Annotated in this window: 111 protein-coding genes, 1 other RNA gene, 4 pseudogenes and 1 other annotated feature (2 of these 117 cut by a window edge); of the genes and pseudogenes, 105 read left to right on the top strand and 11 right to left on the bottom strand. The window is 53.2% G+C overall.

Features of this window, described 5'->3' with window-relative positions; genetic code table 11:
* The 9 genes from yqeH to leuS all read left to right on the top strand — a co-directional run.
* Positions 1–153 carry the 3' end of a ribosome biogenesis GTPase YqeH gene (gene yqeH, locus EXW96_RS13700; protein WP_062407474.1) on the top strand. The gene continues 978 nt to the left of window position 1, outside the view, so 153 of the gene's 1,131 nt are visible here — the last part of the coding sequence; its start codon lies off the left edge, out of view; it ends in the stop codon at positions 151–153.
* Positions 154–205: 52 nt separating this feature from the next.
* A complete protein-coding gene (locus tag EXW96_RS13695; RefSeq protein ID WP_174350762.1) occupies positions 206–1,075 on the top strand; it encodes a shikimate dehydrogenase in 870 nt (289 codons plus the stop codon).
* Between the two features lie 45 nt (positions 1,076–1,120).
* Complete coding sequence (gene yhbY, locus EXW96_RS13690; protein WP_062407479.1) at positions 1,121–1,414, top strand: ribosome assembly RNA-binding protein YhbY; 294 nt, start codon at positions 1,121–1,123, stop codon at positions 1,412–1,414.
* Positions 1,415–1,466: 52 nt separating this feature from the next.
* Positions 1,467–2,054 carry a nicotinate-nucleotide adenylyltransferase gene (locus EXW96_RS13685; protein ID WP_062407481.1) on the top strand — a complete coding sequence of 196 codons (588 nt, stop codon included), beginning with the start codon at positions 1,467–1,469 and terminating at the stop codon, positions 2,052–2,054.
* On the top strand, positions 2,044–2,637 hold the full coding sequence (gene yqeK / locus EXW96_RS13680) for a bis(5'-nucleosyl)-tetraphosphatase (symmetrical) YqeK (RefSeq protein WP_174350761.1): 594 nt from the start codon (positions 2,044–2,046) through the stop codon (positions 2,635–2,637). Before EXW96_RS13685 ends, yqeK begins: the two co-directional genes overlap by 11 nt.
* Positions 2,638–2,667: 30 nt before the next feature.
* The gene (gene rsfS / locus EXW96_RS13675) at positions 2,668–3,015 is read left to right on the top strand and encodes a ribosome silencing factor (RefSeq protein WP_174350760.1); all 348 of its coding nucleotides are present in this window, start codon (positions 2,668–2,670) and stop codon (positions 3,013–3,015) included.
* Positions 3,012–3,911: a CvfB family protein gene (locus tag EXW96_RS13670; protein ID WP_074726996.1), complete on the top strand. Its 900-nt coding sequence runs from the start codon at positions 3,012–3,014 to the stop codon at positions 3,909–3,911. Before rsfS ends, EXW96_RS13670 begins: the two co-directional genes overlap by 4 nt.
* Before the next feature lie 75 nt (positions 3,912–3,986).
* Entirely contained in the window at positions 3,987–4,781 is a 795-nt protein-coding gene (locus tag EXW96_RS13665; RefSeq protein WP_309225098.1) for a class I SAM-dependent DNA methyltransferase, read from the top strand.
* 307 nt (positions 4,782–5,088) lie between these two features.
* Positions 5,089–5,335, top strand: a binding site (T-box leader).
* A gap of 53 nt (positions 5,336–5,388) precedes the next feature.
* Positions 5,389–7,836, top strand: coding sequence for a leucine--tRNA ligase (leuS, locus tag EXW96_RS13660; protein ID WP_074726995.1), 2,448 nt, complete (start codon positions 5,389–5,391; stop codon positions 7,834–7,836).
* Between the two features lie 48 nt (positions 7,837–7,884).
* Here leuS and comER read toward each other — a convergent pair whose 3' ends face one another.
* On the bottom strand, positions 7,885–8,766 hold the full coding sequence (gene comER, locus EXW96_RS13655) for a late competence protein ComER (protein ID WP_174350759.1): 882 nt from the start codon (positions 8,764–8,766) through the stop codon (positions 7,885–7,887).
* Between the two features lie 108 nt (positions 8,767–8,874).
* On the opposite strand from comER, the gene EXW96_RS13650 reads away from it, so the two are divergent.
* The 7 genes from EXW96_RS13650 to EXW96_RS13620 all read left to right on the top strand — a co-directional run bounded on the left by EXW96_RS13650 (position 8,875) and on the right by EXW96_RS13620 (position 15,664).
* Positions 8,875–9,384, top strand: a complete 510-nt coding sequence (locus EXW96_RS13650) for a ComEA family DNA-binding protein (protein WP_074726993.1) — start codon at positions 8,875–8,877, stop codon at positions 9,382–9,384.
* A 97-nt stretch (positions 9,385–9,481) separates the two neighbouring features.
* Positions 9,482–10,774, top strand: coding sequence for a homocysteine synthase (locus EXW96_RS13645; protein WP_062407494.1), 1,293 nt, complete (start codon positions 9,482–9,484; stop codon positions 10,772–10,774).
* Positions 10,775–10,789: 15 nt separating this feature from the next.
* Positions 10,790–11,302: a deoxycytidylate deaminase gene (locus EXW96_RS13640; RefSeq protein ID WP_074726992.1), complete on the top strand. Its 513-nt coding sequence runs from the start codon at positions 10,790–10,792 to the stop codon at positions 11,300–11,302.
* A gap of 65 nt (positions 11,303–11,367) precedes the next feature.
* The gene (locus EXW96_RS13635) at positions 11,368–13,959 is read left to right on the top strand and encodes a ComEC/Rec2 family competence protein (RefSeq protein ID WP_309225096.1); all 2,592 of its coding nucleotides are present in this window, start codon (positions 11,368–11,370) and stop codon (positions 13,957–13,959) included.
* Positions 13,960–13,971: 12 nt separating this feature from the next.
* Entirely contained in the window at positions 13,972–14,148 is a 177-nt protein-coding gene (locus EXW96_RS28070; RefSeq protein ID WP_139170762.1) for an amidase family protein, read from the top strand.
* A 51-nt stretch (positions 14,149–14,199) separates the two neighbouring features.
* Positions 14,200–14,400, top strand: a complete 201-nt coding sequence (locus tag EXW96_RS13625; protein WP_174350758.1) for a hypothetical protein — start codon at positions 14,200–14,202, stop codon at positions 14,398–14,400.
* Positions 14,401–14,749: 349 nt separating this feature from the next.
* Positions 14,750–15,664, top strand: coding sequence for an EamA family transporter (locus EXW96_RS13620; RefSeq protein WP_174350757.1), 915 nt, complete (start codon positions 14,750–14,752; stop codon positions 15,662–15,664).
* Between the two features lie 108 nt (positions 15,665–15,772).
* Here EXW96_RS13620 and EXW96_RS13615 read toward each other — a convergent pair whose 3' ends face one another.
* The gene (locus EXW96_RS13615) at positions 15,773–16,645 is read right to left on the bottom strand and encodes a LysR family transcriptional regulator (protein ID WP_062407501.1); all 873 of its coding nucleotides are present in this window, start codon (positions 16,643–16,645) and stop codon (positions 15,773–15,775) included.
* 137 nt (positions 16,646–16,782) lie between these two features.
* Between EXW96_RS13615 and EXW96_RS13610 the strand changes: the two genes are divergently transcribed.
* The 5 genes from EXW96_RS13610 to holA all read left to right on the top strand — a co-directional run bounded on the left by EXW96_RS13610 (position 16,783) and on the right by holA (position 21,614).
* Positions 16,783–17,976, top strand: a complete 1,194-nt coding sequence (locus tag EXW96_RS13610; RefSeq protein WP_174350756.1) for a YbfB/YjiJ family MFS transporter — start codon at positions 16,783–16,785, stop codon at positions 17,974–17,976.
* Complete coding sequence (locus tag EXW96_RS13605) at positions 17,964–18,167, top strand: 2-hydroxymuconate tautomerase family protein (protein WP_054818538.1); 204 nt, start codon at positions 17,964–17,966, stop codon at positions 18,165–18,167. Before EXW96_RS13610 ends, EXW96_RS13605 begins: the two co-directional genes overlap by 13 nt.
* A gap of 229 nt (positions 18,168–18,396) precedes the next feature.
* Complete coding sequence (locus EXW96_RS13600) at positions 18,397–18,954, top strand: RNA polymerase sigma factor (RefSeq protein ID WP_062407507.1); 558 nt, start codon at positions 18,397–18,399, stop codon at positions 18,952–18,954.
* A 51-nt stretch (positions 18,955–19,005) separates the two neighbouring features.
* The gene (locus tag EXW96_RS13595) at positions 19,006–20,280 is read left to right on the top strand and encodes an anti-sigma factor family protein (RefSeq protein ID WP_174350755.1); all 1,275 of its coding nucleotides are present in this window, start codon (positions 19,006–19,008) and stop codon (positions 20,278–20,280) included.
* Between the two features lie 314 nt (positions 20,281–20,594).
* A complete protein-coding gene (gene holA / locus EXW96_RS13590) occupies positions 20,595–21,614 on the top strand; it encodes a DNA polymerase III subunit delta (protein WP_054818550.1) in 1,020 nt (339 codons plus the stop codon).
* A 91-nt stretch (positions 21,615–21,705) separates the two neighbouring features.
* Here the strand turns inward: holA and rpsT are convergent, their stop codons facing one another.
* Positions 21,706–21,978 (bottom strand): 30S ribosomal protein S20, encoded by a 273-nt coding sequence (gene rpsT, locus EXW96_RS13585; RefSeq protein WP_054818541.1) that lies wholly within the window; start codon positions 21,976–21,978, stop codon positions 21,706–21,708.
* 195 nt (positions 21,979–22,173) lie between these two features.
* On the opposite strand from rpsT, the gene gpr reads away from it, so the two are divergent.
* From gpr to EXW96_RS13455, 26 genes and pseudogenes are all read left to right on the top strand, one after another.
* Positions 22,174–23,172, top strand: coding sequence for a GPR endopeptidase (gpr, locus tag EXW96_RS13580; RefSeq protein ID WP_174350754.1), 999 nt, complete (start codon positions 22,174–22,176; stop codon positions 23,170–23,172).
* Positions 23,173–23,407: 235 nt separating this feature from the next.
* Entirely contained in the window at positions 23,408–24,658 is a 1,251-nt protein-coding gene (gene spoIIP, locus EXW96_RS13575; RefSeq protein ID WP_174350753.1) for a stage II sporulation protein P, read from the top strand.
* A 51-nt stretch (positions 24,659–24,709) separates the two neighbouring features.
* Entirely contained in the window at positions 24,710–25,078 is a 369-nt protein-coding gene (locus tag EXW96_RS13570; protein ID WP_062407515.1) for a hypothetical protein, read from the top strand.
* An 83-nt stretch (positions 25,079–25,161) separates the two neighbouring features.
* Positions 25,162–26,976 carry a translation elongation factor 4 gene (lepA, locus tag EXW96_RS13565; protein WP_062407517.1) on the top strand — a complete coding sequence of 605 codons (1,815 nt, stop codon included), beginning with the start codon at positions 25,162–25,164 and terminating at the stop codon, positions 26,974–26,976.
* 87 nt (positions 26,977–27,063) lie between these two features.
* A complete protein-coding gene (gene hemW, locus EXW96_RS13560) occupies positions 27,064–28,236 on the top strand; it encodes a radical SAM family heme chaperone HemW (RefSeq protein WP_062407519.1) in 1,173 nt (390 codons plus the stop codon).
* Between the two features lie 76 nt (positions 28,237–28,312).
* On the top strand, positions 28,313–28,777 hold the full coding sequence (locus tag EXW96_RS13555) for an N-acetyltransferase (protein ID WP_062407521.1): 465 nt from the start codon (positions 28,313–28,315) through the stop codon (positions 28,775–28,777).
* Between the two features lie 89 nt (positions 28,778–28,866).
* Complete coding sequence (hrcA, locus tag EXW96_RS13550; RefSeq protein ID WP_054818552.1) at positions 28,867–29,901, top strand: heat-inducible transcriptional repressor HrcA; 1,035 nt, start codon at positions 28,867–28,869, stop codon at positions 29,899–29,901.
* Positions 29,898–31,439 carry a TCP-1/cpn60 chaperonin family protein gene (locus EXW96_RS13545; RefSeq protein ID WP_174350752.1) on the top strand — a complete coding sequence of 514 codons (1,542 nt, stop codon included), beginning with the start codon at positions 29,898–29,900 and terminating at the stop codon, positions 31,437–31,439. The genes hrcA and EXW96_RS13545 overlap by 4 nt, the downstream gene beginning before the upstream one ends.
* A gap of 138 nt (positions 31,440–31,577) precedes the next feature.
* Positions 31,578–32,198 carry a nucleotide exchange factor GrpE gene (gene grpE / locus EXW96_RS13540; RefSeq protein ID WP_054818542.1) on the top strand — a complete coding sequence of 207 codons (621 nt, stop codon included), beginning with the start codon at positions 31,578–31,580 and terminating at the stop codon, positions 32,196–32,198.
* A 51-nt stretch (positions 32,199–32,249) separates the two neighbouring features.
* Positions 32,250–34,085 carry a molecular chaperone DnaK gene (dnaK, locus tag EXW96_RS13535; RefSeq protein ID WP_174350751.1) on the top strand — a complete coding sequence of 612 codons (1,836 nt, stop codon included), beginning with the start codon at positions 32,250–32,252 and terminating at the stop codon, positions 34,083–34,085.
* 83 nt (positions 34,086–34,168) lie between these two features.
* Complete coding sequence (dnaJ, locus tag EXW96_RS13530) at positions 34,169–35,284, top strand: molecular chaperone DnaJ (RefSeq protein ID WP_062407529.1); 1,116 nt, start codon at positions 34,169–34,171, stop codon at positions 35,282–35,284.
* Positions 35,285–35,410: 126 nt separating this feature from the next.
* Complete coding sequence (locus EXW96_RS13525) at positions 35,411–35,560, top strand: YfhD family protein (RefSeq protein ID WP_137670481.1); 150 nt, start codon at positions 35,411–35,413, stop codon at positions 35,558–35,560.
* Positions 35,490–35,936 carry a hypothetical protein gene (locus EXW96_RS13520; RefSeq protein ID WP_309225095.1) on the top strand — a complete coding sequence of 149 codons (447 nt, stop codon included), beginning with the start codon at positions 35,490–35,492 and terminating at the stop codon, positions 35,934–35,936. Before EXW96_RS13525 ends, EXW96_RS13520 begins: the two co-directional genes overlap by 71 nt.
* Before the next feature lie 348 nt (positions 35,937–36,284).
* On the top strand, positions 36,285–37,265 hold the full coding sequence (gene prmA, locus EXW96_RS13515) for a 50S ribosomal protein L11 methyltransferase (protein ID WP_062407531.1): 981 nt from the start codon (positions 36,285–36,287) through the stop codon (positions 37,263–37,265).
* Between the two features lie 10 nt (positions 37,266–37,275).
* Positions 37,276–37,952: pseudogene (locus EXW96_RS13510) on the top strand (site-2 protease family protein).
* A 153-nt stretch (positions 37,953–38,105) separates the two neighbouring features.
* Positions 38,106–38,876, top strand: a complete 771-nt coding sequence (locus EXW96_RS13505; protein WP_174350750.1) for a 16S rRNA (uracil(1498)-N(3))-methyltransferase — start codon at positions 38,106–38,108, stop codon at positions 38,874–38,876.
* Between the two features lies 1 nt (position 38,877).
* A pseudogene (gene mtaB, locus EXW96_RS13500) lies at positions 38,878–40,283 on the top strand (tRNA (N(6)-L-threonylcarbamoyladenosine(37)-C(2))-methylthiotransferase MtaB).
* An 84-nt stretch (positions 40,284–40,367) separates the two neighbouring features.
* Positions 40,368–40,796 carry an NUDIX hydrolase gene (locus tag EXW96_RS13495; protein ID WP_062407539.1) on the top strand — a complete coding sequence of 143 codons (429 nt, stop codon included), beginning with the start codon at positions 40,368–40,370 and terminating at the stop codon, positions 40,794–40,796.
* A complete protein-coding gene (gene deoC / locus EXW96_RS13490) occupies positions 40,797–41,480 on the top strand; it encodes a deoxyribose-phosphate aldolase (protein WP_054818546.1) in 684 nt (227 codons plus the stop codon).
* Positions 41,481–41,500: 20 nt separating this feature from the next.
* A complete protein-coding gene (locus EXW96_RS13485; RefSeq protein WP_054818547.1) occupies positions 41,501–42,871 on the top strand; it encodes a class I SAM-dependent rRNA methyltransferase in 1,371 nt (456 codons plus the stop codon).
* A gap of 63 nt (positions 42,872–42,934) precedes the next feature.
* Positions 42,935–43,507: a nitroreductase family protein gene (locus EXW96_RS13480; protein ID WP_054818553.1), complete on the top strand. Its 573-nt coding sequence runs from the start codon at positions 42,935–42,937 to the stop codon at positions 43,505–43,507.
* 716 nt (positions 43,508–44,223) lie between these two features.
* Positions 44,224–47,934, top strand: coding sequence for a helicase-exonuclease AddAB subunit AddB (addB, locus tag EXW96_RS13475; RefSeq protein WP_174350749.1), 3,711 nt, complete (start codon positions 44,224–44,226; stop codon positions 47,932–47,934).
* Positions 47,931–51,898: pseudogene (addA, locus tag EXW96_RS28535) on the top strand (helicase-exonuclease AddAB subunit AddA). Before addB ends, addA begins: the two are co-directional and overlap by 4 nt.
* Positions 51,899–51,910: 12 nt before the next feature.
* Complete coding sequence (locus EXW96_RS13465) at positions 51,911–53,083, top strand: exonuclease SbcCD subunit D (RefSeq protein WP_174350748.1); 1,173 nt, start codon at positions 51,911–51,913, stop codon at positions 53,081–53,083.
* A 79-nt stretch (positions 53,084–53,162) separates the two neighbouring features.
* On the top strand, positions 53,163–56,618 hold the full coding sequence (locus EXW96_RS13460) for an AAA family ATPase (RefSeq protein ID WP_174350747.1): 3,456 nt from the start codon (positions 53,163–53,165) through the stop codon (positions 56,616–56,618).
* A gap of 104 nt (positions 56,619–56,722) precedes the next feature.
* On the top strand, positions 56,723–58,906 hold the full coding sequence (locus EXW96_RS13455; protein WP_174350746.1) for a stalk domain-containing protein: 2,184 nt from the start codon (positions 56,723–56,725) through the stop codon (positions 58,904–58,906).
* 123 nt (positions 58,907–59,029) lie between these two features.
* On the opposite strand, the gene EXW96_RS13450 is transcribed toward EXW96_RS13455, so the two are convergent.
* The gene (locus tag EXW96_RS13450; protein ID WP_174350745.1) at positions 59,030–60,952 is read right to left on the bottom strand and encodes an FAD-dependent oxidoreductase; all 1,923 of its coding nucleotides are present in this window, start codon (positions 60,950–60,952) and stop codon (positions 59,030–59,032) included.
* Between the two features lie 311 nt (positions 60,953–61,263).
* Between EXW96_RS13450 and EXW96_RS13445 the strand changes: the two genes are divergently transcribed.
* From EXW96_RS13445 to rnpB, 26 genes are all read left to right on the top strand, one after another.
* Positions 61,264–61,557, top strand: a complete 294-nt coding sequence (locus EXW96_RS13445; RefSeq protein WP_174350744.1) for a hypothetical protein — start codon at positions 61,264–61,266, stop codon at positions 61,555–61,557.
* A 118-nt stretch (positions 61,558–61,675) separates the two neighbouring features.
* On the top strand, positions 61,676–62,020 hold the full coding sequence (locus EXW96_RS13440) for a histidine triad nucleotide-binding protein (protein ID WP_062407552.1): 345 nt from the start codon (positions 61,676–61,678) through the stop codon (positions 62,018–62,020).
* A gap of 129 nt (positions 62,021–62,149) precedes the next feature.
* Positions 62,150–62,323, top strand: coding sequence for a 30S ribosomal protein S21 (gene rpsU / locus EXW96_RS13435; RefSeq protein WP_010491812.1), 174 nt, complete (start codon positions 62,150–62,152; stop codon positions 62,321–62,323).
* 12 nt (positions 62,324–62,335) lie between these two features.
* Positions 62,336–62,779 (top strand): GatB/YqeY domain-containing protein, encoded by a 444-nt coding sequence (locus EXW96_RS13430; RefSeq protein ID WP_054820180.1) that lies wholly within the window; start codon positions 62,336–62,338, stop codon positions 62,777–62,779.
* A 126-nt stretch (positions 62,780–62,905) separates the two neighbouring features.
* On the top strand, positions 62,906–64,294 hold the full coding sequence (locus EXW96_RS13425; protein ID WP_174350743.1) for an NfeD family protein: 1,389 nt from the start codon (positions 62,906–62,908) through the stop codon (positions 64,292–64,294).
* Between the two features lie 29 nt (positions 64,295–64,323).
* Positions 64,324–65,316, top strand: a complete 993-nt coding sequence (floA, locus tag EXW96_RS13420) for a flotillin-like protein FloA (RefSeq protein ID WP_062407554.1) — start codon at positions 64,324–64,326, stop codon at positions 65,314–65,316.
* Positions 65,317–65,348: 32 nt separating this feature from the next.
* The gene (locus EXW96_RS13415; protein WP_174350742.1) at positions 65,349–65,804 is read left to right on the top strand and encodes a hypothetical protein; all 456 of its coding nucleotides are present in this window, start codon (positions 65,349–65,351) and stop codon (positions 65,802–65,804) included.
* Between the two features lie 185 nt (positions 65,805–65,989).
* A complete protein-coding gene (gene yqfC, locus EXW96_RS13410; protein ID WP_054819392.1) occupies positions 65,990–66,268 on the top strand; it encodes a sporulation protein YqfC in 279 nt (92 codons plus the stop codon).
* 21 nt (positions 66,269–66,289) lie between these two features.
* Positions 66,290–67,471 (top strand): sporulation protein YqfD, encoded by a 1,182-nt coding sequence (yqfD, locus tag EXW96_RS13405; protein WP_174350741.1) that lies wholly within the window; start codon positions 66,290–66,292, stop codon positions 67,469–67,471.
* 65 nt (positions 67,472–67,536) lie between these two features.
* Positions 67,537–68,499 (top strand): PhoH family protein, encoded by a 963-nt coding sequence (locus EXW96_RS13400; protein ID WP_174350740.1) that lies wholly within the window; start codon positions 67,537–67,539, stop codon positions 68,497–68,499.
* Positions 68,500–68,519: 20 nt separating this feature from the next.
* On the top strand, positions 68,520–70,784 hold the full coding sequence (locus tag EXW96_RS13395; RefSeq protein ID WP_174350739.1) for an HD family phosphohydrolase: 2,265 nt from the start codon (positions 68,520–68,522) through the stop codon (positions 70,782–70,784).
* Positions 70,781–71,311, top strand: a complete 531-nt coding sequence (gene ybeY / locus EXW96_RS13390; RefSeq protein WP_174350738.1) for an rRNA maturation RNase YbeY — start codon at positions 70,781–70,783, stop codon at positions 71,309–71,311. The genes EXW96_RS13395 and ybeY overlap by 4 nt, the downstream gene beginning before the upstream one ends.
* Positions 71,308–72,009 carry a diacylglycerol kinase family protein gene (locus EXW96_RS13385; RefSeq protein WP_074726975.1) on the top strand — a complete coding sequence of 234 codons (702 nt, stop codon included), beginning with the start codon at positions 71,308–71,310 and terminating at the stop codon, positions 72,007–72,009. The genes ybeY and EXW96_RS13385 overlap by 4 nt, the downstream gene beginning before the upstream one ends.
* 32 nt (positions 72,010–72,041) lie before the next feature.
* On the top strand, positions 72,042–72,458 hold the full coding sequence (locus tag EXW96_RS13380) for a cytidine deaminase (protein ID WP_174350737.1): 417 nt from the start codon (positions 72,042–72,044) through the stop codon (positions 72,456–72,458).
* Positions 72,458–73,375 (top strand): GTPase Era, encoded by a 918-nt coding sequence (era, locus tag EXW96_RS13375; RefSeq protein ID WP_062407569.1) that lies wholly within the window; start codon positions 72,458–72,460, stop codon positions 73,373–73,375. Before EXW96_RS13380 ends, era begins: the two co-directional genes overlap by 1 nt.
* A 144-nt stretch (positions 73,376–73,519) precedes the next feature.
* Positions 73,520–73,666 (top strand): YqzL family protein, encoded by a 147-nt coding sequence (locus EXW96_RS13370; protein ID WP_074726974.1) that lies wholly within the window; start codon positions 73,520–73,522, stop codon positions 73,664–73,666.
* A gap of 53 nt (positions 73,667–73,719) precedes the next feature.
* Positions 73,720–74,466: a DNA repair protein RecO gene (gene recO / locus EXW96_RS13365; protein WP_174350736.1), complete on the top strand. Its 747-nt coding sequence runs from the start codon at positions 73,720–73,722 to the stop codon at positions 74,464–74,466.
* A gap of 250 nt (positions 74,467–74,716) precedes the next feature.
* Positions 74,717–75,529, top strand: coding sequence for a pyruvate, water dikinase regulatory protein (locus EXW96_RS13360; protein ID WP_054819394.1), 813 nt, complete (start codon positions 74,717–74,719; stop codon positions 75,527–75,529).
* A 104-nt stretch (positions 75,530–75,633) separates the two neighbouring features.
* Positions 75,634–76,095: a YaiI/YqxD family protein gene (locus tag EXW96_RS13355; RefSeq protein ID WP_174350735.1), complete on the top strand. Its 462-nt coding sequence runs from the start codon at positions 75,634–75,636 to the stop codon at positions 76,093–76,095.
* A 41-nt stretch (positions 76,096–76,136) separates the two neighbouring features.
* A complete protein-coding gene (dnaG, locus tag EXW96_RS13350; protein ID WP_174350734.1) occupies positions 76,137–77,972 on the top strand; it encodes a DNA primase in 1,836 nt (611 codons plus the stop codon).
* Positions 77,973–78,023: 51 nt separating this feature from the next.
* A complete protein-coding gene (gene rpoD / locus EXW96_RS13345) occupies positions 78,024–79,142 on the top strand; it encodes an RNA polymerase sigma factor RpoD (RefSeq protein ID WP_054819410.1) in 1,119 nt (372 codons plus the stop codon).
* 114 nt (positions 79,143–79,256) lie between these two features.
* Positions 79,257–79,550: a hypothetical protein gene (locus EXW96_RS27500; protein ID WP_254611376.1), complete on the top strand. Its 294-nt coding sequence runs from the start codon at positions 79,257–79,259 to the stop codon at positions 79,548–79,550.
* 44 nt (positions 79,551–79,594) lie between these two features.
* Positions 79,595–80,098 (top strand): hypothetical protein, encoded by a 504-nt coding sequence (locus tag EXW96_RS27495; RefSeq protein ID WP_254611375.1) that lies wholly within the window; start codon positions 79,595–79,597, stop codon positions 80,096–80,098.
* Positions 80,099–80,863, top strand: a complete 765-nt coding sequence (locus tag EXW96_RS13335) for a tRNA (adenine(22)-N(1))-methyltransferase (protein ID WP_054819395.1) — start codon at positions 80,099–80,101, stop codon at positions 80,861–80,863. It begins immediately after the preceding gene.
* A complete protein-coding gene (locus tag EXW96_RS13330) occupies positions 80,839–81,954 on the top strand; it encodes a Nif3-like dinuclear metal center hexameric protein (protein ID WP_062407583.1) in 1,116 nt (371 codons plus the stop codon). The genes EXW96_RS13335 and EXW96_RS13330 overlap by 25 nt, the downstream gene beginning before the upstream one ends.
* Before the next feature lie 73 nt (positions 81,955–82,027).
* Positions 82,028–82,438: RNase P RNA component class A (rnpB, locus tag EXW96_RS13325), an RNA gene on the top strand.
* A 77-nt stretch (positions 82,439–82,515) separates the two neighbouring features.
* On the opposite strand, the gene EXW96_RS13320 is transcribed toward rnpB, so the two are convergent.
* Positions 82,516–84,381 (bottom strand): S8 family peptidase, encoded by a 1,866-nt coding sequence (locus EXW96_RS13320; RefSeq protein WP_174350733.1) that lies wholly within the window; start codon positions 84,379–84,381, stop codon positions 82,516–82,518.
* A 217-nt stretch (positions 84,382–84,598) separates the two neighbouring features.
* Here EXW96_RS13320 and EXW96_RS13315 point away from each other — a divergent pair, with 217 nt between their 5' ends.
* The 19 genes and pseudogenes from EXW96_RS13315 (at position 84,599) to EXW96_RS13225 (ending at position 100,546) form a co-directional block, all read left to right on the top strand.
* Positions 84,599–85,099 (top strand): YpuI family protein, encoded by a 501-nt coding sequence (locus tag EXW96_RS13315; RefSeq protein ID WP_074726973.1) that lies wholly within the window; start codon positions 84,599–84,601, stop codon positions 85,097–85,099.
* A 76-nt stretch (positions 85,100–85,175) separates the two neighbouring features.
* Positions 85,176–86,315: a glycoside hydrolase family 15 protein gene (locus EXW96_RS13310; protein WP_174350732.1), complete on the top strand. Its 1,140-nt coding sequence runs from the start codon at positions 85,176–85,178 to the stop codon at positions 86,313–86,315.
* A 220-nt stretch (positions 86,316–86,535) separates the two neighbouring features.
* The gene (locus tag EXW96_RS13305; protein WP_174350731.1) at positions 86,536–86,958 is read left to right on the top strand and encodes a hypothetical protein; all 423 of its coding nucleotides are present in this window, start codon (positions 86,536–86,538) and stop codon (positions 86,956–86,958) included.
* A 114-nt stretch (positions 86,959–87,072) separates the two neighbouring features.
* Positions 87,073–87,765 carry a lytic transglycosylase domain-containing protein gene (locus EXW96_RS13300; protein ID WP_074726970.1) on the top strand — a complete coding sequence of 231 codons (693 nt, stop codon included), beginning with the start codon at positions 87,073–87,075 and terminating at the stop codon, positions 87,763–87,765.
* Between the two features lie 95 nt (positions 87,766–87,860).
* A complete protein-coding gene (locus EXW96_RS13295; RefSeq protein ID WP_174350730.1) occupies positions 87,861–89,030 on the top strand; it encodes a cysteine desulfurase family protein in 1,170 nt (389 codons plus the stop codon).
* A 3-nt stretch (positions 89,031–89,033) separates the two neighbouring features.
* Complete coding sequence (thiI, locus tag EXW96_RS13290; RefSeq protein ID WP_174350729.1) at positions 89,034–90,248, top strand: tRNA uracil 4-sulfurtransferase ThiI; 1,215 nt, start codon at positions 89,034–89,036, stop codon at positions 90,246–90,248.
* A 21-nt stretch (positions 90,249–90,269) separates the two neighbouring features.
* A complete protein-coding gene (locus EXW96_RS13285) occupies positions 90,270–90,932 on the top strand; it encodes a TerC family protein (protein ID WP_174350728.1) in 663 nt (220 codons plus the stop codon).
* A 253-nt stretch (positions 90,933–91,185) separates the two neighbouring features.
* Positions 91,186–91,815, top strand: a pseudogene (locus tag EXW96_RS13280) (threonine synthase); the annotation flags it as partial.
* Between the two features lie 18 nt (positions 91,816–91,833).
* Positions 91,834–93,048 (top strand): NAD(P)/FAD-dependent oxidoreductase, encoded by a 1,215-nt coding sequence (locus EXW96_RS13275; protein ID WP_174350726.1) that lies wholly within the window; start codon positions 91,834–91,836, stop codon positions 93,046–93,048.
* Positions 93,045–93,554 carry an electron transfer flavoprotein subunit alpha/FixB family protein gene (locus EXW96_RS13270; RefSeq protein ID WP_062407603.1) on the top strand — a complete coding sequence of 170 codons (510 nt, stop codon included), beginning with the start codon at positions 93,045–93,047 and terminating at the stop codon, positions 93,552–93,554. Before EXW96_RS13275 ends, EXW96_RS13270 begins: the two co-directional genes overlap by 4 nt.
* Positions 93,555–93,780: 226 nt before the next feature.
* Positions 93,781–94,674, top strand: coding sequence for a transporter substrate-binding domain-containing protein (locus EXW96_RS13265; protein WP_062407605.1), 894 nt, complete (start codon positions 93,781–93,783; stop codon positions 94,672–94,674).
* 59 nt (positions 94,675–94,733) lie between these two features.
* Positions 94,734–95,198 carry an amino acid ABC transporter permease gene (locus EXW96_RS13260; protein WP_174350725.1) on the top strand — a complete coding sequence of 155 codons (465 nt, stop codon included), beginning with the start codon at positions 94,734–94,736 and terminating at the stop codon, positions 95,196–95,198.
* A gap of 202 nt (positions 95,199–95,400) precedes the next feature.
* Positions 95,401–96,048 (top strand): amino acid ABC transporter permease, encoded by a 648-nt coding sequence (locus EXW96_RS13255; RefSeq protein WP_074726966.1) that lies wholly within the window; start codon positions 95,401–95,403, stop codon positions 96,046–96,048.
* A gap of 10 nt (positions 96,049–96,058) precedes the next feature.
* Positions 96,059–96,784, top strand: a complete 726-nt coding sequence (locus tag EXW96_RS13250; RefSeq protein ID WP_174350724.1) for an amino acid ABC transporter ATP-binding protein — start codon at positions 96,059–96,061, stop codon at positions 96,782–96,784.
* A gap of 192 nt (positions 96,785–96,976) precedes the next feature.
* Complete coding sequence (gene typA / locus EXW96_RS13245; RefSeq protein ID WP_062407613.1) at positions 96,977–98,818, top strand: translational GTPase TypA; 1,842 nt, start codon at positions 96,977–96,979, stop codon at positions 98,816–98,818.
* 91 nt (positions 98,819–98,909) lie between these two features.
* Positions 98,910–99,182, top strand: a complete 273-nt coding sequence (locus EXW96_RS13240) for a YlaH-like family protein (protein WP_054819407.1) — start codon at positions 98,910–98,912, stop codon at positions 99,180–99,182.
* 39 nt (positions 99,183–99,221) lie between these two features.
* Positions 99,222–99,677, top strand: a complete 456-nt coding sequence (locus EXW96_RS13235; RefSeq protein ID WP_174350723.1) for a hypothetical protein — start codon at positions 99,222–99,224, stop codon at positions 99,675–99,677.
* A 7-nt stretch (positions 99,678–99,684) separates the two neighbouring features.
* Positions 99,685–99,957: a hypothetical protein gene (locus tag EXW96_RS13230; RefSeq protein WP_074726964.1), complete on the top strand. Its 273-nt coding sequence runs from the start codon at positions 99,685–99,687 to the stop codon at positions 99,955–99,957.
* Between the two features lie 136 nt (positions 99,958–100,093).
* Positions 100,094–100,546: a pyridoxamine 5'-phosphate oxidase family protein gene (locus EXW96_RS13225; protein ID WP_174350722.1), complete on the top strand. Its 453-nt coding sequence runs from the start codon at positions 100,094–100,096 to the stop codon at positions 100,544–100,546.
* Between the two features lie 36 nt (positions 100,547–100,582).
* Here EXW96_RS13225 and EXW96_RS13220 read toward each other — a convergent pair whose 3' ends face one another.
* Positions 100,583–101,104 carry a YhcN/YlaJ family sporulation lipoprotein gene (locus EXW96_RS13220; protein ID WP_062407620.1) on the bottom strand — a complete coding sequence of 174 codons (522 nt, stop codon included), beginning with the start codon at positions 101,102–101,104 and terminating at the stop codon, positions 100,583–100,585.
* Between the two features lie 109 nt (positions 101,105–101,213).
* Here EXW96_RS13220 and EXW96_RS13215 point away from each other — a divergent pair, with 109 nt between their 5' ends.
* On the top strand, positions 101,214–102,548 hold the full coding sequence (locus EXW96_RS13215; protein ID WP_054819409.1) for a PhoH family protein: 1,335 nt from the start codon (positions 101,214–101,216) through the stop codon (positions 102,546–102,548).
* Between the two features lie 222 nt (positions 102,549–102,770).
* Here EXW96_RS13215 and EXW96_RS13210 read toward each other — a convergent pair whose 3' ends face one another.
* From EXW96_RS13210 to EXW96_RS13195, 4 genes are all read right to left on the bottom strand, one after another.
* Positions 102,771–103,292 carry a hypothetical protein gene (locus EXW96_RS13210; protein ID WP_082660682.1) on the bottom strand — a complete coding sequence of 174 codons (522 nt, stop codon included), beginning with the start codon at positions 103,290–103,292 and terminating at the stop codon, positions 102,771–102,773.
* Positions 103,293–103,370: 78 nt separating this feature from the next.
* A complete protein-coding gene (locus tag EXW96_RS13205; protein ID WP_174350721.1) occupies positions 103,371–104,486 on the bottom strand; it encodes a hypothetical protein in 1,116 nt (371 codons plus the stop codon).
* Positions 104,487–104,593: 107 nt separating this feature from the next.
* Positions 104,594–105,031, bottom strand: a complete 438-nt coding sequence (locus EXW96_RS13200) for a hypothetical protein (RefSeq protein ID WP_174350720.1) — start codon at positions 105,029–105,031, stop codon at positions 104,594–104,596.
* A 52-nt stretch (positions 105,032–105,083) separates the two neighbouring features.
* Positions 105,084–105,311: a hypothetical protein gene (locus tag EXW96_RS13195; RefSeq protein WP_174350719.1), complete on the bottom strand. Its 228-nt coding sequence runs from the start codon at positions 105,309–105,311 to the stop codon at positions 105,084–105,086.
* A 97-nt stretch (positions 105,312–105,408) separates the two neighbouring features.
* Between EXW96_RS13195 and EXW96_RS13190 the strand changes: the two genes are divergently transcribed.
* Positions 105,409–106,530 carry a class I SAM-dependent methyltransferase gene (locus EXW96_RS13190; protein ID WP_254611374.1) on the top strand — a complete coding sequence of 374 codons (1,122 nt, stop codon included), beginning with the start codon at positions 105,409–105,411 and terminating at the stop codon, positions 106,528–106,530.
* Between the two features lie 47 nt (positions 106,531–106,577).
* On the opposite strand, the gene EXW96_RS13185 is transcribed toward EXW96_RS13190, so the two are convergent.
* Complete coding sequence (locus tag EXW96_RS13185; RefSeq protein ID WP_062407630.1) at positions 106,578–106,808, bottom strand: DUF2626 domain-containing protein; 231 nt, start codon at positions 106,806–106,808, stop codon at positions 106,578–106,580.
* A 309-nt stretch (positions 106,809–107,117) separates the two neighbouring features.
* On the opposite strand from EXW96_RS13185, the gene EXW96_RS13180 reads away from it, so the two are divergent.
* The 11 genes from EXW96_RS13180 to rsmH all read left to right on the top strand — a co-directional run.
* On the top strand, positions 107,118–107,768 hold the full coding sequence (locus EXW96_RS13180) for an RsfA family transcriptional regulator (RefSeq protein WP_062407632.1): 651 nt from the start codon (positions 107,118–107,120) through the stop codon (positions 107,766–107,768).
* Positions 107,769–107,917: 149 nt separating this feature from the next.
* The gene (locus EXW96_RS13175; protein ID WP_174350717.1) at positions 107,918–108,463 is read left to right on the top strand and encodes a 2-dehydropantoate 2-reductase N-terminal domain-containing protein; all 546 of its coding nucleotides are present in this window, start codon (positions 107,918–107,920) and stop codon (positions 108,461–108,463) included.
* Positions 108,464–108,465: 2 nt separating this feature from the next.
* A complete protein-coding gene (locus EXW96_RS13170; protein ID WP_174350949.1) occupies positions 108,466–108,903 on the top strand; it encodes a ketopantoate reductase family protein in 438 nt (145 codons plus the stop codon).
* Positions 108,904–108,929: 26 nt separating this feature from the next.
* The gene (locus tag EXW96_RS13165; protein WP_174350716.1) at positions 108,930–109,328 is read left to right on the top strand and encodes a DUF3397 domain-containing protein; all 399 of its coding nucleotides are present in this window, start codon (positions 108,930–108,932) and stop codon (positions 109,326–109,328) included.
* A 13-nt stretch (positions 109,329–109,341) separates the two neighbouring features.
* Positions 109,342–109,629 (top strand): late competence development ComFB family protein, encoded by a 288-nt coding sequence (locus tag EXW96_RS13160; protein WP_054818066.1) that lies wholly within the window; start codon positions 109,342–109,344, stop codon positions 109,627–109,629.
* Positions 109,630–109,632: 3 nt separating this feature from the next.
* On the top strand, positions 109,633–109,776 hold the full coding sequence (locus EXW96_RS13155; protein ID WP_174350715.1) for a hypothetical protein: 144 nt from the start codon (positions 109,633–109,635) through the stop codon (positions 109,774–109,776).
* A gap of 130 nt (positions 109,777–109,906) precedes the next feature.
* Positions 109,907–111,544, top strand: coding sequence for a bacillithiol biosynthesis cysteine-adding enzyme BshC (gene bshC / locus EXW96_RS13150; protein ID WP_174350714.1), 1,638 nt, complete (start codon positions 109,907–109,909; stop codon positions 111,542–111,544).
* A gap of 40 nt (positions 111,545–111,584) precedes the next feature.
* Positions 111,585–112,850 (top strand): adenosylhomocysteinase, encoded by a 1,266-nt coding sequence (locus EXW96_RS13145; protein WP_062407638.1) that lies wholly within the window; start codon positions 111,585–111,587, stop codon positions 112,848–112,850.
* Positions 112,851–113,079: 229 nt separating this feature from the next.
* Positions 113,080–114,108, top strand: a complete 1,029-nt coding sequence (locus EXW96_RS13140) for a DUF4349 domain-containing protein (RefSeq protein WP_062407640.1) — start codon at positions 113,080–113,082, stop codon at positions 114,106–114,108.
* 122 nt (positions 114,109–114,230) lie between these two features.
* On the top strand, positions 114,231–114,668 hold the full coding sequence (gene mraZ / locus EXW96_RS13135) for a division/cell wall cluster transcriptional repressor MraZ (protein ID WP_062407642.1): 438 nt from the start codon (positions 114,231–114,233) through the stop codon (positions 114,666–114,668).
* Between the two features lie 36 nt (positions 114,669–114,704).
* A protein-coding gene (rsmH, locus tag EXW96_RS13130; protein WP_062407644.1) for a 16S rRNA (cytosine(1402)-N(4))-methyltransferase RsmH crosses the window boundary here: on the top strand, positions 114,705–115,343 show its 5' portion. 318 nt of this gene lie beyond the right edge of the window; 639 of the gene's 957 nt are visible here — the first part of the coding sequence; its start codon is at positions 114,705–114,707; its stop codon lies off the right edge, out of view.

The raw sequence follows: 115,343 nt of genomic DNA, 5'->3' as shown, positions 1-115,343 counted from the left end.
GTAAAGCATCCGGTACGCATTCCGAAGGGCTCGAATCTGGATGTGTCCATTTCCGGAATCGGTTGGGTAAAAGTGAACGGCGAGGCCGGAGCGGATCTGGTTATTCACGTGCCTAAGGGCGTAAAGGTAGCCGTCAGGGAGCCGCTCATTTAAACTTTTGCTTCAGATTGTTTGCAATGGCAGCCAATGGGAGGAACGGGAAACGATGAGCAAGCACAAGCTGGATAGTCATACGATGTTGTACGGCGTTTTTGGGGATCCGATCCGGCATTCGAAATCTCCGATCATGTTGAACAGGGCATTTGAAGAAACAGGGCTCAATGCGGCTTACGGGGCGTTTCACATTTTGCCGGGAACCTTGAAGGACGCGGTCGCAGGGATTCGGGCGCTTCAGTTCCGGGGGGTCAACGTCACGATTCCGCACAAAGTGGAGGTGATGTCGTATTTGGACGAGATCGATGAAGCAGCCCGCGTCATCGGCGCCGTCAATACGATTGTAAACGAAGGCGGCAAGCTGATCGGATATAATACCGACGGCATCGGTTATATCCGTTCGCTCAAAGAAGAAACGGGCATCGATTTGAAAGACCGCAAGGTGCTGATGATCGGAGCGGGGGGCGCCGCACGCGGCGTCGGTTACGCATTGGTCAAGGAAGGCGTGGAGCATATCTGGATTGCCAACCGGACGAAGGAGAAAGCGTTGGAGCTTGCGGCTTCCATGAGCGGGTTCGGAAGCGTATCCGGTCACGGACTGGACGAGGCAGGCAAGCTGGCTGGCGAGGCGGCGCTGATTGTGAACAATACGCTGCTCGGCATGCATCCGAATGTGGACGGGGTGCCTATGGACGTAGAGCTGATCAAGCCGGGAACGGTGGTCAGCGATTTGGTGTATAATCCCCTGGTTACCCGTTTTTTAAGAGAAGCCCGGGATCTTCGCGGAGCGACCGTTCACAGCGGCTTGGGCATGTTTATTTATCAAGGCGCCTATGCGTTTGAATACTGGACCGGTCTCCCGGCTCCGGTTGCAGCCATGCGGGAAGCGGTGCTGCAGTCTTTTGAAGAGCGGCAAACTTAAGTCAATCATGGAATTCATCCATAGAATAGAGGTAGAAGGACTGGCATGTTAACAGGTAAACAAAAGAGGTATCTGCGCTCGCTGGCGCACCATTTGAACCCGATATTTCAGGTCGGCAAAGGAGGAGTGAACGATCATTTGATCCGCCATATCAGCGAGGCGCTGGAGGTGCGGGAATTGATCAAGGTCTCGGTACTCAACAACTGCCTGGAGGATCCTAAAGAGGTGGGGGCGGAGCTCTCGGACGGCGCGGGTGCAGAGCTTGTGCAGGTCATTGGAAAAACCATTGTGCTGTATAAAGAATCCAAAGAACAAAAAACGATCGAGCTTCCGGTATAAGCTTTAAGCTTCAAGCGAAGCCGGGATGGATAATGCAAAGAGGGGGAGCCGGATGAAAATCGGCCTGATGGGAGGAACCTTCGATCCCGTTCATATCGGCCATTTGATTGCAGCCCAGAGCGTTTACGAGGAGCTGGAGCTGGATGAGGTTTGGTTTATGCCAACGTCCATGCCGCCGCATAAGGAACAGGCTCCCGGAGCTTCTCCGGAGCAGCGATGGCAGATGGTGTGCCTTGCCGTAGAAGACCACCCGGCTTTCAAGCCATCGGATGTCGAACTGCGCAAAGGCGGCATATCCTACAGCATCGAGACCGTACTCATGCTCCGTTCCCGGTACCCTGAACATGAGTTCTATTACATCATTGGAGCGGATATGGTGCAGTATTTGCCCAAATGGTACAGAATCGACGAGCTGATCAAGCATGTGACCTTTGTCGGATTGCGCCGCCCGGGGTATGAAACCGGCTGCGATGCACTGCCTGCCCCGATCAGGAAGGCTGTTCGTTTAGCCTCTATGCCGCAAATTGAGCTATCCTCTACGGGGATCAGACAGCGGCGCGCGGAGGGCCGGTCGGTGCGTTATATGGTGCCCGACCGGGTAAATGACTATATCGAGGTGAATCGTCTTTATGAAGCGTGAAGACCTGATGGAATCGGTCCGTTCGCAAATGCCGGAGAAGCGCTGGGTGCATACGCTGGGCGTGATGGAAACGGCTGTCAGGCTGGCGGAGCGGTTCGGAGCGGATCCTGTCAAAGCGGATCTGGCGGCTATTCTCCACGATGTGTGCAAATATTGGCGGGTGGACGAGCAAGCGCGGATTATTCGGGAAAACGGTTTGCCTCTTGATCTTCTGGAATATGACAAGGAGCTTTGGCATGCGCATGCGGGCGCCTGGCTGGCTCGTGAACGGTACGGCGTGGAGGATGAAGAGGTGCTGGATGCGATTCGCTACCATACCTCGGGGCGGGGTCAGATGACCCTGCTGGACAAGGTGGTTTGCCTTGCCGATTACATGGAGCCCGGGCGGGACTTTCCAGGCGTGCATAATATTCGCGAAATCGCCGAATATAGTTTAGAGAAGGCGCTGCTTGCCGGATTTGACGGAACGATAAGGTTTTTGCTGGATAAAGGAAAACGGATATATCCGCTGACGCTGGCCGCTCGCAATGGTTTGATTGAAGAGCTGGAGCACCAGGACGGCGGAATGGTACAGAAGAGCTGAAACATTTGTATAGTTAAGGGAGGAAACTAGATGACGGTACAACCGGAGGAGCTTATGACGCTTGCGGTCGAGGCGGCCGAAGACAAAAAAGCAATAAACATCGTTACCCTGAATCTGTCCGGAATATCGCTGATTGCGGATTATTTTGTCATTTGCCACGGGAATTCCGAGACACAAGTACAGGCGATTGCTGCGGAAATCCGCAAGAAAGCGGAGGAAAAAGGGGTGCGGATTCGCGGATTGGAAGGGATGGATACGGCGCGCTGGGTGCTCATCGATCTTGGCGATGTGGTCGTTCATGTTTTCCATCGCGATGACAGAGAATATTATAACATCGAGCGTCTTTGGTCCGACGCGAAAGTGGTCGAGCGGGTATGAGACTTGAAGCCGGTACGATCCGGCGGTTGGAAGTGGCAAGGGAAGTGCCGCCCAACGGCTATTTTTTGACCGACGGGACGCAGGACGTGCTTCTGCATTACAGCGAAACGGCCGGGGAAGTGAAGCCCGGGGATCAAGTAGACGTGTTCCTGTTTCACGATACGCAGGACCGGCTGGCGGCAACGATGCGAAAGCCTCTGATTCGGCTTGGCGAGGTGGCGCTGCTCGAGGTCGCAGATATTCATCCGCGCTTTGGATGCTTTCTTGAGATGGGGCTGGGGCGGCACTTGCTGCTGCCGTTTAAGGAGCTTCCTGAGCTTAAGGAGCTTCGTCCAAAGGTGGGTGACAAGGTCTTTGTCGTGCTGACGCACGACCGTCAGGGCCGGCTCGTGGCTAAAACAGCGGGGGAAGAGCAGCTGAAAAAGCTGTGTTTCGATGCTCCGGCCACTTGGCGAGGCCAATGGGTGGAAGCAAGGGTGTACAAGCCCCTGCAGATGGGCACGTTCGTCGTCTGTGACGGAGGCGTGGTCGGCTTCGGAGTCATCGGCTTCATCCATTCCTCCGAACGGACAAGACTGCTGCGGTTAGGCGAGCAGGTCAAGGTTCGCGTGACATTCGTGCGCGAGGACGGGAACGTGAACTGTACGATGCGCGAACGCAAGGAAGTCGGGCGGGATGAGGACGCGGAAAAGCTGCTGGCGTTTCTTCATGAACGGCCGAACAAGGCCATGCCCTACTCGGACGAAACGCCTGCCGATCTGATCAGTCAGCGCTTTGGCATAAGCAAATCGGCATTCAAACGCGCCATCGGCAAGCTGATGAAAGAAGGCTTGGTTTATCAGGAAGGCAGCTGGACTTACCTGAAGCAGGATCCGACAGAGCCGGTTACCCAGTGAAGAAGCGCTGAGGTGCCGGTTTTTTCTTGCGCCGGCAGGATACTGATGATGCATTAAGACAAGGAGGTTTGCCGTGTGGCTTATGAGCGGTTCTCGTATATTTACGACCGTCTGATGGAGGATATGCCCTATGAGGAATGGATGCGGTTTGCCGGACAATGCTGGGACAAGTATGGTGCTCCCCGGACCGTCGTCGACCTTGGCTGCGGCACGGGAGCCTTGGCGATACCGCTTGCGCAGCAGGGCTTCGAAGTGATCGGCATCGACCTCTCGGAAGATATGCTCGCGGTCGCTCAGCAAAAGGCGGACAGCGTGCAGCGGCATTCACCGTTCCCTGCCGGAGGCGGGCTGATGCTGCTGCAGCAGGATTTGCGCGATTGGGAGCTGGACCGTCCTGTGGATGCGGTCATCTCGTTTTGCGACTGCTTCAACTATTTGCTGGAGGAAGAGGATGTCGTGCTGGCGATCCGGCAAGCCTATGCGGGGTTGAAGCCGGGCGGTGTATTTCTGTTTGACATGCACACCCCTTATCAGCTGCAATCGTATGCCGAATCGCAGCCCTTTACTCTGAACGAAGAGGACATTGCGTATATATGGACATGCGATTTTGACCCGGGACGCTGTGAGATCGAGCATGCGCTAACGATTTTCGTCAGAGAAGGAGAAATGCTCGAAACAGGATCCGACGATGCGGTGACAGAACGCTTCCATCGGGTGGAGGAGCTGCATTTGCAGCGTGCTTATTCTCTGGATTGGCTTGGGGAGAAGCTGCGTGAAGCCGGTTTCCGGGAAACGGCCTGCTACGGGGATTTTACGTGGGAGCCACCTACGGAAAATACGCAGAGGGTGTTTTTTGTGGCGGTAAAATAGGCTGACCCTGTTCGAGGCCGGAAACAGGCGGGGGATGACGAGCCGGACTATTTTTCGATCAACCGCAAAATCAGCTGCACAGCGCTCAAAATCATGCCCCAGAGCGGCAGCGACAAGATCAAACCGTTCAGTAATCCTCGCATCGGCGGCAACCTCCAGCACACACTTTTTATACAGTATGTACAAAAAGTCTTTCTGGAATCCCCGGCAAAGAGGATTATCGTGCCGGAAGGGCGATTTCTTTCGATGGCGTCCTGCTTGACACACAGGAACGGTTTTACATATAATGAAATTTAATTGGATCGTTTGCAAGGCTATGACAGAAAGCAGTAGCTGTACGCCGTATTTCAGAGAGCCGATGGTTGGTGGGAATCGGTTGTGGTCGCAGCGAACTCGTTCTGGAGCCAGAAGGTGAAGGGAAGGATCGTCGGAAGAAGGGTCCGAGACCTAGCCGGATCGTATTCCCCGCGTTAAGGGGCTGGAGTGGACAGGGGCAAAGCATGCCGGCTGTCAACTAGGGTGGTACCACGGGAAGCAAAGCTCTCGTCCCTAGCTAAGGCTAGAGGCGAGGGCTTTTTGTTTTTATTCGAAGGAGGCATAAAGCAACATGGCACAGGAAGTCAAAGAACAGCAAGGATATAACCCGCAGGCGATTGAACCGAAGTGGCAGCGCTATTGGGAAGAGAACAAAACGTTCAAGGTGCTGGACGACGACAGCAAGCCCAAATTTTACGCCCTGGATATGTTTCCGTATCCTTCCGGCGCGGGACTGCACGTAGGCCACCCGGAAGGGTACACGGCCACCGATATTGTGTCCCGGTACAAAAGAATGCGCGGCTACAACGTACTGCATCCGATGGGGTGGGATGCGTTCGGTCTTCCGGCGGAGCAGCATGCTCTCGATACAGGGGAGCATCCGCGCGATATTACGATCAAGAATATCAATAATTTCCGCAGACAAATCAAATCGCTCGGCTTCTCGTACGACTGGGACCGCGAATTCAGCACAACCGATCCCGATTACTACAAGTGGACGCAGTGGATTTTTATCCAGCTTTATAAAAAAGGTCTCGCCTATGTCGACGAGGTCCCGGTCAACTGGTGTCCCGCGCTGGGAACGGTCCTCGCCAACGAAGAGGTGATCGACGGCAAAAGCGAACGCGGAGGCCATCCCGTCATTCGCAAGCCGATGCGTCAGTGGGTGCTGAAGATTACCGAGTACGCAGAACGCCTGCTGGAGGATCTGGAGGAACTCGATTGGTCTGAAAGCATCAAGGACATGCAGCGCAACTGGATCGGTAAATCCAAAGGAGCGGAAGTGACGTTCGCTATCGACGGGCATGAGGGTGACAGCCTGAAGGTGTTCACGACTCGTCCGGATACGCTGTTCGGAGCGACATACTGCGTTTTGGCGCCGGAGCACGAGCTGGTGAATCGGATCGTGACGGAGGGACAAGCCTCGGCGGTGAAGGAATATCAAGAGCGTGCCGCCCGCAAGAGTGACCTGGAGCGTACGGATTTGGCCAAGGAGAAAACCGGAGTCTTTACCGGAGCCTATGCCGTCAATCCGGTGAACGGCAGCAAGGTGCCGATCTGGATCGCCGATTATGTACTGGCGGGCTACGGAACGGGAGCCATTATGGCGGTGCCGGGACATGACCAACGGGACTGGGAGTTCGCCAAACAGTATGATCTTCCGATAATTGAAGTGGTGCAGGGCGGGGATCTGTCCAAAGAGGCTTATTCCGGCGACGGTCCGCATGTGAACTCCGGCTTCCTGGACGGGCTCAACAACGAACAGGCCATCGGAGCCATGATTCAGTGGCTTGAGGATAACGGCAAAGGCCAGGGCAAAGTGACCTATCGTCTGCGCGACTGGCTGTTCAGCCGCCAGCGTTATTGGGGCGAGCCTATTCCGATCCTTCATCTGGAAGACGGGACGATGAAAACCGTGCCGGAGGATCAGCTGCCGCTGCTGCTGCCGGAGGTCGACGAAATCAAGCCGTCCGGCACAGGAGAATCGCCGCTGGCGAACGTAACCGAGTGGGTCAATACCATCGATCCGGAGACCGGCATGAAGGCCCGCCGCGAGACGAACACGATGCCGCAATGGGCGGGCAGCTGCTGGTACTACCTGCGTTTTATCGATCCTAAGAACGATAAGGAAATTTGCTCTCCGGAGCTGCAGCGCAAGTGGCTGCCGGTCGATCTGTACATCGGGGGCGCGGAGCATGCTGTGCTCCATCTGCTGTACGCGCGCTTCTGGCACAAGGTGCTGTACGATCTCGGCGTAGTGAATACGAAGGAACCGTTCCACAAGCTGGTCAATCAAGGGATGATCCTCGGCGAGAACAATGAGAAAATGAGCAAGTCCCGCGGGAACGTCATCAATCCCGATGTCATTGTCAATGAATTCGGAGCCGATACCCTGCGCTTGTACGAAATGTTCATGGGTCCGCTTGAGGCGACAAAGCCGTGGAGCGCCAACGGCGTAGAGGGGGCTTACCGCTTCTTAAGCCGGATCTGGAGATTGTTCATCCAAGAGGACGGGCAATTAAGCGCGAAAATTAGCAGTGAGGAAGAGGGCAGCGAGGCGTTCAAACGGGTTTGGCATCGTACCATCAAGAAGGTGACCGAGGATTTTGAGGCGCTGCGCTTTAACACGGCGATCAGCCAGCTGATGATCTTCGTGAATGAGGCCTACAAGACGGATCGTCTTCCGAAAGCGGCTATGGAGCACTTTGTGCAGTTGCTTTCTCCGCTTGCGCCGCATCTGGCCGAAGAATTATGGGAGAAGCTGGGCCATAACGATACCGTAACTTATGAACCATGGCCGACCTATGATGAGGCCTGGACCGTAGATAACGAGGTGGAAATCGTTATTCAGGTGAACGGTAAAATCATCGAGCGCGCGACGGTTGCGGCCGATGCCGATGAAGCTTCTATGCGGGAGCTGGCTGTGAATCTGGATAAAGTGAAGGATGCCACGGCGGGTAAAACGGTCCGGAAAGTCATCGTGGTCAAAGGCAAGCTGGTCAATATTGTAGCAGGATAAAAAGGATAAAACGGGCAAGCATCAAAAAAACAACCGCCCCCCGGATGGCTACGGGCACGGCGGTTCATAAGGAAAAGACGTGAAAGCATCGCGTTCTTCATCGGCTTTGGTCCCGAAAAAGCGGGCTTCCACCTTTTCCAAATCTTCTTCGTATTTGGAATGAGTTGTGCGGATCAAGTCGTAAAAGACGCTGCACAGCTCTTTTTCCATTATACGGAGTCCTTCCTCTGTAATTCCGCCGGGTACGGCTACACGCTGCTGCAGCGCGGCGGGAGTAAATCCTCCATCTGTCAGCAGCTTGCCCGTCCCCAGCGTCATTTCGCTGGCGAGCCGCGTCGCCTCTTCCTCGGAAATTCCGGTGGCCGAGACGGCTGCCTGAATATACTTTTGAATGAAGAAGGCGAGGAAGGCAGGTCCGCAGCTGGACAGGTCGGAGGAGATTCGGGTGTGTTCCTCGGATATGCGAATCGGAGCGCTTACGCGGGATAACAAGTTTTCGAGCCGTTTTTGATCCTCGTCCTTCATCCGGTCCCCATAAATACAAAGTGTCGCTCCGCTGAGTACATGATTTGTGATGCTCGGAATCACTTTGGCGATTTTGCAGGGCAACAGCGCTTCGAGATGCCGGATCAGCACCGGGCTGGTGATCGAAACGATGATCTGTTCGGGTGTCAACAAAGCCTGAATCTCCTCAATGACATCTTTGAACTCGAGAGGCTTGACACAGATAAACAGCAAATCGGCTTGAGAAGCCGCTTCTTTATTGGAACGGGCAACTTGCAAGCCCGGATAGTTCGCTGCCAAAAGCTCCGCTTTGGCGATGGTCCGGTTGGTCGCCACCACGTTCTCCGGGTTTACAGCGCCGGAGCGGATGAACGTTTCAATAAGCATACTGCCCATGCTGCCTGTTCCGATGAAACCTACTCGCATGACGATCCCTCCTGTTTCTTCATGTATATCAGGGAGGATATGAATTTATGCATCAATTTACCAATAAAAAGAGGTGATGAAGATGGGATCAACGAAAGGGGGAGCGGGATGATGCGAATCGCTTTGATCGCGCTTGCTGTCGGTCTTTCCGCGGCACTGCTGATGATTTATCCTAAATGGGCGGAGCCGCCCGCGTCAAGCTTCATTAGCGCCGATGCGGAAATGCGCAGGCTGCTGCAGGAACAAGCGGAGCAAAAGCCCCCATCGCAGACGGTTCCGGGCGGTCAGCAGGAGGGAAAGCCGCCGGAAACAAAGCCTGTGGAAGATCAAGGGCCTGCGCCGGAGCTCCCCAAATCCACTTTGGAAGGGAAAGGTTCATCCGCCGCAGAGGAGGCGGATCAGGCCGTTGCGAAGTCGGGCAAGCTGAATCTGAACACGGCGACGGCGGAGCAGCTGGATGATCTGCCCGGTGTCGGTCCAAGCAGAGCGCAGGCCATTTTGGAGCTTCGTCAGCGGTTAGGCGGCAAATTCCGCTCCCCCGACCAGCTGCTTGAGGTTAAAGGAATCGGTGCGAAAACCTTGGAGAAGATCAAGCCTCATGTCACCGTAGAGCCATAGCGGAGTATTTTATAGACAACGCTTTCATTTTGGGGGGAAATATGCGAAAATAGGTACGATTATTCATTTTATGCTATGATTAAGGGGGACGTATTTGATGTCTGAAGAACGCAAGCTCGCGCTGGAAACATTAGCTGTCCATGCTGGACAAGAGATTGATCCTGCCACGATGGCTCGTGCAGTGCCTTTGTACCAGACGACTTCCTACGGGTTCCGGGATACGGATCATGCGGCAAATCTGTTTGGATTGAAGGAATTCGGCAATATTTATACCCGCTTGATGAATCCGACGACGGATGTGTTCGAGAAGCGCGTCGCGGCATTGGAGGGCGGACTTGCCGCTCTGGCAACGGCATCCGGACAAGCCGCCATTACGTACTCGATCCTGAATATTGCCGGAGCGGGAGATGAGATTGTGTCGTCGGCCAGCTTATACGGCGGTACATATAATCTGTTCGCGATCACTCTGCCCAAGATCGGCATCAAGGTACATTTCGTCGATCCGAGCGATCCGGAGAACTTCCGTAAAGCGATTACGCCGAACACGAAGGCGGTATTTGCGGAGACGATCGGCAATCCGAGAGGCGATGTGCTGGATATCGAAGCGGTGGCTTCCATCGCCCACGAGAACGGCATTCCGCTCATCCTGGACAATACCTTCCCAAGTCCATACCTGTGCCGCCCGATAGAGCACGGTGCGGATATCGTCGTTCACTCCGCCACTAAATTCATCGGCGGCCACGGTACATCGATCGGCGGCATCATTGTAGACGGCGGGCGCTTCGACTGGAAAGCGAGCGGCAAATTTCCCGGGCTGACCGAACCGGATCCCAGCTACCATGGACTTGTTTATACGGATGCGCTAGGTCCGGTCGCATACATAATTAAAGCACGCGTGCAGCTTCTTCGCGACATGGGGGCGGCCATTTCTCCCTTCAATTCTTTTTTGATGCTGCAGGGTCTGGAGACTCTGCATCTGAGAATGGAACGCCACAGCTCAAACGCACTGAAGGTAGCTGAATTTTTAGAGCGGCACGACGCGGTCGAATGGGTAAGCTATGCCGGATTGCCAAGCCATCCTTCCTATGATCTGGCCCGCAAATATATGCCTAAAGGCCAGGGAGCCATTTTGACGTTCGGCATCAAGGGCGGCGTGGAAGCCGGACGCAAGGTGATCAACGCCGTGAAGCTGTTCTCTCACCTTGCCAATGTGGGCGATTCGAAATCGCTGATCATTCATCCGGCCAGCACAACGCATCAGCAGCTCAATGAAGAGGAGCAATCGGCCGCAGGCGTCAGCCCCGGCATGATTCGGCTGTCGATCGGCACGGAAGCGATTGAAGACATCATCTACGACTTGAATCAAGCGATTCAAACCAGCCAGAAATAAGGGAGCGAGCATGACATGACAGCCCGCAAAGATTGGGACACGTACTTTATGGATATCGCCTATATGGCATCCACCCGTTCAAGGTGCAACCGCAGACATGTGGGCGCGGTGCTGGTTCAAGGGAAAAAGCTCTTGGGCACGGCTTACAATGGGGCCCCCTCGGGCGTCCCCGATTGCTCGGAGGCCGGCTGCATGCTGGTGGAAGAAATTGAACTGGTGCCTGCTGAAGGGAAAGAACAGGTGGTCAAAAAGCAGCGGTGCATCCGGACCATTCATGCGGAACAAAATCTGCTCCTGTTCACCGATCGCGAGGACCGGGAAGGCTCGGTTGTGTATGTAACCGATCAGCCGTGCTGGACCTGCGCCAATATGCTGGCGAACAGCGGCATCTCAGAGATCGTGTATCACCGGGCTTATCCGAAGGATCATGACAAGGTAAGCGCCTTGATGGAGCAAAAAAAACTTACGTTCCGTCAGTTGGAGAAGTACGAGCCGCCGGCAAGCACGGTCTCGGAAGTCACAAATTAAATCACTTGGAGGAAGAACCTCTTTTCGGACATGGTTAGCCATGTGTTCGGAAGGAGGTTTTTTTGTTGGCAAACAGAAGGGAGCTGACAGGTATCGGGAGAAGACCTATCGTCATGCTTGCCCTGTGCTGGACGCTGGGGTATGCCGTAGCCTTGGTATACCCGATGGCCTGGATGAATCTGTTTCTTGCTTTCGGCGCCGGGATTTTTTGCTGCCTGGTGCTCATGCTTAAACCGAGGGGCTCGGCCTGGTTCGCAGGTATGCTGATCGCTTTGGCAGCGGCCGGATGGTACGGAGAGTATGATGCCGGCAACAGAAGTCTGATCCGGCTTGAGGCTGAGGAGACGAACGGAGCGGGATTTCGAGGCAGAATCATGACTCCTGTGGAGGTAGACGGTGACCGGGTTTCTTTTCAGGCGAAGGCGGATCGCGTATCGCTCGCGGAGGGTTTTCCGCCGGAGAATGGGGGTCGAGGGGAGCTTGTTCAGTTTTCGATCCGTCTAGTAAAGCAGGAAGAACAGGAAATGGCGAAGCATTGGCAAAGAGGGGATAAGATTGAGCTTGAAGGGACGTTATTGCGGCCGGGGGAGGCCCGTAACTTCGGGGGCTTTGATTACCGGGACTATTTAAGGTTTCAGCACATCCACTGGCAAATGACGGCCAAAGGACTGGATGGAATCAGCGTGACCCCACCCGCCTTCGGGGAGTGGGGAGGCTGGCTGGTTCTTCGCGCAAACGACCGGTTTCGCGAGCAGCTGGCTGCCAAAGTGGAGCAGCTGTTTCCTGAGGAACAGAGCGGCTTTATGAAAGGCATGCTGATCGGTCTGGAGGATGACATCGACCCGGAGCTCTTCGACCAATTCTCGCGGCTCGGACTTACGCACATTATCGCTATTTCCGGCCTTAATGTCGCGATTTTTCTCGCCTGCTTGATTTGGCTCATGCGCCGGTGCGGTTTCACGCGTGAAACGTATTTGCTCACGGCCATTGCGTTGATGCCCGTCTATATCGCCGTGACGGGCGCGGCGCCTTCCATCGTGAGAGCGGGGATCATGGCCATGATCGGCTTATATGCGGCCTATCGGCACCGGTTGAAGGACGGGCTGCATATTGCGCTGATCGCCGGTGTCGGGATGCTGATATGGGAACCGTATTATTTGGTGAACGTCAGCTTCCAGCTGTCGTTTCTGGTGACGCTGGGGATCATCCTGGGCGTCCCGGCGATGAATAAGCTGCTTCCCTTGAAGCGGCCCAGGCTGCGCGATGCCGTTTCCATTACCGTCGTAGCGCAATTCGTTTCGTTTCCGCTTACGATTTATTATTTCAGCCAGTTTTCGCTGCTTTCTTTTGCGGCTAATTTTTTGCTTGTTCCGGTATTCAGTATGATCGTTATGCCAGCGGGGACGGCGGCGATGCTGCTGTCTTTCCTTTCTCTTTATATCGCCAAACCGTTTGCTTGGTTCGTCAGTCAGGTCAATACCCTTCTGTTCTGGATTGTGGACGGGTCCAGCCGATCGGAGTGGTTTCAAACCATTTGGCCGAGCCCGGAACCGGTATGGATCCTGATGTACTACGGTTTGCTGGCGCTGCTTGTGGTGCTGATGCTGGGCGAGCGGGATTCGCAGGAAGCAGGGGAAAAGACTGAGCCTATGCTGTATACCATGGCGGAGCATAGAGGCCGGGAGCGCGCGCGGCGGTGGATCCGATATGTGCTGCTGCCGGCCGTAATCGTTAGCTTCGCCGCGGTGTTGTGGACCGGTTATGATCCCCGGCGGGAGAAGGCGGAGGGCAGAGTGCATTTTATCGACGTCGGTCAAGGGGACAGCATCTTGATCCAGCCGCCGGGAAACGGCGGCAGCCTGCTGATCGACGGCGGGGGTACCTTATCCTTTCGCAAGCCGGGCGAGGAATGGAAGCAGCGGCGGGATCCGTATGAAGTCGGCCGGAAGCTGCTCGTGCCGCTGCTCAAAAAACGCGGTGTCCAGACCATCGACGAGCTGATTCTAACCCATCAGGATGTCGACCATTTTGGCGGTTTACAGGCGGTTATCGAACAAATCCCGGTGAAACGGCTGATTTTTAACGGGACGCTGAAGCCGGCTGCCGGGGTGGAGAAGCTGTTCCAAACCGCGCTGGACCGCGGTATTCAGCTTGTCGATGCGCGTGCCGGAGACCGGTTGGAGAAGGGACAGGATACGGTGCTCCATTTTCTGTATCCGTTCCGGGAAGCGGACGGTTCGGGGCTGCGTTTGGAGCAGGACCAGAATCCGAGCTCCATCGTGTTTCTTATGGAGATGTCCGGGACGCGGTGGCTGTTTGCAGGGGACATCGGCGAAGGGGCTGAACGGAAGCTGCTGGAACGGTGGTCGGCATTGGAGCCGGGGACGTCGAAGCTTCTGGAACCCCCTGTTGATGTGCTGAAAGTAGCGCATCATGGAAGCAAATCTTCTACCTCCGAGCTGTGGCTGAGGGCGTGGCGGCCCAGGCATGCCGTGATTTCCGCAGGAGTGAAGAATGTGTACGGGCATCCCCATCCTTCGGTACTGGAGCGGCTGGCCGCGCATCGGGTGAGCGTCCACCGCACCGACCGTCACGGCGAGGTGCAGATGACCGTTCGCGAGGGCAAAATATATATGCGCACAAAAATGAAGGAATGAGACGCGAACTTTCTGGGGCTGCCGGCACTTTCCGTACCCGCCGGATTTTCTTCCGAAGGGCTGCCGGTCGGCTTGCAATTCATGGGCAGACCTTTTGGGGAAGGTGAAATTTTATCCGTTGGTCATTGCTACGAACAGTACACCTCTTGGTATAAAGAACTGCCTAAAGAAGAAATATGGGTTGCCTAGCATGGGGAAGCTTCGGCTTCCTTTTCTTTTATGCAGGAAAGGGAGATCGGCATGCAGGAAAATACTGTACAGAAATCGGCAAACAAAGGTACGGTCATCGCTTCGGTGACGACGGCCAGCATGTTTGCAGGCATTCTGCTCATTCCGCTGCTGCTGCAGGAGGTGCTGCATTACAGCGCTCTGGCTACGGGACTTATCCTTCTGCCTCAGGCGCTGGCAATGGGGCTGGCTATGACAGTCGGCGTATTGTGAATCGGTACGGCGCAGGGTGGATTTTGCCGTTAGGCCTGCTTACGGTCTCATGTATGTCCATCGCTCTTGGATTTACCGCAGGACAAAGCAGCCTTTGGGCTTTGGTTGTGCTGCTTAGTTTTCGCGGTTTAGGGCTGGGGCCGTGCCTGTCTCATTAAGATGGATGCGCAAAAAACACCGCGGGCAGTTGGATGCCGCTTGCGCCTGTAAACGATAAATATTCCCGTTGGTTGAAAAAAAGCGGAATGATGAATGCCGCTTGAATAAACGGCCTGTTTTTGTTATGATCTTCACCTGTGCGGCATGACCGCGGGTGGGTGAGGGATAATACGAAACAGGGGAAATCGGAATGCTTTCGTCCAAGCGATTCAAGGCCAGTATGCTGGTGCTGCTGGGAGCCGCATCATTTGGCATTTTGTCGACCTTCGTCAAGCTGGCTTACAGCTATGGATTTACGCCGGGCGAGGTGACGGGCAGCCAGGTGCTGATCGGGTGGGCCGCGATGTGGCTGATCAGTTTGCCGTACTGGCGCACATTAAAACGGGTAGCGAGGCGGTCGGTATTCAAGCTGATCGGCAGCGGGCTTTTTACCGGGCTTACAGGCGTCTTCTATTATTACTCGCTGCAGTCTTTGGACGCCTCGTTCGCCGTGCTGCTGTTGTTTCAATTTACGTGGATGGGACTTCTGATGGATTGGTTTCTGCACGGCAAATCGCCCGGGCGCTTTCAGGTTGCGGGTGTGGCCGTTATCCTTGCCGGGACGGTGCTCGCCTCCGGCTTATGGATGGGAACGACAAAGCCCGTTAATCTATCCGGAGCGGGACTCGGATTGCTTGCGGCGGCGAGCTACACGCTGTTCATCTATTTCAGCGGCAAGGTAGCCGTCGAGGTGCCTGCATTGCTGAGAAGCTCGTGGATGGTTACCGGGGCGGCTATCGTGGTTTTACTGATTTATCCGCCACAGTTTCTGTGGAACGGCTCGCTTGCCGAGGGGCTGTGGCTGTGGGGAGGCATTCTGGCCTTGTTCGGCATGATCCTGCCCCCGTATGTATTCGCCAAAGGAGCGCCGCATCTGGATACGGGGATGGCAGCCATTCTCGGAGCGGTAGAGCTTCCCGTCGTGATCATCGTCTCCGGGCTGCTGCTTGGAGAGCGGACGGGATGGGTGCAGTGGCTCGGCATCGGTCTGATCCTTGCAGGCATCATCTTGTCTGAACGGAAAAGCGCCGTGAAGCGGACAGACCCGCCGGCAGGCAAGCTTTAATGAAGAAAGACCGCTCTTCCTGGTGGAGGGGCGGTCTTGCCGTATGTGCGTTTCGTTGAACCGGCGCTGCCATTGTAACTGCCACGGGGTTCTGAGGTCCTTTTGCCGTTATCGGACGACGCCGGCATGGATCTGTTCTGTAAATGCTTTGTAGGCCTGCGATACATATGCGTCCCTGCGCCGAATCAGCACGGTCCATACACGGCTGTGCTTATGCGCAATGGGATGGCAGCGGATGGAGCCTTCCTCTGCTTTGCGCTGAACGATAGAGCGGGGAAGCAGGGAAATGCCCAATCCGGCGGCCACGCAGCCGAGAATCGTTTCGAGCGTGCCGAATTCCAGAATTTTTACAGGCATGACGCCTTCCTCATGAAGCCACTGCTCCATTCTGGCACGGTAGGAGCAGCCGGCGCGAAACGCCAGCAGCGTACGTGAGCCCAGCTCTTTGGCGGAGGCCAGCGGAGGGTGTGCGGCATCGGTAACGATCATCAGTTCTTCTTCAATGAACGAATCCTGCAGAAGGTCCGGGTGCTCCACGGGTCCGGCGACAAAAGCGCCGTCGAGCTCATAATCCAGCACGGCCTGAACAAGCTGTTCCGTCGGGCCGGTGACTAACGTCAGGTTCACTTCCGGGTAGGAACGATGATAGGAGGCCAGCAGCTCGGGCAGACGCACCGCAGCCGTCGTTTCCATAGAACCGATGGCCAAGGAGCCTTTTGGAGCAGTTCCGTCGGTCACGGCCCTGCGTGCTTCCTCCATCAGGCGCAGCACTTGGTCCGCGTAGCCCTTAAGCGTTTTCCCCGCAGGGGTCAAGGTAATGCCGCGGTTATGGCGGTAAAAGAGCGGCGTTCCCAAATCGTTTTCCAACTGACGGATTTTGGTCGTGATATTGGATTGTGCGTAGCCGAGCTGCAGGGCAGCTTTGGAAACGGTTCCGGCTGCCGCCGCCGCTTGGAAAGCTCTGAGCATGTCGATATCCAATTTGCGCTCCTCCTTTTTCTGATATCTCAATTTCAGATAGGTCATATCAATATTACGTATTTTACATGATATCAAGAAAGCGTTATGCTAACAATAGCAGGCTGCTAAAAAAAATGGGGACCGGAGGAGGAGCGGGCATGACGGTATGGGCAGGACGGCCGCTTGGTCTTTTAATCAGCGGTGTGCTGGCGCTTTTTATAGCCATGGGCGTCGGCCGTTTCGCGTATACGCCGATTCTGCCGTTTATGATGGAACGGCAGTTTTTCGGAGAAGCCGGAGCGGGAGCGCTTGCATCGGCGAATTATGCGGGGTATTTGGCCGGCGCCGTGATGGCGGCGTGGTTCTCGGGCAGCGAGCGGAGGCTTGGACGGCTCAAGCTCTCCCTCGTTATCAGCGTGCTGACAACTGCTCTCATGGGATTGACGACGCTTTTCCCGCTATGGCTGGCTCTGCGGTTTATTTCCGGCTTTGCTGGAGCGGCCGTATTCGTGTATGCTTCCGGCGTCGTGATGGACGGCCTTGCGGGTCTGCGGGGTTTTGCCGGCGCTTCGGGTGTATTCTACGGCGGAGTCGGGGCGGGAATCGCCGCTTCCGGACTTGCGGTTCCGCTTCTTGAGGCATCCTTTGGCTGGCAGGGCACATGGCTGGGGCTCGCGCTGCTCTGCGCCATGCTGTTAAGCACGGGCTGGCGGGGGCTGCAGGAGGTTGGAGACCGCAGGCCTGCGCCGCCCGCATCCGGCTCTTCCGGAAAAGGCTTTCGCCGCGTGGGCCCGCGAATGCTTCGCCTGCAGCTGGTATACGGCCTGGAAGGCCTGGGATACATCGTGACCGGAACCTTTTTGGTCGCTTATGCCCAAAGTGTGCCCGCTATGAAGGAGCTTTCCTACTGGAGCTGGGTGCTGGTAGGGGCGGCAGCTATGCCTTCCTGCTGGATGTGGTCCAAGCTTCAGGGGTACTGGGGGCAAGAGCGGACGCTCTTCTTTTCCATGCTGCTGCAGGCTGTCGGCATTCTGCTGCCTGTGGTTTTCCCGACAGCATCCGGTTTGGCCGTCGGGGCGATTCTTTTTGGAGCCACGTTCATGGGCATTACGACGTTGGCGGTTTCATTGGCAAGGCGTCTGGCGGTTTATGATGCGGGAAGAAGTGTAGGATTGCTCACCGCCATCTACGGCGCAGGCCAAATGGCCGGTCCGGCGGCTGCAGGCCTGTTCGCCGCTCTGTCCGGGAGCTATCGATGGTCGCTTGCCGGAGCGGCCGTCATCGTTTTGATCGGCGCTTGCATTATCATCATTCCTATTCACGCGAAAGGACGATCGACATGCCCTATGTAAACATTAAGATTACGAAAGAAAATGTGACGACGGAGAAGAAAGCCGAGCTGATTCAAGGAGTAACCCGGCTGTTGGCAGATGTACTTAACAAAAATCCGCAAACGACCGTTGTCGTCATTGACGAAGTGGATACGGATAACTGGGGGATCGGCGGCGAGTCGGTCACGGTACGCAGAAAGCAAGGGAAATAAAGCCAAAAAGATTTCAGTCCGCAAGCGCGGCGCTGAAATCTTTTTTGTTTTCGCGAACGAAACAAATAAGCTTTCCGGACGTATATTAAACTGCAAAATATGGCAGCTTAACGGCGTTTTCCTTCTATATACCTGAAAGGAAATATTTGATATTCTTAATAGAGTTAAAGACGCTGCAACATTTTTGCAGTCCGGAACGTTTATAAGGTTGCATGAGAGGGGGATCCCAGTGGTAGCGCCAGAATTAATAAAGGCTGCCCAATCGGGCGATCGCGACGCTCTTATTACCCTACTGCGAGAAATCGAGAATCACGTTTACCGCACCGCTTATTACATTCTGGGCAATGAGCAGGATGCGTTAGACGCCGCACAGGAAGCGTTAATCCGAATCTATACAAAAATCAACTCCTACGAAGAAAAGGCTCAGTTTAAAACGTGGGTTCAGCGCATCGTGACGAATCTTTGCATCGATAAATTCCGTCGGGCAAAGCCGACAGTCTCGATTGAACAGCACGATCTGAGCTTTACCGACCATAAAACGGTGGAAGACGAAGTGATGTCGTCGTATATCGCCCAAGACATCAGAGAGGCGATCGACAAGCTGCCCGAGCACCATCGATCGGTGGTCGTACTGAGGTATTTGGAGGATTTCTCCTATAATGAAATAGCAGAATCGTTGGATTTGCCCATAAACACGGTAAAGTCTTATTTGTTCAGGGCGAGGCAGCAGCTGCAAACGATTCTTGGAGAGTATAAAAAAGCGGGCAGCGATGCGATTCGGGGATGAGCGACGAATGATAAGAGATATACGAACACCAAAGAAAGGTAGTGTACGGGGATGATGTGTCAAGAGGTGATCGAGCTGATGCAGAGATACCTTGATCGGGATCTCGATGAAACGGAGTACAGCCGGATGCTTGGGCATCTCCGGCAGTGTCCGGATTGCACCGAGCTGTTCGAGCGTCTTGTGAATTTGTCGCATGAGCTCGAGAGCTTACCGAAGGTAACCCCCCCTTTCAGCCTGGTGGACGCCATCATGCCGAAGCTGGAGCAGCTTGGCGAAGCTGGCGGACAGGTTCCGGGCGAGGCATGGTCGGCACCAATTGGGGAAGAGAAAGCGGAAGTTGAGACGGAGAAGCAGACGGCGCCGCCTCCACGAGAACAGTCAAAGCGGGGCATGCGTAAAAACGTCAGGGAATGGTTTTCGTTTCCGGTGTTTGGAGGCGTTGTTGCGGCCGGTCTTGCGTTCGGGTTCTTTCTGTTCCAGCAGCAAGCCGGACCGGATGCGGGCGGCATATGGCTCGGACTGGACCAGAAAAAAGCAAGCGAAAGCGCTGTACGGGATTCAAGAAGCCAGGCCGCTGACAATCAGGGTAGCACGATGTCGGCTCAAGACCAATTACCTGCACAGGACGCCCCAAATCAGGGCGGAACGGACGGAATGGATCAACATGGCGCGACGGGCGGAAGCGGAGCTCCAAACGAATCTGCAGCGGGAGCGGACGATTGGGAAGAAAAGCAGAGCCTTACGCCAATGGCGATAGCGCCCAAAGCGGCGGTTCCCCCTGCGGCGCATAAACCGACGTCGAAGCCCGAGGAGCCGGCGGTATCGAATGCCGCACCTGAGCCTGAACCGGCGAAGAAACCGGCCGGCGGATCGGAGCCTTCCGCGCCGGAAGCCTCGGGGTCCGACGATAGGCCTTCCCACGGCGTGTCCTCCACCATGGACCCGACTGCAGGCGGCGGTGGCGGAGAGCCGGAAGGGAATCCGTCAGAGCCTGCCGTACCTGAAGTTAACCGCAGCAAGATCGGCGGTCCGATGGGACTATTGGGCATGCCGGAGGCAGAGGCGCCGCCGGTGCATCAGTTGGCTTCCGCTGACGGGAAATATACCGCTTATTTCGAGAATGCCCGTGTGATCGTGCGAACCAAGAACGGCCAAGAGGCTTATGTCTCTAAATATTCGTGGGAAGATGCAGACCGGATAGACCTGGTCGAATGGTCTGCAGATTATAAGCTGACATATGCGGTGAAAATGCACGAGCAATCGAGAACGTTCATTGTTTCGCTTGCGGAACAGACGGAGACGGAAACGAAGGCAAACAAAAACTGAACTAGCGGCGTCTCTCTGCAAGCTGCGGGGTTCACGATTTTAAACTTGTTTTGCACACTTCTCAACGATTCGGCGTATACTAGGATATCCAAGCAACACGATACTATCGATTCACGTCGTATGACCACCGGCCGCTAAGGGGTTTCTAGAGCCAACCTGTCGGCGGTGTTTATATAGATGGGTTTCGGACAAAGGGATTAGGTCAGACCGCACCGTTTTTGACGTAATCCCTTTGTTGTTGATATCATATAATGTACCGGCACAGACGGGGATAAGAAAGGGAAGACTTGGGACGGGGATGGTGGCTGACGGCGATGGATTACAAGACAGCGGTCAAACAAATAGACAAGGGGCAATTCGCGCCGGTTTATGTATGTTACGGCTCGGAGAGCTACTTGATTCGGGAACTGATTAACCGCTTGACGGACAAGCTGGCGCTGCCGGAGCATAAAGCGTTTGCCGTATCCCGTTACGATTTGACGGAGACACCGGTGGAAGCGGTAATCGAGGAGGCCGAGACCCTTCCTTTTATGGTGCCGAACAAGGTGGTTGTGGCCAATAATGCTCTCTTTTTGACAGGCGCCAAAGAGAACGGCAAGGTCGAACACAAGCTGGACCGGTTAACGGATTATTTGAAGACGCCTGTTGACTTCAGTATCATCGTCTTTACGGTGGATGCGGATAAGCTGGATGAACGCAAAAAAATCGTCAAAGCGTTAAAGGAAGCGAACGCGCTGATTCCTTGTACGGCGCTCTCGGCGGACGAATTGGCGCATTGGGTAAATCAGGAAGCGGATAAGGCGGGCATCAGCCTGGCTCCCGGCGTGGCGGAGCAGCTGATTTTATATACGGGAACAAACCTGCAGGCTTTGGCCCAAGAGTTGGAAAAATGCGCCCTCTATATCGGGCGGGGCGGCACGATCACATCCGCCGATCTGGAGCAGCTTGTGACCAGAAGCATCGAACAAAATATTTTTCAGCTTATCGAGCATATTGTGCAAGTGGAACTGGATCAAGCGTTTACCTTGCTGAATGAGCTTCTGCGGCGCAAGGAAGAGCCGATCAAGATCGTCATGCTGATCGCACGGCAGTTCAGGATCATGTTTCAGGTGAAGGATCTGATGCAGCAGGGCTATTCCCAACAGCAGATTGCCGGCCAGATCGGCCTGCATCCGTATGGAGTCAAAATTGCGGCGGGGCAGGCGGTTAAGTTCGAGTTGAAGCGTCTGGCCCATATTTTGCAGCAGCTGGGGGATTTGGATTACCAAATGAAAAGCGGTAAAATCGATAAGGTGCTGGGGCTGGAGATGTTTTTGCTGAAGCTGGCTTCCTGATCGCCGGAAAGGCAAGGCACCCGTTGGATTGGAGAAACAAAAAGACCATGTATCCGTATAGGAGGCATGGTCTTTCTTTCGTCGCTCGAGCTTAAGCCTGCGCGGAAAGAGCGTTAAACTTTTTCGCTAAGCGGGACTTTTTGCGGGCAGCGGCATTTTTATGGATCAATCCTTTGGTCACTGCTTTGTCCAGCTTCTTGCTGGCAGCGATCAGGGCAGCTTTAGCTGTTTCCACGTTGTTGCTTGCTGCAGCTGTTTCAAAAGATTTCACAGCAGTGCGAAGTGCGGATTTATGAGAGGCATTGCGCAGACGGCGCTTTTCGCTCACTTTCACACGTTTAATCGCGGATTTAATGTTTGGCATGACGTTCACCTCCTACTACAACTTGCAAAAAACTAAATGTCCATTTCATCATTCGCAGACAACTCTTGATATTCTAACATGAGGCATATCAAAATGCAATAGAAACGCAGGAGGGCGTCTGTAAAACTTTTGCATAACGTTAACAGCTTTTTCACATTATAAACCATGAGCACAATGAGAAAAGGGGACGAGTTCATGGAGCTGGACCTAAGCGCATATTCAGTCCGGACAGACCTGGCGCTGGAGGCGAACGAAATGGCTTCTTCCGCAGGTTCGTCCATCCCGGGCGTACATACGTCGAATGTTGAGCACGACGGCATCCGTGTCAGTCTGATCGACATTACCTCCCAGGAAGGATCCCGGGCGCTCGGAAAGCTGCCGGGTCATTATATTACGATTGAAGTACCGGCGCTCCGGCAAAAAGACAGCGATCTTCAAAACAGGGTTGCCACCGTACTAGCTCAAGAATTCGAGAAGTTTTTGCAAAAGCTGAACATTTCCCGGGACGCCAAAGTTCTCATTATCGGACTTGGCAATTGGAATGTGACGCCCGATGCTTTAGGTCCGATCGTTGTCGAGAACGTGATGGTGACAAGGCATTATTTTGAACTGATGCCGGATCAGGTGAGTCCCGGATACCGCGCTGTCAGCGCAGTAGCCCCGGGTGTACTCGGCACGACGGGAATTGAAACCGGCGAAATCGTGCAGGGAATCGTCGACCGCTCGAAGCCGGATCTGGTCATTGCTATCGATGCGCTTGCCTCACGCTCACTCGAAAGGGTGAATACGACGATTCAAATTGCCGATACAGGCATTCATCCCGGCTCGGGCATCGGAAGCAAACGCAAGGGTCTTACGCTCGAAACGTTAGGAGTTCCTTGTATAGCGATCGGCGTGCCGACCGTCGTTTACGCTTCTACCATTGTAAACAATGCGTTTGATATGATGCAGAATCATTTCCGGCAGCGAACCGCCAATACCGAACACATTCTCGGTCTGCTCGATAACCTGCAGGAGCAGGAGCGGCTGCAGCTTGTCAAGGAAGTGCTTAATCCTTTGGGGCACGATCTGCTGGTCACGCCCAAAGAGATCGATCAGTTTATTGAAGACATTGCGAACATCATCGCAAGCGGCTTGAACGCCGCATTACACGAAGCGGTGGATGCGGACAATGTGTCGGCATATACCCATTAATCCTGATGCGAAAACGCCCGAAAGGCTCATTATTGAGCCGATCGGGCGTTTTTTATTGTTGAACGGAGGGCCGCAAAGCTCCTTCTTCCGATAAGGTCTATTATTTTTAGGTTCTATCGATTTACGCCTCTTCATAGAGTTGTTAGTAGACGATCGAGGAGACGAACAAGCGGGCGGAACCCGAGTGACCGCCGCCGCGCCTGCAGAACCGGAAGCAGAAGAAGGAGGAATGGCAATGAAATGGCCGGCAATTACGGTGAGCTTGAACAAGCTTCGGAAAGCGAAATATTCCGTTGGAGTGTATATGCGGACCTTGACGATTTTGATGACGGGATGCCTGTTATTTTTTATAGCGCTGGGGTTGTTTGGATATGTGCATTCCAAGATCAGGAATACGGAGCCGTCTTCTTCCATGAAGGGGCTGGCGGCCTCGGTATCGAGCCAATTTTTCATGGATATGATGGGCATGGAGATTCCCCATCTTCCGTCGGACGGGAAAACGTTCACGTTCTCGCAATCCAACGTATCCGCCTTTTTGTTTTCTCTGGTGACCGACCTGAACCCGCATGATCCGAAGTCGTTGATCGCCAGGGAGGTGCCGGGGATGGGGCAGGATCGCGCCGTTCTGCTGAGCAAAGGCGGCGGGACGGCAGATTCCCCGATGGATTTCGGACCGAAGTCCGGCGTGTTTGAACGGGAAGATTTGGGCGAGGCCGGCTCCATTACGGCGAACCCGGGTGCCGCTGCGGAGGAGCCGGTTCAAGGTCCTGAGCATCCGCTTCCGACTGCGCAGCCTCCGAGAACAGCGGGCAAAAATGTGGTATTCATTTATCAGTCCCACAATCAGGAGTCCTATTTGCCGGAACTTCCGGGAGTGAAGGATCCGGACAAGGCCTACGATCCAAAGAAAAATGTGACGCTTGTAGGCCGCCGGCTTGCGGAAAAGCTGGAAAGGGAAGGGATCGGGGCCGTGCATTCCGACAAAAACTATCCGGCGATCGAGCCCAATTTCAATTACTATTATTCTTACAGGTATTCTCTCAAAACGCTGCAGGAAGCCTCGGCCGGACATCCTGATTTGAAATTCTATTTTGATCTTCATCGCGATTCCCAGCGGCGCGACAAAACAACGGCTACCATTAACGGCAAGACGTATGCACAGGTTTATTTTATCATCGGCGGGAAAAATCCGAACTGGAAGCAAAATTATGAGTTTGCCGAGCAGATCGACCAAGCGTTGGAAGAAAAATTCCCGGGTATTTCCAAGGGGATTCATGCCAAATCCGGTGAAGGCAACGGGGTATATAATCAGAATTTTTCACCGCACAACGTGCTGATCGAAATCGGCGGCGTGGACAACACGCTGGAGGAGTGCTACCGTACTGCGGATGCGCTTGCGGCAGCGATCTCCCAAGTCATCCTGAATGCGGAGAAGGTGGATGCCCCTCCTGCTCCTGCCCCGGCGGAGGAAAAAAAGCAAAGCTGAGCCGGCCAAACGTAAACGTCCGCCGCCTGCAATGAAAGGAGAGGAAAGTGTGTGAGAGGCAATGCATTCGTAAAGTACGGCACCTTTGGGCTGGCCATGGCGTTTTGCATTTTTTTCGGCGTATCGCTCGCCACGCAGGGGACAGAACGGATTCACGGACCGCTTACCAAAGCGCAGGCGGACGCCGCGCCCGCGCAGCGTGCTTACAGCTCGGCGCCGGCTGCCGGAAAGACGGCGGCGGCAGGCAGCCATACGGCCAAATCAAAGCCGCCAGTCAAATCGAAGGCGGCGACCGACGCCGAGCCGACCGCCGATACGGGAATCAACCGCGTGGGCAACAAGGCGGGGGAGCTGCTGCAGATTGCGGCGTATCACGCGATTCGCGCTTTCGTCTCCTTGATTGAAGCCCTGCTGAAGTAATCGGGACTCCATTGAAGCATTCCCTCACAACTGCTATAATGAATAGTATTGTAAATTTGCAGGTTAGTGAGGTTTAGCTGCCGATGGATATCCGAGCCAGACAGAAAAAAATCAGAAATTTTAGCATTATCGCTCATATCGATCATGGAAAATCAACGCTGGCTGACCGGATTCTCGAATTCACCGGCGCGCTATCGTCGCGTGAAATGCAGGATCAGGTGCTCGACCAGATGGATTTGGAACGGGAGCGGGGGATCACGATCAAACTGCAGGCCGTCAGGCTGAACTACCGTGCCGATGACGGCGAAGAATATATATTGAACCTGATCGACACCCCGGGCCACGTCGACTTTACGTACGAGGTATCCCGCAGCCTTGCGGCCTGTGAAGGCGCGCTGCTCGTCGTAGACGCGGCTCAGGGCATCGAAGCGCAGACGCTGGCCAACGTGTATCTGGCATTGGACAATAATTTGGAGATACTGCCGGTCATTAACAAAATCGATTTGCCAAGCGCAGATCCGGAGCGGGTGAAGCAGGAGATCGAGGACGTCATCGGGCTCGATGCAAGCGAAGCGGTGCTCGCATCGGCGAAGGCGGGCATCGGGATTAAAGAAATCCTTGAGCAGGTGGTCCAGAAGGTGCCGGCTCCGACGGGCGATCCCGACCAACCGCTGAAGGCGCTCATTTTCGACTCGCACTACGATCCGTACAAAGGCGTTATCGTTTACGTCCGGGTGATAGACGGCTCTATCCGTTCAGGCTCCAAAATCAAGTTTATGGCGACGGACAAAACGTTTGAAGTCATCGAGGTCGGGGCGTTCAAGCCGCGGATGGGAACCGTCGAGTCGCTGGAAGTCGGCGATGTAGGCTTTATCGTGGCGGGGATCAAGAATGTCGGCGATACCCGCGTCGGGGATACCGTCACCGATGCCAAGAACCCGACACCGGAACCGCTCCCGGGCTACCGCAAAATCAACCCTATGGTGTTCTGCGGTTTGTACCCGATTGAAACAAGCGATTACAACGACCTGCGCGAAGCGCTCGAGAAGCTGCAGTTGAACGACGCTTCGCTCAGCTTCGAGCCGGAGACATCGACCGCCCTCGGATTCGGTTTCCGCTGCGGCTTTCTGGGGCTTCTCCATATGGAGATCATTCAGGAGCGGATTGAACGGGAATTTAACATTCCGCTCATTACCACGGCGCCGAGCGTGGTATTCCGCGTGACGCAGACCAACGGTACGGTGCTGAACATTGAAAATCCGTCGCTGTTTCCTGAAGTTGGCAAAATCGATTTTGTCGAGGAGCCGTTCGTGAAGGCGTCGATCATTGTCCCTAACGACTACGTCGGGGCGATCATGGAGCTTTGCCAATCCAAGCGCGGCGAATATATCAATATGGAATATCTCGATACGACGCGGGTTACGTTGACCTACGAGATCCCGTTATCGGAGATTGTATACGACTTCTTCGATCAGCTAAAATCGAGCACCAAGGGGTATGCATCCTTTGACTATGAGTTTTCGGGCTACAAACGTTCCAACCTGGTCAAAATGGATATTCTGCTGAACGGAGAGCAGGTAGACGCCTTCTCCTTCATCGTTCACCGCGACCGCGCTTACAACCGCGGACGCATCATTTGCGAGAAGCTCAAGGAGATCATTCCCCGGCAAATGTTCGAGGTACCAATCCAGGCGGCGATCGGACAGAAGGTCATTGCCCGTGAAACGGTCAAAGCGATGCGCAAAAACGTGCTTGCCAAATGCTACGGAGGCGATATTTCCCGGAAACGGAAGCTCCTGGAGAAGCAGAAGGAAGGGAAAAAGCGCATGAAGCAGGTCGGCAGCGTAGAGGTACCGCAGGAAGCGTTCATGGCGGTGCTGAAGATCGACGATAAATAAACTGAACATAGGCGGGCAGGTGCTGATCGGGGCTATCGCGGCTTCAGGCAGGCACCTGCTTTTGCCATTCGAGGGATGGTGACCCAAATGCTGCAGCAAAACCAAACGCCTAAAGCGGTGTACCTTCATATCCCGTTTTGCACGAACAAATGCCATTACTGCGACTTTAATTCGTATATTCTCAAGGGCCAGCCGGTCATGGAATATTTGGACGCATTGGAGCGGGAGATGGAGCAAACCGTAAAGGCAGTGCCGCCGGGAGAGATCGAGACGATTTTCGTGGGTGGAGGAACGCCGACGGTGCTGACGCCCGAACAGATGAAAAGCTTTTTGCACCGGGTACGCACCTACTTTCCGCTTTGGTCGCCTCAGCTCGAGTTTACAATGGAAGCGAACCCCGGCACAACGGATCCGGATAAGCTTCAGGCCATGAAAGAGGGCGGCGTCAACCGGGTCAGCTTCGGCGTACAATCGTTCGACAACGGACTGCTGGAACGGATCGGAAGAATTCACAACACGGATGACGTATACCGGAGTCTTGAGAACGCGCGCGCGGCCGGCTTTACCAATCTGTCTATCGATCTGATGTTCGGACTGCCGAAGCAGACGCGGGATATGATGGAAGATACGCTCCGCAAAGCTTTAGCGCTGGATCTGACTCATTATTCGATTTACAGCTTAAAGGTAGAAGAAAACACACTGTTCCATGCCCTGTATGAACGGGGCGAGCTTCCGTTGCCTGAGGAAGAAGAGGAAGCTGCCATGTTCGCCCTGATCATGGAGCGGTTAAAGTCCGCGGGGTACGGTCAATATGAGATCAGCAATTTTGCGAAGCCAGGGTATGAGAGCCGCCATAATTCGATGTATTGGCGCAATCAAAGCTATTACGGCCTTGGCGCGGGAGCGCACGGGTATGTCCGGGGGCTGCGCCATGTCAACATAAAAGGGATTCAGCCGTATATCGACGCGACCCGGAAAGGACGCCCGCTTTTGGAAACCAGTGAGGTCAGCGAAGAGGAGGCCATGGAAGATTTCATGATGGTCGGGCTGCGGCTGCTTCGCGGCGTAAGGAAAGCGGATTTTACCGAGCAATTCGGCAGAAAACTCGAGGATGTGTTCGGCGATGTGCTGGATAAGCTTTGCGGACAAGGGCTGCTTGAGGCTCAGCCGGAGGGCTATAAGTTATCCGCACGCGGGTTATGGCTTGGCAATGAGGTGTTCGGCGAGTTTTTGGGAGCGGTCGGGTTAAAAAAGGGTTGAATATTTTATACGTTCTGTTGTATATTTATTCATATTATTTCATTGCACTTTTTACTAGACGAATGGTGGGATCCCGATGAAAATGACCGTGACCTGCAGAAAAGCGACGGAAGACGATATAGGTACGCTTTACGATATTATTCAAGGCTATGCTGAACAAGGGATTATGCTTCCGCGCTCCAGGGAGACGCTCGCCGCGCAGATCGATACGTTCATCGTGGCGGAGATCGACGGTGCCTTGGTTGGCTGCGGTTCGCTGACAAGGCTTGGACATGATCTTGTGGAGATCCGTTCGCTCGGCGTAACGAGCGGTTATAAGGGACAGGGGATCGGCAAGGCGCTTGTCGATTTTTTGGTCAAAGAAGCAAAAGAACAGGGAATTCCCAAAGTCATGGCGCTGACATACGAGGTGGCGTTTTTTCAGAAAAACGGGTTCACTGTTGTGGATAAAGAAATCTTTCCTGAGAAGGTTTGGCGGGACTGCATTCATTGTAAAAAGCAGCATTGCTGCGACGAAATCGCCGTTCTGAAACGGTTGTGAGACGACTTGACACAGACCCTTGGGGTCTGTTATTTTTGTATTAGATTAGCACTCGATCGAATGGAGTGCTAACGAAAGGTGGGATGAATGTGCTAACCGAACGTCAACGTCATATTTTAAGCGCCATCGTAGATGATTATATTCGTTCAGCAGAGCCGATTGGCTCCCGCAGCATATCCAAACGCGGAAATGTGGGATTCAGCCCTGCCACCATCCGCAACGAAATGTCAGACTTGGAGGATATGGGCTATCTGGAGCAGCCGCATACATCGGCCGGCCGGATTCCTTCTCATAAGGGTTACCGATATTATGTCGATCATTTGATGACTTACGGCAAACTGGCACACCATGAAGTGAATGTGCTCAAACGTTTTTTTACCGATAAAATGCAGGAGATGGAAGGGGTTATCCAGCAGACGGCAATGATTTTGTCTCAGCTTACCAATTATACTTCCATCGTACTCGGGCCGGAAATGACGGGCACGACGATGAAGCATCTGCAAATCGTCCCTTTGAATGAACGGACAGCCGTTGCTATCATTGTTACCAATACAGGCCAGGTAGAGAACAAAACGGTGACGATTCCCGAAGGCATCCCGATGGGCGAGATCGAGAAGTTCGTCAACCTTCTGAATGCACGGCTGAAAAACGTACCGCTGCTTCATTTTAAATCGAAGCTGTATACGGAGATCGCGGCGGAGATGAGCAGCTATGTTTCCGGCTATGAGGAGCTATTGGCCATGCTGGATTCCGTGATAAGCCGCGGAGAAGAAGAACGCGTATATTTGGGCGGCACGACCAACATGCTCAATCAGCCGGAATTCAAAGATGTCGATAAAGTGAAGAATATTCTTGACCTGCTTGCCGAAACGCCGAAGCTGGTACAGCTTTTTGACGGGACGGCGGATGCGAGGGGCGGAATTCAAGTGCGGATCGGCAGTGAGAACAAGCTCGAAGCGGTGAATGATTGCAGCCTGATTACCGCATCGTATTCTATAGACGGTCAATTGCTGGGCACCATCGGCATTCTCGGTCCGACACGGATGGATTACGCCAGAGTAATGAAGCTTCTGGATCATCTGTCCAAAGATTTGACGAAGCTCATGGAGCGTTGGTATAAATGAGCCAGGTGAATAATGGGAGTCAGGATGGCGAGGAAACTTATGCAACGCTGAGAAACAACGCCAATGCGATTCGCGCGATTTGCGCGGCGGTGGAAGGAACGCTGGGCCCTAAGGGGCTTGATACCATGTTGGTAGGCTCACGGGGAGAAGTTATTATTACCAATGACGGCGTCACCATCCTGGAGAAGATGGATGTGACCCATCCGGCGGCAAGACTGCTCATCCAGGTGGCCCGATCCCAGCAGGATCGGGTGGGAGACGGTACGACAACCGCCACGGTGCTTGCGGGAGCGCTTGTAGCTGAAGGCGTGGCTCAGGTCACACGCGGCGTTCCGGTAGCCAAGGTCGTACGCGGGGTGCAGGAAGGCATTGCATTCGCTTTGCGCTCCCTGGCTCGTCGTTCGCGCCCGATCAGCGGGCTCGACGATCCTTTGTTGTATCGGATCGCTTATATTGCGGGGCGTGAGTACGCCGATTTGGCCGGACTCGTCATTGAAGGCGCCAAACGGCTCGGGCTGCAAAAGTTGAGGGAGGAGCATTTCCGCTTTTCTGACGTCATTTTATCCCGCGGCAAGGCAGAGGGAGAGGTTTGGCCCGGCCTGCTTATTCAGAAAAAGCCTGCCAATGCGCAGCTTGAATTTCCTCCCGATACGGCTCATATCCTGCTGTTTCAGGATGCATTCGAACCGGAAACCGTCGATGAGGAGGCTTTGACGACGGATGCCGGCTTTCACAAGCAGCTGCAGCTTCGCGAGCAGTTCCGTGAGATGCTCGGGAAGCTGATCGAGCTGCGCGTGGGCTTTATCGCTTCGGAACGGGGGATTGATCCGGAAGCGGAGCAGTTCTGCACCGATCACGGGATTATGGTGCTGCAGCGCTTGCAGCGGGCGGAGCTGCGCCGCATTGCGGAATACACCGGTGCCCGGCCGCTCCGCCGCAGCGGGCTGCGCAAGCCGGCCCATGAATTGGCGGGCTATCTCGGTTATGCCGGGCATGTTGCCTACGACGAACGGCTGGAGTTGGTGCGTATGGCTGAGGGCAAAGGCCGTGCGCAAGTATCGATCGTCGTCGGCGCCAGCACAAGCGAAGTCGTCGGAGAACGGCTTCGCATTGCCCGTGATGCGGCTTCCAGCGTGCAGGCCGCGCTGCGGGGAGGATGCTTGCCCGGCGGCGGGGCTGCCGAGATGGCCGTTGCTCATGAGCTCGAACGGTACCGCGAGACGGTGCAGGGGATGGAAGGCTTCGGCATCGCGGCCGTTGTGCAGGCGCTGCGTAAGCCGCTGGCGCAAATTGTTGTGAATGCGGGCTACAATCCGCTTGAGAAGGTAGAAGAAGCCAAAGCCGCGCAGATTGCCGCAGGGAGCGACAGCCTCGGCATCGACTGCGATACGGGAGCGGTGAAGGATATGCTGGAGCAGGGTGTGATCGATCCGGCGGAAGTGAAGCTGCATGCGCTGCAGGCGGCAGGAGAAGTGGCGTCCGCTGTGCTGCGCATACACGCCGTGATTAAAATGCGGGATCCGCGTACCGAAGAGTGAGTGCTGCCATATGGTTGTGTTCACCGATGCAGAATGGTTACAATATATAAATAAAGATAAAGGTCGGCGTACCCTGAACTGCTCAAGCCACAGTTATAGTGGATGGCCGGGCTGATTCGGTCAAGGAGGTGACAGACATTGAACACGGAACAACAAGCGGACGGACGCCAAAAGGCAGGCGAACAGCCTGAGCAAGAGGCGAACGTTACATATGAAGCCGCAACTGATAATGAAACAAATGCTGCCGAGGCCGGAGACGAAAACCAACAGGCGCAGGCAGCAGATGCTTCCGAAGCCCAAGATGCTGTCAATCAGGAGCTTGAGGAGCTTAGGAAGCAGGTGGAAGACCATCAGCAGAGATTGTTAAGAGCTCAAGCCGATTTTGATAATTACAGACGGCGTACGATGAAAGAAAAGGAAGAATTTGCGAAGTACGCCTCTTTAAAGCTTATCGAGCAGCTGCTCCCGGTTGTCGACAATTTCGAACGGGCCCTCGCCGCAAGCAAAGATAACAAGGATTACGACGCTCTGGCCAAGGGCATCGAAATGATTTTCCGTCAATTGGACGGAGTGCTTGCAAACGAAGGCTTAAAGCCAATGGAAGCGGTGGGCACACCGTTTAATCCGGAATACCATCAGGCGATCATGCAGGTGGAATCGGAAGAACATGAGGAAGGCATTGTAGTGGAAGAGGTACAAAAGGGCTACATGCTTAAGGATAAAGTTCTGCGTCCGGCCATGGTCAAGGTGAGCTCATAAGTGCAGCATCATTGCAAACGAAACAAACGAAATTAAGGGAGGCAAATCCTTATGGGTAAAGTAATTGGTATCGACCTTGGGACAACAAACTCTTGCGTAGCCGTTATGGAAGGCGGCGAGGCGGTAGTTATCCCTAATGCGGAAGGAAACCGTACGACTCCTTCCGTAGTGGGCTTCAAAAAGGATGGAGAGCGCATCGTCGGCGAGACGGCAAAGCGTCAAGCGATCACGAATCCTGACCGTACGGTCATCTCCATCAAGCGTCACATGGGTACGAATCATAAAGTGAAAATCGACGATAAAGAATATTCGCCGCAAGAAATTTCGGCCATGATTCTTCAGAAGCTGAAAGCCGATGCGGAAGCGTACCTGGGCCAACCGGTAACGCAAGCCGTCATTACGGTTCCCGCTTATTTCAACGACAGCCAGCGTCAAGCGACGAAGGATGCCGGTAAAATCGCAGGTCTTGAAGTGCTCCGGATCGTTAACGAACCGACGGCGGCCGCTTTGGCCTACGGTCTTGAAAAGTCCGAGGACCAAACGATTCTGGTTTATGACCTTGGCGGCGGTACATTCGACGTCTCCATTCTGGAGCTTGGCGACGGCTTCTTCGAAGTGAAAGCAACCAGCGGTGACAACCGTTTGGGCGGAGACGATTTTGACCAAGTCATCATCGATTATCTCGTTTCCGAGTTCAAAAAAGAGCACGGCATCGATCTGAGCAAAGATAAAGCAGCGGTTCAACGTCTGAAGGATGCGGCAGAAAAAGCCAAGAAAGAGCTGTCCGGCGTCTTGACGACAACCATTTCCCTGCCGTTTATTACGGTCGTGGACGGCGTGCCGCAGCACTTGGAGGTTAACCTGACCCGTGCCAAGTTCGAAGAGCTTTCCGCTCCTTTGGTGGAAAGAACGATGGGTCCTACCCGCCAGGCCTTAAGCGATGCCGGACTTACTCCGGATCAAATCGATAAAGTGGTGCTGGTCGGCGGTTCTTCCCGGATTCCGGCTGTCCAGGAAGCTGTAAAACGCCTGATCGGCAAAGAGCCTCACAAAGGCGTAAACCCTGATGAAGTGGTGGCTCTCGGTGCTGCCGTTCAAGCGGGTGTTCTGACAGGGGACGTGAAAGACGTCGTATTGCTCGACGTAACGCCTCTTTCCCTGGGTATTGAAACCGCAGGCGGCGTGTTCACTAAGATGATCGAACGCAACACGACGATTCCGACAACGAAATCGCAAGTGTTCACGACTTATGCAGACAACCAGCCAAGCGTTGAAATTCACGTGCTTCAAGGTGAGCGTGCGATGGCTGCGGACAACAAAACGCTGGGCCGCTTCATTTTGGGAGACATTCCACCGGCGCCGCGCGGCGTTCCGCAAATCGAAGTTACCTTTGACATCGACGCCAACGGTATTGTTAACGTGTCTGCACTCGATAAAGGCACAGGAAAAAGCCAAAAAATCACGATTACTTCCTCCAGCGGTTTGTCTGACGAAGAAGTCGAGCGCATGATGAAGGAAGCTGAAGCTCACGCTGAAGAGGACCGCAAGCGTAAAGAGCTCGTAGAAGCCCGCAACCAAGCGGATCAGCTCGTTTACTCCGTCGACAAGACGATCAAGGATTTGGGCGACAAGGTTGACCAAGCCGAAATCGATAAAGCTAATGAAGCGAAAGAAAAATTGAAAAAAGCTCTCGAAGGCAACAGCTTGGATGAGATCAAAGCAGCCAGCGAAGAGCTTACCCAAGTCATTCAGCAGCTGTCCGTGAAGCTGTATGAGCAAGCTGCCCAGCAGGGCCAGGCTGGAGGAGCGGAGGATGCGCCGGGTGCCTCCAAGAGTAAAGACAACGTAGTGGATGCCGACTATGAAGTAGTCGACGACAAGAAGTAATAACCCGTTAGACACGCAGGGAGTCAAAGCCGGCATGACCGGCTTTGACTTTCCGTTTGTCGCCCGGGAGTAGGAGTGGAACGATGAGCAAACGCGATTACTATGAAGTGCTCGGGGTCGGTAAGGACGCTTCTCCGGAAGACATAAAAAAAGCTTACCGCAAGCTGGCGCGCCAATATCACCCGGACGTCAATAAGGCGCCAGACGCAGAAGCAAAGTTTAAAGAAGCGAAGGAAGCGTACGATGTTCTGAGCGACGAGCAAAAGAGAGCGCAGTACGACCGCTTTGGCCACGTCGATCCGAACCAGGGCATGGGCGGGGGCGGCTTCGGTCAGGATTTCGGCGGTTTCGGCGATATTTTCGATATGTTCTTCGGAGGCGGTCAGCGCCGAAATCCGAACGCTCCTCAACGGGGGAACGATCTGCAGTACACGCTGACCATCGAGTTTAAAGAAGCGGTATTCGGCAAAAAAACCGATATTCGTATTCCTCGGACCGAGACCTGCGACACTTGTGAAGGCAGCGGCGCAAAACCGGGAACCAAGCCGCAAACATGCGGTGTCTGCCATGGCTCCGGCCAGCAGGAAGTGGTGCAGAATACGGCGTTCGGCCGCATCGTTAACCGCCGCGTCTGCTCGGCCTGCCAAGGACAGGGTAAAATCATCAAGGACAAGTGCGGCACCTGTCATGGTTCGGGTAAGGTCAAGAAGCAGCGTACGATTAATCTGAACATTCCGGCCGGAGTGGACGACGGAGCGCAGCTTCGTGTCACCGGCGAAGGAGAAGCCGGAACGCGCGGGGGTCCTCCAGGGGATCTGTATGTCGTTATTCGGGTGAAGCCTCATGAATTTTTCGAGCGCGAGGGAGACGATATCTACTGCGAAGTGCCGCTGACATTCGCACAGGCGGCACTCGGGGATGAAATCGAAATTCCAACCTTAACCGAGAAGGTGAAGCTCAAAATTCCTGCCGGTACCCAAACGGATACGTATTTCCGTCTCAAAGGCAAAGGCGTTCCGCGACTTCGGGGCTATGGACAAGGCGATCAGCATGTCAAAGTCGTCGTGGTTACGCCGACGAATTTGACTGATGAACAAAAGGAACTGCTGCGCGAATTCTCCAAGCTTTCCGGTGAGAATACGAATGGACAGCAGCAGTCGTTATTCGAACGAATGAAAAAGGCTTTTTTAGGCGATTGATGAACACGGCAGGCTTTCCGCTGGAGCGGATTGCCTGCCGTGTTTTTTGTATATTTGAGCAGATTGGGGCTGAAACTAATTGCATTGTGAAAGCATAATCGACTATTGGACAGGAGGTTTATGGATATGAATGCAAAGAATAAGGCACAAAATGAACTGTCTACAGCCAAAAACGAGGACGTTGAATTTTCGGGCGAGCTGGCCGATGGCGATGACCGGAAAGCCGCTCAGCGTGCCGAAGCCGCCGACGCCCGCCAGGAAAAGAACCAAGGGTAGCGCGATGGCGGAGAAAAGCATACTTGCCTATTTTCACTCGCTGGAGGAAGCGGAAGGAGTCGCTTCCAAACTGAGAGCGCTGAGGGCCATCGACGTGTCCGTTGACCGTTTCGGCAAATATCCCGGAGACGGCGTTGATCATGTGATGAATCCGATCACAAGCGACTTTCCGGGGCTTGGCTACTTGACGCAAAGCGCCGATTTCGACAGCCGGGATGCGGCGGTGTTGGCTGCGGCGGACGTAGACGCCAGCGGCTTGGCAGGCGGGGCGGAATCGGACCTGACCGGCAGAGACGTTGTGTTGGCGGCTGTTGTGGACGAAAGCATATATGAACAGGCTCTCCGCGTCGTACATGAAGGTGGAGGCATTCCATAAATTTGAATGAATAGCTGGCACCTGTTCAGGGATGCCGGCTATTCATTTTGGAATTCATAGGCCTTCTGAGGTAAATATGATTCTAGACCAGCCGGTTTGTTAACGATAAAGATAAAAATGATAAATTTGTAGGCGTGTGATTACCGCATCTTCAAAACAATGAAAACAAATGATTTCAAGAGCGGCTGCACCCCCATACCCATAACCTCTCTGTGCACGAAGTATAGGTTTTGATAAGGACCTGACCGGCAGACAGCATTTCTATTCTATGAAAAGTTTTACCCGTATGACGAATTGTTGTACAATAGGCGTAATGTGCTTTTTACCGAATGGAGGCTGGATAAGTTAATGCGATGGCATGAAGTAACGGTTCACACAACCGAAGAAGCGATCGAAATGATCTCGAATTTTATACATGAGCTGGGAGCCGGCGGGGTATCGATTGAAGAGTCGGGCACGCTTAACAAGCAGAGGGATACCTCGCTCGGACAATGGTACGAGCTTCCGCTGAACGATATACCCGAAGGGCGGGCTGTCATCAAGGGATATTTCTCCGAAGGTACCGATATGGAGGCTATTCTGCTTGAGCTGAAGCGTTCTGTGGAAACGCTGAGAGAGTACGATATAGATACGGGCGAACCTACATACGAGTTGAAGGAAGTCGACGATGAAGACTGGGCGAACGCATGGAAGCAGTATTTTAAGCCGCTTCGCATCACCGACCGTCTCACGATCAAGCCGACTTGGGAGGAGTATACTCCAGGACCTGACGAGCTGATTCTGGAGCTTGACCCTGGCATGGCGTTCGGTACGGGAACACATGCCACGACGGCGCTTTGCCTGAAGACACTGGAGAGAGTCATTCAAGGCGGAGAAGATGTGATTGACGTAGGGACGGGCTCCGGCGTTCTGGCGATTGCCGCGGCGAAGCTGGGAGCAGGCCGCGTGCTTGCGCTCGATCTGGATCCCGTCTCCGTGTCCAGCGCAACGGAGAACGCCAAGCTGAACGGCTTGGAACGGCAAATTACGGTGAAGCTGAGCGATCTGCTGCAGGTGATCAATGAGCACCGCGCCGCCGGAGCTTCCGAAGGTACGCTTGGAGTGAAGCTGCCCGTACAGGTCGTGGTGGCGAACATTTTGGCGGAAATTATTCTGATGTTTGTTGACGATGTGTATGAAGTGCTGGAATCGGGCGGAACCTACATCGTATCCGGGATTATCAAAGCAAAAAAGGCGTCCGTGGAAGAGGCGTTGACAGCTGCCGGATTCATCATAACGGAACGTCACGAGGAGCAGGATTGGGTCGTGCTCGTCGCCAGAAAGCCGTAGGTGAAAGAAGATGGACTGGAGTTCGTTTCTGGCATTCCCGGTCGAGCAGATGCCTTTCGTTTTTGTGATGCTGCTGATCGCTTTCACCGTGCATGAGTTTGCTCATGCTTATGTTGCCGACAAATTCGGAGACCCGACTCCCCGGACAATGGGGCGGTTAACGCTCAATCCGCGCGTGCATCTGGACTGGCTCGGCATGATCTTTTTTCTCATTATAGGGATTGGATGGGCCAAGCCCGTGCTCGTGAACCGGAGTCATTTTAAATATCCTAGAAGGATGGGCATTATCGTATCTTTCGCGGGGCCCTTCAGCAATCTGGCGCTTGGATTTATCAGCTTGATCATCCTGTACGCTTTGCACTATTTCAACCTGATGTCCGGGATGTCATCCGGCATCCATATGGCGGTCAATCTCTTTTGACGCTGATGGTGACGCAGAACATCTTTTTGTTCATCCTGAATCTCATTCCTTTTCCGCCGCTGGACGGCTACCGCATTCTGGAAGACCTGCTGCCGCGCCGAATTTTGATGAAAGTGAAGCCGTATGAGCAGTGGCTGTTTTTTGCGATTCTGCTGATGTTTTTCATTGAACCGATTCGTGCGGTAACACTGGGACCCGTCTTTGCGCTGCGGGAACCCATTTTGGCATGGTTTCAAGCGATAGTCAGCCTGTTGTTCGGAGGATAAATTTGTTGTCAGGTCCCTGCCTGAAATGGTAAAATACTGCGTTCTTGTTCGGAATACTGGTTTTTACGGTAAAAAAGGTGTATGATGAAGGTTGACCGTTTTTACTTTATGTATAAGCGGTCAGACTTATTTTCACGGAAGAGACGGTTTACCATGCAAAGATATTTCATTCAGCCGGAGCAGTTTACAGACGAAACCGCAACGATAGACGGAGACGACGCACACCACTTAACCCGGGTGATGCGGGCGAAGCCGGGCGATACATGTATAGTGAGCGACGGCATAAGCCGGGAGGCCTTGGTCAGATTGCAAACGGTAGATCCTCGGCAGGTTGTTGCCGACGTGATCGAATGGCTGCCGATGGACAATGAGCCTGCCGTGGATGTTTGGGTGGCGCAAAGCCTGCCTAAAGGCGACAAGATGGAACTGGTTATTCAAAAGGGAACGGAAATCGGGGCGTCGCGTTTTATCCCTTTCGTGTCTGAGCGTACCGTAGTTCAATTGGACGGAAAAAAAGAAGGAAAGCGGCTGGAGCGGTGGCAGAAGATCGCCAAAGAAGCGGCGGAGCAGGCTCATCGCAATCGCGTGCCGCAAGTGGACCCGGTTGTATCCTGGAAGGAACTGCTGCGTCTGGCTCAAGAAGCCGATGCGGCTTGGATTTGCTATGAGAAGCAGAGCGTTCAGGAGCTTCGGGGACAGATCCGCAAGGCGATCTTGTCTCGCAAGAATGAAGGCCGCCGACAAAGGCTGCTGCTCATGATCGGGCCGGAAGGCGGGTTTACTGAACGGGAAGCGGCAGAGGCGGAAGCGGCTGGCTGCCGCGCCGTCAGTCTGGGCAAACGCATACTTAGAACGGAGACGGCCGCCATGGTCGGGCTCACGTGTATTTTATACGAATCCGGAGAGATGGGAGGAGAACAGTAACATGGCGACAGTCGCTTTTCACACGCTGGGCTGTAAGGTCAACTTTTATGATACGGAAGCGATCTGGCAGCTGTTTAAGCAGGAAGGATACGAACAGGTCGATTTTGAATCGACGGCGGACGTATATGTCATTAACAGTTGTACAGTGACAAATACAGGGGATAAAAAAAGCCGGCAAATGATCCGGCGCGCGATCCGCAGAAATCCGGAGGCGATCATAGCGGTAACGGGCTGCTACGCCCAAACGTCGCCCGCCGAAATCATGGCGATTCCGGGAGTCGATCTGGTGATCGGGACGCAGGACCGCGACAAAATTATGCCTTATATAAAACAATTGGAGCAAGAACGCAAACCGATTAACGCCGTGCGCAACATTATGAAAACCCGCACCTTCGAGGAACTCGACGTGCCGGATTTTGCCGACCGCACACGCGCTTTTCTTAAAATTCAAGAGGGCTGCAACAACTTTTGCACCTTCTGTATTATTCCGTGGTCGCGCGGTCTGATGCGCAGCCGCGATCCTCAAAGCGTGCTGAAGCAGGCCCGCATGCTGGTGGATGCCGGGTACCAGGAAATCGTGCTAACGGGCATTCATACCGGCGGCTACGGAGAGGATATGGAGGACTACAGCTTGGCCAAGCTGCTATGGGATTTGGATAAGGTGGAGGGTTTGAAGCGGATCCGCATCAGCTCCATCGAAGCGAGCCAAATTACCGATGAAGTGCTGGAGGTCCTGCAAAAATCGGACAAAATGTGCCGTCACCTGCACATTCCGCTGCAGGCTGGAGATAATGACGTGCTGGCGCGGATGCGCAGAAAATATACGACGGAGCAGTTCGCACAAAAATCGAGCACATTCACCGCATCATGCCGGGTGTAGCGATTACGACGGACGTGATTGTAGGCTTTCCGGGAGAAACGGAAGAGATGTTCCGCAATGGATACCGGTTCATGGAGCAGATGAAGTTCTCGGAGATGCACGTATTTCCGTACTCCAAACGGACCGGTACGCCGGCCGCCCGTATGGAGGATCAAGTGGACGAGGAAATTAAAAACGCCCGGGTACATGAGCTCATCGATTTGTCGGAGCGGATGCAGCTTGATTACGCCAAACAGTTTGTGGGTCAAGTGCTGGAGGTTATTCCCGAGCGCGACTACAAAGGACAGCCGGGCAGCGGTCTGATCATGGGCTATTCGGACAATTATCTTCAGCTTGTGTTTGAAGGCAGCGAGGATTGGATCGGTCAGATATGCCATGTGAAGGTGACCGAGGCCGGGGTGAATGAGTGCCGCGGCGAAATCGTCCGCGTGCCGGAGATCGTGTCTGTGAATCCGTCCCCAAGGAAAACGGCCGGCACAAGCAGTGTCGATGCCATTCCTGGTCAAGCGGCAAAAGCTATCGTATAGATTGGGAAAGGAGAGGATTTCGTTGGGCAGCATGTTCCGATGAAATCCTTTCGATTTCTTTATATTCAGAAAGGGTGAGGTCCAATGAAGGAAATTTCGGCTGGAGGCGTCGTGTACCGCAAGGTCGGGGATCGCCTGCAGGTGCAAATGATTCAAGACCGCTATGGTAAAATTACGCTGCCTAAAGGGAAAATGGAGCCCGGAGAGACGATCGAACAAACCGCGCTGCGCGAGATTGCGGAGGAAACGGGGATCGTCGGCAAGATTGTGCAGCCGCTGGAGAAGATCACTTATCAATTTACATTGTCCGGCGTAGGCGTTGTGGACAAGGAGGTACATTATTATTTGGTAGAGGCGACGGGCGGAACGCTGAAGGCTCAAGTAGAGGAAATTCTCGGAGTGGAGTGGCTCGATCCGCTTGAGGCTTGGCAGCAGCAGATCCAATCGGGATACGGAAATAACGATTCGGTTCTCAAAAAAGCGCTGGAAGCGCTTGGATACGAGGTGAGCTGAATGAACGGATTTCAGGTAAAGGAACTGCCTTCATACATTGATCATACGCTGCTGAGGGCCGATGCGGACCGTGAGGCGATTCAAAAGCTCTGCGAAGAGGCCAGGCAGTACGGATTTTACAGTGTATGTGTGAATGGCGCCTGGGTTCCGTTATGCCGGGAGCTACTGCAGGATTCGGGCGTAAAAATCAGCGTAGTATGCGGGTTTCCTTTAGGTGCCGGCGACAGCTCGGTAAAAGCGTTTGAAGCGGCTGCAGCCGTGGATCAGGGAGCCGATGAAATCGATATGGTACTGCAAATCGGGAAGCTGATTCAGGGCGATTACGACGCCGTCCGCGACGATATACGTGCCGTCGTGCAGGCTGTAAAGGGACAAGCGATCGTTAAAGTCATTCTCGAGACGGGCGTCCTGACCGATGGGCAAAAAACGGCTGCCTGTCGTCTGTCCGAAGAAGCGGGAGCCCATTATGTCAAAACGTCAACGGGATTCGGTAAAGGGGGAGCTACAGTGGAGGATGTGGCACTTCTGCGCCGCAGTGTCTCTTCTTCCATCGGTGTAAAAGCATCCGGGGGCATCCGTGACCTGGAGACGGCGGTCAAGATGATTGAAGCCGGAGCGACCCGGCTTGGGACAAGCTCAGGAGTCGCATTGATGTCGGGGCTTGCGGGCTCGTCGTTGTATTAATCCTTTGGAGGCTTAAGGCTATGGCAATGATTTATTTGCAGAAAAAAAGGAAACAGCGGCTCGAGGAGGGGCATCCTTGGGTATTCCGCTCGGAAATCGAACGGGTAGAAGGAGAAATCGTCCCGGGCCGACTTGCTCGGATACATACGCATACCGGCCAGTTCCTCGCGGCCGGCTACTACAATCCGGCGTCGCAGATTGCGGTCCGGGTTGTTTCTTATGAACCGTTGGAGGAAATGAACCGGGATTTCTTTATTCGCCGCCTGCAGCAGTGTAAGGACCATCGCGAGCGGTTTCTTCCGGATGCTCGAAGCTTTCGCCTGGTCTATGGAGAAGCCGACCTGCTGCCGGGATTGATCGTTGATAAATTCGAGGACGTGCTGGTTGTCCAGATCCTGACGCTGGGGATGGAAGAGGCCAAAGAGGCCTTACTTGACGCTTTAATCGAAGTGATGCGTCCGGCAGGCATCTATGAGCGCAGCGATGTGCCGGTGCGGGAGCTGGAAGGTCTCACGCAGCGCAAAGGGCTCCTTTATGGCGAATGCCCGCGATATGTGACCATACGGGAGAATGGGTTGCTGCTGGAGGTCGATATCGAGCAAGGCCAGAAGACGGGATATTTCTTCGATCAGCGGGAAAACCGGGCGGCCCTGGCTCCGCTGATGAAAAACTGGGGCAAACGAAGCGGTATTGAGCTGAGGGAGAAGGTGCTCGATGACGGAACGGTGAAACGGGTTCCCGTGAACAAAAGCGGAGCCGAGGTGACCTTTCCTTACTGGGACGGCGCTACGGTGCTGGAGTGTTTCTCGCATACGGGCAGCTTCACGCTGCATGCATGCGCGTACGGGGCGAAGAAGGTGACCTGCTTGGATATATCGGAGCATGCGGTGGAGACGGCCAAGCGAAATGTCGAACTGAACGGGTTCGAAGACCGGGTAGAGTTTGTGGTGGCCGATGCGTTCGATTATTTGCGCGAGCAATCCCGCGGTCTGGATCTCCGCCGGGAACGGGCTCAGGCGGACCGGCGGAAGGTGGATACCTCCGTCCCTTTGGCGAATAAAGGAAGAACGTGGGACGTCGTCATTTTGGATCCCCCGGCTTTCGCCAAATCGCGAAGCGCTGTGGAAGGAGCGGTCAGAGGCTACAAGGACATCAATCTGCACGGAATGAAATTGGTCAATGAGGGCGGTTATTTGGTGACGGCTAGCTGTTCTTACCATATGAGGCCGGAGCTGTTTCTGGAGACGGTTCACGCTGCGGCAGTGGATGCGGGCAAAACGCTCCGCTTGATCGAATTCCGCAGCGCCGGAAAGGATCATCCCCGAATTTTGGGAGTGGAAGAAGGAAATTATTTAAAATTTGCTATATTTGAAGTGCGCGGCAGGCGATAACCGAAAAAGCTTTGCAGCGCTGAGATACCGTTTAAGAGGAGAGGTGTCGTTAAATTGGGGAACATGCGTTTGAATGAAGCGATTCGGGGACGGCGCAGTATCGGACGGGTGAAGCAGGAGCCGATCACCCGCGAACACATTGAAGAGGTGCTGGAGGCGGGAAACTGGGCACCAAGCCATCACGGTACCGAACCGTGGCGTTTCTTCGTCATGACGGGCAAAGGTCGGCAAGCGCTGGCGGATGCCTATGCCGATATTGCTTCGGAAGCAGCTCCACAGCTTACGGGGGAGGAGCTTGAAGCGATGCGGGCGAAGCAAGCGGCCAAAGCGTTTCGCGCACCGGTTGTGATCGCTGTGGCGGTTTCGCCGTCGGATCGAAAGGGAGTGATCCGGATCGAAGAGTTTGCCGCAGCGCACGCCGCTGTGCAAAATATGCTGTTGACGGCGCATGCATTGGGCCTTGGAGCGATTTGGCGCTCCGGCGAACCGATGTACCACCCGCGGATGAAGCAGGCTTTTCAGCTGACCGAGAAGGAAGAAATGGTCGGGCTGCTGTATATGGGGATTCCGGATATGCCGCATCCGGAAGGCAAACGGAAACCGGCAGCGGATAAAACGGTTTGGATGACGGATTGACGTTCAGCAGATGCAAATGGATAACAGAAGGGCGATATCCGATACGGATACCGTCTTTTTGGCGTAAGGGGGTTCATTTTAACACAAAAAACCCTGTTCATTCCATTGGGGGAACGAACAGGGCTTCAACCTGCACAACCGGAATCCATCATTTTACACCTCTTTATACTGCATCGAACGAAGGACGGAACATGCTCTTATTCGATGTCGTTATATCCGTATTTTGCCAACAATTGATAAGACTCTTCTCTTACTTCCAAGAAATAATCGATAAACGAATTTAAAAATGTAATCATTGAAAATGACCTCCTCTTTTTATTTGCGGGCTTTTTCATCGTGGTATGCTGTGTTATGCCGGTCTTACAAACGGTAGTTTTTGGCTTTGCCGTAGCTTTATTATCGCTTCGGCCGACGCCTTTTGACAAAGTCGATATCTTTTCATGAAAGCGGAAATCATTGCCAATGAAAACCAATGAAAACGTAAATCATAGACCATGCTCTTACGATTTCGGGGTTTTACGCAGGATTTCATTGCCAATCGAAAATAAACCAGGAGGATTGGATGACCGCAGGTTCAAAAAATGCTCACATCAAGAACGTTTGTTCCTGTTTTTGAAAATATGTTATAATGACCAAAACCTCCCTTTTCCCAACACATGAGGATTTTGGTAGAATAATAGAGTTGAGGTAAATCCTACGCAACGGAGGAAGCGATCATGGCGTTTCGTTTTGTGCTTGGCCGTGCCGGGAGCGGAAAAACGACGTTTTGTCTGAACGAAATCAAACAAAAGCTCATGGAGAAGCCGGAGGGGCGTCCGCTGATTTGGCTTGTGCCGGAGCAGGCGACGTTTCAGGCGGAGTATGCGCTTGTATCCGCGCCTGAACTGGGGGGAACGCTGCGGGCGCAGGTTCTCAGCTTTCGCCGTCTGGCCTGGCGGGTTATGCAGGAGGTTGGGGGGACGGCCCGTCTTCCGATCGATGAAACCGGGAAGAAGCTGCTGCTTCACCGGATTATACATAGAAATAAAGAGCGTCTGCGCCGATTTCAAGCGTCTGCGGATCAAATGGGTTTCTTGGACCGTTTGAATCAGCTGTTCAGCGAATTTAAACGATACTGTATCACATCCGAAGGGCTTAGCGGATTTTATTCGGAGCGTTTCGGATCCCAGAGCGGCCCAAGCGGTTCATTGGAGGACAAGCTGCACGATCTGCAGTTGATTTATACCGAATTCCAGACTGAACTGTCGAAGCTTTACCTGGACGGAGAAGATTATTTGACTCTGCTTGCCAGGCAGCTTGGCGAATCGGATTACGTTCATGGCGCCGAATGCTGGGTGGACGGATTTCACGGGTTTACGCCGCAGGAATTCGCGGTGCTGGAGCAGCTTGCCCGGCATGCGGGGAATGTGACGCTTACGTTGTGCCTTCCCCGGCCATATGTGAATGGGGAAGGTCTGCATGAGCTTGATTTGTTCCACCCGACGGCACGCACGATGCTGGAGCTGCAGGAGCGGCTGCGGCAGCAGGCTATCCATGTAACGGATCATATTGTGCTGCCTGATTCCCCTCCCGCCCGCTTTCGGCATAATCCGATGCTTGCTTATCTCGAAGCGCATTGGGGGGACGGAGTCAAGAGGCCGTTTCCCGAACCCGCGGAGGTCCGCAAAGGAACGGGTTCGTCCGTCCGTATCTCCGCAGCGGTCAGCCGCAGGGCGGAGGTAGAGGGGGTGGCCCGGGATATTGTAAAGCTTGTGCGGGACGAAGGCTTGCGTTGGCGCGATATATCCGTTTCCGTCCGCAGTGTTGAAGCCTATGGCGATTTACTGGCCGGAACGTTCCGCGATTACGGTATCCCGCATTTCTTCGATCAGAAGCGTTCGGTGCTGCATCATCCGCTGGTGGAACTGATTCGCTCGGCGCTGGAGACGGTGCTCACCCATTGGAAATACGATGCCGTGTTTCGATGCGTCAAAACCGGACTGCTCCTGCCCTTTGCGGAAGATAAGGAACTGCAGGGAGACCGCATACGGATCGACCGTCTTGCCATGGACCAGTTGGAAAACTATGTGCTGGCCTTTGGTATTCAAGGCTCCAAATGGACGGATCCGAAGGATTGGACTTATTCCTATAGAACGAGCCTGGAGCAGGATGATGCGGAGGCCGGTGACGCGGACGAGGCTTTTTTAACGAAAATCAATGCTTGCCGGCGGGCGGTAGCAGGGCCGCTTGGCGAACTGCAAAAGAAGCTGCGGGAGAAAACCGCGGTACAAGACCGCGTTCAAGCGGTATACGAGCTCCTCATCGGACTCCGGGTGCCGGATCGCCTGGAAGCATGGAGCCAGAGCTCGCTTCATTTGGGCGAGCCGGAGAAAGCGCGGGAGCATGCGCAGGTATGGGAGCGGGTTATGGATATGTTCGATCAGTTGATCGAGCTGATGGGGGAGCAGTCCGTATCTCTGGAGTTGTTTGCCGAATTGATCCAAACGGGATTGGAAAGCATCAAGCTCGGGCTTGTTCCCCCGACGCTTGATCAGGTATTGATCGGATCGATGGACAGAACCCGCTCCGGCCGGGTGAAGCACATGTTTGTACTCGGTGTGAACGAAGGCGTTATGCCGGCCAAAATAACCGAAAGCGGCGTGCTGACGGAAGCGGAGCGGGAACGGCTCGGCGCAGCCGGCCTTCAGACTGCCGAAGGCAGCCGCAGACGGCTGCTGGATGAATCGTTCCTGATCTATTGCGCATTCTGCACGCCGTCCGACGGATTATGGCTCAGTTATGCTTTGGCCGATGAAGAAGGAAAATCGCTGCTTCCTTCCGACGTGATCCGGCAAATCAAGCGGTTGTTTCCGCAAGTCAGGGAACGGCTGCTGTTGAATGATCCGGCTCCGGATGCGGCGTCCACCGAGCAGTTGGAATACATAGCGCATCCCGATAAGGCGCTGTCCTTGCTGGTTGTACAATTAAAGCAATGGATGCAGGGAGCTCCGATGAGCGGGGTATGGTGGTCCGTGTACAATTGGTTTGCCCGGCAGCCTGAATTCGGCGGCAGGCTTTCCCGAATGGTTCAATCGCTGCTCTATACGAACAAGGCTGCGGCGTTAAGCGATTCGACCAGCAGGCGGCTGTACGGAGAGCATATTGAAACCAGCGTGTCGCGGATGGAACGATTCGTCGCTTGTCCGTTTTCGCAATTCGCATCCCATGGGCTGCGGTTGAAGGAACGCCGGATCTTCCGCCTGGAAGCCCCTGACGTAGGCCAACTATTTCATGCGGCTTTGAGCAAGTTTGCCGAGCAGGTGGAGAAGGAGGGCATCGATTGGGGGGCGCTGACGGCCCGGGAGAGCGAAGAGCGGGCCGCGCTCGTTGTCGATGCGCTGGCGCCCAAGCTGCAGGGCGAAATCCTGCTCAGCTCCAAAAGGTATTTGTATATTGCCCGCAAGCTGAAGCAGGTGATCGGCCGGGCCGCTTTGATGCTGGGCGAGCATGCCAAACGCGGACAATTTCGCCCGATCGGGCTCGAAATCGGTTTTGGAAGCGGACAGGCGATTCCTCCGCTGCTCTACGAGCTGGACAACGGAGTTCTTATGGAGCTGCGCGGCCGGATTGACCGGATTGACCGGGCGGATACGGAACGGGGAACGCTGCTGAGGGTGATTGACTATAAATCAAGCGCCAAAATGCTGAACATGGCCGAAGTATATTACGGGCTGTCCCTGCAAATGTTGACTTATCTGGATGTCATTTTGACGCATGCTCCGATATGGCTGGGCACAGAAGCGGAGCCTGCAGGCGTCCTCTATTTTCATGTACACAATCCGCTGCTGAATGCCAAAAATGGACTGACTGCGGAACAGATCGATAAAGAGCTGAAAAAACGCTTCAAAATGAAAGGACTGCTTCGGGCCGATCCTGAAGTGATCAAGCTGATGGACAGCAGTCTGATTGGGGCAAGCGGCCATTCCGAGCTGCTGCCGGCGGCGCTCAAAACGGATGGCAGCTTCTATAAATCATCCTCTGTGGCATCGGAGGAGCAGTGGAATACGGTCAGGCGGTATGTAAGACGGACGATTCGCGACATCGGCACTTCGATGACGGACGGGCGCATTGGTATCGAGCCGTATCGGATGGGGCAGTCCACCGCTTGCAGTCATTGCTCCTTCCGGCCGGTATGCCAGTTCGACACGCAGCTGGAAGGCAACGATTACAGGGTACTGCCTCCGATCGGCAAGGATCTCGTATGGGAGCTGATGGAAAAACAAACGGAATCAAAGTCGCGCTTCCGGCCATCCGCATCCCGAACCGCAGCCCTTGCTTCGTTGGAAGTCGCCGCTTCGGCAGAAGACGAAACGGATCAGCCCGCTGTAGAAGACGGGTTCATTCCGCCCTCCGGCAGCAAAGATAACGAGGGAGGCGAGACCAAATGACTGTAACGATCCCGAAGCCTGCGGGCAGCACATGGACGGATGAGCAGTGGAATGCCATTTCCGTTCACGGTCAATCCATCCTGGTGGCGGCTGCCGCCGGTTCAGGCAAAACGGCCGTCCTGGTGGAGCGGATTATCCGGCGCATTTCCGATGAGAGAAATCCGACGGATGTAGACCGGCTGCTTGTGGCCACCTTTACCAAAGCGGCTGCCGAGGAGATGCGTCACCGTATCAGCGAGGCGTTGGAAAAAGCGCTCGCGGCCAATCCGGAATCCGATCACCTTCGGCGCCAGCTGGCGCTCATTCCAAGGGCTTCCATCACGACGCTGCATTCCTTTTGCATGGAAGTCATTCAAAAGCATTATCAGGTTATCGGATTAGACCCCGGGTTTCGTATCGCCAACGAAACGGAAAGCGCGCTGCTGCGTCAGGATGTGCTGGAGGAGCTGTTGGAAGAACGGTATGGAGACTCCGCCGAAGATGATCCTTTCTGGCGGCTGGCGGATGCGTTCAGTTCGGATAAAAGCGACGACGCGCTGTTTCAGCTGGTGCAGCGAATATACGATAATGCCCGCAGCCATCCCTGGCCGGAGCATTGGCTTGAGGAAAGCGTAGGAAGATTCGAACGGTGTTCGATGGCAGGAGAGAATCCTTGGCAGTCGAGCTTGCAGGCTTATATCCGCCTGGAGCTTCAGGGGATTGACGCCCTGCTGAGGGAGGCTGTCCGTACGGCCGAGGCCCCCTTCGGTCCCGAACCGTATTTGGCCAATTTGAATGAAGATTTAACGGTAATTCAATCTTTGCTTGAGGCGGCGGCCGATCCGTCCTGGCACAGACTTTATCAGGCGTTTCAGGGGGCGGGCTTCGGAAAGCTGAAGGCGTGTAAAGGCGAGCAGTACGATAAAGAGCTGCAGGAGCAGGTCAAAGCGCTGCGCAATGAAGCCAAGGAAAGGCTGGGAGACCTGAAGGAGGAACTGTTCGCACGAACTCCGGAGCAGTACGAGGAGGAACTGAGAATGATGGCCCCGCTCATGAGGACTCTGGCGGATTTGGTGATCGAGTTCGGGGAGCGGTATAGGAAGGTCAAGCTGGACAAAGGTCTTGTCGATTTCGCCGATCTCGAGCATTATTGTCTGCGCATCCTGAGCTCGGACCGATCCGCGCCCGGAGCGCCGGTGCCTTCTCAAGCCGCTTTGGAATACCGGGAACAGTTCGTCGAAGTGCTGCTTGACGAATATCAGGATACGAACCGCGTGCAGGAGGCGATCGTCGAGCTGATTTCGCGGGAATCTCCCGGCAACCGGTTTATGGTCGGGGACGTGAAACAAAGCATATACCGGTTTCGTTTGGCGGAGCCGAGCCTGTTTCAGGAAAAATATAAAGCTTTACCCCGGACGGAGCGGATCCGGGAAGACGGATTGATTTGGCGCGCAACTTCCGCAGCCGCCGCCAAGTGGTGGACGGTACAAACTACATATTCCGCCAGCTGATGAACGAGAACGTAGGTGAAATCGCTTATGATCAAAAGGCGGAGCTCGTATACGGCGCAGGGTATCCGGAAACCGGGAATGGAAACTTTGACTTGGCGTCCGAGCTGATTCTCATCGACAGGTCGGCCCATGACGAGAGCGTATCCGGCAAGAAAACGGAAGACGAAAGCGTGACGGATTCCGATCAAGACCCGGAGGCGGACGGCGCTTCGGAGGATCCGGCCGAAAATAGGCAGGAGCTGGAAACGGCACAGCTGGAAGCCCGGTATATCGCGCAGCAGATTCGCCTCATGATGGGGATGGATGGCGGAGAGCCGTTTCGGGTGTTCGATAAATCCCTCAAAGGGCTGCGGCCAGCCGCTTTCCGGGATTTCGTCATTCTGCTGCGCGCCACTCAGCAGTGGGCGCCGGTGCTGATCGAGGAACTGCGGCAGCAGGGCATTCCGGCCTATGCGGAGCTGAATACCGGCTATTTTACGGCAACGGAGATTCAAGTGGTATTGTCTCTACTCAAGCTCATCGATAATCCGTATCAGGATATTCCTCTGGCCTCCGTGCTCCGTTCGCCTATTGTGGGAATGGACAGCGAGGAGCTGGCGCATATCCGGATATGCAGCCGTCACGGAGCTTTTTTCGATGCGGTGAGAGCTTATGCGAGAAAGGATGAAACGAAGACGGAGGAAGCCGGAGAGCTTTCCGATCCGGATGGTTCGGAACCGTCCGGCGATGGCGATGGCGCGTATATTCCAAAACCGGAGACTCAACGCAAAGCAAGATCCTTCCTTGAACAGTTGAACGATTGGAGAAGGATGGCTCAGCAGGGCTCGCTTGCCGACCTGATCTGGGACATTTACAGAAAAACCGGCTATTTCGATTTCGTAGGCGGGCTGCCCGGCGGGCAGCAGCGCCAAGCGAATCTGCGCGCGCTCTACGATCGGTCCCGCCAGTACGAGGCGACGTCCTTTCGGGGCCTGTTCCGTTTTTTGCGTTTCGTTGAACGAATGCAAAACAGCGGAGGCGATTTGGGCACCGCCAGGGCTTTGGGCGAGCAAGAGGATGTCGTAAGGATCATGACCATTCACAAAAGCAAGGGGCTGGAATTTCCGGTCGTATTCGCAGCCGGTATGGCCAAGCCGTTCAACCGGCGGGATTTGACGGACAGCTTCCTGCTGCACAAGGAGCTCGGATTCGGACCGAAGTTGACCGATCCGAAGACGCGCGTCAGCTATCCCACGCTGCCGTGGCTCGCCATCAAACGCAAAATCCAGATGGAAATGCTTGCCGAAGAAATGCGCGTGCTGTATGTGGCCCTTACCCGTGCGAGGGAGAAGCTGGTGCTGGTAGCCTCGGTCAAAGGGCTGGAAAAACAGCTCAAGGCATGGAGCCGGTTTGTTCTGCATGACCGGTTGGCGCTTCCGGATGACGCGCTGGCCAAAGCCAAATGTTATCTGGATTGGATCGGTCCCGCCATGATTCGCCATCCCGACGGAAAGCTGCTCCGGGAAGGGGCAGGCGTAGAAGATACGGTTCCCTTGTTTCTAAAGGACGAGTCTTCCGAGTGGCGGGTGCATCTGATCATGCCGGAGCTGTTTGCCGGTATGGCGCAGGCGGCCGCCGGATCGGATCCCGCCGATTCGCGGTGGCAGTCGGTGGTCCGCATGGAGCCTGTGGACGAAACGGAGCAGTGGGAGCATGAAGTGTGGCGGCGGTTGTCGTGGGATTATTCCTATAAGGACGCTACGCTGGTCTTGTCCAAAACGTCCGTAACGGAGCTCAAGCGGCTGTCCGAGCATCATAAACTGCTTGAGCTGCTATCGGAGGAACCCGCGGCGGCGCCTTGGCACGCTGCGGAAAACGGTCAGGACAACGTTGACAAGAAAGGCCGGGACAAAGGACAAACGGTCTTCCGCCGGATGATTGTCCGCAGACCTCGTTTCATGGAGCAAAGAGAGCTGAATGCGGCGGAGCGGGGCTCGGTGTTTCACTCCGTCATGCAGCATATGCCGCTGGATCGTCATCCTTTGGAGGCGGACGTGCGCGAAACGCTGGCCTGGATGGTGTCGCGGGAGCTGCTGACCGAACAGCAGCAATCGCTGGTGGACCCCGCGGTTATCGTGTCTTTCTTCCGAAGCGAGCTGGGGCAGCGGCTGCTTCAAGCCAAGCGGGTACACCGGGAGGTGCCCTTCAGCTTCGGACTGCCTGCGACGGATGTGTATGGCGCTGAACCGGGAGGCTTGTCGCAGGAAACGGTCATGCTGCAAGGGGTGATCGACTGCTTGATTGATGAGGAGGAGGGTCTGGTCCTGCTCGATTACAAGACGGATCGCCTGAAGGGCGCTTCTCCTCAACGGGTGGCGGAGAGCTACCGGATGCAGCTCGATTTGTATGCAAGAGCGGTGGAGACGATCTGGAAAAGGCCGGTCATCGGCAAATACATCTTTTTATTTGATGGAGCTCATGTGGTACAGCTATAAAGGAGGATGGGCATGCGGGTATTGCATACGGCGGATTGGCATTTCGGCAGGACATTGGAGGGAAGAAGCCGGCTGCCGGAGCAGGAGGCTTTTATCGATGAGCTGGCGGCCATCGTGAGAGATCAGCAGATTGATCTGGTGCTGGTGGCGGGGGATATTTATGATTCGGTCAATCCGCCTGCCGCCGCTGAGCAGCTGTTTTACGACGCATTGGCCCGACTCTCCGATCAGGGAAGCCGGCCGGTCTATGTCATTGCCGGAAACCATGATCATCCGGACCGGCTGGCGGCAGCCGCTCCGCTGGCGCTAAAGCTGGGCGTGACGTTGGTCGGCCTGCCGGAGGCGCGAGTATACAAGTCGGCGATCAAGCGAACGGGAGAAACGGCGATCGTCTTCGCGCTGCCTTATCCGTCCGAATCCCGTCTTCGCGAGCTGCTGTCCGATGAGGCGGAGGAAGGGCTGCTGCGATCGGCTTATTCGGCACGCGTGAAGCATATCGTGCAGGAGCAGGCGAGGCATTACCGGAAAGACACGGTCAATCTGCTGATGAGCCATTTGTACGTTCTGGGAGGCAAAGAAACCGAATCCGAACGGCCGATTCAAGTAGGCGGCGCCTACACGGTCGATACGGAAGCTTTGACGGCCGGCGCGCAGTACGTGGCGCTCGGACATCTCCACCGTCCGCAGTACATCCGCTCCGGGACGATGATTCGGTACAGCGGCTCGCCGCTGGCTTACAGCTTCTCGGAGGCGGGACAAGCCAAATCGGTAACCATTCTGGATATCAAGCCGGGTTCGGTTCCGCAGGTGGAAGAGATTTTCCTTTCCAGCGGACGGCCTTTAGTGGAGTGGAAGGCCAAGGGAGGGCTTGCGGAGGTTCACCGGTGGTTGGATGAAGGAAAAGATCCGACGGCCTGGATCGATCTGGAAATTCATCTTCAGGAGACGATGTCGCTCGAACAAATCCACAAGCTTCGGCAGGCGAGGGACGGTTTCCTTCATATCCGGCCGGTCTATCCGGAGCTGCAGCCGGAAGCCATGGAGCCCGTTTCCGCATCCCGGCTCCCGATGGACGAGCTGTTCCGGCGCTTTTACGAGCGGCAGACCGGAGGCGCACAGCCCGAGCCGGAACTGGTCCGGCTGTTTCTGGAGCTGCTGGCTGAGGAGAACGACGCGGCGGTATAAAGCGAAAGATATATTACATGTTGGACTATAACGCGATGACCTGAAAAAACATGGGTTTGAGCGAAAAGGAGGCTTCGGCATGCGGCCGATTCATTTGCAAATCGCCGGACTTCAGAGCTATCGGGAAGCGCAGGAGATCGATTTTGCCGCGCTGACGGGCGCCGGCGTGTTCGGTATTTTCGGCCCGACGGGCAGCGGCAAATCCACCCTGCTCGATGCGATTACGCTGGCGCTGTTCGGCAAGGTGGAGCGCGCGCCCGGCGGCACGCAGGCGATCATGAATCAGGCGGAGCAGACGCTGTCCGTCTCATTTACCTTCGAGCTGGGTTCTGGTTCCGGGGCCAAGCGGTACCGGGTGGACCGCCAGTTTAAACGCAGCGGAGAGCAGTCTATCCTGGGCAGCCTGTGCCGGCTGATCCATTACCGCGACGGCGAATCCGTCGTATTGGCCGACAAAGCGGGGGAAGTCAACCAGCACATTCAAGACATTTTAGGGTTATCGATGGCTGATTTTACCCGTGCCGTCGTGCTGCCGCAGGGGAAGTTTGCGGAATTTCTGACACTTGCCGGCAAGGACCGGCGGGCGATGCTGCAGCGATTGTTTCATCTGGAGCCTTACGGCGACAAGCTTAGCGCCAAGACCTCCGCGCGCTATAAGGAGACGGATGCCGCGCTCAAGGAGCTCCAGGCGGAGCAGCAGGGCCTGGGTGACGCTTCGGAGGCGGCGCTGGCGCAAGCGGAGGCTCGGCTGGCCGAGGCGCGCGAAGCGGCTCGCGTGCTGCGCGAGCGGCTGATCGCCTGCGAGCGACGCGCGACCGAGCTGCGCGCCGTCCGCGAGCTGCAGCGCGAACGCGCGGCGGTGGCTGCGCGTCGGGCCGCGCTGGCGTCGCAGGCGCCGCACGTGGCGGCCCTCGCCGGGCGCCTCGCGCGGGGCGTGCAGGCCGAGCGGCTGCGCCCGCTCGTGCGCCGGCTCGCCGCCGCCGAGGCGCAGCTCGCGCAGCAGCGTGCAGCCGCCGCCGCGGCCGCCGAGGCGCTCGCCGCCGCACAGGGCGCGCTGGCGCAGGCGCAGGCGGCGCAGGCCGCGGCGCGCGACGCGCTGGCTGCGCAGGAGGCGCCGCTGGCCGCGCGCCTCGAGCAGCTGCGCCAGGCGGCGGCGCTCGCGGCCGAGCTCGCGCAAAACCGCGAGCGGCTCGCCGCGCTGGCCGCCGAGGCCGAGCGCAGCAGGGCGCAGCTCGCGGGGCTGCACGCGGAGCAGGCGCGCGAGGCCGAGCTGCGCGAGAAGGCGCTGCAGCGGCAGGCGCAGCTCAAGGACGAGCTGAAGCTTGCCGAGGTGCCCAGGGCGTATCGGGATCGGCTCCAGGAGGCGCTGCAGGAAAAGCGCGAGCTCGATCGGCTCGGGAAGCAGTACGGTGAGCAGCAGGCGGAGCTGGCCCGGCGGCAGGCCGAGCTGGAACGGCTGAAGCAATCGCTGGCGGCGCTGGAGCTTGCGGAGAAAGAATGGGAGAGTCGGGGAGCAGTCTGGTTGGAACGGTTAGCTTCGTTACATACGGCATGTTTTCAAACCGAACAAAGGCTATCGGCGCTTCTGGGCCAAATCCCCGACGAAATCTCCAGGCTCAAGAGCATGCAAAAGCAGGCCGAACGAACGGCCATGGCCAATGCGCTGGCGGCACATTTGCATGACGGCGAGGCTTGTCCGGTTTGCGGCTCGTCGGTTCATCCGAAGCCGGCTGTGGAGCGCGGGGAGCTGACAGCCGTACAGAGCGGGGAAGACATGCATCACACGGCCGTGGCACAGCTGGAGCGGCTGCAGGACGATGTCCGGAGAAGGCAGCTTGATCTGCGCCAGCTGCTGCATGCTCTGCAGGCGATGGAGCAGCAGTGGAATCAGGCCGTCGATGAAGAAGTACGGCAGCCCCTGTCGGAAAAGCTGTCCGCGCATCATGAGGCGGCTGCGTCGCTTTCTGCTGAATTCGCAGGAGGGACGGGCGTTTTTGCCGATGAGCTTCAACTCTTGCTGGATACGTCTGCGAATGAACTTGAGCTTGCCCGCCGGGAAGCGCAGCAGCTTCAGCATGCGCTCCAAACGCTGCTGCAGGAGAAGCGGCAGCTGGTCAAGCAGCGCCATGATCTGGACGCCAGAGAACAAACGGCACGCGGCGTCTATGAAGCGGAAGCCCAAAAAGCGGCGGAAACGCGCGATTTGCTTCAAACGCTCAGCTCCGGCTGGACAAACAGGTTTCCGGACTACAGGCCGGAGGACGTTGCGGCATTGGCAGAGCGCTTGAAGCAGCAGGAGCAGTTGGCGGATGAGCTCAAAAGGCGGTTGGACAAAAGCGTGGAATTTTTGTCGGCCAAGCAAACGCGCATGGAGCAGCTGCTGCAGGAAGTGGGTGAAGCCGAGAAGCAAGCGGTCCGGATAACTGCGGAACAGCAAGCGCTGCAGCAGCACGTTGACGCGCAGGCCGAACGGCTCTATGCCTGGGTCGGCGATGAGGATGCCGGCGGTCTGGCCTCCGAGGCGCAGACCAGGCTGTATGAGCTGCGAACGGAAGCGCAAAGGACAGCGAAGCTGCTGGAAGAAATGCAGTCCGGGTATCAAGAGTCGGCCAAGACGGAATCCGCCGTTCGTCAGGCGGCGGAATCGGCGCGGCTGGCTTTGGAAGAAGCGGAAAGGGAATGGGCCCAGCAGTCGGAAGCGGAAGGTTTCTCTACGGTTCAGGAAGTGTCGGATGCGTTGATCTCGCTTGAACAGCAGCAGCAGTGGAGTGCCGAAGTCGAAGCTCACGGCAAGCTGGAGCATCAGCTGTCAGCCCGCTTGGCTGAGCTCGATCATGAGCTGGCGGGCCGTGAGGTCACGGATGACATGTGGGAGGCGATGGAGCGGGAGCTTGGCGAATGCAAGGCTCAGGATGAAGCGGCTCTGCAAACGATGGCCAAGGCGGAGAGGGATTGGGAGGATCTGCAGGCCAAACACCGGCGCTGGCGCGAACTGGAGTCGAAGCAGACAGCCTGCCGCAGCGAGCTGGAACGGCTTGGCAAGCTTCAGAGCGTGCTTCGGGGCAACGCGTTCGTTGAATTTCTGGCGGAGGAGCAGCTGATGCATGTCAGCCGTGCGGCTTCCGAGCGATTAGGACAGCTAACCCGGCAAAGGTACGCGATTGAGGTGGACTCCGGCGGAGGCTTCGTCATGCGGGACGATGCGAATGGAGGGGTGCGCAGACCGGTGACTACGCTCTCGGGCGGCGAGACGTTCTTGACCTCGTTATCGCTTGCGCTGGCTCTTTCCATGCAAATTCAGCTCAAAGGCGAGCATCCGCTTGAGTTTTTCTTCCTTGACGAAGGTTTCGGTACGCTGGATCAGGAGCTGTTGGATACGGTCATTACGGCTCTCGAAAAACTGCATACGGACAAGCTGACGGTAGGCGTCATCAGCCACGTGCCTGAGCTGCGGGCCCGGCTTCCCAGACGGCTTGTGGTGCATCCCGCGGAGCCCGGCGGCCAAGGCAGCCGGATCTCGATGGAGATCATGTAAGGCTCCGGGATTCGGTAAACGGATCGTCTTTAGACATAAGCAGGCCCCTTCCGGCATACCTGTTGAATAGATAGAAGGACATGCATCATCTAGGGGGGACAATCATGCAGACATCTCATCGGAAGCCGGATCGGTGGCTTGGCCGTAAGGGGTTCTTTGATCCCCGTTCGTTTACGGCTTCCGTATGCTGTAAAAAGGTTAAGCGTCTGCTGGCTGCAGCGCTTTGTGCCGGACTGTTATTCTCTCACGCCGAACCGATTTACGCCGATGCGATATGGGATCGATGGAAAGCGGCCGACGCTGCCGTGGCCAAAGGGAAGCCGGAGGATGCCGTACCGCATTGGGAGTTTTTGGTTCGTCACTATGCATCGATTGGAGATTGGCAGAATGCGGCGCTGTTTTGCGGCAGACTCAATCAATATTTTGACCGGATGAAGGATTATGAGAAGGCGATTCACTACTACGAGCTGGAAAACGAGTACTGGCTCAAAGACGGAAAAGACTGGGGAGCCGTCGATTTGCAGCGCGCGGAGCAAATACGTACCACCGTGGAGGCTTATATCAGCACCTCGGACACGGAAGAGTTGAAGCGGCTGGCCGCCCCGCCGGACGGAAAGCTGGCGAAATTCGAACCGGAATACGGGATTTATATCGGAATGTATACGGAACGCGACCCGCAGATGCATAATTACTACGATCGCTCAGAGACATTTTACGGGAAAAAACACGCGCTCTACCTGGTCTATACCCAGGTGGGAAAACCGTTTCCAAAACAGTATGTGACCAGGGCGAAGCAGGCGGGGGTCGCACTGCAGATCGCCTGGGAGCCGATGGACGGGCTTGATGCCGTTAAGGAAGAGACGGTCCGTCAATGGGCCCGTGAGGCAAAGGCTGCGGGCATTCCGATCTTTCTGCGTTACGCCAGCGAGATGAACGGCAATTGGGTCGTGTGGCACGGCGATCCGCAGAAATATATTCAAAGCTTCCGCATGGTTCATGACATCATGGAACAGGAAGCGCCGAATGTGGCCATGGTATGGAGTCCTGGGCAAGTGCCGATGTACTCGATAGCTCCTTATTATCCGGGAGATGCTTATGTCGATTGGGTAGGCGTCAGCCTTTACAGCGAGCCGTATGAGAACGGAGATCCCAAGCAGGGAAATATGCAGGCGACGAGCCCTGTGGAGCGGCTGGATTATTTGTACCGGACTTATGCCGGCCGGAAGCCGCTGATGATCAGTGAAACGGCCGTCTCCCATTACGCGAATCTTCCCCAGGAGTCGTTCACCGATTACGGACTGCTGAATTTGCAGCGCTTGTACGAAATTATGCCGTATAAGTATCCGCGGCTGAAGGCGATCACTTACTTCAATGTCAATCTGGAGATGAAGGAATCCAAAAACAACTATTTGCTCCGGGATAATGAAGCGATGATGAAGCTTTACAGCCGTATGATCGCTCCTCCGTATTATTTGACCAAAGTCGAGCAGGGGACCAGGCCTTCGGATCATGCCGGCCATGTGCCGTTAACCGCCCGGACGCCTATTGTCAAAAGAGCGAAAATTACGCCCTTCGTTAAAATTCCGGATGTCTATATCGGCAAGCTTGAATATTATTTAAACGGCAGGCTGCTGGATAGCCAAAGCGGACCGCCTTTCGGCATTGAGCTTAATGCGGGGGCCGTACCGGAGGGCTCCGTCTTTGAAATTGTTGTTTACAATAAGGACGGCCAAAGGAGCGGTTCAAAATCTTTCCCTTTGTCTTCCAGCGTGTCCGTGGTTGTAGACGGCAAGGATGTGAAGTTTGAGCAGCGGCCGGTCATCCGGGAAGGCTATACGTTGACGCCTCTGCGGGCGATATTGGAGTCGATGGGGGCCAAGGTGGAGTGGGATTCATCCACACGCACGGCAACCGCACGTAAGGGGAATGCGGTGGTGTCCATCCAAATCGGCAGTACCTTCGCGAACCGGAACGGGGAAACCGTGGCTCTCGAAATGCCGGCCCAATTGGTAAACGGGCATACCATGGTTCCGGCACGTTTTGTAGGCGAGGCCTTCGGCGGTGCTGTCAGCTGGGACGGCACAACGCGAACGGTGGAGATCCGAAGTGACGGTCAAGCACCGGCCGCAAAGGTCGGCACAGCGGAGGATCGGCAGGAACAGGAAACCCTTGCCGCGAATACGACGACAGAAGACAAAAAGAATTTGGGGTCGGTGGCGGGGGCTGTTTTCGGATGGTTCAAGCTGCAAGTCGCCAAAGCGTTCAAGCTGTTTAACGATGCGGCGTAGGCAAGGGTTCCCAGCTCCTTGCTCCTGCCATATCGTCGTTTTTTCATATAACACAAGGGCCGTCCCTCAGTCATCCAGTTACTCCATCAGGTTGACTTATGGGACGGCCCCTCTTATTCATCCCTATGCACCGATCTTCTTCAGCTCGGGATCTTCCAATATCGCTTTGGCAGCCAGCATAGCACTTGAGAATGCGCGCTCTGCCAGTTCCCCCTTGCCTTCACAGCCATCGCCGCAGAAATAAAACGGAACGTTCTCGATGCGATGGGGCAGCAGACGATTCCCCGAAATATTCTTTACGCTGGCAACCATTGCTTTTTTCGATACGCGTTTGACTTCCGTCGCCTCGCGCCAGCCGGGGTAATATTTGTCGAACAAGGCTTCCATTTGTTTGGTCTTATTGTCCAGGTAAGCTTTGCGTTCGGCTTCGTCGACAAATTTGTCGTTCAGGTAAGCGATCCCTTGAAGCAGTTGGCCTCCGTCGGGAACCAACGTATGGTCGGTTGCCGACACATCGCTGATAAACAGCTTATTGTCCATATCGCTGATATAACTGAACGGCCTGGCCACAACCTGTTTCAAGCCCACGTCGTATACCATAACCTCTGTCGCGGTATTATCCTCGTACGGAGACAGGAACGGTTCCCATGGCGTAGCCTTGAGCAGCTTGCACACTTGCTGTACAGGCATGGCGAAAACGACGCGATCGAAAGGCAGCTCCCTTTTTTTCGTTTGCAGCCAAAATTTGCGATCCGCATAACGAATGCCTTCCACGCCTTCCTGAAGGGCGATTTCCCAGCGGCCGCCCAGCTCTATTTTTTGCTTGAGCTGGTTTGTGATAACGGCCCAGCTGCCTAAAACATAATTCACCGGTTTTCCGGACAGAAACAGGTTATGGTAATACTCGCTAATGACCGCTCCGGGTACTTTTCTGGCTTCCTCCGGAGTAATGAAAAAGTTCGAGCATACGAGATGCTCCCACAATTCCTTGACATCCTCGTCAGCATCGGATTGAGCCAAATAATCCCCGAGGGTCTCGTAGTTCCGCACATGGTGAATGTTAGCGATAATCGCTGTAATCTCCCCGACAAAGCGAACCTTCTGGATGGGGTTCAACAGTTCGGTTCTCATCAAATTGACAAAATCAAGCGGAGCAGGCGTCAGCTGTCCGTTCTTGGCATACATGACTCTGCGTTTATCGACCTGCTTGGAGCTGAAGGAAAGTCCCAACTCCTTTTCCATCACGGACAAGGTATGACGATCGATGCCATAAACGGCATGTGCCCCGTAGTTTAACGTAAAGCCCGCCTTTTCATAAGTAAACGCTCTGCCTCCGAGCTGCGGACTCCGCTCGAATAAGACCCCCTCGATACCGGGGCTCTCCGATAAATATGCGGCTGCGGTCAAGCCCGCCAGACCGCCTCCAATGACAGCCACCTTCATAACATGTTCCCCTCCCCGATCCGGTTCGACCAACAACGTATCCGCCTTCTGATTTGCGCGGATTCCGGCCCAAACCGGTGCTAATTGCTGGCGCATAAGTTCCTTCAAATCATCTTCATCCTGTAAACACCACAGCATTAATGTTCCGAGATAGGCCGCCACCAGCGTTCTCGCTTTGTGCGAATCCTGCAGCCGGAGCAGTAGGCATTCATACAGCAAGCGGTTTTGTTCCTCGAACGCGGCTTTGAGCGTATGGTTTTGCATCGATAAAGCAATCCAGCTCCGCATGAGTTTGGATGAATGCTGCAGATTCTCAGCCAAGCTGATAAGAAGTCCGTTGATTTGGCTTTCCAAGGCGTGCTCCGTTGCAGGCGGGCGGTTTGCCCACGCTTGAATGATGGATATCTGCTTCCTCGGAATTTCCAGAAGAATTTCGTCCTTGCTTTCAAAATAATGATAAAACGTTCCTTTGGAAGTATTTGTCGACCTGATAATATCGTCTACCGAAACTTTCTCATAACCGTGCTCGATAAACAGCTTCAAGGCGACTTCCATCATATATTCGCGTTTTTTCCGGGTTGCGGCACGCATGAATTTGTTCATGAAATCCCCACCTCGAAACGTGCTGGAAACCATTATAAATGAATTTAGACTCACGGTCTATCATTAAATTAGACTTTCAGTCTATATTTTAGCACAAAACGTTGCTTTGCAGACAATCTTCAGTATATGTTAAAGGAAATTTTATTCGATATTTAGATTACAGCTTAAAAAGAACCAAAAAAAGAAATATGGTACAGATTAAACGTTGTAATTTGACGTGTGTTTTTGTATTTTTACTTAAAATGATGTTCCTTTTATGTTATTATATATGACATTAAAATGTGGGGCGAAGGGATGTTGGCATTCTCGCGATGGAGTTCTGGCAAGCGGGCGGAGGATACTGCTGGCACGAGCGGAAGCTGGCGGAGGAAAGCAAGCTTGCGGAATGCTTTGCGATACTGGAGAACGGGCTGCGCACGGAGCGGGATATAGCCTGTTTCGAGGCGCTGAAGGCAGCCTGGAGGCAATTTTCAATCATCAAAGACCAGATCGCGCAGTGGATGCTTGAAGGGGAGTTTGAGAAGGCTAAGCAGGCGCTGGCCAATCACGGTCGTGAACGGTTTAAGCAAGCGGTGGACCTGGTTGTGGAATGGATGGAGCATTAAGTTTAAAATAATGAAAAAAGACATGTTTACAAGCGTTGTTTTCTATTGGATTTTTGAAGTCCGATTCGTTATGATATAATGGTGAAATTACTCATGGGACGAAAAGAGGTGGACATCCATGGACTGCATTTTTTGCAAAATCGTCGAGGGCGCCATTCCATCGAAAAAAGTGTTCGAGAATGAACATGTTGTGGCTTTTCACGATATTCAGCCTGCCGCCCCCGTACATATCCTGATCATTCCCAAGAAACATATTTCTTCGATGAATGATGTGGAGTCGGAAGACTGGTATTTGCTTGGGGAAATTCATTCCGCCGCTCAGCAAATCGCCAGGGAGCAGGGGGTTGCTGAAACGGGGTATCGGCTGATCAACAACTGCGGGCCGGATAGCGGGCAAGTCGTTTTTCATATCCACTATCACCTGCTCGGAGGGGAGAAACTCGGCGCGCTGAATGCAAGGTAATACGGTTCCGAAGCTTTGCTTATCCATTGCTTTGATCAGGTTGACACCCAGTTTTGTTTTCGCCTATAATGAAGTTTGACGAATGTCTTTAGTTGTCTTGGACGGTCTGTTCGGAGGGAGGGAAAACTGGTGTCAGAAACTCGAGTTCGCAAGAACGAAACTATAGATGCTGCACTTCGTCGCTTTAAGCGTTCTATCGCTAAAGACGGCGTTTTGGCGGAGGTTAAAAAACGCAAGCATTATGAGAAGCCAAGCGTAAAGCGCAAGAAGAAGTCAGAGGCTGCTCGTAAGAGAAAGTTCTAGGAGGCTTAATCAATGAGCTTAAGCGAGAGATTAAACGATGACATGAAGCTTGCGATGAAGAGTCAAGATAAGTTTAAACTCTCCGTAATCCGTATGGTTCGTGCAGCTATCAAGAATATCGAGATAGATCAGCGTAAAACCTTAGATGACCAAGAAGTACTTGACGTCCTGAATCGTGAGATCAAACAGCGCAAAGATTCCCTCCAAGAATTTGAAAAGGCCGGTCGTGATGATTTGGCGGAAAACCTGAAGGCAGAGATTGCCGTACTGATGGAGTACATGCCGCAGCAGTTATCCGATGAAGAAGTAAAAGCCATTGTACAGCAGACCATCCAGGAAGTGGGAGCTTCTTCAAAAGCGGATATGGGTAAAGTCATGGGCGCATTAATGCCGAAGGTAAAAGGGCGGGCTGACGGCAAGCTTGTCAATCAGCTTGTCCAACAGCTATTGTCTTAACAACAACGAGGAACACTCCGTAACAGGAGTGTTTTTCTTCATTTTAGGATATTTTATGAATCAATTACGTCCCTGGCGCGTATTACCGGATAGACTGATCAATAACAGAGAAAAGGAGGTAAAGCCATGCGGGTTGGAGCCGGTGAATCAAAAAGTCGGTTTTGGCAAAGAATGGTCACCTTGATGCTAGCGTTGACGCTGATGATGCCGGGGCTGTTTATGGGCCTGCCGGATTTCAAGACCGCTCATGCGGAGACGAAGCCTCTTGCGGCACCGGTTGTCGTCATTCCGGTACACCACACGGTGGAAAACGGGCTGTACAATTTCCTGGAACGTGCGTTCCGTGAAGCGGAAGAGATGAACGCGCTTCATATCGTGCTCGACATCAACACGTTCGGAGGACGCATTGACTCGGCACAGGAAATCGGCCAGCTGATCAAGAACAGCCCTGTTCCGACCATCGCTTATATACGAGGCAAGGCGATCTCGGCCGGCAGTTATATCGCGTTAAATGCGGAGCAGATTGCTATGGAACCGGGCAGCTCGATCGGAGCGGCGGCGATTGTCGATATTACCGGTAACGAGATTGAGGATACGAAAGCCATCTCTACCTGGTCCGGACTCATGAAAGGCGCGGCCGAAATGCGCGGGCGCAATTCGCAAATTGCCGAAGCGATGGTAGATAAGAATGTCGGCGTGACAATGCCCGAAATCGGCAGGACCGTGCCGAAGGGCGAAATCGTTACTTTGACTTCACAGGAAGCGTTAAAGGTCGGATATGCGGAAACCATTGCAGCAAGTCTGGATGAGGTCGTCAAGTTTATCGGCGGAGAGAATCATCCGCTGATTACGATGGAGCTTACTGTGGCTGAAAGAATAGCCCGCTTTGTGACCGAGCCGTGGGTGGCCACTCTGCTGCTGCTGATCGGCATTGCTGGGGTTGCGGTCGAGATTTTCGTACCGGGGTTTGGTCTTCCTGGTATTTTGGGAGTGCTCGGCTTCGGATTGTACTTTTTCGGCCATTACATCGCGGGTTTCGCAGGGGCTGAGGATATCGCTCTGTTTGTGGCCGGCATCATTTTGCTTTTTCTGGAAATTTTCGTTTCAAGCTTTGGCATTCTGGGCATCCTTGGAGCGCTCTGTTTGTTCAGCGGAGTGGTTTTGTCTGCCTATAATAAGCAAATGGCCGCGTGGAGCCTTGGGATCGCTTTTGTATTGGCGGTTGTGATTGTGGTCATTGTGATCCGGATATTCAGGCACCGGGGCGTTTGGAACCGGTTTATCCTGAGCGAGAAGCTGACTGCGGAGGAAGGATACGTTTCCGCTTCGTCCCGCAAGGAATTGCTTGGCCAAACCGGTCATGCGCTTACGCCGCTGCGGCCTGCCGGAACGGCGGTTTTCGGCGAGGAGCGTGTGGACGTGGTCACGTCGGGCGATTTTATTCCGGCCGGACGGACAGTCAAGGTCATTCAGGTCGACGGTTCGCGAATCGTTGTTAAAGAGATGAAAGAATGATTGAAAATTGGAGATAGGATGGTGCTTGTATGGATACTACCCTGATTACGTTCTTATTGCTTGCGGCGGTTGCGATCATCGTGCTGTCGGTGTTTTTCACCTTTGTCCCGGTGATGCTGTGGATTTCGGCACTCGCTTCCGGCGTGCGGATCGGCATTATTACGCTTGTGGCCATGCGCCTTCGCCGCGTTATTCCGAGCCGGATCGTCAACCCGATGATTAAAGCGACCAAAGCCGGTTTGGATTTAACGATTAATCAGCTGGAGAGCCACTTCTTGGCGGGCGGTAACGTAGATCGCGTCGTGAATGCGCTTATTGCGGCGCACCGCGCCAACATTCATTTGGAGTTTGCACGGGCGGCTGCGATTGATCTGGCGGGCCGGGATGTCCTGCAGGCGGTACAAATGAGCGTCAACCCGCGTGTGATTGAAACGCCTACGGTTTCTGCCGTAGCCAAAGACGGTATTGAAGTGAAGGTTATTGCAAGAGTAACGGTTAGGGCCAACATCGACCGGCTTGTCGGGGGAGCCGGGGAAGAGACGATCATCGCCCGCGTAGGCGAGGGGATCGTTACTACAGTCGGTTCCAGCAATTCGCATAAGGACGTGCTTGAAAACCCGGATTTGATTTCGCGTACGGTATTGGGCAAAGGGTTGGATGCCGGTACGGCTTTTGAGATTTTATCCATCGATATTGCCGATGTGGACGTGGGCAAAAACATTGGCGCCCAGCTGCAAACGGAGCAGGCGGAAGCCGACAAGCAGATCGCGCAAGCCAAAGCGGAAGAGCGCCGAGCGATGGCCGTTGCTTTGGAGCAGGAAATGAACGCGCGCGTCGTCGAGATGAAGGCTAAAGTGGTTGAAGCCGAATCCCAGGTTCCTCAGGCGATGGCCGATGCGCTTCGCGAAGGCAAGATCGGCGTGATGGATTATATGAACCTGAAAAACATCGAAGCCGATACCCAAATGCGCGCCGGTCTTGGAAAAATGAACAACCCGGATAAGAACAGCGGGGATGCTTAAGCGTCTTCCGTTCGGAAAGGCGGGATATAATCGTGGGTTTAATCGAATTCATTCTCGACAACTGGTTCATTCTGGTGATTATTTATATTGGACTAAGCACGTTTATGAAAACCAAACGGGGCGGGGATGAACCAAAGGATCAGCCGGGCCGGCCTGCGAGGCCGGTTCCCCAGGGTATGCCTCCGTTCGGCGGGGACGGGCCCGGCCGGGCTAAACGCGTTCAAGGGCGGCAGGAGCCCAAGGCTGTTCCGGCTCCGGAGGCCAGAGCGGCTGCTGCTCCGGAACCCCGTCAGGAGCCTGCCAGAGCTCAAGCTCCGCGGCCCAGACCTGCGCAGCGAACGCCGGCATCCGGGTTCCCGGGGTCTTCCGTACCGGTGCAAAGTCCCGTGAAGGCCACATTCCGTCCTACGTCTGAAGATTTGGCGCGCGGCGTGCTGTGGGCCGAGATTTTGGGTCCGTCGCGAGCCAAACGTCCTTATCGGCGGTGAAGCTCAAGAAGCACCGTATCACTGATCTGTTGATCAGCGGTACGGTGCTTTTTGTTGGCTGTGGACGATATCCGGGAGCGATAAGCCAGTTAAACGGGCATATTTTCAAATCCCGGGCATATGGTGTAATTAGCCGTGTTCTGGCTTTTGGATGCCCGAAGGGCAGCTTACGGAGGAGGTAACGTATGCGCAGATTGACACGCAGATTCAATCAATGGACCGCCAAACTGCTCGACCTGCCTCAGGACGTGGTGATGGACTTGCCCCGCATGACGATGATCGGAAATGTACAGCTGTACATTGAGAATCACCGGGGTGTTCTGCATTTCTCAAGCGACTTGCTTACGCTGGCTTTGACGAAAGGCCGGATTGAGGTATACGGATCACAGCTTGTTATCCGGGCGATCTTGTCGGAGGAAGTGTTTATTGAAGGCGTCATTCGAGATATCAAATACATTCCATAGCCTGGAAAGGGGAAGTCGTCCGTGAAATCATCGTTTATCCATCGACTGCGCGGTTATGTTTTGATCGAAGTAAGAGGCCGGCAGTTGGAAGAGCTGATCAATCGCATGGCGGTCATGCAAATGTCCGTCTGGGACATTCATTATTCGGCGGAGCAGCAGGCCAAGATGTTCGTAACGATTCCCGACTTCTTCAGGCTTAGGCCGCTGTTGAAAGAGACAGGCTCCCGGATCCGAATCAAGGAACGGCATGGGCTGCCTTTTTGGCTGGACAAGCTGGAGAAGCGCAAGTTTTTTGCTTTAGGGCTGCTTGGCTTCTTCATCGGCATCTATCTGCTTTCTTCCGTCGTATGGCAGATTCGGGTAGAAGGCAATGAAACGATTGAAACCGAAAGGATTTTGCAGGCGGCAGAGCGGGAAGGAATCCATAAGCTGCAGTGGAAATTCAGGCTGAAAGAGCCGGAGGCGCTGTCCAGATCGCTGCTGAGCCAACTGCCTGGCATCGCTTGGGTCGGGGTGGAGGTTCGAGGCACCCATGTGATCATTAAAATTGTTGAGGCTACGATTCCTGAGACGCCGCAGCTGCTCAGCCCGCGTCATCTGGTCGCGTCCAAAAATGCGATGGTCACCGAAATATTTGCGGAAAAAGGCAAACCCGTCGTGAAGCCCAATGCTTATGTGCGCAAAGGAGATATTCTGATCTCCGGTATTCTGGGGGATGAGGCGCATCAGCAAACGGTTGTCGCCCAGGGCAAGGTAAAGGGGCTGGTATGGTATAAGCCTGCTGTCGAGGTACCGCTTGTCTGGCAGTACAAAACGTACACGGGAGAAAGCAAAACCCGTTCCTTTCTCGTTATCGGCAGCCGCGGTGTGCAGATGAGCGGTTACGGCAACATTCCGTTTGAACAGCATGAAACGCTGCCCGAACAAAAAATGCTGACTTGGCGAAATTATACGCTTCCGATCGGTTGGCTACGCGAAAAAATCATGGAAGTGAGGCTGGAACAACGGCAGGTTGATCCGAAGGAAGCATCGGCTATCGGACTCGAGCAGGCCAGAGGGCAAATTTTGGCCGCCGCAGGCAAAGAATCTCGAATTCTATCCGAAAAAATTTTGCATGAAAAGACGGAGAGTGGTAAAGTTTATATGGAAATACTTTTTGAAGTAGAAGAATCGATTGCTGTTGAACAGCCGATCGTGCCATAACTCTATAGACGCAGACGTTTTCGGAAGTACAATATTCCGAAAACCCGGAGGAGAGATAAAACCTGTTGACAGACCAAGCAACCGTGAAAGTGGCACTCAAAAATACGGCCGAAGGACTCGCCTTGTTCGGGCCGCAGGACAAATTCTTACAACTGATTGAAAAGGAAATGCCGGCTCGGATCTTTACGCGTGAAGAAGAAATTGTAGTGCAGGGTTCAGTCGAGGTGACGGCTCGTTTGGAGCATTTGTTCAACGTACTGCTTACGCTGATACGCAACCAATACACGTTGACTGAACGTGATGTGAATTATGCGATGGACCTCGCCAAAGAGATGAAAGCAGACCAGCTGCTGGATTTGTTCAAGGGTGAAATCGCCGTTACGCATAAAGGGAAACCGATCCGGGTAAAAACCATTGGGCAAAAACAATACGTGGATGAAATCAGGAAGAAGGATATCGTCTTCGGTATCGGCCCGGCTGGAACGGGGAAAACGTATATTGCCGTCGTTCTTGCCGTCGCGGCGCTGAAGGAAGGTAAAATCAAGCGGATCGTCCTCACCCGTCCTGCGGTGGAAGCAGGAGAAAGCCTGGGCTTTTTGCCGGGAGATCTTCAGGAAAAGGTTGACCCTTATTTACGGCCATTGTATGATGCTCTTAATGATGTCTTGGGTCCTGAGCAGGTCGCGAAAACAATGGAGCGCGGATTGATCGAGATCGCACCGCTCGCTTATATGCGCGGAAGAACGCTGGACGATTCGTTTATCATATTGGACGAAGCGCAAAATACGACCCCGGAACAGATGAAGATGTTTTTGACCCGCCTGGGCTTCGGCTCCAAGATGGTGATCACCGGTGACGTCACCCAGATCGATTTGCCTCGGGGTAAATCATCCGGGCTTGTGGAAGCGCAGCGTATTCTGCGGTCGATCGAAGAAATCGGCTTTATCTCATTTGATGAACAGGACGTAGTGAGACACTCATTGGTGCAAAAAATTATCGTAGCCTATAATGAGGATAAAGAAGGCTGAGAAAGGGCTGACCTTTCGTCATGAAAAACCTCGTTTCCATTCCAGGCAAATTTCAATATCGGCTTACCGGTTGGAGACACAGCGCCGTAGTGCGCTTTCTTCTGTTTGTCTTGCTTGCGCTTGTGTTTTATTTAACGATGTTCCATCAAGTCGTGCCTCAAACCTATGATATTACATTAAATTCCATTGCGGAGAAAGATATTCTCGCAACCAGAGCAATCAAGAACAACGCAGCCACCGAACAAGCAAGAGAAGAAGCCGCACAGCGCGTGCAGCCGGTCTACACCATTGTGCCGCTCAGAAACGAACTTGCCGTAGGAGCGATTTTTGAAAAGCTGCAGCAGATCAACAGTGATACGGATGTGTCCCAGACGGATAAGGTCAGCATTTATAAGACGGTCATTCCAACCTTGATCCAGGACCATCTTGATCGCCAATTAATGAACTATATGAACAGCGGTCAATACAGCGACCAGTTGTTTACGGAGATGAACAAGAGCTTCCGTGAGCAGCAGTATCGGATACCGGAGGAAGCGTTTTATAAAATTCCAAGGTTGTCCGCAGAGGATCTGACTGCGATGGAGCCTGTAGCCAAAGAGATCGTAAGCAAGCTGATGAACGATCAGATTGTGGATGCGCAGGCGGCCCGCGTAAAGGTTCCTGAGCTGGTGAACGCTTCGACCTTAACGAAGAGCCTGACGCGCGAACTGGTGCAGGAGCTTGTCCGGGCTGCACTGACGCCCAATAAATTTTACGACCAGAAGGGGACAGAAGAGGCCAGGGCCCACGCGCGCGATAACGTAAAGGAAATATATATAAACAAAAATGAGGTACTGGTATCCAAGGGTGAAAAAATTACGGAGGAAGTATACAACCGTCTTGCCGAGCTTGAATTGCTTAAGGATGATACCAGCTCATGGCCGAATATAGGGCTTCTATTATTTGTTATTTTATGCTGCCTCGTCCTTTTCATGTATGTCCGCCAAAGCACCCTTCCGGTAAAGCATAACAACGTTCAGCTGCTGATGCTGATCTTGATTATCATTCTGACGCTGGGATTTATGAAAGTGTTCTCTATGGCGCAAAGCCTGGACTTCCCTTTTATCGGTTATTTGGCGCCGACCGCGATGGGAGCCATATTGATCACAATTTTGCTTAACGCTCAGCTAGCCTTTATCTCGTCGGTCCTGTTCAGTGTCATCGCCAGCGTCGTCTTTAACTCGGATCAGCTGTTTCCGTTCGATTTCAAATATGGCTTGCTGACGCTGACCTGCTCCTTTGCCGCGATTTTCTCCATCCAAAGAGCCAGCCGGCGTTCCTCAATCCTGAGGGCGGGCTTCATGGTCTCGTTATTCGGTCTTGTGCTTGTTGCGTCGCTGCTGATGCTGGATGATGATATCACGCAAAAAGACGCGCTTTTTGCTGCTTCTTTTGTGGTTGGCGGGGGCTTGTTAACGGCGGTTCTCGTCATCGGCCTGCTTCCGTTCTTTGAAATGGCGTTCGGCATTCTGTCGCCGTTGAAGCTCGTGGAGCTGTCGAACCCGAATCACCCGCTGCTGCGGAAGCTGCTTACCGAGACGCCGGGAACCTATCACCACAGTGTTATGGTCGGCAATCTGTCCGAAGCTGCGGCGGAGGCGATCGGAGCGGATGGTTTGCTCTGCCGGGTGGGAGCCTATTATCACGATATCGGCAAGACCAAGCGTCCGAGTTACTTTATCGAGAATCAGACGAACATTGAAAATCCGCACGACAAAATCGATCCTGCGCTCAGTAAATCGATTATCGTAGCGCATGCCCGGGACGGCGTCGAAATGCTGAAGGAATATAACATCCCTAAGCCGATTCGCGATATTGCGGAACAGCATCACGGTACGACGCTGCTGCAATATTTTTATCACAAGGCGAAGAAGCAGGCGGAAGAGAAGGGTGAAAAGCCGCCGGAGGAAAGCGAGTACCGGTATCCCGGTCCCAATGCGCAGACGAAGGAAACGGCGATTGTCGGCATTGCCGATTGTGTGGAAGCCGCCGTCCGTTCTTTGCGTAACCCGACCGTGGAGCAGATTGATACGATGGTTCGTAAAATTATTAAAAGCCGCCTGGATGACGGACAATACAATGAATGCGATTTGACGATTAAAGAGCTGGACCAGATTGCCAAGACGCTGAACGAAGCTTTGCTGGGCATCTTTCATTCAAGAATCGAATACCCGACCGAAATGCCGTCTCAAAAGGCGGATTCGGCAAGAAAGAATACGGACAAGACAGATGAGGTGAAGCCATGAGCCTTACGCTTTCATGGAACAATGAACAAGAGCAGTATGAGATTACGCATGCCCTGATTGAAAAGCTGGAGGAACTGCTCCGGTTGGCAGGCACCCTGGAACAGGTGACGGACGGCGAAGTGGCGCTGACGTTTACGGACGACGCTGCCATACAGGAGCTGAATAAGCAATACCGCGGCTTGGATAAACCGACCGATGTCCTGTCATTCTCCATGCAGGAAATGGGCGACGAGGAAATGGAAATCATCTACGGAAATGAGGATGACGCATTTGAGGACGATCCGGCAAAGAACAGGGGCGACGAAGACGAGGGCTTTGAAGAGCCTCTCGGCGATATCATCATCTCGGTGCCCCGGGCTGTGGAACAAGCTGCCGACTATGGTCATTCCATCGATCGGGAGATCGGCTTCCTGTTCGTGCATGGATTCCTTCATTTGATCGGATACGACCATCAGGACGAGGAAGAAGAGCGGGTCATGTTCGGCAAGCAAGAGCAGATTTTGCAGCAGGCGGGTCTAACGCGGTGAAGCAGCCGGTCAAATGGCATCGCAGCTTCCGTTACGCTTATGAAGGAATCAAATATGCTCTGGCCACCCAACGGAATATGAAATTTCATTTTTTCGCGGGACTCGCTGCGTTAGTACTGGCGTTGTTTTTTAAGCTTTCCAAAACAGACATATTGTTCATTCTGTTGGCCGTGACGCTCATGTTCATGACGGAGCTGATCAATACCGCCGTGGAAAAAACGGTCGATTTGGCTATGCCGGAGCTTCATCCGTTAGCCAAAATCGCAAAAGATGTAGCTGCAGCCTCCGTATTGGTGACTGCAGCTTTTGCCGCTGTTACAGGCATGATTGTGTTCTACGAGCCATTGGACCGGTTATTGCGGACGGCCCGCGCGGCGGAAGGGCATGCTTTGACCGCAGCCAGCGTGTGGATCTTGCTTGCTCTGGTTGTCCTTACGGCGATCGTAGCGCAGACCCGCTTCTCGGATAAAGGAGTTTGGGTCAAACCGAGCCTCCTGACATCGGTTGCATTTGCCATCGCCAGCTTGATTGCCGTCAGAGTGCAGGACACACTGGCGGTGCTGCTCGGATTTTTACTCGCCGGCGTGCTTTTGCTGGCCCTGTACGACAAACGGAAGCGAAGCTTCGGTTCGCTGATTCTCGGTGCGCTGCTCGGAAGCTTTATTACAATATTGTCTTTTTACCTGTTTTCTATATAATGGGCGATCTCTGCCGTAAAGGAGTGCTTCGCATGGATAAAGCCGAATTGATCGCTCAAGCTAAAGAAGCACGGAAGAAAGCTTACGCTCCTTATTCGCAGTTTAAAGTGGGCAGTGCGCTGCTGGACGCCAAAGGGAGGGTGCATCTCGGATGCAACATTGAGAACGCCGCCTACGGACCGACGAACTGTGCCGAGCGTACGGCTTTGTTTCGTGCCATTGCGGACGGGGAGCTCCCCGGCACTTTCCTGGCGATGGCTGTCATCGGCGATACGGAACAGCCGATCGCTCCTTGCGGCGTATGCCGTCAAGTGCTCGTAGAGCTGTGCCGTCCGGATATGCCGGTGTACCTTGCCAATTTGCGCGGGGATATCAATGTAACGACGGTTGGCGCGCTGCTCCCGGGCGCATTTACATCATATGATTTGGACGGAGGAACCACTGACTGATGTCTTATTCCGATAAAGAAAAGCAACCCAAGTTTAAATCCGGTTTTGTCGCCATCATCGGCAGGCCGAATGTCGGCAAATCCACGCTCATGAATCAGGTCATCGGCCAGAAAATCGCCATTATGTCCGATAAACCGCAAACCACCCGGAACAAGATTCATGGGGTGTATACGACTGATGAAGCCCAGATCGTCTTTTTGGATACGCCGGGTATTCATAAATCGCAGTCGAAGTTGGGGGACTACATGGTGAAAGCAGCGGAAAGCGCCCTTAGCGAAGTCGATGCCATTTTGTTTTTGGTCGATGTCGCAGAAGGTCTCGGCGGAGGGGATCGGTACATTATCGAGCAGTTGAAGAAAGTAAAGACGCCGGTGCTGCTGGTCATGAATAAGATCGATCAAGTCCACCCTGAAGCTCTGCTGCCGGTCATTACCACATATAAGGACTTGTATCCCTTTGCCGAGATTGTACCGATCTCAGCCATGCATGGAAATAATGTGAGCACGCTGCTCGATCAGGTAATCAAGTATTTGCCGGAAGGACCACAGTATTATCCCGCGGATCAAGTCACGGACCACCCGGAACAGTTTGTTTGCGCGGAGCTGATCCGGGAAAAAATATTACACTTGACGCGGGAGGAGGTTCCGCATTCGATCGCTGTGTCGATAGAAGATATGAAGTTGGAAGAAAATGGCGTTGTGCATATTTCCGCCGTGATTTATGTCGAACGGGATTCACAAAAGGGAATTATTATCGGAAAAAAAGGTGCGCTGCTCAAAGAGGTGGGCCAAAAAGCCCGCGCTGACATCGAAGCGCTGCTGGGATCCAAAACCTTCCTTGAGCTTTGGGTAAAGGTAAAGAAAGACTGGCGCAACCAGGAGCGGGTACTGCGGGATCTCGGTTTCCGCCACGAATAGGCTCTTGCTTGTTTTCAAAGAATTCTGCAGCGTTTAATGCAAATCATACATTCCAGTTTTTGTTCAGCATACTTCTGTCCGAATCGATCCATCCTAATCCCAGCAACAGGTATTGTAATCACGCTGCCAAGGGGAGGATGTACCATGAGAGATTTTTCGTGGAAGTATTTTTCGATCACTGGAGATGTGGATGCTTACCTGCTTTATAAGGAATATCAGATTCAGCCCGGAGAGGAGCCGGAACTGCCGGAGCAGGAGTCTGCGGCGGAAGCTCCGGAGACGATGCAGTAAATTGAGCGGTCCGTTTCCGGTTACCGGTTTGAATACGCGGGGAGAGGCTGTCGGTGCAGTACAGAGTGCAGGGAATTGTAATCCGCAGCATGGATTATGGGGAAGGTAACAAAATCATCACCTTGTTTACGCGTGAACTGGGCAAGATGAGCGTTGTTGCCCGCGGAGCCAAAAAGGTAAAAAGCAGGTATGGTTCGTCCGCCCAGCTTTTTACCTACGGAGATTACTTGTTTTTTAAATCCGGCCAGTTGGGTACTTTGAATCATGCGGAGATTATTGAAGCCTTTCATAAAATAAGGGAAGATTTGCACAAGGCCGCCCACGCTTCCTACCTTGCGGAGCTCACGGACAGAATGATGGGAGATCAGGAAGGGCAGCCTTTTTTATTCGGTCAGCTGAAGGCGAGCCTGCAAGCGATTCAGGAAGACAAGGATTTGCAGATCGTTAATCATCTTTATGAAATCAAAATGCTGATGCATGCCGGATATACCCCGGAGCTTGAACACTGTGTAGTGTGCAGGGAAAAGTCAGAACCTGTCGCGATAAGCATCGGCATGGGCGGAGTGCTGTGCGAACGTTGTCGGCTGCGCGACCCCGAGGCCATTCGTTTGACATCCGGGGTATACAAGCTGCTTCGGCTGTTTATGCAGCTGGATGCCAGGCGTCTTGGCCAAATTGATGTCAAACCGCAAACCAAGCAATTATTGAAGCAGATTATACGGAATTACTTCGATACACATGTGGGTATAAGGCTGAAATCGCGCGACTTTTTGGATCAGATGGATAAATACGGGATATAGTGTTTAAGATTTTTAAAAGATTTGTACAGAATTGACATTTTTTTGACCCAATGGTATTATAATATGATACACCCGTGTTGATACCTCTCGTGACGGAGCCTATATGCAGGCTTTGACAGCGGGATTTTTTTGTGAGAGGAAAGCTAATACAACATTTTTTGGCAAACGGTTCGTAGTAGTGCAAATAATATATAGTAGATAAAAAACGCTATTATGAATCCAAAGAAACAGAACGGAAAGGCGGGGACTCATGGGGGTAACCGAAAGATCGGTAATATTTGTCGCTTCGGACTCGGCAGGAGAGACGGGTGAAGCTGTTGTCCGCGCGGCGGCAGTGCAATTTCATCCGCAGCAGGTGGAAATCAGGCGGGTTCCGTTTCTGCGGGATACGTCGGATGTAGATCGGCTGATTCACACGGTGGTTGAACGCAACGGAATCATTTTGTTCACGCTGGTCATTCCGGAGTTGAGAGATTACTTGGTCGATCAGGCGGATCGTTACGGGATCCCTTATATCGACCTACTCGGGCCGATTATCCGTACGCTCGAGCAATCCTTAAAGCGACAGGCGAGTCATACGCCGGGCATGATTCATAAGCTCGACGAAGATTATTTTAAAAAGATCGAAGCGATTGAATTTGCCGTTAAGTATGATGACGGCCGTGATTTTAGCGGTATTCTTCAAGCGGATATCGTGCTGGTGGGCGTTTCGAGAACGTCGAAGACACCGTTATCGATGTACTTGGCCCACAAAATGTTTAAGGTGGCCAATGTCCCGCTAGTGCCGGAAATCCAGCCGCCGGAACAGCTGTTTAGGGTCTCGAACCGCAAAATTGTCGGATTGCGCATCGATCCGGATAAGTTGAATGTGATTCGTACCGAGAGACTCAAAACATTGGGTCTTCCCGACAGCGCCACTTACGCCAATACGGAACGCATTCGCGCGGAGCTTGATTATGCCGATAAGATCATGAAGCGTATTGGTTGCACCGTTGTCGATGTTTCAAACAAAGCTGTGGAAGAGATTGCCAGTGTCATTATAGATATGTATCGTTCCAGGTAAACCTCATTTTGGGGTTCAAGCAGGATTTTTTGCAAATTCATCGTATATAATATTAACGATAGTACTTCAGTCATAATTCCTGGTTACATTCCGGTGGGTGCATAATGACGTATAAAATTGTAGTGGATGCCGATGCATGCCCGGTGAAAGCGGAAATCGTACAGACCGCTGCTAAATTCGGGGTCGGCGTGCTGATGGTCGCTTCGTTTGACCACCTGCTTCAGCCGGCGGAAGGCGTGGAGATTGTTCAGGTGGATCGCTCCGATCAATCCGTTGATTTATATATCGCCAACCGCATCTCGGCGGGAGATGTATTGATTACGCAGGATTTCGGAGTTGCGATGCTGGGTTTGGGCAGAAGAGCGATAGCGATGTCCAACCGCGGACAAATGTACAGTGACCGGAATATAGGGTTTTTACTTGAGCGTCGGCATGAACAGGCAAAGCTGCGGCGGGGGGGAAAGCATACCAAGGGTCCAAAAGCTTTTACGGACGAAGATCGCCAAGCATTTCTACAAACTTTGACAAAAGTTTTATCTCGCATGCAGGAGAATGCCGGAATGTAGCGAATAGTAATTACGTGTTAATTTGAATGAAGGTGATTAGGATGAGTAACGGACGCATTCCCGAGCATGTCATCGACGCGGTCCTCAAAGCCCACGATATTGTGGAAATTGTCGGCCGGCACGTTCACTTGACAAAGCAGGGTCATTACCTCAAGGGTCTCTGTCCTTTTCACTCTGAGAAAACACCGTCCTTCACCGTTACGCCGGAAAGGCAAATCTATCACTGCTTCGGTTGCGGAGCGGGGGGTAACGCCATTCGTTTTATTTCCGAGGTGGAAGGTCTGTCCTTTGGTCAGGCGGTTCGCAAGCTGGCGAACGAAGCCAATCTTGATGTCGGTTTTGGTCTGCAAAACGCACAGGAAGAAACAAAGGAGCAGGCGGAGCGCGCCAAGCTGCTGGAAGGCTATGAGATGGCAGCCAAGCTGTATCAGTATATCCTTCATAACACCGAACAGGGGAAAGCGGCTAAAGCGTATTTACGGGATCGGGGAATGAATGACAAGCTGATCGAAACGTTCGGGCTTGGATACGCGCCTGCAAGGCGGGATACGTTGACCAACCTTTTGGACAAGAAACAGTACTTTCTTCCGCTTATGGAGCAAGGTGGACTGCTTTCGGCCAAACATGACGGAAACGGTTATGTGGATAAGTTTCGCGACCGCATCATGTTTCCGATTTATGATTGGAAGGGACAGGTTATCGCATTTGGCGGGAGAGCCATGGGCAATGTGCAGCCCAAATATTTAAACAGTCCTGAATCCATGCTTTTCCACAAAAGCCGGACGCTTTACAATCTTCACCTGGCCAGACCCCAAATTCGCAAAACTCAGGAGATTGTGCTGTTCGAAGGGTATATGGATGTGATTCGAGCATGGGAAGCAGGCATAAAAAATGGTGTAGCTACGATGGGTACGGCTCTTACTTCAGAGCAAGCAGAATCGATTCGTCGGCTCGCCGAACGGGTGACGGTCGTTTATGACGGAGATCAGGCGGGGCAAACCGCCGCCTACAAAAGCATTCCTTTACTCGAGAACGCGGGCTGCCAAGTCAGGATCGCCATGCTGCCCGATGCTCTCGATCCGGATGAGTATATTGCTAAATATGGTTCTGAACGATTCGTACGGGAAGTTATCGAAACCGCCGTACCGTCGATCAAATATAAACTTCTTTACTTTCGCAACAATTACAGGCTGCAGGAAGATGGAGAAAAGCTCCGGTACATCAAGCAGGCGCTCAAACTGATTGCAGGACTGTCATCACCCATTGAGAGGGAACATTATCTCAGAGAGCTTTCGTCCGAATTCCGGTATTCATTGGAAGCATTGCAGCAGAATTTGAACGAAATCCGTCTGCAAACGGAAAAAAACGTAAGATCTGGGGATAATAACGGCAATCCGTGGAATAATGTTATGAATAACGGGAAGCCTCGGAAAGAAATCCCTTCTATGGTTCCTGCGTATCAATTCGCAGAGCGGCAGCTTCTTGCCGTCATGATGCTGGACCGGGATATAGCCGGTTATGTTGAGCGCCGGTTGGGAGACGGTTTTAATGTGGAGGCTCATGCGGCGTTGGCCGCATACTTGTATTCCTACTATGCCCAAGGGTATGAGCCGAATGCCGGCACATTCATAGGCATGCTGCAGGATGACAAATTGGAGAGCCTGGCCAGTTCCCTGACCTTAATAGACAACCGCAACGGGATCAACGATGCCGTTATTGACGATTACATCCGGGAAATTAAGAAGTACCCTCTATTGCAGTCATTGGAGCTAAAGAAAGAAGAAGTGAAGCAAGCAGAACGTTCAGGGGATATCCCTAGAGCACTGCAGCTGGGCAGTGAGATTATTTCCCTAGAAAAGCAGTTGAAATCATCCTGAAGCCGACCAAGCGGTGAATGGTTGAAATTCTAGGGAGGAGGGAGTTGTATGATGGCGAACGATCAACGTACGGAAATAGAGACAGAACTGACGTTGGAACAAGTAAAGGAACAGCTGATTGAACATGGAAAGAAGCGTTCCGCAATCACGTACAAAGAAATTATGGAAAAACTTGCTCCTTTTGACCAGGATCCGGAGCAAATTGACGAGTTTTTCGAGCAGCTTCAAGAGATGGGCATTGATGTCGGCAACGAAGCGGATGACGACCATGACATGGTTGCGATGGAGCATGATCACGACGAATTTCATTTTGATGACGATTTGTCTCTGCCTCCAGGGATCAAGATCAACGATCCGGTTCGGATGTACTTGAAGGAAATCGGCAGGGTTCCGCTGCTCTCTGCTGAGGATGAGGTTGATTTAGCGAAACGCATCGAGCTTGGCGACGAAGAAGCCAAGCGCCGCTTGGCGGAAGCGAACCTCCGGCTTGTGGTCAGCATCGCAAAGCGCTATGTCGGTCGCGGGATGCTGTTCCTTGACCTAATTCAAGAGGGCAACATGGGCTTGATTAAAGCGGTAGAGAAATTCGATCACACCAAAGGCTACAAATTCAGCACCTACGCAACCTGGTGGATTCGTCAGGCGATTACCCGCGCCATTGCCGATCAGGCCAGAACTATCCGGATTCCGGTACATATGGTTGAAACGATCAATAAGCTGATCCGGGTATCCCGTCAGCTTCTGCAGGAGCTTGGTCGTGAACCTACGCCGGAAGAAATCGCCAAGGAAATGGACTTAAGTACCGATAAAGTACGGGAGATCATGAAAATCGCTCAGGAGCCGGTATCCCTTGAAACCCCGATTGGCGAAGAAGACGACTCCCATTTGGGTGACTTTATTGAAGATCAAGAAGCGCTTGCGCCTGCGGACGCTGCGGCTTACGAACTGCTTAAGGAACAGCTCGAGGATGTGCTCGACACTCTGACAGAGCGTGAAGAGAATGTGCTTCGCTTGCGCTTCGGTTTGGACGATGGCCGTACTCGTACATTGGAGGAAGTCGGTAAAGTATTCGGTGTTACCCGGGAACGGATTCGTCAGATTGAAGCTAAAGCGCTGCGCAAACTTCGTCATCCCAGTCGAAGCAAACGGTTGAAAGATTTTCTTGAATAAAAGGGTATGCCTGGACCTTTCTGCGCATGGATGCGCGGTTAGGTCTAATTTTTTGTCATTCTGAGGCCGATAATCAATTATGAAAAAAATGCAGGCTTAGGGGAGACATGGCCTATGGATGATAAAAAGAAAGAGATGATTGTTCGTGAGATCGAGCACTGGCGGCGCAGCAAGCTGCTGCCTGAGCATTACTGTGATTTTTTATTGAATATTTATGATATGCACCAGCAGGATCAAGATAAGAAGGAACAGGGCGGCTTATTCGGTGTCACCCCAAGTAAAATTCGAAACAGCAATTGGAAAATCTGGATGCTGGGATTGCTGCTGATCATTGCTTTATCTTTTACTGCTCTTAATTTTAACGCTTTTGAATTACCAATGCAAATAGGAATTTCCATTATTTTTTAGCGGGCTGTTATGGATGGGGCTCCTCCAAGCTTGAGAAGGAACCTATGGCTGCTCAATTATGGATTGGAATGGCCTCATTATTCCTGCTGTTTATCGGTGTTTATTTACTGAGGCTGCATGGTGTTCAGGCTTCGGTGCCGGTCGTTGCCTACGTTGCGCTGTGCAGCGTGGTTTGGATCCTGACCGGTCTTTTGGCCAGATTGGCGCTGTTCCAGCTGTGCGGCTGGGTCAGTTTGGTGTTCTGCTATGGCTGGCTGCTGCACTATCAACTGGAGACGCTATCGTGGATCACGCTGCAGCTGAGCTGGATGCCGCTGGCCATTCTTTTCTGCTGGATGTCTTGGATAATTCATGAGAAGAACAGTCAGGCTGGGCTGGTTTTTTTCCTGCTAAGTTTAATTGTTTGGTATATGCCCGAATTATATGCTATGCTTTATGCTGAAAAATACGGCTCCCAAACCGTGCAATGGCTGTTGTTAAGCAAGCTGCTGGCGCAGGCCGGGCTGTTGTTTGCTTGGAGAAAAAAATGGACTGAGTGGGTTGTATAGATGATTCGATTGTCAAAACGACTGGAAATGATTGCGCAGGAGGTTCCGGCCGGCAGCCGCCTGGCGGATATCGGGTCCGATCACGCGCTGCTGCCGTCCTTTCTGGCGCAGCAGGGAACCATCCTACGCGGTGTGGCCGGAGAAGTGAATGCAGGGCCGTTCGAAGCGGCCTTGAAACAGGTCCGGTCGGCGGGACTCGACGGGATCATCGATGTAAGGCTCGGTGACGGACTGCAGGTGATCTCGCCGGGGGAAGTGGACGTCATTACGATCGCAGGTATGGGCGGCACCCTTATCGCCTCCATACTGGAAGCGGGGATAAGCAAGCTTGCCGGTGTTCGCCGGCTGGTGCTGCAGCCCAATGTAGGGGAAGCCAACGTCAGGCAGTGGCTGTTGGACCATGAATGGGTGCTTACAGGGGAGAAAATCATGCGGGAGGACGGCAAAACCTATGAAATTTTAACAGCCGTCCCCACAGATCTGGCTCCGTATGGCAACGATGAATTGTACGCATCCCGAACGCTGCCGGGCGGACTGATCGCGGATCGGAAGCTCATGCTGCAGATGGGGCCTTTCTTGCTCCGGGAGGCATCGCAGGTCTGGATCGACAAGTGGCTTAACGAGTTGGAGAAGCTCAACCGCATTTGCGAGCGGCTGTCGCATTCCGAATTGGAAGCATCGCGCAGCAAGGAAGCGGAGATCAAAAGGGAAATGCAACGAATCAAGGAGGTGCTTGAGCTGTGTACGCCAAAGGACAAACCGTGATCGGCCTAATGGAGGAGCTGGCTCCGAAATCATATGCCGTAGAGGGTGACAGGATCGGCTTGCAAATCGGTACGCTGCAAAAGGATATACGCAAAGTGCTTGTTGCGTTGGATGTCACCGAAGAGGTGGCGGACGAGGCGATTCGGGAAGGAGCTGACTTGATCATCGCCCATCACGCGATTATTTACCGTCCTCTGCCGCATATTCAAACCGATACCCCTGCGGGGCGGCTGTATGAGAAGCTGATCAAGCATGATATCGCCGTTTATATCGCGCATACGAATCTGGATGTGGCGGATGGCGGAATTAACGATATGATGGCGGAAGCGATCGGGATGACCGTTACGGAGCCTCTGGATGAAGTGCATACGGATAAGCTGAAGAAGCTGGTTGTGTTTGTACCGGCAGATCATGCGGAGAAGGTCAGGCAGGCGATGTTCGACGCGGGTGCCGGCGGGATAGGCAAATACAGTCACTGCAGCTTCAACATCGAGGGAACGGGCACCTTTAAACCGGGCGAGGGTACAGACCCGTTCATTGGTAAGACCGGAAAGCTCGAGGAAGTCAAAGAGGTGCGTGTGGAAACGATCGTGCCGCAAAGCGTGGAGCGCAAAGTCGTCCAAGCCATGCTGAAGACGCATCCTTACGAGGAAGTGGCCTACGATTTGTATGCTCTCGATCTGAAGACGCGCACATTCGGTCTGGGGCGGGCAGGCAAGCTGCCCAAGCCGGTTACGCTAGCAGAGCTGTGCGAGCAGGTGAAGCAGGCCTTTGATGTTCCTATGCTGCGTGTGGTCGGAGATCCGGACCGCGTTATCCGCAAAGCCGCCGTACTCGGAGGATCGGGAAGCCGTTATGTCAAGCACGCGATGTTTGCCGGCGCAGATGTTCTGATTACCGGCGATATCGATTACCATACGGCTCACGATGCTTTGGCCGCCGGCATAGCCCTTATTGATCCCGGTCATAACGTAGAGAAAATTATGAAGCAGGGCGTTGCCGAATACCTGCAGCGAAAGCTTGCCGAAAGAAAATGGGCGACAGCGGTCGTCGCTTCGCGAATTCATACAGAACCGTTCCGTTTTGTGTAGATCATTCTAAAATACGGCAGTTGTTTTTTGGTGAGATTCCTTGTATACTATCTCATGGCATCTATTGCAAAAGAAAGTTTGACAGACAATCGCTGGTGGCTTGATGCCACGAGAGGAAAGTCCGGGCTCCGCAGGGCAGAATGCTGGATAACGTCCAGTCAGCGCGAGCTGAAGGCTAGTGCCACAGAAATGGACCGCCGATGGCAGCGGGGCGACCCGCAAGCACAGGCAAGGGTGGAACCGTGGTGTAAGAGACCACGAGGAGCTATGGTGACATCGCTCCTGGTAAACCCCATTTGGAGCAAGACCTAGAGGAACGCATGTCCCGTCAGGGACAGTCTTTGCCCGAGACGCGTTCGGGTTGGTCGCTTGAGCCAGGCAGCAATGTCTGGCCTAGATAGATGATTGTCGCTTCAACGGTGGCAGGGTGGCTCCCGTTACGACCACTGGAAGTACAGAACCCGGCTTATGGCAAACTTTCTTTCAGCCATTATGCAATAGAAGGCTTTCTGGATATGTGCAAAGAACCGCTTCAAGAGGCGGTTCTTTGTTTTTTTTCGTTTATTGATAGAACAGCCGCCTCAACCATTCCGGCCAACCGATCAAGCCCGTTTCGTTCGGGGCATTCACCGCTTCCTGGCCGGCGGTTGTCGGCTTAGCGGCCTGCAGCGCGGCCACGACGTCGATCAGGCCATGGCCGAAATATTTGTCTTTGCCGGAGGTCCCGAGGTCCGTTGCCGTGTCCCTTATCAGCTGCATAACCTCGGTGTTCTTCAGATTGGGGTTAACGGAACGAATCAATGCAGCCAGGGCGGTAACATGCGGGCTGGCCATGGAAGTGCCGGAGAGCGCCGCATATTGGCTTTGCGGATAAGTGCTTGCAATGCTGACGCCTGGTGCGGCCGCATCGATATAATCCCCATAATTGGAGAACGATGCTTTCGACTTCCGGGCATCCACTGCGGCAACCGCGAACACTTCCGGGTATGCGGCAGGGTAGCCGGGCTGCTCCGTATTGTCGTTTCCGCTCGCGGCGATCAGAACGACGTCGCGGTCGAATGCATATTTGATGGCATCGTGGAGAAACTGGGAATCGGCATAATTGCCCAGGCTCATGTTAATGACCTTCGCACCGTGATCGGTCGCCCATATGATGCCCTGGGCAACGGCATAGGTGCTTCCTGCCCCGGATTTATCCAGCACCTTGATCGGCATAATCCGGTTATACCAGCTCATTCCGGCGACCCCCAGGTTGTTGTTGACCAGCGCTCCGACGACTCCGGCTACATGGGTCCCGTGGCCGACATCATCCATGGGCTGGGATTCCGGATTGACTACGTTATAGCCGCTGACCAGCTGCTTGCTGAGATCCGGGTGATTAATATCGACACCGGTATCTACAACGGCTACAACAACGTCCTGAGAGCCTCTGGTAATGTTCCAGCCGGCTTCGGTCTCAATTTGCGGCAAATTCCATTGATAGCGCTGGTAAAGCGAATCGTTTGGCGTGAACACCGTCGCCTCTGTTTCCGGATTATTGATTTCCGTTTGGTTGGTTAAATAAAGAAAATGCGGCTCGGCATATTCGATGTTCCATTGCTTGAAATATTCCATCATTTGTTTGGCTTCCATATTTCCTGATTCAAACACGTAAGTAGAGCCCAGCTTGCGGAATGGACTGCCGCCGATATCTTTGCGGATTCGGGTAAGCTCGCTTTCCGCCGGTTCCTTCTTGAATTTTACAACGACCTGATTGACATGGTAGTGGCTAGTGCCTTCGTTGTCTTCAGGATGATCGACCCGGACGTCCTGGAGTGAATTGGCATCCACTGATTTGATCTTGTAGCGCCCTTCGCCCGGATAAGCCACGATCCGCAGGTTTTTGAGCTGGTGATCGGCCACTTGCTGTAAAATCTGTTGGCGAACCGCACCCACAAGACCGGCTGAGCCGTCTTCGGAAGGAACGCCGATGACAAAATAGGTGCTTCCGTCGGCATGGATCGCTTTTGACTGATAAGCTTGACCTGAATCGACTTGCCGCTTGGCTTTTTTAAGGAAGGGCTCGATCGTCGGACGAACCGTGCCCGGCAAACCGCCGGCTGCCGCACTTTGCTCTAACGGCTGCTGTGTTTTGGTCCAAGCGAGCAGTTCCATGTGAGGATGCTCGGCTTGTACTTTTTTTAAGGTTTCCATCGCTTGACCGCTTTCCTTGGTTCTCAGTTCCTGCACAGTACGGTGAAGCACCATGCTGCATTCACTGCGGCAGAGTTCGTCAGTTCTGGCAAGGTCCTGATTTAGCGTCATTTGTTTCATTTGCAGCTCGGCTGCGGGGGTTACCGTTTCAGGTGCGGGCGCCTGTTCTCCCCGGGGGAAGAGCAGCGCCACGCCGGCAATCACAAGCAGAACGGACATCACGTATTTCCACATAGTTGCTGCCTCCTAAATGTTTGCCGTTAGCTTTCCCTTGATCGCCGGTTTGCCATTACAGCAATGTTATCCAAACGGGACGAATCTCTGAAATGGGCGAAGTTATATTTTTAGACTTTTTTCATGTTACTTTTATGCGGGATTTATGGTAGGATGGGATCAAGGTCATTTTAAGTACCCAATGTTGTTTTTTAAGTTGAGGAGGTCTATTTAAGCTATGGCAGTGTTTAACGTTAAAAATCTTTGTGAAACAACAAGAGCGAAGCTGAGCGAAGCAATTGCAAAAATGGAAACATTTTTGAATGAACGCTCTCTGCAGCAGCTAAATACAGACAAAGATGAAGCAATGGAAGAATTTTACAAAGGGTATTTATCTGATATTAGACATCTGCTTGTTTTTTCCGAAGTGTCTTACGAGAAGCTTGGCGTGGCTCTCCGCCGTCCCAATTTCAACGTGGAGTATGCCGAAAAGGTTTTGTATGAAGTGTATCATAGCTGCGTAAACAATTTCTTTTATCCCAAAAATGAATGCTACTCCGAGGACGGCAGATATGCTTATACCGGACAGGATGCCATCCGTTTCCGCAAAAAGCCGACCCGCGAAGTAAGGGATTTGACGATTGAGCTTTCGAAAATTTTCGAAACGCTCCGCGATGAACTGGCTTACTACGAAACTGACTATATCACGCAAAAGCGGATGCAGGGCGAGAAAGTATAATAAAGTCCGCTTGGAATATAATGATAAAGAAGAGATGCTTTCCCAAAGGCATCTCTTTTTGTTTAAGGAGGACTGAATGGTGTCTCGGATCATTCCATTGAAGCAGCTTGCCGAAGAGAGTATCCGGTTGATTCGGTTGAACCAGCACCCGAGCGGAGGGTACGCCGCCTGCCCGTTGTTCGCCCATTACAATTACAGCTGGCTTCGTGACGGAACATTCATCGCCTATGCGATGGATTGTGCAGGGGAGCATGCAAGCGCGGGGCAATTTTACGAATGGGTCAGCCGCATCGTCGAACGAAAGCAGGGACATATTCAGTATTTGCTGGAAAAGCACAACCGCGGCGAGCCGATCGGACTTAACGAATTTTTACATACAAGATATCATTTGGATGGCAGGGATGACGTCACGTCCGAATGGGGGCATTTTCAGCTGGATGGTTACGGAACCTGGTTATGGGGGCTGACGGAGCATTTGAAGGCTAATGGCCATAAGCGGCTTCCGGACCGTTTCCGCTCCAGTGTCGATGTGACGGCGGCTTATTTAAAAGCCTTTTGGAGGCTTCCGAATTTCGACTGTTGGGAGGAGAATGCGGACCACATTCATCCTTCAACGCTGGCCTGTATTTATGGTGGGCTAAAAGGCGTCGCTGAACTGGAGGGCAAGCGCGACCTTGAGGATGTTTGCGGTCAGATTGAGACATTTTTACTCGACCATGCGGTGCATCCGGAGCAAGGCCATTTTGTAAAATTCGTTACCCCAACTCCTGAATCCTCCGCAACCACGATTGGAAATGACGGAGTGGATGCCAGCTTAATGTGGCTCTGCCGGCCCTTTGGTTTGTTTGAGCCGGAACATCCGGTGATGAAGCATACGCTGGCGAAAATCGAAGCGGATCTGCGAACAGATCAGAGCGGGATTCGGCGGTATAAGGCCGATGAGTATTACGGCGGAGGTGAATGGCTGCTGCTTACGGCATGGTACGGATGGGTAAAATTGTCCATGGGCGATCGCCGTGAAGCGGAACGGGCGCTTCACTGGATTGCCTCCAAGGCGGATGAGCAGGGCAGGCTTCCTGAGCAGGTGCCGGATACGCTGGAGGACAGGCATAAATATGACGAGTGGGTTGCGCGGTGGGGACCTCCGGCCGTGCCGCTGTTATGGTCGCATGCGATGTTTCTGATATTGTATCTTAACACCACAACCATTGGATAAGCCAGTGATCGCTGGTTGCTGCAGCAGGAATATCTCCGATCAAAAGAGGCAAGCTAAGTCATAATCGAGGCGGATGAACCGTGGCAATGGATAAGGGTAAGGAATTGCCGCGAATTCCGAGAACCGCCGGGATGCAGACAAACGTATCGCCATACCCGTTGCCATGCCTTCGAGCCGAAAAAATCGAAATGAACTTTTTATATGAAGGGAGCGATCATGCGTGAAACACAAGCCCGGAGGTAAACGTTCAGGATCAGCCTTCCGTCAGGACATACCGCTTCAGCGATTAAAGCAGCAGCAGCTAAACAGAGAGTCCGGTATGAAGGGGAATGAAGAATTTGCTGCCGATGCCTCGCCTCTTCATCTTCTGCAGTTTCGTCGGGAACGGACCAGGACAGCTGCCGCATCCAGAGTGGAACAGCCTGATCCGGCGGCGTCCGCTTCATATCGCTGGTTGGGCTACACTGCACTGATTTTGGCGGTGCTGTCACTTATGGTGCTCCCGGTACTGCTGGGCTCGACGGCGGCGCTGATTGGCTTTTTCGCATTCATGCTCGGGCAAAGAACTTTGGGGGCATGGTCGGTTGCGATCGGATTGATTGCTTTGGCTGGTTATTTCGTTTTGGTGCCTTTGTTAACTTAAGCCGTTGAAATTTCGACAACATGACTGAAAATATGACTGGATGACAAGCTTAAAAAGGTGTACAATAGCCTTATTGAGATGGTGAGATTGTAAAATCAAGGAGTTTAAGCCCATATGAGTTTGAATCCCGGATCGATTGATCCCAGAACGTTAAAAGAATTGCTGCGGCTTCACATGCTGAGCAAATCCAATCTGCTGTCCCCTGCAAGCGGTTCTTCTGCCGCAGAGGAAAGCGACGATTTCTCCGAGCTGTTGAACGGACTTCTTGCGATGAAAGAACAGCAGGATATACCGCCTGCGGCTTCGTTGAAGCCGGCGTTGATGTCGATGCCGGGCTTTATATCCGGGAACCCGTGGCTTCAACATCGCCTTTCTGCCAGCAGGCCAACCGAATTTGAACCGTATATTCAGGAAGCAAGCCGGCGTTACGGTGTGGAATCGAGCCTGATCAAGGCCGTCATCGATGCGGAATCGTCTTTTAACCCTGATGCGGTATCCCGGGCGGGAGCCAAAGGATTAATGCAGCTGATGGATGCAACGGGGCAAAGTCTGGGTGTAACGAATCCGTTCGATCCGGTACAAAATATAGAAGGCGGCACACGTTATTTATCCACCCTTCTAGTAAAATACAACGGGAATGCCGGTACTGCGCTAGCGGCTTATAACGCAGGTCCGGGGCGGGTGAACCGGCTTGACATCAAGGATGATGATGACCTGGCGGCCAAGCTTCATTTGCTGCCGGCCGAAACGCAGCAATACGTACGCAAAGTGATGGATTTAAAGCAGAAATATGAGGCTATAGTGTGACGGCTATAAGACCAATTTCAGTTTTTCTTTCGCATCGTTATGCCGAAAGGGGAGCGGAAATTGGTCTTTTCTTAGAACTGAAGGAGGAGCTTTTTTTGCTTTACATGGATTACGCGGCGACAACGCCGATGTACGAAGAAGTAATTGACACGATGACGGAAGTGATGAGATCGTTCTATGGCAATCCGTCCTCGCTGCATGCGATGGGAACCGATGCAGAGGAGCTTGTGGCCCGGGCCCGCCAAACCATTGCCGCTAAGCTGCAGTGCGATCCCGGTGAAATTCTTTTCACATCGGGGGGGACGGAGAGCAACAATTTGGCCATTCGCGGCGCGGCAGGAAGATACCGGCACAGGGGAAATCATTTGATTACTACCATGGTTGAGCATCCATCGGTTTATGAAACCTTTCGGAAGCTGGAGAAGGATGGGTATCGCGTCACCTACCTGCCGGTAGACGATACAGGGCAAATTCGCATGGAAGAGCTGGAACAAGCACTCACGGATGATACGATTCTTGTGAGTGTAATGCATGTCAATAATGAAATGGGACGGATTCAGCCCATTGAACAAATCGGCCGGATGCTTCAACATCGTCCCAAAACACTGTTTCACGTCGATGCGGTGCAATCCGTCGGCAAGCTTCCGGTTATTCCCAAGCAGCTCGGAGCCGATTTGCTGACATGTTCGGCACACAAGCTCCGCGGACCGAAAGGGATCGGCTTTTTGTACTGCCGTCGGGGAGTGGAACTGGAGCCGCTGCTGCTTGGAGGCGGCCAGGAGAAGGGGTTGCGCTCGGGAACGGAGAATGTCCCTGCGATCGTAGGCATGGCCAAAGCCGTACGTATGGCCGTGGAGGAGCAGCAAGCTTTCGCAAAACATACGGCCGGCTTGCGGGAAATGCTCGTTCAAGGCATTGATCGTTTGCCGGAGCTTGTGCTGAGCGGTTCCCGGAACCCGGAGGATATGGCTCCGCACATCGTTCATTTTTCGTTTCCCGGCATGAAGTCGGAAGTACTCGTGCATGCTTTAGAACAAAGAGGCATTTGTGTCTCGGCCCGTTCGGCATGCTCTTCCGCAGCGGAGAAGCCGAGCCGGGTGCTGACGGCTATGGGAGCAAGCGATGCCGCGGCGGTAAGCGGTATACGGCTCAGCTACTCGCTTCAGCAAACACAGGAGGACGTGCGTCGTTTTTGCTCCACGCTTCAGGAAGTGGTTGCCGAACTGAAGCCGGCCGTGTCTTCACAGAAAGGACGGAGAAAATAATTGATGAAACCACAGCAAGCGATTCTCCGGCTTGGGGAACTGACGTTAAAGGGGCGCAACCGGCACCGGTTTGAAAATACAATATTCGAACAAGTGAAACGAACGCTTCGTTCCTTCGAGGCGGTCTCTTACCGGAAGGAATTCGGGAGAATCATCCTTCAGTTGAACGGTACGGACTATGAGGAATTGGTGCCTTATTTACGCAAAGTATTAGGCCTTACTTCATTCAGCCCGGTTTATTCCTCTCCCCTTGAATTGGAACGCATACAAGAAACGGCTTTGGATGTAATACAGTCATTAAAACCGCTGCCCCGAACATATAAAGTAAGTGTAAGGAGAGTAAACAAGAGCTTCCCTCATGATTCACAAGAAATGAACCGTTTGGTAGGGGGCTGCGTTCTACGAGCGTTCCCCGACTTAAAAGTGGACGTGCACCGGCCGGAGGCGGAGCTGAGAGTAGAGCTCCGCGAACGGGAGGCGCTGCTTTATTGCCGTGTAGACGAGGGCGCCGGAGGCTTTCCTGTCGGGTCCAACGGAAAGGCCATGCTGATGCTGTCCGGGGGGATCGACAGCCCGGTCGCCGGCTATCTTGCTTTAAGACAAGGACTTCAAGTGGAAGCGGTACATTTTCACAGCTATCCTTACACCAATGAAAAGTCTCAGCAAAAAGTGATCGAATTGGCAAGGAAGCTGGCTGCATTTGCCGGACCCGTCAAGCTCCATATGGTTTCGTTCACATCGGTGCAGACGAAAATCCATGCGGTCTACAATCAAAATTTGCTGATTACTTTACTGCGGCGCGCCATGCTGCGGATTACAGAGAAGCTGGCGGAGGAAAGAGGAGCCGGAGCGATTGTAACGGGGGAAAGCCTCGGGCAGGTCGCCAGTCAAACGCTGTTCAGTATGAATACCATCGGACGGGCGGTAAGCCTGCCGCTGATCCGGCCCTTGGTATGCATGGAGAAGCGGGAGATCATTCGGGTGGCTGAAGGAATCGGTACGTTCCCGATCTCCATTCTCCCGCATGAGGATTGCTGTACGCTGTTTTTGCCTCCAAGCCCCAGCACGAACCCGAATCTCAGGGTGGTAGAAAGCATTGAAAGCAAGATGACCTGGCTTGAGGACGAGTTGGAAGAAGCCGTTCGAAATACCCGATCCCTGTTGGTAGATGAAGAGGACGTTGTAAATCCAAGAGACAAGTTTGCTTCGTTTTTTTGAAAAAACGGGAGGCATAGTGTCATGATGGAATGGATATTGCTGTTTTTGCAAATTATGCTGATTAACATCGTGCTCAGCGGGGATAACGCGATAGTCATTGCGCTGGCCAGCCAGAAGCTTCCGCTGGAAGAACGCAAAAAAGCCATATGGTGGGGGACTTTCGGAGCGATAGGGATACGGATCATTCTGACCCTTGCGGCGGTGTACGTTCTTCAGATTCCATACATCCAAACCGCAGGCTCGCTGCTGCTGCTGTGGATTGCCGTCAAGCTGATGATGGATGAGGAGGAACACTCTAACGTAAAAGAGGCTTCTACGCTCGGCAAAGCGATCTGGACGATCATTTTAGCCGATTTCGTTATGAGTCTTGATAACGTCCTGGCCATCGCAGCCAAGGCGAAAGGCGAAATCGGCATTGTTATTCTGGGAATCGCCATGAGTGTTCCCGTGATTATCTGGGGCAGTGCGCTTGTGGTCAAGCTGCTGAAAAGCTATCCCGTGCTCGTTTTTGCCGGAGCCGGAATTCTTGGTTATACGGCAGGCGAAATGTTTATGGCGGACCATAAGGTATCCGACTGGCTGTTAGGCAGTATCCCCCATTATGTTCTCCCTGTCATTACAACGCTGATCGTCATTGGATCCGGACTTTTGAAAAGGTTCGTTATATCTCCGAGATCATCTTAATCGGCGAGATTGACATTTAGCTAAGCCGTTTCAAGCGTCCATCCAGGTAGGGAAATTTGTTCTTGACAACAAAATGCTTGAATGTTAAGTTGTTAATAACTGTAAAGCACAGCATTCACATGATATGATATTGAAATGATGCTCTGGATTTCATTTGAATACAGCCAATCGGTTAACCGAAGGCTCTAATTAGCTCGTACGCGGACGGGATAATTAGAGTTTTTTTGTTTACTTTTTCAGTATTCCCATGAAAATACGGCCTAAGGGAGTGTACGGGTCTACATTAAAGGAGCCTTACCGCATCGAAGGCAAGAAAACGATGGGATTGGAAATCGCAGAGCAGCTCGGCTGGAAGGTGCCTGACGTCATCCTTTATCCGACGGGCGGAGGCGTCGGACTCATCGGCATCTTCAAAGCTTTTCGGGAGCTTGCGCAAATCGGCTGGATCGAGGAACGATTGCCCAGGCTGGTCGCCGTACAGGCAGCGGGCTGCGCGCCGATTGTCAAGGCATGGAATGAAAGAAAGCGTGAATCCGAATTTTGGCCCGATTCCGCAACGGCTGCTTTTGGAATCAATGTCCCCAAGGCGCTCGGAGACTTTTTGGTGCTGGAAGCGATTTATGAAAGCGATGGATGCGCGATAGCGGTGGAAGATGCGGACTTGTTAGAAGAGCAGGGCAGAATTGCGCGCTATGAAGGCGCATTCGTCTGTCCCGAAGGAGCGGCCGCCTTTGCAGCGGCAAGAAGATTAAGGGAGAACGGTTGGATCAGGGAAGAGGATACCGTTATAGCCTTAAATACGGGCAGTGGCATTAAATATCCGGAAACCGTGCGGATCGATGTTCCCATCCTGCAGCCGGGAGAGCGCATAAACCTCGAATAAGAAGGAAAGTGGTCAAGCATGAGCATCAGAGCTGATGTCGTCATTATCGGCGGGGGAATCGTCGGCGCAAGCATAGCGTTTCACCTTGTTCTGGAAGGCTTCAGGCGTATCGTTATCGTCGAACGAACTCATCTCGGCGCCGGCTCCACGGGCAGATCCAGCGGCGTGTTAAGACAGTTTTATACGAACAAGGTGCTGGTCGATATGGCCCGGATCGGCCTGGATTATTACTCCCGGTTCGAGGAGATCACCGGTTCGCCCAGCGATTATACGAAGACGGGCTTTCTATTGGCAGGCAATGAGGCAAACGCGGAAACATTGGGACTGGGATTCCAGCTCCAGCAGGAGCTTGGCATCCGCAGCAGAATGCTGGCAAAAGAGGAAATCATGGAATACCTTCCTTCTTTGCTGAGGACGGACATTACCTTGGGGCTCTATGAGGAGGATGCGGGTTATGCCGATGCCCATGCTTCTTGTCTCGGCTTTATCCGTTATGCAAAGGAGCATGGAGCCGCGATCATGCAGGGAGCGAGGGTTCTGGCTATTGCAAGGGATGCGGATGGAGTCAGCGGGGTCCGTACCGACCGTGATACGATCGAAACCAGAACCATTATCAACTGCGGAGGGCCATGGGCGGCTGCCATCGGCCATTTGGCCGGAATGCATCTGCCCATTGAAACCAGCCGGCATTATAAAGTGGGGATTGCTTTGCCTTCGCCAATGGACAAGCCTTTCCCCATTTTCTCCGACCCTGTCCGTTCCGTTTATATTCGTCCCGATGGAAAGCGCCTTGCGATTCTGGGGTCGAACCATCCGGACGATGTGCGGGAGAAGGTGGACCCGGAGCTGTTCCGCGACGGCGATGACGGCGGCAAAGCGGCGGAACTGTGGTCGAGATGCTCCGACTCCTTATCCCTATTGCAGAACGGCGAGGTTGTGGGCAGCTGGTCGGGGATATATGCCGTAACCCCCGACGGTTTTCCGATTCTGGATAAAAGCGATCAGGTGAAAGGCTTTTACTCGGCATGCGGATTAAGCGGTCACGGATTTAAATTGGCTCCTGCCATAGGCCAGATTGTAACCTCCCTGGTAGCCCATTCCGTCCCCGATCCGCGAGCACGCATGTTCCGGCTCAGCCGGTTCGAGGAGAACGATCTTATCGACTCAGTGACGACAAGCGCGTTGAGCCGCTTAAAGCATGATCAGCCTCATGCTTCGGAGGTGGAGCAATGATAGGTTCTGATTTGTTTCAGGGGGACAAGGTTGGAGACACGCGCGCGCGGTTCATTGATGAGGAGAACGGCGGCCTCGAGCGCGGACTTCGGGAATCCGGCCTGATCCCACGCCTGCGGCATGCGGGCCGGGGGAGCGCCGACCGCTCGGACATCATTGTCACAGGCGGAAGAGGGATAGGTTCGTCGGGGAACTTTCGGCATGTGCTTGAGCTGGCGGAAGCGCTTGGCGGAATGGCGGGAGCCACTCGGGCGGCCGTGGAAGCAGGCTGGATCGAGTACGAGTACAAAATCGGACAGACAGGCAGAAAAGTATTTCCCAAGGTATATGTCGCTTGCGGTGTTTCCGGTGCGGTTCAACACCTAGCCGGAGTACAGGCGGAACTGCTTGTTGCGGTCAACAGCGATCCGGATGCCCCCATTTTTCAGCTTGCGGATTACGGTATATTGGGGGATGTGGAAAAAATCATACCCTTGATCATCCATCTGCTGAATCAACAGGCATAAAAGTAGTTGACAGATCAAAAAGAGGAATAGTATGCTACTAAAGCAACTATATACATAGGAATATTGGGTTATGTTGACCGGAAAGCCGGAGACATTGTGATCCGTTAGATCGAGTTTCATCTAACGGATCATGCTGTCTCTTTTTTCTTTTCCGGCAGCGAAAAACAAGAATCCGGAAATGCGGGCTGGCAGCAATAATAGATCGGATAATCAGGAGGCTGGAAGTATGGTTAAATCAAAAAGCATGTATGCGGTATGGCTGTCGGTCATTCTCTTGTTTGTACTTGCGGCGGGCTGCGCCAAAACCGATGGCCCACAAACAGCTTCAGCGCCCGGCAATGATCAGGACGCTTTGAAAGAGGCGAAGGGCGATGGTCCTCTGCAGCGCATAAAGAACAAAGGGAAGCTTGTTGTAGGGGTAAAAACGGACTATAATCCGTTCGGTTATATTGATGAAAAAGGCAATAATGTGGGATTCGAGATCGAAATGGCCAAAGCGCTGGCTCAAGATTTGTTGGGGGATGCCAACAAGATCGAATTTGTTTCCGTTACCGGCACGAACCGAATTTCTTATCTGCAAAGCGGCAAAATCGATTTGATCCTTGCCACGATGAGCATTACCGAAGAACGGGCCAAGGAAGTGGATTTCTCCGAGCCGTATTTTAAAAGCGGCGTGCAGCTCCTTGTTAAAGCGGACAGTACCATTCAGGATGTCGCCGACCTGAAAGGAAAAAAAGTGATCGTTGTTCCGGGAAGCACCGGGGATCTCGGCATTGCCAAGCAAGTGCCGGATGCGGAATTGGTCAAGCTGCAAAAAACGTCGGAATCGGTGCAGGCGCTCAAGGATGGAAGAGCGGACGCTTTTGCGCAGGATAATACGCTCCTGTATCCGCTTGCCGGCAGCAACCCGGAATTCAAGGTGGTCGGCAAGCCGTTCGCCGAGCTGCCATGGGCAATCGCGGTCAGGAAGGGCGAGAGCGAACTGGTGGATTGGATCAATGCCAATTTGAAAAAGTGGGAGGATCAAGACTACTTCTACGAACTAAGCGAGCAGTGGATCGCTCCCAAGATGCCCAAGGAGTTTAACCCGAGCGACTTCCTGAGAAGGCCGAAAAAATAAAAGCATCGGATACCGCTCTTAAGCGTATGCTGCAATGATGTCATGGGGGATCAGGTAAAATGGACTTTAAATTCGTCTGGGAACATCTCCCGAGCCTGTTTCGTGGGCTGCAAACCACGGTGTCTGTCTCTTTGATTCTGCTCGTTTTTGTCAATATTGTCGGGGTGCTGGGGGCGCTGGCCCGTACATCGCGCATCAAGCTGCTTCGTTGGGTGACCGCCGCTTATGTGGAAATAGCAAGGAACGTTCCGGAGCTCGTCCAAATTTATTTTGTTTTTTTTGTGCTTCCGTCGCTTGGTTACAAGTTCAGCGCTTATACGTGCGGAATCATTGCCATGACGTTTTTCGGCGGAGGCTATTTCATCGAAGTGTATCGTTCCGGGCTTGAGGCGGTGCCCAAAACGCAGTTCGAGGCCGCGACCTCGCTTGCTTTAACCAGATTCCAGCGCATGAGGCATGTCATTTTTCCACAGGCGCTCAGGATATGCCTGCCCGCGCTGAACGGTTATTTTTATACCTGGTAAGGTCGACCTCTTTGCTGGCCGCCATAGGAATTTCGGAGGCGACCTTTGTAGCCCAAGACATAATCGCCATTTATTTTCACCCTTTTGAAATGTTTACCGCGGTAGCGGTCCTTTATTTGCTGATTGTATGGTCACTGTCTTTTGCGCTGAGACGGCTTGAGAATAAATTGAAGTATGAGTTATAAACGGGAGGCACCGTGAATTGGATTGGCATGTGATTATCGATAATTGGCCGTTGCTTTCCAAAGGAGTATGGGTCACCGTTGAAATATTCGTTTATACATTGGTGCTGGGGACGGCGCTTGGCATACCTTTGGGCGTGCTGCGCAATTCGAAGATAGCGGCGGTACGGCTTCCGGTTTTCGGTATAATTGAAGTATTTCGCGGACTGCCTGTCCCGATCACTTTATTTTTCGTTTTTTTCGCTGCGCCTTATGTTCTTCATATCGATATCCCAAGTAAAATTGCCGCCGTATCCGGCTTGACGCTGTGGTGCATGTCTGAGATTGCGGAGGTGGTCAGAGGCGCGCTGCAATCGATTCCGAAAGGACAGACGGAGGCGGGAAAGGCGCATGCGTTAACCTACCTCCAGATTCTTGTCTGGATCTTGCTGCCGCAAGCATTCCGCAGAATGCTGCCGCCTCTGATCGGCATATACAACCGGCTTGCCAAGTCCACTACTTTGGCCGCATTGATCGGCGTCAGGGACTTAATCACCGCAGGACAAATTGTGATCGAGCGTACGATGGCTTCCCTGGAAATTTATCTGTTTATCATCGCTGTATTTTTCATCCTTTGTTACCCGTTTTCTATCGCCTCTTTCTATCTGGAAAAAAAATTGAGCAGGTGACCGCTTCGACATGATTAAACTTGAAAATATACATAAGACATTCGATAACAATCAGGTTCTTAACGGTATCGATTTGACGATCGCCAAAGGAGAAGTTATTGTGCTGATTGGTCCGAGCGGCTGCGGGAAAAGCACGCTGCTGCGCTGCATCAACGGGCTTGAGAGCGTAAGCGAAGGGAAAATATGGATCGATGGCATCGACATCACCGGGAAGCGTGTCAACTGGCAGCGGATTCGGCAAAAGGTAGGGATGGTTTTTCAAAGTTACAACTTGTACCCTCACTTAACGGTGCTTGATAATTTAATCCTTTCACCGGTCAGGGTGCAGAAAAAAACGAAAAAAGAAGCGGTTGAAATCGCCCTTTCGCTGCTGGAGCGCGTCGGGTTGTCCGATAAGCGGAACGCTTACCCGGCTCAGCTCAGCGGGGGCCAGCAGCAGCGGATAGCCATTGCAAGGTCGTTAGCCATGCGTCCCGATGTGATGTTGTTCGACGAAGTGACCTCCGCACTTGACCCGGAGTTGGTCAAGGAGGTGCTGGACGTTATGCTTGATCTTGCGCGGGAAGGAATGACGATGGTCATCGTCACACATGAGATGGGCTTTGCCAAAGCGGTCGCGGATCGGGTCGTTTTTCTCAGCGGCGGAGCCGTTATCGAAGAAGGACCGCCCGAGCTTTTCTTTGAAGCTCCGAAGGACGAACGGGTTAAGCAGTTTCTGAACAGGGTGCTGCATTAGCCGGTGATTCAACGGTTTTGGCATACGGTTCATATGCAAGTTTCTTGCGTTCTTATGTATTTTCCCGTATAATGAAGTGTGAATTGTAGCGTCGGCGCTTACGTCCGACGCTTCTTTTTTGAACGGGCTTCCGAGCGGGGCTTATCATGCCCGCAGAAACAAGCTACATCTGAAGAGAGGGTTATGTGACTTATGCATTCAAGAGAAAAGATAAGAAATATTGCCATCATTGCTCACGTCGATCATGGCAAAACGACGCTCGTAGATAAATTGCTTCAACAATCCGGAACGTTTCGTGAGAACGAAGCCATTCAGGAACGGGCTATGGACTCCAATGATTTGGAGCGTGAGCGGGGCATCACCATATTGGCCAAAAATACGGCTATTCATTACAAGGATTATCTGATTAATATCGTCGATACACCGGGCCACGCCGATTTCGGCGGTGAGGTGGAGCGGATTATGAAAATGGTTGACGGCGTTCTGCTTGTCGTCGACGCCTTCGAAGGCACGATGCCGCAAACGAAATTCGTTTTGCGCAAAGCGCTCGAGCAGCATTTGACCCCGATTGTCGTCGTGAACAAGATCGACCGTCCGAATGCCCGCCCTGCCGAAGTGGTGGACGAGGTGCTCGATTTGTTTATCGAGCTTGGAGCCGATGACGACCAGCTGGACTTCCCGGTCGTCTATGCTTCGGCGTTGATGGGAACCTCCAGTTTGGAGCCCGACCGTCAGGACGGGAACATGCAGGCGCTGTATGATACCATTGTGAACCATATCCCATATCCGAAGGAAGATGTGGAGCAGCCGCTGCAGTTCCTCGTCACGCTGATGGATTATAATGAATATTTGGGACGCATTGCCATCGGTCGGGTTAACCGCGGCAAGGTCCGTCAAGGCCAATCGGTTGCTGTCATTAACCGTGAAGGACAAACCAAGCAAGCGCGCGTTGAGAAGCTGTTCGGCTTCCAGGGCTTGAAGCGTTTGGAGATCGAAGAAGCCGGTGCGGGCGATATCATTGCCATTGCCGGCATCAAAGATATCAACATCGGGGAAACATTGGCCGATCCGGCCCATCCGGAGGCTTTGCCGGTGCTCAAAATTGATGAGCCTACGCTGCAAATGACGTTCCTGGTGAACAACAGTCCGTTCGCCGGACGGGAAGGCAAATGGGTGACGTCCAGAAAGCTGCGCGAGCGCCTGTTCAAAGAATTGGAGACGGATGTCAGTCTTCGCGTGGAAGAGACGGACAGCCCTGACGCTTTCATCGTATCCGGACGCGGCGAGCTGCACCTGGGGATTTTGATCGAAAATATGCGACGCGAAGGATTTGAGCTTCAAGTATCGAAACCGGAGGTTATTATTAAAGAAATCGACGGACAAAAGATGGAGCCGATTGAGCGCCTGATCATTGATATTCCGGAAGAGAGCATGGGCCCGGTGATGGAAAGTCTGGGCACGCGTAAAGCCGAGATGGTCAATATGATCAACAACGGGTCGGGGAATGTACGGCTTGAGTTTCTGATTCCCGCACGCGGTCTGATCGGCTACCGGACTTATTTCTTGACGCTAACCCGCGGGTACGGCATTATGAACCACGCCTTCGACAGCTATGGTCCCTATGCAGGCAGCGGCGTAGGCGGACGTCATGAAGGCGTGCTGATTTCCAGTGAAACCGGCGTCTCCACGTTCTACGGCATGATGTCGGTTGAAGACCGGGGTACACTGTTCCTGGAACCGGGAACGGAGGTTTACGAAGGAATGATCGTTGGCGAACATAACCGCGATAACGACATCATCGTTAACATTTGTAAAGAGAAGCAGCTGACCAACGTTCGCTCCGCTACGAAGGAAGACACCGTCAAAATGAAGACGCCACGCATTTACTCGCTGGAGCAGGCGCTCGAATATTTGAACGACGACGAATACTGTGAAATTACACCGAAATCGATCCGCTTGCGGAAGAAGATTTTGAATAAGAATGAGCGTGAACGGGCTGAGAAACACCGCAAAATGGCGGAAGCCCGCGTGTAATGATCATATGCTTCATGACGAGAGCTCTGAGGGATCAGAGCTTTCTTTTCCATCATGATAGAATAATCGCTCCCGAAGAGAGGTGTATTTTATGACGGATTGGTTTCGTGCTCATCCTTATATCACTTGGGTTCTGATTTTCGTTCTTATCACTTATGTTTACAATAAAGTGTTTCGGGTACGGAAGCTGCCGATCTTAAAAGACGCGATCATCTATTTGATGCTCGCATTAGGCTCCGGCATGCTGCTGTTCTTTCAGTTGGCGGGTCTGCCGATCGTACCGAGCCTATCTGTTGCCGTAGCCTTGATGTTCATGGTGAAGATCCGTTATTTCATTCAGGAGCGGAGCCAGAAAAAGGAATAGAGCCGCCTTGCACAAGGTGTTCGGATGGGAGTGGATCCTATGGCTAAATTTTGGCTGATGCCGGTCCAGTGGGACGGGAGTTACGCTGTGCTGGGTGAAGAAAGGCTGCTGCTGGAGCCGGAACAAGCCCGTATCCGTTTTGTCGAAGCGCTTCGCCCGGTTCATCCCAGGCTGCTGTTAAGCTTTAAGGCGGAGCTGCTGCTCGCCGATGAAGCTCTTGAAGCATGCGGAACAGACGCGCTTCCGTTTGATTTGGGACAAGGACAACCGATCTGTCTTGCAGCCGGTGAACAGAAGGGACAGGAGCCGGAACAGGGGGAAGATTATCCTTTGTCCCATTGTGCCGAAGCGTATTTCAATCGTGTGATGACACCGCAGGAGGCTTTATCCTTGCTGTCGCAAACGGACGCCGGCAAGGAAGCGGAGCCGTGGTTGGAGACAATGCGGCAATGGCTGGAGCAGGGCCGCTTCGTCATTTTGCTGAGAGAGGACTGAAAGCGTTTTGAAATTACAGGATGCGCTGTTCAATTGGCTGCAAATCAGTATCGTCGCTGAAGCTCGTCCGGAAGATCGTGCAGCCGCGGAGACGAAAGCGTTTTTTGAAGTGATCTTGCGGGAAGACCATCACCTGACTCAATTCGGGTATACCGCGGACGATCACGTATACCGGGTTCAATATGAAACAGCGGAGGAACAACGTACACAGCAATTTGACCGTGAGTCCGCAGAGCAGCTGCTGGAGGATATTCGTTCAAACCCGAAATACAATGAATGACATAATCCGTTAAACAGGTAGATAAAATAAAATATTAACAATGGAAAGGAGTGGCCATGACAACTGTTTGTAGCTGTCAGTATTCACGTATGATATAATGAACTCAGCAGCAGGAATAACTGTAGGAGGGGAATCCATGGCCGAAACGATCACAGCTCTTTCGGAACAGCTCTTCGACGCATTGCAGAAGGAATCGTTTGCTTTGTTAAGCACGATTGATCATGAAACCGGTGCGCCGGCCATGAATGCTATTTCCTGGCTTTATGCCAAGGATGAGAAGACCATTCGTTTTGCCGTGGACCAGCGTTCGCGTATCGGAACCAACCTGAAGAAACAACCGCTAGTGAATCTGACCTTCATCGGTGCCGGCTCGGTACATGCTGTTTATGGTACTGCACGTCTTGTTGCTGAAGCATTAGACGGGGTTCCGTTTAAGCTGGCCTGTTATGACATCGACATTTCTGCGATACGGGATGCCATGTTCTACGGAGCTCGCATTTCCGTTGCGCCTGAATATGAAAAGACGTACGATAAGCGTGCCGCCGAGAAGCTGGACACGCAGGTGTTCGACGCCATGAAAAAAGCCTAGAATCGTTATGCGTTCTAGGCTTTTTTTCTACACAGATCAACGGTTCGGGTTCGTTTGTGGCGGAACCACATCCCGCGGCACTTGGGGAACGATTCTTCCGATAATGGCCGCCATTTCTTCCGCAAATCCGTTGATCGGTCTGCCGTTCATGACATGATCCCTTACGCGGCGCAAACGTTCGGCCAGATCCATATCGGCCGTCACAAGCGCGTCCACCCCATAAGGATCATGCTTTAACGCTTCTGCGACAGACAGCTTGACCGTACCGACTTTGGCTCGATCCATACCTTGCGGTACGTTGATTCCCACGACGGCCGTATTGCCGAATACGACGCAATTGGCGCTCTCCACATTCGGTACACTGCCGGCGATTTGCTCCAGCCTTTGGGCAACGCCCGCGGGATCTGTAATCTCTTTCTTTTGAGGAGCCGTTTGATTAACCTGCACCTGATGGTTTGGATCAACGTTTTGAGGAGGGGCTGCTCCATTTTTTGGTGATTGGGTACAACCTGTTAGCACAGCGGACAACAGCATAATAAGCGCAACAAATTTCCTCACTTGTTTTCGTTCCTTTCTGTTCATGATCTGCTTAGGTTTAGTTTGTCCTGACTGGCTAGTTCCTATGTATTTAGCTTTTACCGAACACCAAACCTGGGAGGGACTCAAGGTGAAAAAAATTTATGTGCTGGATACCAACGTTTTGCTGCATGATCCAAATGCCGTATATGCTTTTGAGGATAATGAGGTGATTATTCCGGCGGTAGTGCTGGAGGAGATCGATTCCAAAAAGCGAAACGCAGACGAACTGGGGCGAAATGCACGCCAGATCTCCCGGATGCTGGACGGCTTGCGGAGCAGCGGAAGACTATTTGAAGGCATTGACCTTGAGAGCGGCGGAAGCTTGAAGGTGGAACTCAATCACAGAAGCTTTGCGAGGCTGCAGGAAGTATTTGCGGATGCGACCAGCGATAACCGAATTCTGGCCGTTGCGCTGAATTATCATTTGGAGGAAAATGAGAAGCCCGAACCGAAGCCGGTTATTCTGGTCAGCAAAGACGTGCTGGTCCGGATTAAAGCCGACGTCCTGGGCATTACGGCGCAGGATTATTTGTCGGACCGGATTGTGAATGTGGCTGATGATATTTATACCGGATATCTTACCGTTCGTGTGCATCCATCCGTTATCGATGAATTTTATACGTACCGCCAGCTGAGCGTCAGCTCTTTAAACTTGACTTACCGGCTGCATCCTCACGAGTTCGTCATTCTAAAAGATGAAATGGGGACCAGCAAATCGGCTCTGCTGAAGGTGAATGCGGATGGCAAGAAGCTCGAGCCGCTCTTTTTGAGCAACGACCCGATCTGGGGCATTGCGGCAAGAAACGCCCAGCAGCGGATGGCTCTGGAACTGCTGCTCAATGATGAGGTTCCTTTGGTTACTTTGACAGGCAAGGCCGGCACGGGAAAGACGCTTTTGACGCTTGCAGCGGGCTTGATGAAGGTGGAAGACGAAAGGAAGTACAAGAAGCTTCTGATCGCCCGTCCCGTCGTTCCTATGGGCAAGGACATCGGTTTTTTGCCGGGTGAGAAGGAAGAGAAGCTGCGCCCCTGGATGCAGCCGATTTACGATAATCTGGAATATTTGTTCGATACGAAAAAGCCGGGAGATATCGATAAAATATTGGCCGGGCTCGGAAGTATTCAAGTTGAAGCCTTGACTTACATCCGCGGGCGGTCGATACCGGGCCAATTCATCATTATCGATGAGGCGCAGAATTTATCCAAGCATGAGGTCAAAACCATCGTCTCCCGCGTTGGGGAAGGCAGCAAAATCGTTCTTCTCGGGGACCCCGAACAAATCGATCATCCTTATCTCGATGCCTCCAGCAACGGACTTACGTATGTCGTGGAACGTTTTAAAGATCAGAGCATCAGCGGGCATATTATGCTGGAGCGGGGCGAACGCTCCCATCTGGCGCAGCTTGCAGCGGATTTGCTGTAAAGAAAAGCGGGGGAAAGCTTCGCATCCGGTTCAACCCTATAGGCAGCGCAAAGGGCAGTTCCCATACCCATCGGCCGCAGCGATATTCTTATCGTCCTGCGGCCGATGTTGTTATGATACGAGATTCATGTGGAGCCTAAACCTTCCTTTTCCCAAAACAAAGCTGCCTATCAGGTTATGACCGGTTTCCTTCAGCAAAGGGGCTTCGCTCAGAAGTTTTTCTTACGGACCGCAGATCCATTCGACGCTGCAGCCGTAGGCACGGGCAATGCCTTCGGCCAGTTCGGCGTGCTGCTTCTCCAGGGTGTAAACCGCGGCGCCGTCATCATCCGAGCTCCAATACGCCAGCAGGTGTTCTTCAAGCTGCGCAGCCGCTTGTTCCGGCTCATAAGCGCGGCTGGACGGCTCTTCCGGCTTATTCAGCTTACATACGACGGCCATATCGGCGTAGAGATAAGCGTTCTCCAGCCGAGTGATAAAACCGTAATCCTCAAAAGAAGGGCTCATTCTCACCGTTGAAGGCAGCAGCAGCAAATCGAACTCCTCGCAGGGTACGGAATACTGGTTCATAATCGGTTTGGCCTGCTCGCGCTCCTGCGGGGTGGAGAAGATCAGAAGCTCCTTATCCCGGTCGAATAGGCTTGCTTTACCGGCCAGCGCTTTTACAATTTGTGCGTAGTAACCCGCCCGCTTGTCCTCAGGCAGGTCCATAGCCAAACCGAATTTCATTTGTAATCCTGTCATACCTGCCGTTCCTCTCTTTCCGTTTGTTTCTTATTTCACCATTATGAACAAAAAAAGCCGGCCAGTGCAACCTTTGCGTTACAAGGCCAGCTTCAGCATGATGCTAAGCTTTCCTTCTTCGATTTTCACCCCCGTCACTTGGAGAAACGATGCGATGTTTTGCGGATAAAGTCCCAAATCGAAGTCTTTCTCCAAGGCATCGATCGTCGTGGAGGGCAGCATATAGCCGTTGAACTGCAGCTCTGTAATCCGAAAACGCAAAAACGCTCCATTTCGGCGATCGTCCCTGGAAGCCAGCTCGTAGCTGCCGGACATCTGCACGAAGATGCCGTCCCGGCTTCCGGCAGCCGTCATCTTGTCAGGCGCGAACCGGAACGTCATATCCGTGAACAGCTCGTGTTTTTGCCTTAAATAGTCGTTCAGCTCCCGGTCGGTCATCTGAAAAGTATAGTTAAATCCATTCATGATCAAATTATTGCCCGAGCCTGATCCGGAGGTCACCAGTTCAGGCAGCTGTTCCAACGCATCCCCCAGCGCCTGAAAGTAGGTTCTGAGCATCGGCACACCCTTGTCATGCCATAAGCGGTTTAGTTCCAGCATCTGCTGCTGAAGCTGAACAGCCGTTTCTTTATTTTCTGCCAGGGTATCGTCCACTTCCTGCTGCAAAGCTGCAAGACGAGTCCGCTGCTCCTGATAATTCGATTTGGTTTGCTGCAGTCCGGTTTGCGCCTTGGTCAGTCTGTCTTTCACTTCCGTTAACTGCCGCCAGGTCTCGGTGTGACGCCTGAGCGCTTGCTGATCGTTTTTTAGAATCATTTGCAGGTAGTCCAACGAGGCCAGCGCTTCGGAGAAGCTGCGGATCGTAAACAGCAAAGCCCAAAGCGAATCCCGGTCTCCCATGTAATAAGCGCGAATGACCTTGGCCGCGTGGGCCCTCGCCTCGGCTGACGACGCTTCGGCCAGCTTAAGCTGTTCTTCGGCGGTCTTGAGCTCCTCCTGCAGCTTTGCCTCTTGCTCCGTTATGCGCATGAGCTCCTGGTCGATCTCGTAGATCGTCAGACCTTTTTGCAGCAATTCTTTGTTTTCCTGAATCGTTTCGGCCTTCGCGATTGGGAATCCCAAGCCAAGAACGCACCAGCCAACCAGAATAAAACCAGTCATGGCTTGTCTTAATTGTCTTAATGGCGATGTCACCCGAGTTTCCCTCCCATCCTCTCACCTAAAGATTATCATACGAATGGGAAAATGATGACAAAAAAATAGCTTTCCGCCGGAAATCGGCGAAAAGCAGCGGAAAGATATTATGATTTGGGCGCCGCGGGGAGAAGCCGAAGGATATCCTGGAGGTTCTTCACCTGTTTCGGCTCTTCTTTGCTAAAATTCGGCGTCTGGTTCACATCGTCTATCTGTTGTGTCCATTCGATCACGCTCACCGCTTTGCCGCTCTTTTTATCCGTAAAGCTCAGCTTGCCGGATTGCTCACGGATAAAGCCCTGTTCATCGATCACGGTGCTTACGGAAGAGGGCGCGGCCGGACTCCATTGCTCTGCAAAGATGCCGGAAGCAAGCCCGCGATCGGCATTCCATAGGCTCTGAGCATTCTCAAGCGGGAGCATAATATATTCATCCGTTGGACTGATCGCTGGCAAGTGCAGGTACATTTTGTTATCTTTAAGAAGGATCGGCAGTACAATCGGCGATACTGCGCCCTTTGGCGTCAGGGTGAACGTCGCTTCCATTCGGACCGGTTCCGGGAGCGAGACCATCCCTTCATATTGAATTGTGCTTTCCTTAAACAAAGCTAAGCATTGCGGCTGTCATTGGCTGCGCTCCCTGAAAGAGGGAGGGGTCGAGCTGAAGGTTGGCCTGGCCGGAGAATCGGTAGCTCTGTACCTGTTTTTGCTTGGCTGCGGCCTGCAGCAGATCTTGCTTCAGCTGTTCATGATCCGTGCATCCGGCGGCAAGGACAAGGATACAGCATAGAAGCAGTAAAGGTAACATTTTTCGAGTAATCAGCAAGGTTGCGCTCCTTCCATTGTCGTCTTCATTCATCATATCGGACAGGAGATGCTTTGTCTGTAATTAAAATCGCGTGATACTTGGAGGGCATATGCATATGGAACCATCAGGAGGCCGCGAGCTTCTGGCGATCATCCGCGAACGTATGGAGAAACGCAAGGAGCGGGCCATCTCGTTTTTTGAATACATGGACTTGTGTCTATATCATCCGGATTACGGCTACTATATGAAAGAGAGGACAAAAATCGGAAGAGACGGTGATTTCTATACCGCTGCTTCTGTAGGTACGCTGCTGGGGGAGGTATTGGCGCAATATGTGAGCCGAAGAGCGTCCGGTCAATCGGGACCGATCTGCCTGACCGAGTGGGGCGGAGGCAGGGGCATGCTGGCGCTGCATCTGCTCAACGCCCTTCAGCTGTCTTCTCCGGATCTGTACAACAGGCTTCAGTATATCAGCATAGAAGCGAGTGCCTATCACCGGAGGCTTCAGGCTGAGACGCTGGCGCCGCATATAGAGAAGGTGCGCTGGCTGATGGAAGACGAGTGGGTGGAGGAAGGTCCTTGGAAGGATTGCGTTGTGTTTTCCAATGAGCTCCCGGATGCCCTGCCGGTGCATCGCATTACGTATCGGAAAGACGGTTGGATGGAAACCTTCGTAGCGTGGGACGATCGGGAACAGACGCTGGTAGAACGGGAGATGCCCGTGACGGACCAAGGGCTGCTGGATTTTATCTCCAAAGAACAGATGCCTATGCGGGAGGGACAAAGGTTGGAGGCGGGACTTGCGTCCGTACAGTGGCTCAAAAACGTAGCCGCGGGCTTGGGAGAACGGGCCGAGCTGATTACGATCGATTACGGAGATGTCCGGGAAGAGCTTTATGCCCCGCATCGCATGAATGGAACGTTCCTGTGCTACCGGAAGCATCAGGCTTATGATCTGCCTTTGTTGTATCCGGGCGAGCAGGATATGACCTCTCATGTTAATTTCAGTACGCTGATCGATGCAGGGCGGGAGTGCGGCCTAAATCAATTCCAGTTGATGACCCAAAAGCAATTTTTGGTGGAAAACGGATTATTGAACAGGCTGCAGCCGCACGATGCCGCCGATCCGTTCTCTCCGGCAGCCAAGCGAAACCGCGCCATACGACAGCTGCTGATCAGCGATCAAATGAGCGAGCTGTTTAAGGTGCTGATCCAAAAAAAAGGTGAACCGCAGTAAAAAACGGTTCACCTTTAGCGTTATGCGATAGCGGTTTCGTTTCAGGATTATACGGACATTTTGAAGAATGACCAGTACGTAAATCCGGTAAACGAAAGAATCATGTACCCCCAAAAAATCAATATGTAGGCACGTTCGGACAATTTCATGTATCCTAACAGTACGAAAATCGCCGTTTGGGCGAAAAAGATCATAGCGAACGGAATCATCTCCCCGGCCAGCGCGGCTAGTCCGATGACAAGCGTCCAAAAACCGAGAACACGAAACATGCGATCCATTCTGCAGCCCCCTCTCTTCCATCACATACGTTGCATTTTTTACGTTACTACTCAACATTATAGCGAAACCGGATTGACGTGTAAACGTCCAAACGGTGACGAAATTAAGTCAATTTATGCCCGCTTGATAAATATCATCCCCATTTTTGAATAAAATGATGTATGACCTCCTGTAAAAATGGCAATACAAATTACTAGAAAAGTATTCTATGAACTCTACCATGGGCATAGAGATAAAGTAACGTAATATTTCATGCACTGCCTATCATAGATGTGGATGAACCTATAGTGGTTAGGAGGACGGCTTTGATGACTGCAATCAGACAAGATGCATGGAGCGAGGAAGACGATTTAATATTGGCGGAGGTGACGTTAAGGCATATCCGGGAGGGCAGCACTCAGCTCTCCGCTTTCGAAGAAGTTGGTGAGAAGATCGGTAGAACCGCGGCAGCCTGCGGCTTCCGTTGGAATAGCTTTGTCAGAAAAAAATACGAAGCGGCGATCCAAATCGCCAAGGCACAGCGGCAAAAACGCAACCAGCAAAGAAAGCATACGGGCTCATTTGCTACCGTGGCGGGCGGCGCTATCGCTGGTCCTTTAGTGGAAGGAGGCTCCGTCCGCAGCGACGGCATCGTAGAAGAGTTGTCCATCGACGCGGTGATCCGGTTTTTGCGGCAGTGGAAAGGAAGCTATCAAGAAATGGTCCGCCATGTGCGGCAGCTGGAAAAAGAAGTGAATGAGAAGCAGGATGAGCTGGAGCGGCTTCGTACGATCAATGACGAGCTAAGCAGGAAGGTCAGCGATGTTTCCACCGATTATCGTGTGGTCAATGACGATTATAAAGCTTTGATTCAAATCATGGACCGAGCGAGGAAGCTGGCTTTTCTCACGGAGGAAGAAGAGGAGATCAAGGCGCGTTTTAAAATGGATGAGAACGGAAATCTCGAACGGATTGAATAAGTCCGGCGAAGAGACCGCATATCCGACAATTCCTACATAAGCATCCCCCTGGACGTTTTCAGCGTTTGGGGGGTTTTTTGTTACGGCTTCCGTTTTTTTTGTTATGATAGAGTCCAGATAGCCGTTTACAATAAAAGGATGTGAAAGATGTGAACCGGATCACGGTCATCGGGGCAGGGGCGCTGGGTATGCTCTTTGCTGTTAAGCTTGCAAGCGCCGTTCCCAATATGGAACTTGTAGTTCGACGAGCGGAGCAAAAGCATCTCTTGATGTCTGAAGGGGTTTCTTTAACCGAAGCCGGCGCTTGGCCGGATGGATCGAAAAAAATGGTAAAGATCTTTCCCAAGATCAGTTTAATGAACGAAGAGGATTGCAGCAAAGCAGCTTGGGAGGGCTGTACGCATTGGATTGTGCTCGCAGTGAAGCAAACGGCGATAACAATGGACTTGGCTCATACGGTACAACAAAGAATGGGCCCTCATTCCTGGGTGATTTGTCTGCAGAACGGAATCGGCCACGTGGAAACGCTTGAAAAATTCATTCCTGCAAAGCGGATCCTGCTTGCCGTAACGACCGAAGCCGCTTTGAAGCATTCGGAAACGGAAGCGGAGCATACCGGCCGAGGACGCACCTGGATCGGGAGCGCTTCTCCTCATTACAATGAAGGTGCCGAGGATGCGCAAAAAAATGGGTAAAGCTGCTGGAGGTTGCAGGATTCGAGGCTTTTCTGTCGAAAAACATCACTAGCCGAATTTGGCACAAACTTCTCGTGAATTCCATCATCAACCCGCTGACAGCCATATTGCAAGTGACCAATGGAGAACTGCCGGGGCTGCCCCAAGCGCAGCAGCTGATGCGTGCTTTATTCGATGAAGGAACCGCTTTGGCAGCGGCGCTTCATATCGAGCTGGAACCGGATCTATGGGAACAACTGCTCGAGGTATGCCGAAGAACTTCGGCCAATCGGTCTTCCATGCTGCAGGATGTGCTTGCAGGCCGTCCTACCGAGCTGGACGCGATTAACGGGGGGCTGCTTAAGAAAGCCGAGGCGATCGGCCTTTCCATGCCGACGCACCTTGCCGTATACCGGCTTGTGAAAGCGCTGGAAGGACGCCTGCCGCCGATTAGACGTTGAACTTATTTGAGGGTCGGTGATGAGGGTTGAACGAAATATTAGAGTGGCTCCATCAGCTTTACAAGGTGATTGCTTTTGTCCCCTTCGTGGCTTTTTTGATCACATGGCTGATCATTTATTACGGTTGCGGCCGGAATAAACGTAAAGCGACCTATGTCAGCATGGACATCACCACCTTGTTCCTAATCGGCTCCGTAGCCTATATGAGCCGCAATCTGTTCGGATCGGGAATGCTGGTGTGGACGATCATACTGTTTTTTTTAATTGCGGCCGGATTGCTCGGAAATTTGCAGAACCGGATTAAGGGGCGCATCGACCTTGTCAAAATTGTCCGGACGCTTGGACGACTCGGTTTTTTGCTGCTTGGAGCCTGCTATGTTTTGCTGTTATTTTTCGGCATCGGCAAGTATATGATTAGCTCTTGAGGAGAGAAGCCTAATGAACGTACATAACTTAATGGAAGACGTTGTGAAAAGCTGCCTGAAAGAATTGATGAATTCCCAGGAGTATTTGGCCGATCTAACGGAAATTGAACAAAGTGACATCATCGCGATTGCACTGAATAAACTTCCGGCCAAATATGTTTCGACGGTCAAGGGAGAGGTATTCGCCAAAACCCAGCTGCGGATGCAGGTGGAGACCGATGTATACCGGGAGCTGTCGAATGCCATACATGTGGTGCTGAATTCGGAAAGGAAGTTTGCATTGCGGGCCGACAGCGAATAGAACATGGCCTGGTTGGCGATAGCCAAGCCGATTTCCGGCCGGATCGGCATAACGGACCTCGGCAAGCTCGTCGATTTTGCAGCGTGGTTGTATTATATAAAGAAGATAACCGTTCGCGGGCAGTTGGCGGACGGTTCTTGCTGTTAGCGGGGACGTACATTTTGACGATTTTTCTCAACATGTGTACAATATAGATGCTACTTGCGATTACAAAGCGAAAGCGGCTTTCTTTACATAAGTATAAGCAGGATCAAGTATGGGAAAGGTGGCGGGAAACGTGCGCTTGGAAGCAATACAATGGGAATCCGGCCAGCCTTTGACGGACGATTACGTGAGCCGTTTTGAGAAGACGGGCGAGCTTTATGACTATAATCCTTGGGAATGGGAAAGCTGGCAGGCCCGAGCATCCTGGCTTGATCAGGAGCGCGTGACCGGAGCGGATCGTCAGCGGCTGGCGGATGCGCTGCGCCGGTTCAATGAGCGGGCCGGCAACGCCGGCGAAGCGATGGATGCGATCGAGCGGCTGAGAGACGAACGGACGCTGTGCGTGGTAGGAGGCCAGCAGGCTTCGCTGTTTACGGGACCGCTGCTCGTGATTTATAAGGCGGTCACCTTGCTTCGGTTGGCGAAAGAAGCTTCCGGGAAACTGAACCGGCCGGTGGTGCCGGTGTTTTGGATTGCCGGTGAGGATCATGATTTTGATGAAGTCAATCATGTGAACTATCTGACGCCGAATCTTCAAGTGGATAAAATTAAGGTGGAGCATCCTACCGGCTTGAGAACGTCGGTCAGCCGAACGAAGCTTGGACGCCAGCAGTGGGAGGATGCGCTGCGGCAGCTGGAGCAGTCGTTAATGACAACCGAGTTTAAGGATGAATTAGTCCAATCGTTTCGGGCTGCGGTGGAAGACTCGGCCACGCTGGTGGATTTATTCGCCAGGCTGATGGCTCGGCTGTTCGGCTCGCAAGGGCTCGTGCTTCTGGACTCCGACGATCCCGCCCTGCGCAAGGTGGAAGGATCCATGTTTCGGACGCTCATTGAGCAAAACGGCGAGTTGAACGAAGCCTTCCTCCAAAACCGTGATCAACTGATAGCATGCGGCTATCAGCCTCAAGCGGAGCTCCATACGAATGCAGCCAATTTATTTGTATACGATGAAGAAGGCGAACGGATTTTGTTGTATGCCGATGACAGTGGGGGCTTCACCGACCGCAAGGGCGTGCGGAGGTTCTCGCGGGAACGGCTGCTGGATTGGGCGGACACCGCGCCGGAGCGGCTGAGCAATAATGTCATGACCCGGCCGCTGATGCAGGAATTTTTGTTTCCTGTACTGGCCACCGTACTCGGCCCTGCGGAGATTGCCTATTGGGGCTTGACGCGCAAGGCGTTTCATCTGCTGGGGATGAGGATGCCGCTATTGGTTCCGCGCCTCGGATTCACCATTGTGGAAGGCACGGTCCACAAAAACATGCAAAAATATGGTCTCACGTTCGAAGATGTGGTGCTGCGTCTTGAAGAGAAACAGCAGGAATGGCTGCGTGCTCAAGACCGGCTGCAGCTCGAAGCCCGGTTCGGAGAAGTGAAAGAACAGTTCCGATCGGGCTATGAGCCCTTGATCGCGGCGATTTCCGGTATTAATCCGGGTCTCGGGAAATTAGGAGAGACCAATTTGGGCAAAATTATCGAACAGATCGATTTTTTACAGCATAAGGCCGAAGACGGGCTGCGTTCCCAGAATGAGTCGGGACTGCGGCATTTCCAGCGGATCGGTCTTACGATTGCGCCTGGCGGCAAACCGCAGGAAAGAGTGTATAACATATCCGCTTATTTGAATAAATACGGTGACGGCTGGCTGAAGGAGCTGCTGGAGCTGCCGGTAACCATAGACGGAAAGCATTATATATGTTATATGTAGAGAATCATCCATTCGACGATAGATCAAGGAGGAGCTGCTCATGAAAAGTACGATTGAAAAAAGCGTGATTCGCGATATCGCGCTAGCGCCTGAGGGGCATTTGAAAATTGATTGGGTGAATGCCCATATGCCAGTATTAAACCGCATTCGGGAGCAGTTTGAGAAAGAGCAGCCGTTTAAAGGGTTGAAAGTGGCCATCTCGCTTCATCTGGAGGCTAAAACCGCCTATCTCGCCAAAGTAGTGCAGGCCGGAGGAGCGGATGTAACGATTTGCGGCAGCAATCCGCTTTCGACGCAGGATGATGTGTGCGCCGCACTGGTCGAGGACGGCATCACGGTATTTGCCAAATACAACCCGGATCCGAAGGAATATAAGGAGCTGCTGATCAAAACGCTGGAAACCGAACCGGACCTCATCATCGACGACGGAGGCGACCTGGTTACGATTCTGCACTCCGAACGCAAAGACCTGCTGAAGAACATACGCGGCGGCGCGGAAGAAACAACGACAGGCATTCTTCGTTTGAAGTCTCTTGAAAAAGAAGGACAGCTGCAGTTCCCGATGGTGGCTGTCAACGATGCGTTCTGCAAATATTTGTTCGATAACCGATACGGCACCGGGCAATCGGTATGGGATGGCATCAACCGGACGACGAATCTGGTGGTTGCGGGTAAAACGGTTGTCGTTGTGGGCTACGGCTGGTGCGGTAAAGGTGTGGCGATGCGGGCAAAAGGACTTGGCGCCAACGTCATCGTTACAGAAGTTGATGCCATTAAAGCGGTGGAAGCCTATATGGACGGCTTTGCCGTCATGCCGATGCTGGAAGCCGCCAAAGTGGGCGACTATTTCGTCACCGTAACGGGCAACCGGGACGTGATCCGCGGAGAGCACTACAAGGTAATGAAGGACGGAGCGATTTTGTCCAATGCCGGACACTTTGACGTTGAAGTAAATAAAGTGGAGCTGGAGGAGCTTTCCGTCTCCAAGCGGACGGTTCGCCGCAACATCGAGGAGTATACGATGAAGGACGGGCGCAAATTTTATGTGCTGGCGGAAGGCCGGTTGGTCAACCTGGCGGCTGGCGACGGTCACCCGGCGGAAATCATGGATATGACCTTTGCGCTGCAGGCCATGTCTCTGAAATACGTAAACGATAACTATAAGCAGATCGGCAATAAAGTGGTGAATGTGCCTTATGAACTGGATGAGCAAGTGGCACGCTTCAAGCTTGCATCCTTGGGCATCGGGATCGATTCGCTGACCGAGGAGCAAAAAAGCTATTTGGATAGCTGGGCGGAGCATTAATATTCCAGCTTTTCAAAACCGTACTTCCCCCTGCCTCAGCGCAGGGGGATTTTTTTGCATTGCCGCCAAACGAACCCTTACCCAAACATCCGCCCCCTCCAAACATCCGCTAATCAGGATAAAAATTTCCATTCTTCTGCAACAACCTCGTCATCCCCTGCGTCATATCATTAACACCATCGGTTTTTCAGCGAAGCGTACGAAGATAAAAAAACAAGGGGGATCTTTCATGCGAAGCGAAAAGGAATGGTTGGGAAGGACGGCTCGAACAAGCTGGAACCGTTTATGGCGAGGGATGGCGTTAAGCGCAGTTTTGGCAGCTTTACTGGCAGGCTGCAGCGCTTCGAATGATCCAGCGGCATCGTCTTCGTCGGCGGCTTCCGGCCACAACCAGGCCGCTGATGCGAAAGCAAGCCCGGGCGCGGTTGCGGACAGTCAGGCCAATACGGCCGGGAGGGCTTCGGAAGGTCAGGAAGCCGGCGGCCCTGCGGCGGAAACGGCACTGGCGGCGGAGCCGTTTAGCCGCAAGATTATTTACACCGCCAATTTGGTTATGCAGGTGGAGAATTATGAAGAAGCGGAGTCCCGGGTGCAGGAGGCAGTCAAACAGTCGGGCGCGTATATTCTTCAATTCAACGAAAATACGTCTTCGTCGGAAAAGTACGGGATTTTTACCATTAAAGTACCTGCAAACGGATTTCAATCGTTGCTCGATCTTCTGGAGAAAATCAACCCAAGCATGCAAAAAAACATGCAGGGCCAGGATGTCACCGAAGAGTACGTCGATTTGACGGCCCGGTTAAAGGCGAAGCAGGTGATGGAAGGACGTTTGGTCGCTTTTATGGAAAAGGCGGAGAAAACAGATGAATTGGTCGCTTTTTCCAACGAGCTGGGCAAGGTGCAGGAGGAGATCGAGCGTATCCAGGGAAGAATGAGATACCTGGAGCAAAACGTGGCCTATTCGACCATCGAACTCCGGATTACGCAAAAGATCGGTTCTGCGGAAGCGATCAAGGCACAGGAGCGCGGCCCTCTGATGGAGCGTGCGGCAGCTGCGCTGAACGGAACGGCAACGATGCTTGGTTTCCTGTTCCAATGGGTGATTGTTATCGTAGCAGGGGCACTGCCTGTTCTGCTTCTTCTTGCTTTGGCTATTGTTCCCGTTTATCTTATGAGGCGGCGGCGAAAGGCCAGGCTGGAGGAGATTCGTGCCAGACTTTCCGAACATAATCAGCTTCAGGAACCGAAAAACGAATAATGGGTTTAAAAAAATCCTGCGATCGTCTGATGACGGAGCAGGATTTTTTGTTAACATGGCGAAATATTATATTGAAAGTGGTGAGAAGTGGGGTAAAGTGGTGGAAAAGGGGGTGGCGAGTGGTGTTCATGGGGGAGTTTCAACATACCATCGATGAGAAAGGCCGCATGATCGTGCCGGCGAAATTTCGTGAAGCCCTCGGAACATCGTTTATCGTCACTCGCGGCCTGGACCAATGCTTGTTTGTATACCCTATGCAGGAATGGGCGGTGCTGGAGCAAAAGCTCAAATCGCTGCCGCTCATGAAGTCCGATGCCCGTGCCTTTACCCGATTCTTTTTTTCCGGCGCCACCGAGTGTGAGCTGGACAAGCAGGGCAGAGTAAATCTGCCGAACAATTTGATTGAACATGCCAAGCTGGACAAGGATTGCGTTGTGATCGGCGTTTCCAATCGGGTGGAGATTTGGAGCAAGCCGATTTGGGAAAACTATTTCCAGGAGTCCGAGGAATCCTTTAATGAGATTGCTGAAAAATTGGTCGACTTTAACTTTGATTTGTAATTCGTGTTTACGGACGCCTCAGGAGGAATCAAGCGCATGTTTCATCACGTAACCGTACTAAAGAACGAAGCAGTGGAAGGTCTGCATATCAAACCGGACGGCGTATATGTTGATTGTACGCTCGGCGGTGCGGGGCACAGTTTGGAGATCGCCTCGCGATTGGGTCCGGAGGGATTGCTTATCGCATTCGATCAGGATGATGCGGCGCTGGATCATGCCCGGCAGCGTCTGGCCGGAGCGGCGGACAAGGTAAAGCTGGTGCGGAGTAATTTCCGTTATCTTGAACGGGAATTGAAACGTATCCCCCGGGCGTTAAAAGACGGCCGCCCCCAGGTGGACGGCATACTGTTTGATTTGGGCGTTTCATCGCCTCAGCTTGACGAGGCGGACAGAGGATTTAGCTACAACCATGATGCCGAGCTGGATATGCGGATGGACCGGACATCGCCGTTAACGGCCAAAGATATTGTCAATGAATGGTCTGAACAGGAAATCGCCGACATTCTATTCGAATATGGCGAGGAGAAGTTTGCCAGAAGAATCGCTGCCAAAATCGCTGCTGCGAGGGCCGAAGCGCCGATCGAAACGACTGGCCGCTTGGTCGAGCTGATTAAGGAAGCTATCCCTGCAGCCGCGCGCCGCACAGGGCCTCATCCGGCCAAACGGAGCTTTCAG

Origin of the sequence: Paenibacillus sp. JMULE4 (assembly GCF_013337105.1) — a bacterium.
GTDB classification, from domain to species: Bacteria; Bacillota; Bacilli; order Paenibacillales; family NBRC-103111; genus Paenibacillus_G; species Paenibacillus_G naphthalenovorans.
This window is presented reverse-complemented; position numbering and strand designations above follow the sequence as displayed.

What these genes read in the sequence shown, in the direction of transcription:
- EXW96_RS13285 (WP_174350728.1), top strand. Translation starts at nt 90,270, where the DNA reads ATGATGGAATGGATATTGCTGTTTTTGCAAATTATGCTGATTAACATC.
- EXW96_RS13160 (WP_054818066.1), top strand. Translation starts at nt 109,342, where the DNA reads ATGAACGTACATAACTTAATGGAAGACGTTGTGAAAAGCTGCCTGAAA.
- EXW96_RS13240 (WP_054819407.1), top strand. Translation starts at nt 98,910, where the DNA reads ATGACGGATTGGTTTCGTGCTCATCCTTATATCACTTGGGTTCTGATT.
- EXW96_RS13265 (WP_062407605.1), top strand. Translation starts at nt 93,781, where the DNA reads ATGGTTAAATCAAAAAGCATGTATGCGGTATGGCTGTCGGTCATTCTC.
- EXW96_RS13200 (WP_174350720.1), bottom strand. Translation starts at nt 105,031, where the DNA reads ATGGAAGCGACGTTCACCCTGACGCCAAAGGGCGCAGTATCGCCGATT.
- EXW96_RS27495 (WP_254611375.1), top strand. Translation starts at nt 79,595, where the DNA reads ATGGCTGCTCAATTATGGATTGGAATGGCCTCATTATTCCTGCTGTTT.
- EXW96_RS13300 (WP_074726970.1), top strand. Translation starts at nt 87,073, where the DNA reads ATGAGTTTGAATCCCGGATCGATTGATCCCAGAACGTTAAAAGAATTG.
- yqeK (WP_174350761.1), top strand. Translation starts at nt 2,044, where the DNA reads ATGAAGCGTGAAGACCTGATGGAATCGGTCCGTTCGCAAATGCCGGAG.
- EXW96_RS13185 (WP_062407630.1), bottom strand. Translation starts at nt 106,808, where the DNA reads ATGGATCGCATGTTTCGTGTTCTCGGTTTTTGGACGCTTGTCATCGGA.
- dnaK (WP_174350751.1), top strand. Translation starts at nt 32,250, where the DNA reads ATGGGTAAAGTAATTGGTATCGACCTTGGGACAACAAACTCTTGCGTA.
- yhbY (WP_062407479.1), top strand. Translation starts at nt 1,121, where the DNA reads ATGTTAACAGGTAAACAAAAGAGGTATCTGCGCTCGCTGGCGCACCAT.
- EXW96_RS13320 (WP_174350733.1), bottom strand. Translation starts at nt 84,381, where the DNA reads ATGTGGAAATACGTGATGTCCGTTCTGCTTGTGATTGCCGGCGTGGCG.
- hemW (WP_062407519.1), top strand. Translation starts at nt 27,064, where the DNA reads ATGCTGCAGCAAAACCAAACGCCTAAAGCGGTGTACCTTCATATCCCG.
- EXW96_RS13210 (WP_082660682.1), bottom strand. Translation starts at nt 103,292, where the DNA reads ATGACAGGATTACAAATGAAATTCGGTTTGGCTATGGACCTGCCTGAG.
- EXW96_RS13480 (WP_054818553.1), top strand. Translation starts at nt 42,935, where the DNA reads ATGCGTTTGAATGAAGCGATTCGGGGACGGCGCAGTATCGGACGGGTG.
- EXW96_RS13445 (WP_174350744.1), top strand. Translation starts at nt 61,264, where the DNA reads ATGGAGTTCTGGCAAGCGGGCGGAGGATACTGCTGGCACGAGCGGAAG.
- EXW96_RS13495 (WP_062407539.1), top strand. Translation starts at nt 40,368, where the DNA reads ATGAAGGAAATTTCGGCTGGAGGCGTCGTGTACCGCAAGGTCGGGGAT.
- EXW96_RS13545 (WP_174350752.1), top strand. Translation starts at nt 29,898, where the DNA reads ATGAGCCAGGTGAATAATGGGAGTCAGGATGGCGAGGAAACTTATGCA.
- EXW96_RS13460 (WP_174350747.1), top strand. Translation starts at nt 53,163, where the DNA reads ATGCGGCCGATTCATTTGCAAATCGCCGGACTTCAGAGCTATCGGGAA.
- EXW96_RS13645 (WP_062407494.1), top strand. Translation starts at nt 9,482, where the DNA reads ATGTCTGAAGAACGCAAGCTCGCGCTGGAAACATTAGCTGTCCATGCT.
- EXW96_RS13370 (WP_074726974.1), top strand. Translation starts at nt 73,520, where the DNA reads ATGAGAGATTTTTCGTGGAAGTATTTTTCGATCACTGGAGATGTGGAT.
- EXW96_RS13355 (WP_174350735.1), top strand. Translation starts at nt 75,634, where the DNA reads ATGACGTATAAAATTGTAGTGGATGCCGATGCATGCCCGGTGAAAGCG.
- EXW96_RS13685 (WP_062407481.1), top strand. Translation starts at nt 1,467, where the DNA reads ATGAAAATCGGCCTGATGGGAGGAACCTTCGATCCCGTTCATATCGGC.
- EXW96_RS13520 (WP_309225095.1), top strand. Translation starts at nt 35,490, where the DNA reads ATGGCGATGACCGGAAAGCCGCTCAGCGTGCCGAAGCCGCCGACGCCC.
- EXW96_RS13180 (WP_062407632.1), top strand. Translation starts at nt 107,118, where the DNA reads ATGACTGCAATCAGACAAGATGCATGGAGCGAGGAAGACGATTTAATA.
- EXW96_RS13395 (WP_174350739.1), top strand. Translation starts at nt 68,520, where the DNA reads ATGAAAAACCTCGTTTCCATTCCAGGCAAATTTCAATATCGGCTTACC.
- EXW96_RS13225 (WP_174350722.1), top strand. Translation starts at nt 100,094, where the DNA reads ATGGCCGAAACGATCACAGCTCTTTCGGAACAGCTCTTCGACGCATTG.
- EXW96_RS13380 (WP_174350737.1), top strand. Translation starts at nt 72,042, where the DNA reads ATGGATAAAGCCGAATTGATCGCTCAAGCTAAAGAAGCACGGAAGAAA.
- addB (WP_174350749.1), top strand. Translation starts at nt 44,224, where the DNA reads ATGGCGTTTCGTTTTGTGCTTGGCCGTGCCGGGAGCGGAAAAACGACG.
- EXW96_RS13605 (WP_054818538.1), top strand. Translation starts at nt 17,964, where the DNA reads ATGCCCTATGTAAACATTAAGATTACGAAAGAAAATGTGACGACGGAG.
- deoC (WP_054818546.1), top strand. Translation starts at nt 40,797, where the DNA reads ATGAACGGATTTCAGGTAAAGGAACTGCCTTCATACATTGATCATACG.
- rpsT (WP_054818541.1), bottom strand. Translation starts at nt 21,978, where the DNA reads ATGCCAAACATTAAATCCGCGATTAAACGTGTGAAAGTGAGCGAAAAG.
- EXW96_RS13145 (WP_062407638.1), top strand. Translation starts at nt 111,585, where the DNA reads ATGAAAAGTACGATTGAAAAAAGCGTGATTCGCGATATCGCGCTAGCG.
- rpoD (WP_054819410.1), top strand. Translation starts at nt 78,024, where the DNA reads ATGGCGAACGATCAACGTACGGAAATAGAGACAGAACTGACGTTGGAA.
- typA (WP_062407613.1), top strand. Translation starts at nt 96,977, where the DNA reads ATGCATTCAAGAGAAAAGATAAGAAATATTGCCATCATTGCTCACGTC.
- EXW96_RS13670 (WP_074726996.1), top strand. Translation starts at nt 3,012, where the DNA reads ATGAGACTTGAAGCCGGTACGATCCGGCGGTTGGAAGTGGCAAGGGAA.
- prmA (WP_062407531.1), top strand. Translation starts at nt 36,285, where the DNA reads ATGCGATGGCATGAAGTAACGGTTCACACAACCGAAGAAGCGATCGAA.
- EXW96_RS13335 (WP_054819395.1), top strand. Translation starts at nt 80,099, where the DNA reads ATGATTCGATTGTCAAAACGACTGGAAATGATTGCGCAGGAGGTTCCG.
- EXW96_RS13555 (WP_062407521.1), top strand. Translation starts at nt 28,313, where the DNA reads ATGAAAATGACCGTGACCTGCAGAAAAGCGACGGAAGACGATATAGGT.
- EXW96_RS13425 (WP_174350743.1), top strand. Translation starts at nt 62,906, where the DNA reads ATGCGGGTTGGAGCCGGTGAATCAAAAAGTCGGTTTTGGCAAAGAATG.
- holA (WP_054818550.1), top strand. Translation starts at nt 20,595, where the DNA reads ATGGATTACAAGACAGCGGTCAAACAAATAGACAAGGGGCAATTCGCG.
- yqfC (WP_054819392.1), top strand. Translation starts at nt 65,990, where the DNA reads ATGCGCAGATTGACACGCAGATTCAATCAATGGACCGCCAAACTGCTC.
- EXW96_RS13250 (WP_174350724.1), top strand. Translation starts at nt 96,059, where the DNA reads ATGATTAAACTTGAAAATATACATAAGACATTCGATAACAATCAGGTT.
- spoIIP (WP_174350753.1), top strand. Translation starts at nt 23,408, where the DNA reads ATGAAATGGCCGGCAATTACGGTGAGCTTGAACAAGCTTCGGAAAGCG.
- thiI (WP_174350729.1), top strand. Translation starts at nt 89,034, where the DNA reads ATGAAACCACAGCAAGCGATTCTCCGGCTTGGGGAACTGACGTTAAAG.
- EXW96_RS13310 (WP_174350732.1), top strand. Translation starts at nt 85,176, where the DNA reads ATGGTGTCTCGGATCATTCCATTGAAGCAGCTTGCCGAAGAGAGTATC.
- ybeY (WP_174350738.1), top strand. Translation starts at nt 70,781, where the DNA reads ATGAGCCTTACGCTTTCATGGAACAATGAACAAGAGCAGTATGAGATT.
- EXW96_RS13450 (WP_174350745.1), bottom strand. Translation starts at nt 60,952, where the DNA reads ATGAACAAATTCATGCGTGCCGCAACCCGGAAAAAACGCGAATATATG.
- EXW96_RS13235 (WP_174350723.1), top strand. Translation starts at nt 99,222, where the DNA reads ATGGCTAAATTTTGGCTGATGCCGGTCCAGTGGGACGGGAGTTACGCT.
- EXW96_RS13485 (WP_054818547.1), top strand. Translation starts at nt 41,501, where the DNA reads ATGGCAATGATTTATTTGCAGAAAAAAAGGAAACAGCGGCTCGAGGAG.
- EXW96_RS13360 (WP_054819394.1), top strand. Translation starts at nt 74,717, where the DNA reads ATGGGGGTAACCGAAAGATCGGTAATATTTGTCGCTTCGGACTCGGCA.
- EXW96_RS13155 (WP_174350715.1), top strand. Translation starts at nt 109,633, where the DNA reads ATGGCCTGGTTGGCGATAGCCAAGCCGATTTCCGGCCGGATCGGCATA.
- gpr (WP_174350754.1), top strand. Translation starts at nt 22,174, where the DNA reads ATGGAGCTGGACCTAAGCGCATATTCAGTCCGGACAGACCTGGCGCTG.
- floA (WP_062407554.1), top strand. Translation starts at nt 64,324, where the DNA reads ATGGATACTACCCTGATTACGTTCTTATTGCTTGCGGCGGTTGCGATC.
- EXW96_RS13430 (WP_054820180.1), top strand. Translation starts at nt 62,336, where the DNA reads ATGAGCTTAAGCGAGAGATTAAACGATGACATGAAGCTTGCGATGAAG.
- EXW96_RS13505 (WP_174350750.1), top strand. Translation starts at nt 38,106, where the DNA reads ATGCAAAGATATTTCATTCAGCCGGAGCAGTTTACAGACGAAACCGCA.
- comER (WP_174350759.1), bottom strand. Translation starts at nt 8,766, where the DNA reads ATGCGAGTAGGTTTCATCGGAACAGGCAGCATGGGCAGTATGCTTATT.
- EXW96_RS13465 (WP_174350748.1), top strand. Translation starts at nt 51,911, where the DNA reads ATGCGGGTATTGCATACGGCGGATTGGCATTTCGGCAGGACATTGGAG.
- lepA (WP_062407517.1), top strand. Translation starts at nt 25,162, where the DNA reads ATGGATATCCGAGCCAGACAGAAAAAAATCAGAAATTTTAGCATTATC.
- EXW96_RS13620 (WP_174350757.1), top strand. Translation starts at nt 14,750, where the DNA reads ATGCTTTCGTCCAAGCGATTCAAGGCCAGTATGCTGGTGCTGCTGGGA.
- dnaJ (WP_062407529.1), top strand. Translation starts at nt 34,169, where the DNA reads ATGAGCAAACGCGATTACTATGAAGTGCTCGGGGTCGGTAAGGACGCT.
- rsfS (WP_174350760.1), top strand. Translation starts at nt 2,668, where the DNA reads ATGACGGTACAACCGGAGGAGCTTATGACGCTTGCGGTCGAGGCGGCC.
- EXW96_RS13440 (WP_062407552.1), top strand. Translation starts at nt 61,676, where the DNA reads ATGGACTGCATTTTTTGCAAAATCGTCGAGGGCGCCATTCCATCGAAA.
- EXW96_RS13260 (WP_174350725.1), top strand. Translation starts at nt 94,734, where the DNA reads ATGGACTTTAAATTCGTCTGGGAACATCTCCCGAGCCTGTTTCGTGGG.
- EXW96_RS13640 (WP_074726992.1), top strand. Translation starts at nt 10,790, where the DNA reads ATGACAGCCCGCAAAGATTGGGACACGTACTTTATGGATATCGCCTAT.
- era (WP_062407569.1), top strand. Translation starts at nt 72,458, where the DNA reads ATGTCTTATTCCGATAAAGAAAAGCAACCCAAGTTTAAATCCGGTTTT.
- EXW96_RS13275 (WP_174350726.1), top strand. Translation starts at nt 91,834, where the DNA reads ATGAGCATCAGAGCTGATGTCGTCATTATCGGCGGGGGAATCGTCGGC.
- EXW96_RS13650 (WP_074726993.1), top strand. Translation starts at nt 8,875, where the DNA reads ATGATGCGAATCGCTTTGATCGCGCTTGCTGTCGGTCTTTCCGCGGCA.
- leuS (WP_074726995.1), top strand. Translation starts at nt 5,389, where the DNA reads ATGGCACAGGAAGTCAAAGAACAGCAAGGATATAACCCGCAGGCGATT.
- dnaG (WP_174350734.1), top strand. Translation starts at nt 76,137, where the DNA reads ATGAGTAACGGACGCATTCCCGAGCATGTCATCGACGCGGTCCTCAAA.
- EXW96_RS13315 (WP_074726973.1), top strand. Translation starts at nt 84,599, where the DNA reads ATGGCAGTGTTTAACGTTAAAAATCTTTGTGAAACAACAAGAGCGAAG.
- EXW96_RS13270 (WP_062407603.1), top strand. Translation starts at nt 93,045, where the DNA reads ATGATAGGTTCTGATTTGTTTCAGGGGGACAAGGTTGGAGACACGCGC.
- EXW96_RS13190 (WP_254611374.1), top strand. Translation starts at nt 105,409, where the DNA reads ATGGAACCATCAGGAGGCCGCGAGCTTCTGGCGATCATCCGCGAACGT.
- EXW96_RS13595 (WP_174350755.1), top strand. Translation starts at nt 19,006, where the DNA reads ATGATGTGTCAAGAGGTGATCGAGCTGATGCAGAGATACCTTGATCGG.
- EXW96_RS13695 (WP_174350762.1), top strand. Translation starts at nt 206, where the DNA reads ATGAGCAAGCACAAGCTGGATAGTCATACGATGTTGTACGGCGTTTTT.
- EXW96_RS13455 (WP_174350746.1), top strand. Translation starts at nt 56,723, where the DNA reads ATGCAGACATCTCATCGGAAGCCGGATCGGTGGCTTGGCCGTAAGGGG.
- EXW96_RS13140 (WP_062407640.1), top strand. Translation starts at nt 113,080, where the DNA reads ATGCGAAGCGAAAAGGAATGGTTGGGAAGGACGGCTCGAACAAGCTGG.
- EXW96_RS13625 (WP_174350758.1), top strand. Translation starts at nt 14,200, where the DNA reads ATGCAGGAAAATACTGTACAGAAATCGGCAAACAAAGGTACGGTCATC.
- EXW96_RS13525 (WP_137670481.1), top strand. Translation starts at nt 35,411, where the DNA reads ATGAATGCAAAGAATAAGGCACAAAATGAACTGTCTACAGCCAAAAAC.
- EXW96_RS13610 (WP_174350756.1), top strand. Translation starts at nt 16,783, where the DNA reads ATGACGGTATGGGCAGGACGGCCGCTTGGTCTTTTAATCAGCGGTGTG.
- EXW96_RS27500 (WP_254611376.1), top strand. Translation starts at nt 79,257, where the DNA reads ATGGATGATAAAAAGAAAGAGATGATTGTTCGTGAGATCGAGCACTGG.